The organism is Frigoribacterium sp. Leaf186, assembly GCF_001423905.1.
Taxonomy (GTDB): domain Bacteria; phylum Actinomycetota; class Actinomycetes; order Actinomycetales; family Microbacteriaceae; genus Frigoribacterium.
Map to the genome: position 1 here is coordinate 119,398 of NZ_LMPQ01000012.1, position 114,042 is coordinate 233,439.

Consider the following 114,042-nt stretch of genomic DNA (forward strand, 5'->3'; position numbering starts at 1 on the left):
GGCGAGCGCTCCGGGGGAGTGCGTCAGTGGGTCGACGGCTCCGTCTCGATCTCGGAGCGGTCCCCGGACCAGAGGGTGTGGAACGTGCCCTCGTCGTCGACGCGCTGGTAGGTGTGCGCTCCGAAGAAGTCGCGCTGCCCCTGGATGAGCGAGGCGGGCAGGCGTTCGGACGCGAGCGAGTCGTAGTACGACAGCGCCGACGCGAACCCGGGGACGGGGATGCCCGAGAGCGCCGCCTTGGCGACGATGCGGCGCCAGGCGTCCTCTCCGTCGCGGACCGCCGCCGCGAAGTAGTCGTCCTCGAGCAGGGTCGCGATCGTCGCGTCCTTCTCGTAGGCGTCGACGATGCGGTTGAGGAACTGCGCGCGGATGATGCAGCCACCGCGCCAGATCTTGGCGATAGCGCCCTTGTCGATGTCCCAGTCGTACTCGTCGGCGCCGGCGATGATGGCGTCGAAGCCCTGGGCGTAGGCCACGATCTTCGAGGCGTAGAGCGCCTTCTGCACGTCGTCCTCGAAGCCGTCGCCGGCCTCCTGGATCTCGGGGCGCCCTTCGAGGGTCTTCTGCACGGCTGCGCGCTGGGTCGGCTTCGACGACACGGCGCGGGCGAAGACGGCCTCGGCGATGCCGCCGACGGGCACGCCCAGACCGACGCTGTTCTGCACCGTCCACACCCCGGTGCCCTTCGAGCCGGCCTGGTCGACGATCGAGTCGACGAGCGGCCCGCCGGTCTTTGCGTCGGTCTGACGGAGCACCTCGGCCGTGATCTCGATCAGGTACGACTCGAGCTCGCCCTTGTTCCACTCCTCGAACACCGAGGCGATGGCGGCGGGCTCGTGGCCGCCGACCCGACGCAGCAGGTCGTACGACTCGGCGATCAACTGCATGTCGGCGTACTCGATGCCGTTGTGGATCATCTTGACGAAGTGACCCGCGCCGTCGGCACCGACGTGCGTCACGCAGGGCTCGCCCTCGGCGACCGCGGCGATCGACGCCAAGATCGGGCCGAGCGTCTCGTAGGCCTCCTTCGAGCCGCCGGGCATGATCGACGGGCCCTTCAGCGCGCCCTCCTCACCACCCGAGATGCCGGCGCCGACGAAGTTCAGGCCGCGCTCCTTGAGGGCGGCCTCGCGGCGCCGAGTGTCCTGGAAGTTCGCGTTGCCGCCGTCGACGATGATGTCGCCCTCGTCGAACGCGTCGGCGAGCTGGTCGATGACGGCGTCGGTGCCGCGACCGGCCTGCACCATGATGATCGCGGTCCGCGGCTTCTGCAGTGAGGCCGCGAAGTCCTCGATCGACTTCGACGGGATGAAGCCCGCGTCGCCGTGCTCGTCCATGAGGGTGTCGGTGCGCTCGGGGGAGCGGTTGTAGACCGCGACGGTGTTGCCCTCGCGGCTGGCCAGGTTGCGTGCCAGGTTCGAGCCCATGACGGCCAGGCCGACGACTCCGATGTTTGCCTGTGGTCCTCCGTGTTCAGCCACGGTGCCTCCTTGTCGGTAGGGAACGGACCGACCATATGCCGCCCGGCCCGACGGCCGTCCAGGTGGCGCGTCGGGGTTCGTGGGTAGGTTCGGAGGGACGCCCGCCCGCCCGACGACCCGCCCTACGCCCCGCGACCCGCCCCGCCCCGCCCCGAGACGACCCGAGGACCCCGTGACCGAAGAAGCCCCTTTCCCGCCCGTCGTCGTGATGGGGGTGTCCGGCTCGGGCAAGTCGACCGTGGGCGAGCTGTTGTCCGAGACCCTGGGCGTGCCCTTCGTCGACGCGGACGACCTGCACCCCGAGGCCAACCGGCTCAAGATGGCCGAGGGGCACCCGCTCGACGACGACGACCGCCGGCCGTGGTTGCGCATCGTCGCCGAGCGCATCGCCGCGGCGGGAGACGACTCGGTCGTGGTGGCGTGCTCGTCGCTCAAGAAGTCGTACCGCGACGTCCTGCGCGAGGGTGACCCGCGCCTCCGGTTCGTCCACCTGACGGGCGTCCGCGACCTCGTCGCGCGCCGGCAGCGAGAGCGCAAGGGTCACTTCATGCCCGCGGGCCTGATGGAGTCGCAGTTCGCGACCCTCGAGCCGTTGACCGACGACGAGGCCGGGTTCGAGGTCGACGTCCGCCCCGGCCCCGACGACGTGGTGGCGGCCGTCGTGGCCCACCTCCGGGCCGTGCGGCGCGGCGAGCTCGAGCACTGACCGGGCGCCCTCGCGGGCGGACGAGCCCAGGAGGCGCGGGTTGGCGACACGCCCAGTCGACGTGTAACCTGGGCAGCTGAACCTCGGCGAGGGGTGCTCCGGCACCCGTGATCGACGCGGTAGGCAGGCGCTCGGTGCTCAGGCACCACTCGTGCAGCGGTGGTCGTCCCTCGGGCGGCGCCCCTCGGGTTGCGGGTCCTTCCTCACGCGATTCGCGTTCGAGTTGACACCGACCACACACCCCCGGGCCCTCGCGGGCCCCTGCAAGGAGACGACATGTCCGACCAGAACAACCTCAGCGCCCTGGTGCGCACCAGCTTCGGCAAGGGCGCTGCCCGCAAGATCCGCGCGAAGGACCAGATCCCCGCGGTCATCTACGGCCACGGCACCGACCCCCAGCACGTCACGCTGCCCGGCCACGAGACGATGCTCATCACGCGTCGCGCCAACGCCGTCATCACGCTCGACATCGAGGGCACGAACCAGCTCGCCCTCGTCAAGGACATCCAGCGCGACCCGGTCAAGCAGACCATCGAGCACATCGACCTCATCGTCGTCCGCCAGGGCGAGAAGGTCACCGTCCAGGTGCCCGTGCACGTCGAGGGCGAGTCGGCTCCCGGCACGATCCACGTCGTCGAGCTCAACGTCGTCGAGCTCGAGGTCGAGGCCACGCACATCCCGCAGAACGTCGTCGTCTCGATCGAGGGCCTCGAAGAGGGCGCGCAGGTCTCCGCCGCCGACCTCGTGCTGCCCAAGGGCGCGACCCTGGTCAGCGAGCCCGAGACCCTCGTGCTCGCCGTCTCGGTGCCCCAGCTCGACCTCACGACCGACGCCGTCTCGGACGAGGACGGCGAAGCCGCCGAGGCCGAGGGCGACGTCGACTCGATCGAGGACGAAGAGCGCTCCGAGTAACTCGGAACACCCCGAACACCCTGCCGGCGCAGATCCACTGAGAGAACGACGACCACGACGATGGCACTCGACGACCAGTGGCTCGTGGTCGGGCTCGGCAACCCCGGGCCCGGCTACGCCGGCAACAGGCACAACGTCGGGCAGATGGTGCTGGCCGAACTGGCCGACCGTCTCTCCGCCGGCTTCAAGAACCACCGCACGAACGCGACGGTCGCCGAGGGGCGCACCGCCCCCGGCGGCCCTCGCTTCGTGCTGGCCAAGCCCGCCACCTTCATGAACGTCTCGGGCGGCCCGACGCAGGCCCTGCTGCGCTACTACGACCTCGACGTCTCGCGGCTGATCGTCGTCCACGACGAGCTCGACATCGACTTCGACGTCGTCCGGCTGAAGCACGGCGGCGGCCACGGTGGTCACAACGGCATCCGCGACATCATCGCCGCGACCGGCTCGAACGAGTTCACCCGGGTGCGGGTGGGCATCGGCCGTCCCCCCGGCCGTCAGCCCGCCGCCGACTTCGTCCTCAAGGACTTCTCCTCCACCGAGCGCAAAGAGCTGCCGCTCCTGATCGGCGACGCGGCCGACGCGGTCGAGATGATCGCCACCGACGGGCTGACGGCGGCACAGCTCAAGTTCCACACCGCCAAGAGCTGAGCTGACCTCTCACCTCGACGGGCCGCCCATGGGTGTCGCCGTCAGCGAACCCCGGCCACGGTGTCGGTGGTGCCGCGTAACATCGTCCGGGTGATACTCGCGGGCTTGATCAAGGCGCTCTCGCGCGCCTCCACGTTCTCCGGCGCCCTCGACCGGGCCGCACGCAGCACCGACTTCTCGGTGGTCGACGGCCTCCGGGTGCCGCTGCTGGCAGGTCTGCTCGATCGTCGCGAGGGGCCGCAGGCCATGCTCGTCGTGACGGCGACCGGCCGCGAGTCCGAGGCGGTGCGAGGCTCTCTCGCCAGCTACCTGCCCGAGGCCGAGATCATCGAGTTCCCCGCGTGGGAGACCCTGCCGCACGAACGCCTCAGCCCGAGCGCCGAGACCGTCGGTCGGCGCATCCACGCCCTCCGGCGCCTCGCGACCTGGCAGGTCGAGGCGGTCGCCTCACCCGAGACCGTCCGTCCGATCGTGGTCGTGGCCGGCGTCCGGGCCGCCCTCCAGCCCCTCAGCGACAACCTGGCCGAGCTCGACCCGGTGCACCTGACCGTCGGCGAGAGGGGTCACGACCTCTCGGGCATCGCCGTGCACCTGGTCGACCTGGCGTACGCCCGGGTCGACATGGTGACCCGCCGAGGAGAGTTCGCCGTCCGCGGTGGCATCCTCGACGTCTTCCCGCCCACGGCAGAGCACCCGGTCCGCGTCGACTTCTTCGGTGACGAGGTCGACCAGATCCGACGCTTCTCGGTCGCCGACCAGCGCAGCCTCGACGGCGAGGTCACCTCGGTCGAGTTGCCGCCGAGCCGCGAGATGCTGCTGACCGAGGCCGTGCGACAACGCGCCCGCGAGATGCAGCACGAGTTCCCGAGCCTGTCGCAGATGCTCGCGAAGATCGCCGAGGGCATCCCGGTCGAGGGCATGGAGAGCCTGGCACCGGCCCTCGTGCACCGGCTGGTGCCGGTGACGCACTACCTGCCGGCGGGCGCCTCCATCGCCGTGCTGTCACCCGAGCGCGTCGTGTCGCGGGCGCAGAGCCTCGCCGAGACCAACCGCGAGTTCCTCTCCGCCGCCTGGAACGCCGCGACGGCCGGGGCCGAGGCCCCGATCGACCTCGACTCGGGTGACTTCCTCAGCCTGCGCGACCTGAGAGAGGCCGCGGGCGACCGGGCCTGGTTCACGATGAGCGGCTTCGACTCGGGCGAGGTGCTCTCGGACGACGAGGCGGTCGCCTCGGCCGGTGACTACGTGCGCGTCGACGCCGCCGTCGTGCCGAGCTTCAGCGGCCACGCCGAGGGTGCGCTCGAGCACGTCGTCGAGCGTGTCCGCGACGGGTGGAGCGTCGTCGTCACGGCCCGGGGCATCGGCCTGGTCGAACGGGCGCGCGACGTCCTCGCCGAGCGCGAGGTCGCTGCCCGCCTCGAAGACGACCTGCCCGAGACCCTCGAACCCGGGGTCGTGCACCTCGTGGCCGGCGGGGTCGAGGCCGGGTTCGAGCTGATCGAGTCCAAGATCGCCGTCCTCGGCGAATCCGACTTCTACGGGCGCTCGGCGAACTACGACTCCCGTCAGGTCAAGAAGCTCGCGACCCGACGCAAGAACGTCGTGGACCCGTTGCAGCTCAAGCCGGGTGACGTCGTGGTGCACTCCACCCACGGCATCGGCAAGTTCCTCGAGCTGACCAGCCGCGAGGTGTCGAGCGGCGGCAAGAACGCCGTCAAGCACTCGCGCGAGTACCTCGTCCTCGAGTACGCGCCCTCGAAGCGTGGCTACCCGGGCGACAAGCTGTACGTGCCGACCGACCAGCTCGACCTGCTCAGCCGCTACGTCGGCGGCGAGGCGCCGTCGCTCAGCAAGATGGGCGGCGGCGACTGGGCAGCCGCCAAGGGCAAGGCCCGCAAGGCCGTCCGCGACATCGCCGTCGAGCTCGTCAAGCTCTACTCCGCCCGCATGGCCAGCAAGGGTCACGCGTTCCCGCCCGACACCCCGTGGCAGCGCGAGCTCGAAGAGGCCTTCCCGTTCGCCGAGACGCCCGACCAGCTCACGACCATCGACGAGATCAAGGCCGACATGGAGCGGCCCATCCCGATGGACCGCCTGCTCTCGGGCGACGTGGGCTACGGCAAGACCGAGGTCGCCGTCCGGGCGGCCTTCAAGGCGATCCAAGACGGCAAGCAGGTCGTCATGCTCGTGCCGACGACCCTGCTCGTGAAGCAGCACTTCGACACCTTCAGCGACCGGTTCGCCGGGTTCCCCGTGCACCTGCGCAGCCTGAGCCGCTTCCAGACGGCGAAAGAGTCCAAAGAGACGATCGCGGGCCTCGGCGACGGCACCGTCGACATGGTCATCGGCACGCACCGCCTGCTCAGCGAGGGCATCTCGTACAAGGACGTCGGCCTCGTCATCATCGACGAAGAGCAGCGTTTCGGAGTCGAGCACAAAGACGCCCTGAAGAAGCTCAAGACCAACGTCGACATCCTCGCCATGTCGGCGACGCCGATCCCGAGGTCGCTCGAGATGGCCGTCACCGGCATCCGCGAGATGTCGACGCTCGCCACCCCGCCCGAAGACCGGCACCCGATCCTCACCTTCGTCGGCCCCGAGAGCGACCGCCAGAAGGCTGCCGCGATCCGACGCGAACTGCTGCGCGAGGGGCAGGTGTTCTACGTCCACAACCGGGTGTCGAGCATCAACCGCGTCGCGGCGCAGATCGCCGAGCTCGTGCCCGAGGCCCGTGTCGCCGTCGCGCACGGCCAGATGGCCGAGTCGACGCTCGAGCAGGTCATGGTCGACTTCTGGGAGCGCAAGTTCGACGTCCTCGTCTCGACCACCATCATCGAGACCGGCCTCGACATCGCGAACGCCAACACCCTGATCATCGACCGGGCCGACAAGTACGGGCTGAGCCAGCTGCACCAGTTGCGGGGTCGCGTCGGTCGTGGTCGCGAGCGCGGCTACGCGTACTTCCTCTACGACGCCGACAAGCCCCTCAGCGAGACGGCCCAAGACCGGCTCGAGACCATCGCGGCGAACAACGAGCTCGGCGCGGGCATGCAGGTGGCCCTGAAAGACCTCGAGATCCGCGGGGCCGGCAACCTGCTCGGTGGCGAGCAGTCCGGCCACATCGCCGGCGTCGGCTTCGACCTTTACCTGCGCATGATCGGCGAGGCCGTCAGCTCGTTCCGCGGTGACGTGGCCGAGGGGCAGACCGAGCTGCGGCTCGAACTGCCGGTCGACGCCCACGTGCCCGAAGAGTACGTCGAGAGCGAGCGCCTGCGTCTCGAGGCCTACCAGAAGCTCTCGACGGCGAGTTCGCCGACCTCGACAGACGACCAGATCGACGCCGTCCTCGACGAGCTCACCGACCGGTACGGCGAGCCCCCGGCCCCCGTCCTGGCGCTGATCGAGGTGTCGCGTCTGCGACGCGCCGCCCAGAAGGCCGGGCTCAGCGAGGTCGTGGTCATGGGCAGCAACCTGCGGGTGGCGGGCATCGACCTGCCCGACAGCATGCAGGTGCGGCTGCAGCGCATGTACCCGGGTGCGCGCTGGTTCGCCCAGGCCAACGCCGTCAGCGTCCCGCTGCCCAGGGCTCACGGCCAGGTGCCGACCGACGACGAGCTGATCGTCTGGGTCGAGCAGCTGCTGTCGGCGATCTACTCCGCACCGGTCGCCCGCCCCGCGACCGACACGGCGGCGGCGAGCTGACCGTGTCGGCCTGCCACGGTCGGGGGCCCTCGGGCCAGGAGGCGCGAGACGGTCTCGAGCCCGGGGCGGGTGCCGCGCTCGACGAGCTCGTCCGCGTGGTCGACGCCCTCCTCGCCGACGAGGGCGGCTGCGCCTGGAACCGGGCCCAGACCGCCGAGTCACTCGTGGCCTATCTCATCGAAGAGACCTCCGAGCTCGTCGAGGCCATCGAGGACGGTGCTCCCGGCGACGTGCGCGAAGAACTCGGGGACGTGCTCTACCAGGTGGTCTTGCACAGCGCGCTCGCTGCCCGCGCCTCCTCGGGCTCGTTCGATCTCGGTGACGTCGTGCGCGACGTCACCGACAAGACCGTTCGGCGGCACCCCCACGTGTTCGGAGCCGACCAGACCGCCGACCTCGACGACATCGTCCGCCTGTACTCGGCGGCCAAGGCCCGCGAGAAGGTCGGTCGGACGAGTGCCTACGACGGCGTGCCCGCCGGGCAGCCGGCCCTCGCCCGGGCCCAGAAGATCGACTCGAAGCGGGCCGCGACCGGAACGGCCCGGCCGTCGAGCAGTCAGGGCCAGGGCGCCGCGTCGCAGGCGGAGCAGTCGGCGTCGGCGATCGAGCTCGAGTGGGGGCGGGCGTTGCTCGTCCAGGTCGACGAGGCGACCGATCGCGGCATCGACGCCGAGCGCGCGCTGCGGGCGGCGGTCCGCGAGCGCGAGGCCGTGCTCCGGCGCGACGAAGCCGACGCGACGAATCAGGCGTCGGCGCCGCACCGTCACGGGCCGACGGGGGCGACACCGACGTGATCGCGGGCGATGGCGTCGAGGGGAACGAGCAGGTGCCCCCTCAACCCGAATGAGGGGGCACCTCGGCGTCGCCTGCTCAACCCGAATGAGCGGCGAGCCGTCGCTCGACCACCGGCCGACGAGGCCCTGGGCGTCGCCCCGGCCGGTGTGCGAGTGGTGTCCTCAATGTAGAGGACGAGTGTTGACATGTCAAAAGCCGACATGTCGGTCGACCTCACGGGGCGAGAGGTGAGGCGTCCGACGGGTCGTCAGGACGGCGTCCGGGGGCCGTTCCGATTCGGCCGGTCGGCCACGACAGACGTCTGTTATGGTCCACTACGACGACGGCGACCGCGCAGGGCGAGTCCGACTCGTCTGCACGAAGGAGCGGCACCATGCCTCGCAAACCCGATCCCACCCGCAAGCCCGAACTCCTCGGGCAGATCCTCGAACACCTTCGTGGTCGATCGCTCGCCACCGTGTCGTTCCGCACGCTGGCCGAGGCCCTCGGGGTCAGCACCTACGTCTTCGTCTACCACTTCGGCAACCGTGCCGAGCTGATCGCCGAGATCGTGCGCGCGGTCGTGGCCCGCAACGACGCGCTGCTCGCCGTCGAGGTCGGCGAGCTCGACCGTGAGGCCTTCTCGAAGCACCTCTCGAAGGTGTGGCACGACGTCTCCACCGAGCGTGGTCGCGACCTCCACCGACTCGAGCTCGAGGCCGCACTGCTCGAGACCGTCGCCGGCGAGACGGGGGGCACGGCCCAGAAGGCTGTCGGGCGCTGGGTCGAGCACGTCGCCGCCTGGGCGACGGCGAACGGTTCGACCCCGGCGGAAGCCAAGGTCGATGCCCGCGTCTTCGTGGACGCCCTCTTCGGGTTGCAGTACGACGCCATCGTCTCGGGCGAGAGTCGTCGCGCGTCGGCCGCCTACAAGCACGCGGTCGAGGCGTTCGTCACGAACGTCACGCAGGGCTGACCCCGACCGGGTGGAACCGGGCCGAGCGCACAGCGCCCGGCCCGGCCCGGGCCCTCACCGCAGGGAAGGGAGGGCCTCGAGGTGTGACCGACACGCAACCCGATTCGTGCCGACCACCCACAAGAACCATAACGTAGAATGTGACATGCCTGCAACTCGGCCCACGCGGCGAGCGTCGGTCGTCTCTGGGAAGATGTCTCCATGCCGAATCCCGTCACCCCGCCGCGCGGCATGCGCGACCACCTGCCTGCCGACAAGAGGCGCCGAGAGGGCGTCCTCTCGGTGATCCGGGGCATCTACCGGTCGTACGGCTTCGACGAGATCGAGACGCCCGTCGTCGAAGAGAGCTCGCGCCTCCATTCGGGTCTCGGCGGCGACAACGAGAAGCAGGTCTTCGCGGTCCTGAGGCGGGGGCTCGACCTCGACGACGTCCGGTCCGCCGAGAGCGTCCTCGGTCTCGCCGACCTCGGTCTCCGCTTCGACCTCACCGTGCCGCTCGCGCGGTTCTACGCCTCGCACCGCGCCGAACTGCCCGCCGTGTTCCGTTCGGTGCAGATCGCCCCGGTCTGGCGGGCCGAGCGTCCGCAGAAGGGCCGCTACCGCCAGTTCGTCCAGTGCGACATCGACGTCCTGGGCGAGGCGGGTCCGCTGGCCGAGATCGAGTTGATCCAGGCGACGTCCGCCGTGCTCGACGCGCTGGGGCTCACCGGCACGACCATCCGGGTGAACGACCGGCGCATCCTGATCGCCCTGCTGGCGCACTGGTCCGTGCCCGAGGCGCTGACCGACCAGGCCCTGATCGTGGTCGACAAGCTCGACAAGATCGGCGTCGACGGGGTCGTCGCCGAACTCGTCGAGCTGGGCGTGACCACCCCCGGACTCGCCGAGGCGCTGCGCGACCTGGCGGGCGCATCGTGGCAGACCGGCGAGGGTGACGGCGCGGCCTGGCTCGACCGTGAGGCCTTCGCCGACCTCGTCGCCCTGCGCGACGCCCTGCCCGGGTCCACCCTCGAGTTCGACCCGACCCTGGTCCGCGGCATGGGGTACTACACCGGCACGATCTTCGAGATCGCCCACCCCGACGTGCCGTACTCGCTGGGGGGCGGCGGTCGCTACGACGGCATGATCGGGCGCTTCCTCGGCAGCGACGTGCCCGCGGCCGGCTTCTCGCTGGGCTTCGAGCGCCTCGTCGACCTGGTCACGCTCGAGACCGACGACGACGAGGGCCTCGCGCTGGTCTACGACAAGAAGGTCGAGCCCGCCGAGTTGCTCGGCCTGCAACGCGAACTGCTCGCGGGGGGCGAACGACGCGTCCGCCTCGAGAAGCGGGCGAAGAACGTCACCAACCAGCTCGACGGCCTGGCCGCCGCCGGCTTCGGCCGGTTCGTGACCGTCCGGGGCGGCGAATCGGTCGCCGACCTCGAGATCCGCACGATCGGTTGACCCTCGCCGGACGGCCCGGCCACGAACCAGGGCAGGAGGCGCGGCTAAGCTGGTGACCGGACCTCGCGTCCCCAGACGAACGACTACTAAGGAGCTCTCCAGTGGCAGCAATCGACGCCGTAGGCGCCCGCGAAATCCTCGACTCGCGGGGCAACCCCACCGTCGAGGTCGAGGTCTTGCTCGAAGACGGAACGGTGTCGCGTGCGGCCGTCCCCTCCGGTGCATCGACCGGGGCCTTCGAGGCCTACGAGCTGCGCGACGGCGACGAGAGCCGTTACCTCGGCAAGGGCGTGCTCAAGGCCGTCGCCGCCGTCATCGACGAGATCGGCCCCGAGGTCGAGGGCCTCGACGCCACCGACCAGCGCCTGATCGACCAGGCCATGATCGAGCTCGACGGCACCGACAACAAGAAGCGCCTCGGGGCGAACGCCATCCTCGGCGTCTCGCTGGCCGTCGCCCGGGCCGCGGCCGACTCGGCCGACCTGCCCCTGTTCCGCTACATCGGCGGGCCCAACGCGCACACCCTGCCGGTGCCGATGCTCAACGTCATCAACGGCGGCTCGCACGCCGACAGCAACGTCGACATCCAGGAGTTCATGATCCTCCCCGTCGGCGCCTCGTCGTTCGCCGAGGCCCTGCAGTGGGGTGCCGAGACCTACCACGCCCTCAAGAGCGAGCTGAAGGCCAAGGGCCTGTCGACCGGTCTGGGCGACGAGGGCGGGTTCGCGCCGAACCTCGACAGCAACCGTGCCGCACTCGACCTGCTCGTCGAGGCCATCACCAAGGCCGGCTTCACCCCGGGCAAGGACCTCGCCCTCGGCCTCGACGTGGCCTCGAGCGAGTTCTACGCCGACGGCAGCTACACCTTCGAGGGCGAGAAGCGCGACTCGGCGTTCCTCGCGAACTACTACGCCGACCTCGTCGCGTCGTACCCCCTCGTGACCATCGAGGACCCCCTCGACGAAGACGACTGGGAGGGCTGGGCCCACCTCACGAGCGAGATCGGGTCGAAGACCCAGATCGTCGGCGACGACCTGTTCGTCACCAACCCCGAGCGTCTCGCCCGGGGCATCAAGGCCGGTGCCGCCAACTCGATCCTGGTCAAGGTCAACCAGATCGGCACGCTGACCGAGTCGCTCGACGCCGTCGCGCTCGCTCAGCGCAGCGGCTACACGACGGTGCTCTCGCACCGCTCGGGTGAGACGGAAGACACGACGATCGCCGACCTCGCCGTCGCGACCGACGCCGGCCAGATCAAGACCGGCGCGCCCGCCCGCAGCGAGCGGGTCGCCAAGTACAACCAGCTCCTCCGCATCGAAGAAGAGCTGGGCGACGCCGCCGTGTACGCCGGGTACAGCGCGTTCCCGCGCTTCTCCGCCTGACGCCACCCGCGCCTCCTCGGGGCCCGTCCTGCTCGCGCGGGGCGGGCCTCCGTCGTTCCCCAGAGACGTCCCTTAGGCTCGTGGCATGCCCCGTGAGACCTCGAACCGCCGTGTGCCGGTGACCCTGCCGGCCGGCGAGACGCCGACGGGCCACTGGCTGCGAAGCATCCGGTTCTCGGGCTTCAGCGTGCTCATGCTGGTGATCCTCGTCATGTTCGTCGTCATCCTGGCGCCGTCGTTGCGCACCCTGATCCAGCAGCAGCAGCAGATCGCCGCCCTTCAGGACGACGTGGAGCAGCAAGAGCAGTCGGTCGACGAGCTGAAAGAAGACGTCGCCCGGTGGAGCGACCCGGCGTACATCGAGGCGCAGGCGCGAGATCGCCTCCTCTACGTCTACCCCGGCGAGTACAGCTACCTGGTGATGGGCGACGACGCGGCCGAGGCCCCGGGCACGGCTCCGGGCACCGGCACGACGATCAGCGACTCGTTGCAGACCCCCCAGGTCGACTGGGTCGCGGCGATGACCTCGTCGGTGCTCGACGCCGGCCTGAGCGACGAACCCGCGACCGAACTCGTCGCCCCCGACATCAGCGGCAGCCAGGTGCCCGCCCCGACCTCCGACCAGACAGGCGGCACGCCGTGACCAGGCCCCCCTTCGACCCCGTGACCGACGACGACGTGCGCGCGGTGACGGTCCAGCTCGGCCGTCCGGCCCGCGACGTCATCGGCATCGCCGCGCGCTGCGCCTGCGGTGCGCCGACGGTCGTAGCGACCAAGCCGCGGCTGACCGACGGCACGCCGTTCCCGACGCTGTACTACCTGTGCCACCCCGCCGCCACGGCCGCGGTGTCGACCCTCGAGGCGACCGGCGTGATGGCCGAGTTCACGGCGATGCTCGAGAGCGACGCCGACCTGCGAGCGCGCTACCTCGCCGCCCACGAGTCCTACCTCGCCGACCGCGAGAGCATCGAACACGTCGACGAGATCGACCACGTGACGGCCGGCGGCATGCCCGAGCGGATCAAGTGCCTGCACGCCCTCGTCGGCCACTCCCTGGCGGCCGGGCCCGGCGTCAACCCCTTCGGTGACCTCGCCCTCGAGCGTGCGGCCTGGAGCCCCGACGTGTGCCGCTGCCGCGACCTCGTCACCGACGACCCGACGACGCTCGCCGTCGACGCGCTCGGCGGGGGAGCCTGACGCACGTGCGACGGTCCGGGGGGTTCGTGGCGGCTGCCGTCCTGGCGGCGCTCGTGGCGGCCGTCGTGCCGGCCTCGTCGGCCTCGGCCGACCAGGTGCGAGACGCCGAGTACTGGCTCTCCGACTACGGCATCCAGCGGGCCTGGCAGACGACGCGGGGTGCGGGGACGACCGTGGCCGTGATCGACACGGGCGTCGACTCGTCGGTCAGAGAACTGCAGGGCGCCGTCGTCGGGGGCACCGACGTATCGGGGCTCGGCTCGGCCGACGGCCAGACCCCGGTCGGCGAGGACCCGAACCACGGCACCCTGGTGGGCTCGATGGTCGCCGGCCGGGGCACGGGGCCCGGCGACGGCGTCATCGGCGTCGCACCCGAGGCCGACCTGCTGTCGGTCTCGGTCGGCTTCGGGTCGTCGGCCGTCGACTCCGACGACCAGATCGCCCGTGCCGTGCGGTGGGCCGTCGACGCGGGGGCGGACGTCATCAACATGTCGTTGACCCGCAACACGCTCGACTGGCCGACCAGCTGGGACGAGGCCTTCCTCTACGCCATGGACCACGACGTCGTCGTCGTCGCGGCCGCCGGCAACCGCGGCAGCGGCACGACCGAGGTCGGTGCACCGGCGACGATGCCCGGCGTGCTCACCGTCGCCGGCGTCGACCGACAGGGCACGGCCAGCTTCGACGCCTCGAGCCAGGGCATCACGATCGGCGTGGCCGCCCCGAGCGAGGACCTCGTCGGCGTGGGCCCGGGCGACGTCCACTACAGCTGGAGCGGCACGAGCGGTGCCACCCCCTTGGTGGCCGGCATCGTGGCCCTGGTCCGCAGCGCCCACCCCGAGCTCGACGCGGACGACGTCATCAACAGGGTCGTGTCCACGGCCACCCCGAAGGGCGACTCGACCCCCGACCCCCTCTACGGCTACGGGCTCGTCGACGCCGCCGCGGCCGTGACGGCCTCGGTGCCCGCGGTCACGGCCAACCCGATGGGCGACCTCTCCGAGTGGATCAGGGTGCACCGCCGGGCCGACGTGCCCGAGCCCTCGGCGCAGGCGACGAACCCCACGGACGAGGCCCCGGTCCCGACGCCGGTGCCCGATCCGGGTCAACCCCTGGCCGTGCTGCTGCCCACGGTCGAGACCATGCGCTCGACCGGCATCCCCCTGATCGTCTTCACGGTCTTCGGCGGGGCGGCGACCCTCGTCGCCCTCGGGGCGGTCCGTCAGTTCAGGCGGGCGCGGCGCTCGGGGTAAGGTCGTCTGCGACACCCCCACCTCAAGGAGACATTCGCCGTGCCCAAAATCCTGATCGTCGGCGGCGGCTACGCCGGTTTCTACACCGCCTGGAAGCTCGAGAAGTGGCTGCGTGCGGGCGAGGCCGAGGTCACGATCGTCGACCCGCTGCCCTACATGACGTACCAGCCGTTCCTGCCCGAGGTGGCGGCCGGCTCGATCGAGCCGCGTCACGCCGTCGTGGCCCTCCGTCGTCACCTCAAGAAGACGAACGTCGTCACGGCCAAGGTCACGGCCGTCGACCACGCCTCGAAGACCGCGACCATCACGCCCGAGGTGGGCGACGCGTGGACGGTGCAGTACGACCAGATCGTCATGACGGCCGGTGCCGTGTCCCGCACCTTCCCGATCCCGGGCGTGGCCGACGAGGCCATCGGCCTCAAGACCATCGAAGAGGCCGCGGCGATCCGCGACAAGGTGCTGACGAACTTCCAGAAGGCCGCCAACCTGCCTGCCGGGCCCGAGCGGGACCGACTGCTGACGGTGGTCGTCGTGGGCGGCGGCTTCGCCGGCATCGAGGTGTTCGCCGAGCTCCGCAGCTTCGCCAGCGACCTGCTGAAGAACTACCCCGACCTCACCATCGACGACACCCACTTCCACCTCGTCGAGGCGATGGGCCGCATCATGCCCGAGGTGTCGCTCGAGACGAGCCACTGGGTGCTGAAGAACCTCGCCGAGCGTGCCGCCACCGTGCACCTCGACACACAGCTGCAGTCGGCGGTGGGCGGCAAGATCGAGCTCTCGACCGGTGAGTCCTTCGAGTCCGACCTGATCGTCTGGACGGCCGGCGTCATGGCCAACCCGATGGTCCGGGGCACCGACTTCCCGCTCGAGCAGCGCGGGCGCATCACCGTCAAGGCCGACCTGCGCATCGTCGACGGCGAGACCGTCGTCCCCGACGCCTGGGCTTGCGGTGACGTCGCCGCCACCCCCGACCTCACCGGCAAGGGCGTCGGCGGTTTCTGCGTGCCGAACGCCCAGCACGCCGTCCGCATGGGCAAGCGCCTCGCGAAGAACATCGTCGCGTCACTTCGCGGCGAGGGGCTCGTGGACTACAAGCACGAGAACCTCGGTGCCGTCGCCGGCCTGGGCCTGAACGTCGGGGTCTTCCAGAGCGGCAAGTTCGCCATGAAGGGCTTCCCGGCCTGGGCAGCCCACCGCGGCTACCACGGCATGGCGATGCCCTCGTTCGAGCGCAAGTTCCGCGTCGTCGGCGGCTGGTGGAACAACTTCTGGCTGGGCCGCGACATCGTCTCGCTCGACAACCGCGAACGCCCTCGTGCGGCCTTCGAGGAGTTCGCCTCGCGGCCGAAGCCCGCCGTCGAGACGCCGGCCGAGGCTCCGGCCGCGGCCGTGGATGCCGGCGCGGGCCAGCCGGCCGGCGAGGCCGGCCCCGCCTACGCGAACCCGGTCGAAGACGACGGAACGGCCAAGAAGGGCACCGCCGAGGGGGGCGAGGCGTCGTCGAAGTCCGCCCGCAAGGCTCCCGCCCGGAAGCCCGCGGTCAAGTAGGCACCCTCCGCCGACCGATGGTCGAGCACGACCCGGACGCCCGCCCGCTGCCCCGCAGCGCGGCGGGCGTCCGCGTCTCGTAGGCTGGTCGCTCCGGGCCCCCGTAGCCCAATCGGCAGAGGCAGGCGACTTAAAATCGCCTCAGTCAGGGTTCGAGTCCCTGCGGGGGCACTCCCTCTGATGGTGCGCCGTGAGGTCGTCCACCGGCACCCGTCCTGAGTGGGTGCCACGAGGTGCTCCTCCACCGGCCCTCGCCGCGCTGCTGACGGCAACTCCGGCGATCGGCGGTGTCTCGTGCCGGATCGGAGCGGAGGCGCGTCGTTCTCCGGAGTTGCCGACCGTCGCGGCAGCTTGCAGGCGGGGAGGCGACGAAGCGACGAGGCACCGTTGCGACGAGGCACCGTGGCGGCCGGGTGTCAGGCGTCGGCCGGACCGTCCTCGACGTAGGTCGTCCAGAGCCAGACCGCGACGCAGAGGCCGGCGAGCACGACGGCAGCGACGACGGCACCGCCGACCGGGAACGCCGACGACGGGCCGCCCGCGAACACCGCGGCGGCCGTGCCCACTCCCACCACGGTGAGTGCGACGTGCAGGGGCCGGGACCAGGCCCAGAGGCGTCGACCCGGCAGCGACCCCACCGGGACGAGGGCGAGGACGAGCGATCCCAGCCCCGTCAGGCACACCGTCGCGCTGGTCTCGAGGGCGAGCTCGGTCGCGAACCCGCCGCTGCCCGGCAGGGCCCCGTGCGCTGCCCAGGCCGCGGTCGACACGACCACCAGGGCTGCGACCTGCACGAGCGCCACCAGCCCGTCGTCACGCTCGCTCGGCTCGTCGGCTCGACCGTGACGCGAGGTCGACGATGCGACCAGGCCGCCGACGAGCACCACCCCGAGCACGAGGGGAGGGTCGAGGCCGAGCAGGCGCGTGACGGCGCACGCGACGACGGCGACGAGCAGGAGGCGCGGTGACATCCGCACCCGCGACTCGCGTCCCAGCAGACGGGACGTCACGAGGGTCGGCACCACGACGGCGAGGGCGTTGACCAGTGCGACCCCGACGACGATGCCGGCGAAGAGGCGCGCGGAGCGGACCTCGCCGTCGAGACCGGCGGCGAGTCCCACGACGGCGGCCCCGGCCGCGATCGTGAGCGCGGCGGTGAGACGGGGGTCGAGCTGCGCGCTCGAGAACGAGGTGGGCGGCTCGAGGGGCCGGTTGCGGCCCGTCAGTCGCGGGCCACGACGGGGGAGGCGGCCCCGCAGGGCGGTGGCGAGGAGTCGGGCCGGCGCGACGACGAGCAGGACGAACGCGGCGGCGAGTCCGACGGCGAGCAGCCACCCCGTGCCGGTCATCGCCTGCCCCGGGGTCGGCAGGTCACGGCCGAACGTCGTCGCCGCGGCCCACGATCCCGTCACGGCCGGGGTGTCCGCCTCTTCGGTGCCGCCACCGTCGCCGGTGCCGCCCGGAGCGCCTCCTGACCCCTCACCGGGAAGGGGGGCGCCGGACGGCCCGGCGCCGGGGTCTGCCGGGGCACCCGGACTCGCCGTCGCGCCCGGGCCGGCCGAGGGCGCCGGTGCGGCCGTCGGCCCGGGAGGCGCGGTGGACGCCGCCGACGACGCGACGGTGACCGAGATGCTCGCGCTGGGCGGCCCCACGTTGACCGCGGCGTCGATCTGGGCGACCTGCACGAGGTGCGCGCCCTCGGCGAGGGCGGCGTCGGACGACGTGCAGCGCCAGGCACCGCCGACCACCGACGACTGACAGACGGGGGCGCTGTCGACGTACGCGGTCACGGTGGCGCCGTCCTCTCCCGTCCCGCTGAAACTCACGGGCTGTGCCGAGATGCGGTCGCCGTCGCGGGGGGAGAGGAGGACGGGTGCACCGGGGGCGTCGCGGTCGACCGAGACGGAGACGTCGGCCGAGGCCGCCGAGCGGGGGACCGCCGGCACGGACGCCGAAGTCTGCGTCGCTCGCACCGTGTAGCGCCCGGTGGGCCAGGAGGAGGCGGGGAGCACGACCGACCAGGCGCCGGTTCCGTCGGCCGTCGTGGAGACCGGCGCCGCGCCTCCGTCGATCGTGACCCGGGCGCCCGGATGCGCGGTTCCGCCGACCTTGCCGCCAGGGGCTGGCCCGCCCCGCACGGTCGGCGGACCGAGCACGGAGAACGCGGGGCTCACCCCGTCGGCGACCACGGCGGAGTTCGTGACGTCCCGGACCGTGAGGGTCTGGTCGGCGCCGTTCTCGAGCGTCACCGGGCACGACCATCCGACGGCGCCCGTGCCGCCGGTGGGGACGGCGACCTCGCAGAGCGCGCGGCTGGGGACGCGCGGGTCGAGCACCCGGAGGGTGGCGCCGGGGGTGCCCGTGCCGCCGACCACGACGTCGTTCACGTCGCGGTCGCCGACGTCGTCGAGGGTCGGAGCCGTCGGCTGGGGCCCGGGCTGACCGAGCGAGGGTTCGGGCGTCGGCGTGTCGGTGGGGTCGCCCGCCGCCCGGGCGACCGCGCCCGCCGACAGGGCCATCGAGAGCCCGAGCACGAGGGCGGCGAGCGTCGACGCGGCGCACCGCCGCCCACGCCGTCGGGGCGCGACCGGCGTGCGTCCGGCGACGGGGGCCGGCGGACGCATCGATGGCGGGGTCGGTGACTCGAACACTGTCACCCATTCAGCACGGTCTCGGGGTACAAGTCAATCGGCTGCGAGGAGGAGTCGCCGCGATCCGTGGTCGTCGTGAGTTGGCTCAGAGATCAGCCGGAGGGCAGGGACCCCACATGCGGCGCATTTATAGTGTCCCTCGGACCCCCGACCACCCGAACCAGGTGGCGAGCGACCATCGGGCGCCCCGGCGCCACCGGTCCACCACCTAGGAGTGACACGTCATGGAACCGGCCACGATCGGCATCTTGGTAGCGGCAGGCGTCATCGTCCTGCTCGCGGTCATCTTCGGCATCTACCTCTGGGCCACCTACAACTCGTTGGTGACGCTCAAGGTGCGCGTCGACGAGGCCTGGAGCGACATCACGGTGCAGCTCAAACGCCGCGCCGACCTGATCCCCAACATCATCGAAGCCGTGAAGGGCTACGCCTCGCACGAGTCGTCGGTGTTCCAGAACGTGACCGCGGCCCGCGCCGAGACGATCGGCGCCGGCACTCCGGCCGAGGCGTCGGCCGCCGAGGGGCACATGCAGACGGCCCTGAAGAGCATCTTCGCCGTCGCCGAGGCGTACCCGCAGTTGCAGGCGAGCCAGAACTTCTTGCAGTTGCAGTCCGAACTCGTCGACACCGAGGACAAGATCCAGGCCGCGCGCCGCTTCTACAACGGGGGAGTCCGAGAGTTCAACACCAAGAACCGGGTCTTCCCCAACTCGCTGTTCGCCAAGAGGCTCGGCTTCACCGAACGCGATTTCTTCGAGGTCTCCGAGCCCTCGGCGATCGCCGAACCGCCCCGCGTCCAGTTCTGACCCGGTCTTCCTGACGTCCCGTCGAGACCATGTACTCAGCGATCTCACGCAACAAGCGCAACACCGTCTTCATCGTCTTGATCTTCCTCGTGATCGTCGGGGCCCTCGGTTTCGCGGCGAGTGCGATCTGGAACAACGCGTCGATCGGGTTCCTCGTCCTGGGTGGCGCGGCCGTGTACGCGCTCGTCCAGTACTTCGCCGCCAGTGGCCAGGCCCTGTCGATGAGCAACGCCCAGCAGGTGGACGGCACGACGGCGCCACGCCTCTACCGGACGGTCGAGAACCTCAGCATCACCATGGGCATGCCGATGCCCAAGGTGTACGTGGTCGTCGACCCGGCTCCGAACGCCTTCGCCACGGGACGGGACCCCGAACACGCCGTCGTGGCGGCCACGACCGGGCTGCTCGAGATCATGGACGACGCCGAGCTGCAGGGCGTCATGGCCCATGAGCTCGGACACGTCAAGAACTACGACATCCGCGTCTCGACGATGGTCTTCGGCCTGGTCGTCGCCGTCGGGTTCCTCGCCGACGTCCTGCTGCGCATGTCGTTCTTCAGTGCCCTGACCGGCGGCAACCGCAACAACTCCAACGGTGGTGGTGGCGGCGGCAACCCGGTCTTCCTCGTGCTGGGCCTCGTGGCCATGCTCGTCGCGCCCCTCGCGGCCGCGGCCGTCCAGGCAGCCGTCTCGCGCCAACGCGAGTACCTCGCCGACGCCACCGGTGCCCTCACGACGCGCTACCCCGAAGGCCTCGCGCGGGCCCTCGAGAAACTGGGGTCGGCCGGCAGGCCGATGCGTCAGCAGAACACCTCGATGTCGCACCTCTGGATCAGCGACCCGATGAAGCCCGGCGTGATGGACCGCCTCTTCAGCACGCATCCGCCGCTCCACGACCGCGTCGCACGGTTGCGTCAGAACGCCGGCACCTTCTAGCCGGCACGTTCGGGTCGGTAGGCGCTAGTCGGCGCCCTAGGCGTCGGGCGCGTCGGGCGCGCCGTCGGCGTCGGGGGCCCCGGTGGCCTCGACGGGACCGGCGACGGCCGGTCGGAGGGCGCCGGCGAGGTCGCCGCGGTCTTCGACCTCGATCGAGGTGAGCCCCTGCCAGCCGGCGGCACGACGCAGGGTAGCGGCCAACAGGTCGACGTCGACCGCGAGGTCGCGTTCCCGCCAGGCGGACTGCACCCGGAGGACCCCTGCCCGACGATCGCTCTTCAGGTCGACCCGCCCGACGAGCTGATCGCCCTGGAGGACGGGCAGCACGTAGTACCCGTGGATGCGCTTCTCGCGGGGGGTGTAGATCTCGATGCGGTAATGGAATCCGAACAGGCGCTCGGCTCGTGGCCGGTGCCACACGACCGGGTCGAACGGAGACAGCACGGCGTCGGACTCGAGAGCACGGGGCACGCGCGCGTCGCGGTGCAGCCACGCGGTCGGGCCCCACCCGGGGACGACGACGGGCTCGACCACGCCCTCGTCGTGCAGTTCACGGAGTGCGGGCACCACGTCGGCGGACTTCAACCGGAAGTAGTCGGCGAGGTCAGAGGTCGTGGCGACCCCGAAGGCCCGGGCTGCGTGGGCCACGAGGCGCCGGTGCGATTCGTGGCGGTCGACGTCGACGGCCAGCACGTCGGCGGGGAGCACCTGCTCGGGAAGGGCGTAGACCCGCTCGAACCGTCGCCGTCCCGCGCTGACCAGCGCGCCCGTCCGGAACAGGGACTCGAGACCGCGCTTCACGTCACCCCAGCCCCACCACGGGCCGGTGCGGTCGGGCCGCGGGAACACCGCGGCGTCGGCCTCGACCAGACTGGCGGGGAGGGGGCCCTTGTCGCGGATCTCGTCGAGCAGCCAGCGCTCCATGCGGGGGCTCGTCGACAGCCACGACGAGGCGTCACCCCGCCACTTCGATTCGTGGTCGTGCATCCGGAAGCGGAACAGGGGCCAGGTCGAGACGGGCACGATGGCCGCCTCGTGGGCCCAGTACTCGACGTACCGGCCGCGGGGAGCGAAGGTGAGGCGGTCGAGGGTGGCTCGGTCGTAGGAGCCCAGGCGGGCGAACGCCGGCAGGTAGTGGCTGCGTTCGAAGACGTTCACCGAGTCGATCTGCAGCAGGCCGAGTCGGTCGACGAGGGAGTTGAGTTGGCGGGCGCCCGGGCGGACCGCGGCGTCGACGGGGCGGCCGAACCCCTGCGCCGCGAGGGCGACACGGCGGGCCTGGGCGGGGGAGAGCTGCTGACGGGGCACGCGGACGACTGTAGTGACGGCCATCGACGCGCGCCGCGCCTCCTGGTCGACGTCTCGCCCCAGGCGTCACATGCCCCTGCGGGCATGTGGACGGGTAGGTGAGGCGCCCCTCAGGGCCATAAACTGACGCGATGATCTGGCGGAACCGCCCCACGAGCGGCGACGAGACGCGGGGTGACGCGGCGGGCAGCCGCACGGCCGGCCCCGTCGCCGACCCGTCGGTGCCGCGGGGCATGGTCATCGCGGGGGCCTGGTCGTGGCGCATCCTGCTGCTCGTGGCCGTGGCCGGCGTGCTCGTCTGGCTGGTCACGCAGTTGCGGGTCATCGTCATCCCGTTCTTGGTCGCGTTGCTCGTCTCGGCCCTGCTCGTGCCGCTGTCGGCCTGGCTGCAGCGCCACCGGTGGCCCAAGGGGCTCGCGATCGTGACCGTCCTGGTCGGGTTCCTCGTCGTGGTGTCCGGCCTCGTCGTGCTCGTGGTGCTGCAGATCGTCGACGGCTGGCCGTCCCTGCGTGATCGGTCCGTCGCCTCGTACGGCGACTTCAAGGACTTCTTGCTCACGTCGCCGTTGCACCTCACCGAGGGGCAGATCAACGGCTACCTGTCCGACGCGGTGGCCGCGGTGCAGCAAGACAGCCAGCCGCTCGTGCGGGGTGCCCTGTCGGTGGGGTCCACCGCGGGCCACGTCGGGGCAGGGCTCGTGCTCGCCCTCTTCGCGACGATCTTCGTGCTGGTGGGTGGTGCCGAGATCTGGCGCTGGGTGGTCCGGCTGTTCCCCCGGGCGTCGCGTCCTGCCGTCGACGGCGCGGGGCGCGCCGGATGGCTCACCCTGACGAACTTCGTCAAGGTGCAGATCTTCGTCGCGTTCGTCGACGCCGTCGGCATCGGGCTGGGTGCGCTCTTCCTCGGCCTGCCCCTCGTGGCCCCGATCGCGATCGCGGTGTTCCTGGGGTCGTTCGTTCCCGTCGTGGGTGCCGTGGCGACCGGGGCGATCGCCGTCGTCATCGCGCTCGTCTACAACGGCTGGGTCGTCGCCCTGCTCATGCTCGCCGTGGTCATCGTCGTGCAGCAGATCGAAGGGCACCTGTTGCAGCCGTTCGTCATGGGCAGCGCCGTCAAGGTGCACCCGCTGGCCGTCGTCTTCGCGGTCGCGGCCGGCACCCTCGTCGCCGGCATCCCCGGGGCCCTCTTCGCGGTGCCGTTCGTGGCCGTGCTGAACGTCATGATCACCTACGTCGCGAGGGGCACCTGGCGCGAGACGCCTCGCCCCGTCGAGAACGACGTCACCCGACCCGGAGGCCTCACCGATGTCTGACCGCACCCTGGCAGGTCCCACCCTCACCGAGATCGAGGAGGCGCGTGAACGCGTCTCGCAGGTCGTCCGCGTCACCCCGATGGAGACCTCGCAGTACCTCGCCGACGTGCTCGGCTCAGCCGTGCACCTCAAGTGTGAGAACCTGCAACGGACCGGCTCGTACAAGATCCGCGGGGCCTACAACCGCCTCACGCAGTTGTCCGACGACGAGAAGGCCCGAGGCGTCGTGGCCGCCTCGGCCGGCAACCACGCCCAGGGCGTCGCCCTGGCCGCGCGCGAACTCGGCATCAAGGCGACGATCTTCATGCCGGTGGGCGTCGCCCTGCCGAAGTTGCAGGCGACCCGCCACTACGGAGCCGACGTCGTGCTGCGGGGGCACGCGGTCGAGCAGTCCCTCCGGGCCGCGCAGGAGTTCGCCGACACCACCGGCGCCGTGTTCATCCCGCCGTTCGACCACGCCGACGTCGTCGCAGGCCAGGGCACGCTGGGCCTCGAGATCCTCGAGCAGGTCCCCGACGTCGACACGGTGATCGTTCCGGTCGGCGGGGGTGGGCTCGCGGCCGGAGTGGCCAGCGCCCTCAAGCAGAGCGCTGCGCTCACGGGGCGCGACGTCCGCATCATCGGCGTGCAGGCGGCCAACGCCGCTCCGTACGCCGTCTCGATGAAGCTCGGCGTCCGCACCGACATCGACGCGCAGCCCACGATCGCCGACGGCATCGCGGTGGCGAGGCCCGGCGTGCTCAACTTCGAGATCATCCGCGAGACCGTCGACGAGATCGTGACGGTCAGCGACGACGACACGGCCCGCGCGATGCTCGTGCTGCTCGAGCGCGCCAAACTCGTCGTGGAGGCCGCCGGTGCGGTGGGCATCGCCGCCATCCTCACCGAGCAGGTGCGTGACCTGGGCACCACCGTGGTGATCTTGAGCGGTGGCAACATCGACCCGCTGATGATGGAGCGCGTCATCGGTCGAGGCCTCGCGGCCGCCGCCCGGTACGTCAAGCTGCGCATCGGCATGCCCGACCGCCCGGGTCAGCTCACGCGGGTCAGCGAGGTGCTGTCCGACGCCAACGCCAACGTCGTCGAGGTGCTGCACACCCGCCACGGGCGGGGGCTGCAGATCAGCGAGGTCGAACTCGAGCTCAGCATCGAGACCCGAGGGCCCGACCACGTCGACGAGGTGCTGCAGCGACTGCGCGACGCCGGGTACGAACCCAACGTCGACTTCTGAGCCACGTCTGCGTGACCCGGCTCGCGCCTCCTGACCCGGCCGCGCCTCGTGGCCGATTCCGTGCCTCCTGACGCCGCCCGCGCCTCCTGCTGCTGGCCGCTCCCTGCGGCGCATGGCGACGTCGGCGGCGTCGGCAACTCAGGCGAACGACGTGCTCCGGGCGTCGTGAGGCCGGCAGCAGCGTCGTTCTCCTGAGTTGCCGGCGGGCCCGGCGTGAGCGTGCCGGGGGCGGCTCCGCACCAGGCACAGCGCGGAACGAGGTGCGCGGCCCGTCGTCGGGTACGGCCCACAGGACGCCGAAGGCCCCCGCTCGCGTCCAGCGGGGGCCTTCGTGACGTGACCTACGGCTGGTAGGTCTCGACCTTCGTGACCGTGACCGAGATGTCTTTGCCGTTGGGTGCGGTGTAGCTGGTCGTCGTGCCGACCTTGACCCCGTTGATGGCCTGGCCGAGCGGGCTGGTCTCGCTGTAGACCGAGAGGTCGCTGCCGGCGGCGATGATCTCGCGGTTGCCGAGGAGGAACGTGCTCTCGTCACCGGCGATGGTCGCCGTGACCACGGTGCCGGGCCCGACGATGCCGTCGGCCGCCGTCGAGTCGCCCACGGTCGCGTGCTTCAGCAGGTTGGTCAGCGTGCGGATGCGCGCCTCCATCTTGCCCTGCTCGTCCTTCGCGGCGTGGTAGCCGCCGTTCTCCTTCAGGTCGCCCTCTTCGCGGGCGGCCTCGATGCGCGACGCGATCTCTCGGCGCCCCTCGCCACTGAGGGTGTCGAGCTCGGCTCGAAGACGGTCGCGGGCGTCGGTGGTGAGCCAGGTGGTCTCGTTGTCAGTGCTCATGGTGTCTCCGTTTCGTGCGGCGGTCGTACCCGGACGGGCGGGTCGAGCCGAGGAGGCGCGGTGCCGGGAGCCGGGGCGAGGTCGCCCACCGAAAAAAGGAGACCGGCCGAGTGGCCGGTCTCGTCGTGCGATTCCGAGCAGTCTAGGGAAGCCAGCACCGGTAGATCAAGCCCGTGACGGCGCGCTCGGAGGTGGCGAGCGAGGTCGTGTAGGTCACCGACCGCCGTTCGGACGCGGGGAGGTGGACGATCTTCCAGCCGACGACGGCGAAGCCGCTGTTCTGGGCCTCGACGGCGCAGTCGACGGCCCGGCCGGTGTCGGCGGTCACGGTGTACTGCACCTCGACGGCCCGGTCGGAGGTCACCTGGTAGCCGACGTCCGCCGACTCGAGCTGCGACGAGGTGCCGTCGAACGCGGCGAAGACGACCCAGGCGGCGAACACCACGACGAAGGCCACGGCGACGGAGAGGCCCACGACCAGACGTCGGCGGCGCCCACGCGGGGAACGCCCGTAGCGGGCGTCGAGGCGCGCAGAGGGTGGGGTGACACGGGGCGTGGACGTCACGCGGATCTCCGTCCGATTAAGCTGTCCTCAGGGTAGCAACGTCTGCCCGGCACACATTGCGAGGAAGAATTGACCCTGCGCCTGCTGGCGGTCCACGCCCACCCCGACGACGAGTCCAGCAAGGGCTCGGCGACCTACGCCTACTACCGCAGCCTCGGCGTCGAGGTCCTCGTCGTCAGCTGCACGGGTGGCGAGCAGGGGTCGATCCTCAACGAGCAGCTCGAGGCCCGCAGCCACGCCGAACGCGACATCGCCGGCCTCCGCGTGCACGAGATGGCGGCGGCGAAGGCGGCCATGCGCGTCGACCACCTGTGGCTCGGCTACGCCGACTCGGGGCTGCCCGCCGAGGGCGAGTCGGTCGCGGTCAACTCGTTCGCGACCATCCCGCTCGAGATCAGCGCCGAGCCGCTCGTCGCGATCATCCGACGCTTCAAGCCGCAGGTGCTGGTGACCTACGACGAGAACGGCGGGTACCCGCACCCCGACCACATCCGCACGCACGAGATCTCGATGGCGGCCTACCGCGACGCCGCCGACCCCGAGCGCTACCCGACCACCGGTGACGCCTGGCAGATCGAGAAGGTCTACTACGACCGCATGTTCAGCGCCGGCCGCATCGGCGCCATGATCACGCACCTGCGCGAGAGCGATCCCGAGTCGCCGCTGATCGAGTCGCTGACCGAGATGCTGACCCGCTTCAGCGACCGCCCCGACCTGGCGACGACCCGGGTGCCGGTGTCCGACTTCTTCCCCGTGCGCGACGCCGCCCTGAGGGCCCACGCCAGCCAGGTGCCGCTCGACAGTGCGTTCTTCTTCTGGCCGCACGAGCTGCAGGTGGCCGCCTGGCCCACCGAGGACTTCCAGCTGGTCGAGTCGACCGTCGGGTCCGAGCTGCCGGAGGACGACCTCTTCGCCGGGGTCACCGACCCCGACACCGGTCTCGTGGGCGTGCAGCGATGAGCGCCCTGACCGACTCGGTGCTGACCGTCACGACCCGTCTGCTGGCCCAGCCGCAGACCCCCGACCCCACCCTGCCGCCGTCGACCATCCCCGACGAGGCCGTCACGCCCGGCGTGTGGGGCTTCGTGGCCATCGCCTTCGTGGCGATCGCGACCGTGCTGATCGTGGTCGACATGAGCCGCCGGGTGCGCCGCACCCGCTACCGGGGCGAGGTGCGCGAGCGCATCCAGGCCGAGCGTGACGAGGCGGCCCTCGCCGCCGCGGCTCTCGACGACGAAGAACTGCCCGGCGACGCGGACCGTCGAGCCCGCTACGTCGACGGAGACCCCGGAACCCCCGGCGACCCCGGCGACGACACCGAGCGCAGGAGGCGCGAGGGCGACTCGTGACCGGGGTGACCGGCGCCGGGGTGGCGACCCGCGCCTCCCGGGGTCCCGCGACCGCGGCCTAGAAGGTCGGCGGGTCGAGGGCGACGAGCAGGATGCCCGTCCAGTGGCAGAGGTACGCCAGCACGGTCATGGTGTGGAACAGCTCGTGGAACCCGAAGTGCCCGGGCACGGGGTTCGGCTTCTTGATGCCGTAGAACACGGCGCCGGCGATGTACAGGGCACCGCCGACCAGCACGAGCACCATCATCGCGACGTTCGCCTGGAGCAGGTCGACGACGAAGCCGAGCGCCCCGACCCCCAGCAGCACGTACAGCGGCACGTACAGCCACCGCGGCGCGTTGAGGAAGAACACGCGGAAGAGGATGCCCAGCACGGCACCCGTCCAGACCAGCACGAGCAGGGTGACGCCCTTCGAGGGTGGCAGGGCGATCACCGCGATCGGCGTGTAGGTGCCGGCGATCAACAGGAAGATGTTGGCGTGGTCGAGCCTCTTGAGGAACCGCTTCGCGTTCGGGCTCCACGGGAACCGGTGGTACGTCGCCGAGATGCCGAACAGCAGCAGCGACGTGGTCATGAACACGGCGCAGGCCCAGGTCGCCGCGACGCCCTGGGCGAGGACGACGAGCACCACGCCCGTGGCGATCGCGACCGGGAACGTGGCCGCGTGGATCCAGCCGCGCCACGTCGGCTTGCGCTCGATCGAGGCGTAGGCGAGGGCGTCGTCGAGCAGCGGCAGGTTCGGGATCTCGGGCTCGTCGGCCCCGAGGGTCGTGCGATCGCCGTCGGTGGGGCTGCTCATGGGGCCGAGCCTAGGGGAGGGGCCGAGAGGGCTGGCTGAGAATCGACGGCTCGGTGTCGGGCCGACCGTGGGCTACCGTAGCCCTGTGAAAAAGCGCCGTCCCTCCCCCCTCGCCAGGGGAGTGCTGTACGGCCTCTACCAGAACCGCATCCGCCGCAGCCTCGACGGTCAGGAGCTGCCGCACCACGTCGCGATGATCGTCGACGGCAACCGGCGGTGGGCCAAGCAGCGCATGCTCGAGACGGCGGCGCACGGGCACCGGGCCGGTGCCGCGAAGATCAGCGAGTTCCTCACCTGGTGCGACGACCTCGGCATCAAGGTCGTGACCCTCTACCTGCTCTCGGCCGACAACCTGGGCAACCGTCAGTCCGACGAGCTGACCGAGCTCTTCGGCATCATCGGCAACGTCGCCGACGAGCTCTCGCACCAGCGGGACTGGCGCGTTCAGCACGTCGGCGCGACCGACGACCTGCCCCCGGCGTTGTGCTCGGCGCTGAGCGACGCCCAGGCGCGGACGGCCGACAAGGGCGGGTTGCACGTCAACCTCGCGGTCGGCTACGGCGGGCGCCGCGAGATCGCCGACGCCATGCGCAGCATCGTCCGGGCACACGACGCCGCCGGGGGCACCCTCGACGCACTCGCCGAGGTGCTCACCCCCGAACTCATCGCCGACCACCTCTACACCGGCGGTCAGCCCGACCCCGACCTGGTCATCCGCACGTCGGGCGAGCAGCGGCTGAGCGACTTCATGCTGTGGCAGAGCGCTCACAGCGAGTTCTACTTCGTCGAGGCGTTCTACCCCGACCTGCGCGAGGTCGACTTCCTCCGCGCGGTGCGCGACTTCGCGGTGCGACACCGCCGCTACGGCAGCTGACGTCGGCCGACGTCGGCTCGTGGGCGGTGTCGGCTCGGGGCCGGTGTCGGCTCGGAGCCGACGTCGGCTCGGGGCCGGTGTCCGTCGTGGTGACCGCGCTGGCGTCGGCGACTCAGGAGTCCGACCGCACCCGCGCCTCCTGACGGGGGTCGGGCGTGCCGTTCTCCGGAGTCGCCGACGACTCGGGACCAGGAGGCGCGGGTCGGCGCCCCGCGGACGGCACTACGGTGGGTGGAGTCACCGCCGCCTAGGAGAACACCGTGAAGACCATCGACGACCTCGCCTCGGGGTACTCCGACGAACCCGGATACTTCGACTTCGCCAAGTGGGGCCCGATCTCGACCGCCGTCGCCGAAGAACAGCGGTCGCTGGTCGAGGTCCAGGCGCGGGCACGGTTCGGTTCCGAGATCGCCCTGACCGAGCAGTCGGGCAGGGTCGGCCGGGCCATCTCGTCGCTCGTGGGGTTCGCTCCCGACCACGTCGTCTTCCAGCCCAACACGAGCGAGGGGCTCACGCACACGCTCTTCGGCCTGACCGGACAGGTGCTGATGTCGCCGCGCGACTACCCGAGCATGCCGGTCGCCGCGACCCGTTCGGCCGAGGCCCTGCGCGTCCTCGAGCCCGTGTGGATGGACCTCGACCACGACGTCGTCACGCCGGCCGTGGTGCAGCGGCACCTGACCGACGCGGTCACGGCCGTGGCCGTCAGCCTGGTCGACTACCGGACGGGTTACCTCGTCGACCTCGAGGGCATCCGCCAGGTCATCGGCGACCGACTGCTGATCGTCGACGCGATCCAGGGGTTCGGCGTGGTCGACGCGCCCTACGCCGTGGCCGACGTCGTCGCGTCGGGCGGCCAGAAGTGGGTCCGCGCCGGGTGGGGCACGGGCTTCCTGGCCCTGAGCGACCGGGCCCTGTCGGCCCTGACGCCCGTCTTCAGCGGCGTCGCGGGCAGCGACCTCGCCCTCGGTGGGTGGTACCACGACCGTCAGCCGACCCTGCCCGGAGCCGCCGCCTTCCAGGTGACCAACCCCGACCCCATCGCCCAGGCCCGGCTCGCCACGGCGCTCGAGGACATCGCCGAGGTGGGCGTCGCCGCCGTCTCCCGAGCCGTGGCCGAACGGGCGTCGCGCGTCATCGACCTCGCCGACGAGTTCGCCGTGCCGGTCGTCTCGCCCCGCGACGTGTCGGAACGCGCCGGCATCGTCGTGCTCGAACCCGCGCTCGACCAGATGACGACGCTGACGGCCGCCCTGATCAACCACGGGGTCACCGCGACCGTGCGTGACACCACCGTCCGGCTGAGCGTCCACGTCTCGACCGGCGACGAGTCGTTCGAGATGCTGCGCGGGGCGTTCACCTCGTTCGGGACGACCGTCTTCTACTGAGGCAGGGGCGGGGCGGCATCGGCCGCGCCGACCCTCGAGTAGTACCTGAGGGTCGTTCACCTGATCGTCACACGACACGGTCGCGTCGGTGATGCGGATGTCGGAGGGGCGTCGTAGGTTCGACACATCGGGCAAGGAGCCCGATCGAGCCGGCCACGAAAGTTCGCCTCGCAACTGCTCCGCGGCCGTCTCTGCCGAAGGTACCCGGGTGCCCCGTCGCCCGAGGACGGAGTGGTCGTGACCGCGTCGAAAATCACCTCAACCGAACGCAACACCGCATCAGCCACGGGGGGTGACCAGGCGGTCGCCCAACGCACCTACGTGCTCGACACCTCGGTGCTGCTGTCCGACCCCCAGGCGCTCTTCCGGTTCGCCGAGCACGACGTCGTGCTGCCCGTCGTGGTCGTCAGCGAGCTCGAGGGCAAACGTCACGACCCCGAGCTGGGCTACTTCGCCCGCCAGGCCCTGCGCCTGCTCGACGACCTGAGGGTGAAGCACGACCGACTCGACTTCCCCGTGGCCGTCGGCGACGGCGGGTCGCTGCGCGTCGAGCTGAACCACTCGAACATGTCCGTGCTGCCCTCGGGCCTGCAGCTGAACGACGCCGACTCGCGCATCCTGGCGGTCGCGTCCAACCTCGCAGCCGACGGGCTCGCCGTCACGGTGGTCTCGAAAGACCTGCCGTTGCGGGTCAAGGCGGCCTCGATCGGCCTGGCCGCCGAAGAGTACCGGGCCGAGCAGGTCGTCGACAGCGGGTACACGGGCCAGACCTCGATCGACGTCTCGAGCGAGCAGATGGCCTCGTTCTACGAGTCCGAGAGACTGTCCAGCCGGGCTCTCGGCGACGTGCCGGTGAACACCGGCGTGGTCGTGCACTCCGAGCGCGGGTCGGCACTCGCGCGCGTCGTCGCGCGGGGCGAGGCGCGCCTCGTCCGAGGTGACCGCGACGTGTTCGGGCTGCACGGCCGCTCGGCCGAGCAGAGGTTGGCCATCGACCTGCTGCTCGACCAGGAGGTCGGCATCGTGTCGCTCGGCGGCAGTGCCGGCACCGGCAAGTCGGCCCTGGCGCTCTGTGCCGGGCTCGAGGCCGTGCTCGAGAAGCAGCAGCACAAGAAGATCATGGTGTTCCGGCCGCTCTACGCCGTCGGCGGGCAAGACCTCGGGTTCCTGCCCGGTGACGCCGGCGAGAAGATGAACCCCTGGGCGCAGGCCGTGTTCGACACCCTGGGAGCGATCGTGTCGCAGAACGTCCTCGACGAGGTCGTCGAGCGGGGCATCCTCGAGGTGCTGCCGTTGACGCACATCCGTGGCCGATCGTTGCACGACGCGTTCGTCATCGTCGACGAGGCCCAGTCGCTCGAGCGCAACGTCCTCCTGACCGTGCTCAGCCGCATCGGGCAGAACTCGCGCGTGGTCCTGACCCACGACGTGGCCCAGCGCGACAACCTGCGCGTCGGTCGTCACGACGGGGTCGCCTCGGTCATCGAGACGCTGAAGGGTCACCCGCTCTTCGGTCACGTGACACTGACCCGCTCCGAGCGGTCGGCCATCGCGGCGCTCGTCACCGAGATGCTCGAGTCGAACGAACTGGCCTAGCCGAGTCCGCAGGAGGCACGGGTCGCCCAGCCCGCGCCTCCTGCGAGTGCGCCGGGGGCACTGGTCACCCGTTCCGCGCCTCCTGGAAGTCCGCAGGAGGCGCTGGTCGCCCGGCCCGCGCCTCCTGCGAGTGCGCAGGGGGCGCTGGTCACCCGTTCGGCGCCTCCTGAAAGTCCGCAGGAGGCGCTGGTCACGCGACCCGTGCCTCCTGCGTCCGCGTCGTGGCTGCCCGGCACCGGCATCTCCGACGGCGGTGGGTTCCGCGCGGCGGCGGCGTCGGCGGCGGCGGTGTCTGCTGAGGCCGTCACCCCCGTGCCTCGTGCCCCGTGCCCCGCGCCATCGATCTGGGGGCCCGCACCCCCGCCAGTCCACTGCCCGGGCTCGCGCGGTCGGCAACTCAGGAGATCGGCACGCTCGCGGCGCCCACCGCCCGGTGACGCCGTCTTTCTCCTGAGTCACCGACGTCGGGACGAGCTCGAGGCCGGGGTGCCGTCGGTTTCGGCTCGCCCTCGAAGCGAGGTTCCGGCGGCAGCGCGCACGAGATGCTCGCCGGCCGATCTGCCGACAGATCAGGTGATCGACGTCGTCCGCTGTCGCTGGCGCTCCCCAGGCGGGCGTTCTCCTGAACTGCCAGCAGGGTGCCGGTGCGGGTGCGGGGGTACTGCAGGTGCAGGTGCGGGTGCCGGTGTAGGTGCGGATGGGGGCGATGGCGGCGGGTGCGGTGCGTCGACCGTGGGTCCGGGGTCGGGGCTGCCGCCGCCGGGGGCGGCTGGCAGCCGTCACGACTCGTCCTCAGACCGCGGAGGTGCGCTGTTCTCCACGGGGCGTCGGCACGGGCCCCGGAGGAGGCGCGGGTCGGGTCATCGTGGCGGCATGCAGCAGATCGCGACCCACGTCCGACAGGCAGGCGGAGTTCTGCACAAACGCGACCTGGTGGCCCTCGGGGCCACCGACCGGATGCTCACCGCGGCCGTGCGGTCAGGGCACGTGAACCGCCCTCGGCGGGGGTGGTACACGACGTTCGCGCCGGGTGATGCCCGGCACGAGGCCGTGCGCATCGGCGGGAGGTTGACCGGCGCGGCACTGCTGGCACTGCTCGGGGCCTGGATGTGGACGGTGCCGCCCCTCACCGTCGTCGTGGCCCCGACGGCGTCTCGGTTGCGTCCGCGGCGCGGAGCGACCGTGCTCTGGCGGGCGGACGGGCTCGTGCCTCCGCGTCCGCTGCACGGGCCGGCCTCGCATCTCGACGAAGACGACGAGCACGCCGCGGAGGACGCGATGCGGTCGGCCTGGGCGGTGCCGCTCCGCACCGCCCTCGTCGACGCCGTTATGGCGGCGCCCCTCGACGAGGCCGTGGCGCTCTTGGACTGGGCCGTCGCGACGGGGCACTTCTCGGTGGCCGGTCTGCACGCCGCCTTCGCTGGAGCGCCCTCGGACGTCCGAGGCATCGTCGAGTGGGTGGACCCTCGATGCGAGAGCTTCATCGAGAGCGTGGTGCGCGTGACCTTCGTCCGCCTGGGGCATCACGTCGACACCCAGGTGCGGGTCGGCCCGAGAGACCGCCGTCGCATCGACCTCGTCGTCGACGGCGTCGCCGCAGTCGAACTCGACGGGCGCAGCTGGCACGGTGACACGTTCGACGCCGACCGGTTGAAAGATCTCGCGATCACGATCCGGGGCCGAACGGCCCTCCGGGCGAGCTACGAGATGGTGCGCGATCATCGGCCACTCCTCGTCGCCGCCGTCCGAGTCGTGCTCGACGAGGCGAGACGTCCCCGGAGGCGCGTGCTCGTGTTCCGCGGAGGGCACCGTCACCCCCGCGTCCGCCGTGCACGAGGACGACGTCCGTGGCACCTCGTCCGACCGAGCAGGTCGGCGCCTTCTCGTGCGGTCTCGACGACCGTCGGCGAGACGTCGTCGATGGAAGGGGTCCACGAGTCGGTCAAGCCACACTTCCGGACGCGTGAGGCTCCGTGAGCGTCACGAGCGAGCCGGTCGAGCCGGTCGAGCCGGTCGAGCCGGGCGAGCCCGGCGAGCCGTCGGGGACGGAAGGTGCGTCCGAGACGGGCGAGGCGAAATCCGTCGACACAGCGGTGCGAGCGGAACACGGGCCGCCCCCGATCGTCGGCCGCGTGACGGAGCACGACCAGGCTCGCGACGCCCTCGTCGTCCTCGGGCTGACGGCGTTGGCCGTCGTCGCGTCGACCGTGACCGCGGATGGCGTCGTCCCGCTCCACGTCGACGGCGACCTGATCGCGCATCCGACCGTGGCGACACTCGGGGGGTGCCTCGGCGTCGCCGCCGTGACGCCGGCGCTGGTCCGCATCGACGTCGCGCAGCGCCGTCTTCCGAACGTCCTGGTCGGTGTCGTCGCCGTCGCGTGGGTCGCGTCGATCGTCCTGTCGCTCGCCCAGGGCGACGTCGTCCCGGCCGTCAGGAGCCTCGGCTTCGTGGTCGTCACGGCCCTGGCGGGGGTCGCCGTGGCGCTCGCCGGGGGCATGGGCATGGGTGACGTCAAGCTGGGGGCCGTGCTGACCGGCCTGGTGTCGCCGTGGGGCGGCATCGCAGCCCTGGGTCTGTGGGGGCTCGCGGGGGCGTCGGGCGTGGCGTGGGCCCTCATCCGGACGGTGCGGTTCAGGTTGCGTCGCGCGCAGTCCCGTGTCGAGTCGACCTCGGTCGTCGCGGATGTGCCCTTCGGGCCGTGCTTGCTGGGAGCCTACTGGGCGGTGGTCGTCGGTCGTCCGGTGCTGGCGGCACTCGTCGACGGCTCGACACCGTCCTGAAGTCGACAAGGCGACGAGTCCTGAGATCGAGCAGGCGACGACGCGAGATGGGGCCGAGACAGCCGTGCGTCGGGGCTGCCGACGAAGAGGCGACGCCGCGAGGTGGGGTCGAGACAGCCGTTCGTCAGGGCTGGCGACGAAGAGGCGACGCCGCGAGGTGGGGCCGAGACAGCTGAGCGTCGGGGCTCACGACGAGGAGGCGCAGGGCTCGCGACGAGGAGGCGCGCGTCCGTCAGGAACGGACGCGCGCCTCCCCGAGGCCAACCGAAGCGAAGCCGCGGACGGGTCGCGCGCGGACGCTCGACCCGAGAGCGCCGGTGAGGCGGCCTCAGCCGGGGTGGGTCATGCTGAGGACGTCGAGCGCGGTGTCGAGCTGCTCGTCGGTCACCTCACCCCGCTCGACGAACCCGAGGTCGACGACGGCCTCGCGGACGGTCAGCTTCTGGGCCACGGCGTGCTTGGCGACCTTCGCGGCGGCTTCGTATCCGATGACCCGGTTCAGGGGTGTGACGATCGACGGGGAGGACTCGGCCAGGGCACGGGCGTGCTCGACGTTGGCCTCGAGCCCGTCGACGGTCTTGTCGGCCAGGGCGCGCGTGGCGTTGGAGAGCAGGCGGATCGACTCGAGCAGAGCCGTTCCCATCACGGGGATCGCGACGTTGAGCTCGAAGGCACCGGAGGCACCGGCCCAGGCGATCGTCGCGTCGTTGCCGATGACGCGGGCCGAGACCATCAGCACGGCCTCGGGGATGACCGGGTTGACCTTGCCCGGCATGATCGAGGACCCCGGCTGCAAGTCGGGGATGTGGAGCTCGCCGAGGCCGGTGTTGGGACCGGAGCCCATCCACCGGATGTCGTTGTTGATCTTCGTCAGGCTGACGGCGAGCACCCGCAGGGCGCCCGAGGCCTCGACGAGTCCGTCGCGTGCCCCCTGCGCCTCGAAGTGGTCGAGCGCCTCGGTCACCGGCAGGCCGCTGTCGTCGGCGAGGGCGGCGATCACCCTCTGGGGGAAACCGAGGGGCGTGTTGATGCCGGTGCCCGTGGCCGTTCCGCCCAGGGGGACCTCGGCGACCCGGGGCAGGGCGCTCTGCACCCGCTCGACGGCCAGTCGGATCTGGCGGGCGTAGCCACCGAACTCTTGACCGAGGGTGACCGGCGTCGCGTCCATCAGGTGCGTGCGGCCGGCCTTGACGACGTCCGACCAGGCGGACGCCTTGGCCTCGAGGGCGACGGCCAGGTGGTCGAGGGCGGGCACGAGGTCGTGCAGCAGGGCCCCGGTGACCGCGACGTGGACGGACGTCGGGAAGACGTCGTTCGAGGACTGCGAGGCGTTGACGTGGTCGTTCGGGTGGACCGCGACCCCGTCGACCGTGCCGGCCAGCGTGGCGAGCACCTCGTTCATGTTCATGTTGGACGACGTGCCGCTGCCGGTCTGGTAGACGTCGACCGGGAACTGGTCGTGGTGCCTGCCGCCGATGATCTGGTCGGCGGCCGAGACGATGGCGTCGGCGATCGGCTGCCCGATGATGCCCATCTCACCGTTGACGACGGCCGCCGCCCGCTTGATGCGAGCGAGCGCCACGATCTGGGCCGGCTCGAGCCCGGCCCCGCTGATCGGGAAGTTCTCGACGGCACGCTGCGTCTGGGCGCGGTAGAGGGCCGACACGGGCACGCGCACCTCGCCCATGGTGTCGTGCTCGATGCGGTAGTCGGTCTCGGATGTGGTCACGACGTCGTGGTCCTTTCCTCGGGCCCTGCCGGGCTGCTGCGCCCGTCGAGGGCGCGGGGCGTCGGAGCGTGCGCCCCGACTCGGTTCAGAGTCGGCCGACGACGACCGAACGGTCGACCCGCCCGTTGGCGAGGTCGTAGTTCGCGCCGACCACGGCCAACCTACCGTCCTCGACGGCGGACGAGATGAGGGCGGACCGGTCGACGAGCGTTCGCACCGAGGCCTCGATGTGCAACTGCCCCACGGCCCGCGGGTCGAGGTCGGCACCGTTCTCGAGATCGAGCTGAGCGCGTTCGACCGACGGCATGATCATGTCGATGAGGCCACCGAGGAACGCCGACCCGGGGGCGGCATCCGAGCCGATGGAGTCGATGGCCGTGGCGACGGCACCGCAGCTGTCGTGGCCTAGGACGACGATCAGCGGCACGTGCAGCACCGAGACGGCGTACTCGAGCGAGGCGATGACCGTGTCGCCGACCACCTGCCCGGCGTTGCGCACGACGAAGAGGTCGCCGAGACCGACGTCGAAGATGATCTCGGCCGCGAGGCGTGAGTCGGCGCAACCGAACAAGGCCGCGACGGGCTCTTGTCCGGCGGCGAGCGACGAGCGTCGATCGCTGTCTTGATGCGGATGACGGGGTGCCCCGTCGACGAAGCGGTGGTTGCCCTCGACCATGCGTTTCCAGGCGCCACCGGGTGCCGACCCGTCACCGGAGGCGGAGGCGGAGGCAGCGCCGGATGCAGAGGCAGAGCCGGGGCCTGAGGGGACGGTCGCGGCCGGGGTGTCGGCGGCCGAGTCGTGTCGGGTCACGTCACTCGCTTTCTTGACTGGCGATCTGCTGGGCCAGGGACGTGGCCAGCACGTCGAACTCGGCGTCGTCCGCCGTGCCGTAGAGCACGTACGAGCTGCGGCCGACGGTGGTGGTCAGGGCGTAGGCGTAGTTGCCCGGGTCGTCGGCGTCGCGCCGGTCGTAGACGTCCCACGTGAGGCCGGCGATCGCTCGGGTCGACGTGGCCGCCGCGTTCTGCACCTGCAGGCTGACCCAGGTCGGGTTGGCGTCGATGCCCTGCTCGAGCCCGATGAACTGCTGGTCGGGCGTGATGAGTCCGACGTACCAGGTCGGCACGTCGTCTCGCGTCGACGAGCGCACCTCGGCCGCGTTCGACGACCAGCCGTCGGGCAGGGGAGGCGCGGCGAGGGGGGCGTCGACGCTCGCCTGCGCCTGCGACGCCACCTGGACGTAGTCGATCTCTTGCCGGTTGACGGTGCCGTTCGGACGGACGACCACGAGCACGAGGAAGAGCACGATGCCGAGGGAGGCGACGATCGACAGGGTCAGGTTGATCGCGGTCTGGTTCGCGTAGTGCTTGCGGGTGTTCTCGGCCTTGCGGGCGGCGGTCTCGTCGGGCGTCTCGGGCCGGCCGAGTTCGGCCACGATGCGGGGCTCGCGGGGACGCCGTGCCCCGCGGGTGCCGCCGTCTGAGGGATCGGACGGGGTGGTCATTCGGCCGGCGCCTGACGACGTGCCGCCTCGAGCCGCTCGCGCGCGCCCATCAGCCACTCTTCGCAGCGGCGGGCGAGGGCCTCGCCGCGTTCCCACAGCGCGAGCGACCGCTCGAGGGTCGACGCCCCGTGTTCGAGTTCGGACACGACGGACACCAGCTCGTCGCGGGCCTGCTCGTAACTGAGCGAGGCGACGTCGGGCGGGGTGCTGGTCGGGGTGCTGTCCACGGGACGATCCTAACGACGGGCGCTGACAGAGGTCGCCGCAGGAGTCGCGGCCGGGGACGGATCGGACGGGGCGGAGCCTGGGGAGGAGGCGCCGGTGCTGACGGCGCCCACCGCGCCTCCGTCGGTGGTCACCAGGAGACGGGTCTCGGCCGGGGCCTCGTCGGGGGAGCGCAGCACACTGCCCGACGGGAGCTGGACGATCGCGTAACCGCGCCGCAGGGTGCCCTGCGGCGACAGCGCGCGCAGCTGGGCCGTGAGTTCGGAGACCCGCGTGTGCGCCCGCTCGACGGCTCGTCCGACGAGTTCTTCGCCGCGGGCCACGGCGCGGACGACCTCGTCGGCCCGGACGTCGACCAGGGTCTGCGGAGAGGCGAGCACGGGGCGGCTGCGGATCTGCTCGAGCCGGTCGATCTCGGTGGCGACCAGCGACGTCAGGCGGACGCCGAGGCGGGTGCGGGCCTGTTGCGCGCGCGAGAGTTCTTCGGTGACGTCGGGGACGACCCGCTTGGCGGCGTCGGTCGGCGTCGACGCGCGGAGGTCGGCGACGTCGTCGAGCAACGGCCGGTCGGCCTCGTGGCCGATGGCGCTGACCACCGGGGTGGTGCAGGCCGCGACGGCGCGGACCAGGCCTTCGTCGCTGAAGCCGAGGAGGTTCTGGAAGTCCCCGCCGCCCCGGGCGACGATGATCACGTCGACCTCGTCGTCGGCGTCGAGACGCTGGATCGCCGCCGTGACCTCGCCCACCATGCGGTCGCCCTGCACCGCGGCGTGGACCACCCGGAACGAGACCGACGGCCAGCGCAGCTGGGCGTTGCGCAGCACGTCCTTCTCGGCGTCGCTGTCCTTGCCGGTGACGAGGCCGATGCACCCGGGGAGGAACGGCAGGGCGCGTTTGCGGTCGGGCGAGAAGAGCCCCTCGGCCGTGAGCTGGCGACGGAGCCGCTCGAGTCGTTCGAGGAGGTCGCCGAGGCCCACGTGGCGCATGTCGAACACCTGCATCGTGAGGCTGCCGCCCTTGACCCAGTAGTTGGGCTTGACCGCGGCGATGACCCGGTCGCCCTGCTTGAGGTCGGCCGGGACGCGCGACTTGACGCTCGACCAGATGGAGAACGAGATCGTGGCGTCTTGCTCGAGGTCTCGCAGCTTGCCGTAGACGTTGCCCCCCGAGACGTTCCACTGCGTGATCTCGCCCTCGACCCAGGCGGTGCCGAGGCGGTCGATCCAGTCGCGCACCTTGCTGGCGAGCAGTCCGACCGGCCACGGGGCCTCGGCGGTGGGCGGTGGGGGAACGATCGTCATGGGGCTCCGTTCGTGGTGGTCGTCGGCGACAGGGTCCGCGGTGGGCAGAGGGCCCCGGTGGGCCGGGTGATCCACGGTCCGGGCGACCGCTCTCAGTACGCGACCAGTCCGGCGCACCTAGACTCGTCGGGTGAGCCACATCACCAACGGCGCCCTCGCCATCGACCTGCCGACACCGCGTGTTCCTGCGGTGCGGAACAGGCTAAAGGATACCCCCGTCACCGGACGCAAGCGGGTGCTGCTCGCAGCGCCCCGCGGTTACTGCGCAGGCGTCGACCGTGCCGTGATCGCCGTCGAGAAGGCGCTCGAGCACTACGGCGCGCCGGTCTACGTCCGCAAGCAGATCGTGCACAACGTCCACGTCGTGGCGACCCTCGAGAGCCAGGGCGCGATCTTCGTCGACGAGGTCGACGAGGTCCCGCAGGGCTCGCACATCGTCTTCAGCGCCCACGGCGTCTCGCCGGCGGTCGTGAAGGGCGCGGCCGACCGTGAGCTGCAGGCCATCGACGCGACCTGCCCGCTCGTCACCAAGGTGCACCGCGAGGCCGTGCGCTTCGGCAACCAGGGGCGGCACATCATCCTGATCGGCCACGCCGGTCACGAAGAGGTCGAGGGCACGATGGGCCACGCGGCCGATCGCACCACGCTCGTGCAGAACCCGGGCGAGGTCGACGACCTCGTCATCGACGACCCCGACAACCTCGTCTGGCTGTCGCAGACCACCCTCAGCGTCGACGAGACGATGGAGACCGTGCGTCGCCTCCGTGAACGGTTCCCGAGCATCCAGAACCCCCCGAGCGACGACATCTGCTACGCGACGCAGAACCGCCAGGTGGCCATCAAGAAGGTCGCCCAGGGCGCAGACCTCGTGATCGTCGTCGGGTCGGCGAACAGCTCGAACAGCGTCCGCCTCGTCGAGGTCGCCCTCGAGCACGGCGCCAAGGCCGCCTACCGGGTCGACTACACGAACGAGATCCGTCAAGAGTGGCTCGACGGCGTCGAGACGGTCGGGGTCACCTCGGGTGCCTCCGTGCCCGAGGTGCTCGTCGACGAGGTGCTGGCCGACCTGTCCGACGCCGGCTACGTCGACGTCGAAGAGGTCGTCACGGCCGAAGAAGACCTGATGTTCTCGCTGCCGAAAGAGCTCCGCAAGGACGCGACGGGCCAGGTCGACGCGCGCGGCCTCGGCGGTCGCACCCGATGACCGACGACCGCCCCCGTCCCCGCTACGGGGAGTACGCCCCCGAGGGCTGGGTCAACCCCGTCGCCACCGACGACGCCGCCCAGGAGGCGCGGGTCGCCGAACAGGACGCACGGCCCACGGTCACGGCCGACGCCCGCTCCGGTGACGGAGCCTCCACCGCGCCTCCCGCCCTCACCACCGGGCGCCGCGTCGACCGGGTGGCGACGTTCGCCCTGATCGGGCTCGGGGCCTTCGGAGCGATCCAGGCCGTCGCCCGGGCGCCTCGCTACGCCGAATCCCAGCTCGCCCAGTTCGCGCAATTCGACGCCGACCTGTCGGGCTTCTCGTCGTCGGGTGCCCTGCAGACCTTCGGCGTCGTGATGGCCGTGTTCGCCGTGGCGCTCTTCTCGTTCTCGACCTGGTGGACGCTCCGGCGCCTCCGGGCGGGTCGACTCGGATTCGTCGTGCCCCTCGTCGCCGGCGTCGTGTTCAGCCTCGTCCAGGGCTTCGGAGCGGCCGCCGTGTTGATGTCCGACCCGGCCTTCGCGGCGTCCATGCAGAAGATCACCGACAGCTTCTTCTCGTAGTCCGGCCCGGCACGGCGACCGTGCCACGGCACCACCACGAACGAGACCCCCGGGCGATCGCCCGGGGGTCTCGTCGTACCTGCAGGAGGCGCGGGTCAGCTGGCCGACTGACCGAACGACCCGAGCTGCTTGGTCGCCTCGACGACGCGGGCAGCCATGGCCGTCTCGGCGACCTTGCCCCAGGCGCGGGGGTCGTACTGCTTCTTGTTGCCGACTTCGCCGTCGACCTTGAGGAACCCGTCGTAGTTCTTGAGCACGGTGTCGGCGATGGACCGGCTGAAGGCGTACTGCGTGTCGGTGTCGAGGTTCATCTTCACCACGCCGTTCGAGACGGCCTCGGCGATCTCGGCGTCGGACGACCCCGAGCCGCCGTGGAACACGAGCTCGAGGGGCTTCTCGGCGGTGCCGAACTTCTCGCGGATGCCCTGCTGGATCTCGCCGAGCAGCTCGGGGCGCAGCTTGACGTTGCCGGGCTTGTAGACGCCGTGCACGTTGCCGAAGGTCAGGGCCGCGATGTAGCGACCGTGCTCGCCGAGGCCGAGTGCCTCGACGACGCGGGTGACGTCACCGACCGTGGTGTACAGCGCGTCGTTGGTGCCCTCGTGCTCGACGCCGTCTTCTTCGCCGCCGACGACGCCGATCTCGACCTCGAGGATGGCGTTGATCGCCTTGGTGCGCTTCAGCATGTCTTGGGCGATCGAGATGTTCTCGTCGAGGGGCACGGCCGAACCGTCCCACATGTGCGACTGGAACAGCGGGTTGCGGCCGGCCCGGACCTCTTCTTCGGAGGCCGCGATGAGGGGAAGGACGAAGCCGTCCAGGGCGTCTTTCGGGCAGTGGTCGGTGTGGAGGGCGACCGTGACGGGGTAGTTCTTGGCGACCTCGGTCGCGAACTTGGCGAACGCGATGGCGCCGGCTGCGCGGTTCTTGACCGTGTGGCCGGCGAAGTAGTCGGCGCCGCCGGTGGTCACCTGGATGATGCCGTCGCTACCCGCCTCGGTGAGGCCCTGCAGGACGGAGTTGATCGTCTGCGACGACGACACGTTGACGGCGGGGTAGGCGAAGCCCTTGGTCTTCGCCTTGTCGAGCATCTCTGCGTACTGCTCGGGGGTTGCGACGGGCATGGCATCTCCTTCGATCACGACTGCGGTCTGCTCCGATCAGCCTAGTCAGGGCTCGACGGGCGCGTGCCGTGAAGGCGGGGCCGTCCGGGGACGGCCCCGCCGTCACGTCAGTCCGTGCCGGGACCGCCCGAGTCCGGAGACCCGGGGGCCGGAGCGACCGTCTCGTCCGGTCGGCGTCGCCGCCGGGCCATCACGAGGCCGAGGGCGAGTGCGACGAGGGCTGCGGCTGCGGCTGCTGCCGGTGCCGCCCCGGTGAAGGCGAGACGCAGGCGACCATCGGCGGGGCCAGCCGCCCGGTCGGTGCCCTGGTCGCGGCCGGGCGACGAATCGCCGTCGACGGGCGGGTCGACGGTCTCGCCGGGCGGGTCGACCGTCTCGCCGGGCGGGTCGACGACCTCCGGGGCCGGCAGGGCGCCGGCGTCGACGTCGTCGACGTCGGAGACGCCCACGAGCGCACCGCCGGCGTCGTCGAGGCGGGTCAGTTCGGCCTCGGCGTCGCCGTCGGTTCCGGCGTCCGAGTCGCGACTCGGGTCGTCGCCGACGTGCGGAGTCGTCCATCCGCCCTCGACGGCTCCGAAGTCGACGACGTAGTCGCCGGGGCGCAGCGAGTCGAACTGGTAGACCCCGTCGGCGTCGGTGGAGACGGCTCTCGCGACCGGCTCGCCTCGGTCGTCGGACCCGGTCAGTCGGACGGGATGGTCGGCCAGGCCGGCCTCGTCGTCCTGGCGGATGCCGTCGGAGTTCGCGTCCTGCCACACGATGCGACCGATGCTGCCCCCGACGGCAGTCGTCCGGGCGACGGGGGAGTGCGCGAGCCAGTCGATGCCGCGGGCCCGCATGCCGAAGGACGACGCCCAGACGTCGCCGGAACCGTCCAGCCCGTCGGCGGCCAGGACGAGCTCGTGGCTGACGGCCGTTCCGGCGGGGACGGCCGAACCGCGATCGATCCGGACAGCTGTGACCTCGGCGAGAGCGCCCGGGCAGCCCGTCGACCCGAAGTCGCCCTGCGCACACCAGCGGGTCGAGCCGCCCGGCGCGTTCGAGGCGTCGTCGGGGTCGTCGACGACGGACGTCGGGGGCGTGTTCGTGTACAGGACGGCCTCGGTGTCGTGGACCGTCGCGACCGGCGCGGTGAGGACCGGTCGGACCGTCGCCTCCGTGCCGCGGTCGTCGCCGTCGTGCGGCAGGCTCGTGATGAGCGAGGTGCCGGTCAGGGACTCGGACCCGATGTTCGTGTACGTCAGTCGGAACGTCGCCTGGTCGCCGACGATGCGCACGTCGTGGTCGACCGTCTCGTCCACGTCGAACCCGCTGCCGGCCAGGACGTGCACCGCACGATCGGTCACGCGTCGATCGGGTGAGGACACGTCGCGAAGCGATTCGATGGTCGCCGAGTTCGTCGCGTCGATCCCCGGCGTCGCCGTCGTGAAGCGGGCCGAGAACGTGAGGGGGGCCAGCGCGTCGTTCACCTCGACGGGATCGAACGACCAGGTCAGGCGCTGGCGGGTCACGCCGTCGACCACGATCTCGTCGATGACGGGCTCCGTCGACGCGGAGCCCGGGACGTAGATCGAACCGACGGGCAGGAGGTCGCGGATCGTCAGCTTCTCGGGGACGCGGTCGTCCGATGCGTTGGTCAGGGTGGGATAGAGAGCGTAGGTGAGGGTTCCGCCGGCGGTCACGTACGTCGTCTCGTCGGGGGTGTCTGACGCGTCGTGCCCGGGGTCGACGACGGCGCTCGTGATGCGGGCCGCGTTGCTCGTCACGCTGAGGAAGTCGGCCCAGTTGCCGTTCGCGGCGACGGGGTCGCCCGTGTCGTGCGTCCACCGGCTCGCCCGGTCGCGCCGGACGCTGGAGAAGATGCGGAGGCGCGTGTCGTTGGCGAGACGGTCGACGGCGGTCAGGTGCACGTTGAACGTGATGCTCGTGTTGCCGGGGTGGTCGTAGCTCCACCGGACCGCCCCGACGGCCGAGGGCCCTCCGGGGACGTCGCGAGGGTCGTCGTACCAGCCGAGGGCGTCGTCGCAGGTGGCGTCGCGTGCGACCTCGGGGTCGGACCCGTCGAAGGCCGCGTACTGGGGACGGCCCGTGACGCCGGACCGGTTCGACGACGCCCACGTCCCCGGCGTGTTCTCGCGGAGGGTCTGCGTCGTGTTGTCGAACACGGCGCACACCTGCGAACCCGACCACGTCGACAACCCGCGGTTGTTCAGCGACGTGCTGCTCAAGAGGGTCTGCGCGGGGGTGACGTACGGTTCGTCGTACTTGCCCGACATCGTGAACGACGTCATCGTCTCGTCGTTCCATCCCAGGTAGCGGAGGGAACCGCTCACGCCCGCGCTCTCGAGGATGTTCCGGTCAGCGGAGTTGTCCTCGGTCGGCTCGGATGCCCCGTCGTAGTTGGCCTGCCCGCTGATCGAGGTCGCCGTGAGGTCGCGGTAGGTGTTGCGGGTCGTGAGGGACTGACCCAGGGGAGGAGTTGGCACCCACAGGCTGACGTAGGCCGAGACGACGTAGGGGGACACGCCACCGGTGATCTGGCCACCCGAGACGCTCCGGGTCGGGATGGACGACAGGCTCGTGTCGGCTCCCGAGATGGTGATGCTGACGGGCTCGCCCGGAGCGTTCTGGGTGCAGGTGATCGTCCCCGAGTCGACGACGTTGCGCTCGCCTCCGCCGACCCCGCCTGGTGCCGCGGGGATCTGGCCCGTGTTGACCCCGCACGCGGCGTCCGTGTCGGTCGCCAACAGGACGGCGGGGCTCGGCTCGCCGCCGTACATGGCCGAGACGTCGTCGATCAGGGTGATGTCGCCCTGGAGGCCTTCGTAGCCGAGGAGGCCGTCGCCCGGGACGAGCGACTGCCAGTCGATCTGCAGCGGGTAGACGATGCGGAAGCCCGGCGTCGAGCCGTCAGGCCCGGTCGCAGCGGCGAACGAGGTGACCGTCCGGTTCATGGAGACGTTGAACCGCGGCACGGCCGAGACCCTGACGTCGGACACGGGGGCGGTGACGGGGGCTCGATCGGGCGCCTCGAGCTGGAACGTGGGTCGCAGCATGCTGCCCGCGGAGACGTCACGGTCGACAGAGGCGACGATGCTCAGGGTGCGAACGCCGGTCGACAGAGGGGCGAGCGAGCAGCGCAGGGTCTGCCCCGTCACGGCCGAGCCGGGGAGGCACTCGCCGGGGAGCGTCGACCAGGTCAGGCCGTCGGGGGCCGTCGCGATGATCTCGCCCCCGACGGCGTCACCCGTCGTCGTGCCCACGGTGACGCCGTAGACGACGGCGTCGTTCGTCCTGACGATGCCGTTCTGTGGCCCGCTGTCGCCACCGGGTACGTCGTTCGGGGTGAACGGGCCGATGCCGTCGGACGCCAGCCGCACCGACAGGCTCAGGTTGTCGGACGTGGGGGCTTCGGGCGCGGCGTTCGCGGCGTCGACGGCGATCAGGGAGAGGCTCGCGCTGAGTGCCAGGGCGACGGCCACTGGTCGGCGGAGCCGTGTGTTTGGTTTCATGAGCACCTCTCTTCGTGCATAAATGCACTGTTGGTCATGAAACATATCGCATGACATCCGTCTGGACAACCCCGGGGGCTAAGCTCGTGGACATGGCCGACTCGTCTTCTGGAACCCTGTACGCGCACCCCGACCGCAACCTCGGCATGGAGCTGGTGAGGGCCACCGAAGCCGCGGCGATCCGGTCGGCGCCGTTCATCGGCAAGGGCGACAAGAACGCCGCCGACAAGGCCGCCGTCGACGCGATGCGGAAGTTCCTCGGGACGGTCGCCTTCGACGGCGTCGTCGTGATCGGCGAGGGCGAGAAGGACGAAGCGCCGATGCTCTTCAACGGCGAGCACGTCGGCAACGGCTTCGGCCCGGCCTGCGACATCGCCGTCGACCCGATCGACGGCACGAGCCTCACCGCAGCGGGTCGCATGAACGCCCTCTCGGTCATCGCGGTCAGCGACCGGGGCAGCATGTACGACCCCAGTGCCGTGTTCTACATGGACAAGATCGTCACCGGCCCCGAGGGCAAGGGCATCATCGACCTCGACCGTCCGATCGGTGAGAACATCACCGCCCTGGCGGCGGCCAAGGGCATCGCCGTCGAGGACATGCAGATCGCGGTGCTCGACCGCCCGCGTCACGCCGACCTGATCGCCGAGATCCGGGCCGTGGGCGCCTCGACGCGCCTCCTGCTCGACGGCGACGTCGCCGGCGGCATCAACGCGGCTCGCCCCGACTCGCGCATCGACATGTGCGTCGGCGTCGGTGGCACCCCCGAGGGCATCATCACCGCCTGCGCGGTCAAGGCCCTTGACGGTCTCATCCTCGCCCGGCTGGCACCCAAGGACGACGCCGAACGACAGAAGGCGATCGACGCCGGTCACGACCTCGACCGCGTGCTCGACCAGGACGACCTCGTCACGGGCGACAACGCGTACTTCGTCGCCACCGGTGTCACCGACGGTGCCCTCGTCGCGGGCGTCACGCGCAAGCAGGGCATGATCCGCACCTCGAGCATCGTGCTGCGGTCGCACTCGGGCACCATCCGCCGGGTCGAGGCCGACCACCTCGTCTCGAAGTGGTACGGCGAACAGGCCTGACCCCCACGAGACGACGACGGACGCCCGGCTTCGGCCGGGCGTCCGTCGTCGCGCCGTGAGCAGAGCTCAGCCGGGGTGACCGTCGTGCGGCCGCGACCCTTGGGGGGTCACGGACCGGAGAGGCCGGAGGCTGCCGATGCCGTGACGTCAGTCGCCGCCTCCCTCGCCGTCGGCGAGCGCCGAGGCCAGCTCGGGGGCGGTGAGTTCGCGCGGGGTCTCGTCGATCGTCGTGGGGCTCGCCAGGACCTTCGACTCGTCGAGCATGGTGAGTCGGCGGGCCGACGGCAGGACCGTCCGTTCGAGTGACCCGACGAATCGGTTGTAGTCGGTGACGCCTGCCCTCAGCGACCGGCCGAGTTTGTCGACGTGACCGGCCATGGTCGACAAGCGACCGTAGAGTTCGCGGCTGAGGTCGAAGAGTTCTTTGGCCTCGGCGGTGACGACGTCCTGCTGCCAGCTGAACGCCACGGTCTTGAGCACCGACCAGAGGGTGACGGGAGAGGCGAGGGCGACGCGCTTCTGGAAGGCGTAGTCCATCAGGGCCGGGTCGGCCTCGAGTGCGGACGACACGAGCGACTCGCTGGGGATGAAGGCGATGACCAGCTCGGGGGACGAGTCGAGCCCGGCCCAGTACGTCTTGCCGGCCAGGGCGTCGACGTGCGCCCTCAGGGCCTTGACGTGCTGGCGCACGAGCTGGTCACGCCGGGCCCCCTCGTCGCCGGTGGCGGACGACGGGATGGCGCTGGCCTCGAGGTAGGCCGAGAACGGCACCTTGGCGTCGACCGCGATGTTCTTGCCGCCGGGGAGGTGGACGACCATGTCGGGCCGACCGGACCCGGCGTCCGACGTGACGGAGCTCTGGACGTCGAAGTCGACTCGTTCGATCAGGCCGGCCGCCTGGACGACGTTGCGCAGCTGCGTCTCGCCCCACACGCCGCGTGTGTTGTTCGCCTTCAGCGCCGACGCGAGGGTCTCGGCCGTCCCGCGCAAGCGCTCGCCCGATTCGGCGGTGGCGCGGAGCTGCTCGCTGATGGCGCCGTACTGCCGGGTGCGTTCGGCCTCGAGCTGGGCCACCTTCTGCTGGACGGCGTGCAGGCTCTCGGCCACCGGGCTGAGCGCGACGAGCACCTGGCCGTCCGACCGGGTCCTCTCGGCCTCGGCGATGCGGACGTCACGGAGGCGGTCTTGGAACTCGCGCAGGCGGTCTTCTTGTTGGGCGATCTGCCGCCGGTACTGGTCGTCTTGGGCGTCGAGGCGCTCACGGGCGCCGTCGGCGACGGCGCGGGCGGCGGCCAGGTCGGCGGCCAGTCGGGACGACGTCTCGATCGAACGGGAGCGTGCGACCATCCCGCCCACGAGGGCACCGATGACGAGACCGAGGAGGAGGGCGAGGAGCAGGGCCACCGATGACGACATGGGGCGAGTGTGGCAGCGACCACCGACAGCGTGCGTCTCGACGCTGCCCCTCGACGCTGCCCCTCGAGCCGCCCCCCAGGGGCGGTGTGCGTCAGCCGAGGGCCATGGGGCGACGGTCGACCCAGGCCACGCCTGGTGCCACGGGCGCGGTGGCGGGGTGCAGCACCTTGATCTTGACGGCGGCGATCGACGCGAGTTCGGCGACGTCGGCCGCACCGTGGAAGAGGGCCGCGTGGGCGACGATCGCTGCGCACGCCTCGGCGTCGGCGAGGGCGTCGTGGTGCGAGAAGGCGTCGAAGCCCGCGGCGGTCGCGGCGACGGGCAGTCGGTACGAGTCGAGAGAGTAGGTCTTGCGGGCGACCTGCAGGCTGCACAGGTACGACCACGGGGGAGGGGTGAGCCCGGTCACCGCGCAGGCGGCCTTGATGACGCCCATGTCGAAGCCCGCGTTGTGCGCGACGAAGACGTCGTCGCCGGCGAAGTCGGCGAGCAGTTCGAACTGCTCGGCCCAGCCGAAGGCGCCGACCACGTCGCTCGCGACGATCCCGTGGATGCGGGTGTTCCACTCCGAGAACTCGTCGTGCCCGGCCGGGGGAGAGATCAACCAGCCGACCTTGTCGACGACGACGCCTTCGCGGACCTTGACGAGGCCGACGGAGCAGGCGCTGGCGCTGCTCGAGTTCGCGGTCTCGAAGTCGATCGCGGTGAAGTCGATGGGCATTGACTCATGCTCTCACGCGCCTCCGACACCGCCTCCGCGGTCACGGACGGGCACCGTGCCGTCCTCAGGCGACGCGGCCCCGACGGCACGGCTCGACAGGCCCGGTACGCTTGACCCTCGTGGCTCTCACTATCGCGATCGTCGGACTGCCCAACGTCGGCAAGTCCACCCTGTTCAACGCCCTGACCAAGAACCAGGTGCTGGCGGCGAACTATCCGTTCGCGACCATCGAACCCAACGTGGGCATCGTCAGCCTGCCCGACCCGCGCCTCCAGGTCTTGGCGGGCCTGTTCGGCAGTGAGAAGACGCTGCCGGCACCGGTGTCGTTCGTCGACATCGCCGGCATCGTCAAGGGGGCGAGCGAGGGCGAGGGGCTCGGCAACAAGTTCTTGGCGAACATCCGCGAGGCCGACGCCATCGCCGAGGTCGTCCGCGGCTTCGACGACCCCGACGTCGTGCACGTCGACGGCAAGGTCGACCCCGAGAGCGACATGGGCACGATCAACACCGAGCTCATCCTCGCCGACCTCGAGACCGTCGAGAAGGCGCTCGTCCGCTACGAGAAAGAGCTGCGCCTCAAGCGCGTCGAGCCGATCGTGCACGAGACGGCCGTGGCCGCCAAGGAGGCGCTCGAACGAGGCGAGGCCCTCTCGGCCACGAGCATCGACCTCGAGCCGATCCGCGAACTCGGGTTGCTCACCGCGAAGCCCTTCATCTACGTCTTCAACGTCGACGAGGCCGTGCTGACCGACGAGGGGCGCAAGGCCGAGCTGCAGGCCCTCGTCTCGCCGGCCGAGGCGATCTTCCTCGACGCGCAGGTCGAGTCCGAGCTGATCGGCCTCGACGACGACGACGCCGCCGAACTGCTCGCCTCGCTCGGGCAGGACGAGTCGGGCCTCGACCAGCTCGCCCGCATCGGCTTCGAGACGCTCGGCCTGCAGACCTACCTGACGGCCGGCCCGAAAGAGACCCGCGCCTGGACGATCGGCAAGGGCTGGAAGGCCCCTCAGGCGGCCGGTGTCATCCACACCGACTTCGAGAAGGGCTTCATCAAGGCCGAGGTCATCTCGTACGACGACCTGGTCGAGACCGGCTCGATCGCCGAGGCCCGCTCGGCAGGCAAGGCCCGCATCGAGGGCAAGGAGTACGTCATGCAGGACGGCGACGTGGTGGAGTTCCGCTTCAACAACTAGGCGTTCTTCGCGGTGTGGACGAGTGTTCTCTGGGCACCTGTGAACTTTTCGTCCGCGGTGCTTCACTGGGTCATGGCCGTCTCACCGATGTTCCCGCTGGGATCAGTGCTGTTCCCGTTCGTGCCCATCCAGCTGCGCATCTTCGAACCTCGGTACCTCACGTTGGTCGGCCGCTTGCTCGACGAGGATGAACCCGAGTTCGGCGTCGTCCTCATCGAGCGCGGATCAGAAACCGGGGGTGGCGACCAGCGCGCCTCGGTCGGGACGATGGCGCGTCTCGTGAGCGCCGCCGCGGGCGCCGACGACCTGTTCATCGTCGGCTTGGGGACCCGGCGGTTCACGGTCGAACGGTGGGTCGACGAGGATCCGTTCCCGCGGGCCGAGCTCTCGATCCTGCCGGATCTCGAATGGTCCGAGAAGCTCGCACCCCTTCGGGACCAGGCCGAAGCAGCTGTCCGCCGCTTGATCGTTCGCGCCGCGGGGCCCCAGTCGGATGACGACATCGAGCTGTCGGACGATCCCGTCGCAGCCGTCTGGCAACTGGCGGCGATCGCCCCGCTGGGTGATTACGACAGTTACACCCTGTTGAGGTCGACGACCTTGGGGGAACTCCTGCGTCGACTGATCGATCTGGTCCTCGAGGCCGAGGAGCTCTGGTCCGCCGAGTGAGGCTTCTCACCACCGTTCACCACCTCTGGGGTTCCGCGGCAACTCATGCTGGTCGGCCCAGGTGTCCATGCTTCGCAAGGACATTCACAGGTCATGCTTCGGATGGTCGGAACTCGGTGGAGTTCCGCTTCGACAACAAGTCGGGGTCGCTGGCTGACTTCTCGGGCTTCGGCATGAAACGACCGGGTGGCGCTCAGCCGGTTCGATAGATGAAGCCGTTGCCGGCCTCCGCCTGGCGTGCCGTGAACTCTTGTGCGGCCGCGGACGCTCGGGGTGTCGTCCTCGACCGCCGCGCGGGCCATCCGGCTGCTGTTGCAGAGCGGGGCCGTCTCGCCGCGGGTCGAGATGCAGTCCGACCTGCTCGGCTACCCGCTGCACGCCATCGTGACCATCGACGTGCAGCCGCGCGACGTGTCGACCACCATGGAGCACGTCGCCGTGCACCCCAGCGTCCGGCTCCTGTCGACGGTGACCGGCTCGGCTCCGATCAGCCTCTCCGGCGTCTTCCACGGGCCGGCCGACCTCGCGACCTTCATCAGGGACGACCTGGGCGCCCTGCCCTGGGTCCGGTCGATCCAGAGCGTGGCCGGGTTGCGGCTGCAGCGACGGTACTGGATCGACCGCGACGGCCTGCGCCTCGGTGCCCAGGTCCCCGACGTGTTGCGGCGCTGACCGCCCGCCCGTCTAAGGTCAGGCATGAGCCAAACGGATTCTCCGCCCTCGGGCACCACCTCCGGCACCCCCGCCCTGCTGCGCCTCGGGGTGCTGGCCGCCTCGCGCAAGCCCGACGAACGGCGCCTGCCGATCCACCCCGCGCACCTCGAGCGCATCGACGTCGACCTCCGCGCGCAGATGACCCTCGAGCGCGGCTACGGCCTGCGTTTCGGCATCCCCGACGCCGACCTCGAGCCCCTGGTCGCGATGGCCGACAGGGAGCAGATCGTCGCCGACAGCGACGTCGTCCTGCTGCCGAAGCCCCAGGCCGCCGACCTCGAGGGCCTCCGCGACGGTCAGACCCTGTGGGGCTGGCCGCACTGCGTGCAGGACCGCGAGATCACCCAGCTCGCCATCGACAAGCGCCTCACCCTCATCGCGTGGGAGGCCATGAACCACTGGCAGTCCGACGGTGGCTACGGCCTGCACGTCTTCCACAAGAACAACGAGCTCGCCGGCTACTGCTCGGTGCTGCACGCCCTCCAGCTCTGCGGGTCGACGGGCGACTACGGCCGTCGCCTCAGCGCCGTCGTCATCGGCTTCGGCGCCACGGCCCGCGGCGCCGTCACGGCCCTCAACGCCCACGGCGTCCACGACGTCCGCGTGCTCACCAACCGCGACGTCGCCGCGGTGGGCTCGCCGATCCCCTCGGTCGACATGTACCGGTTCGAGCACGACCCCGAGACCCCGGGCGCCAGCACGGTCGACGCGCCCGACGGGCCGGTCGCCCTCGCGCCCTTCCTCGCCGCCGCCGACATCGTCGTCAACTGCACCCTGCAAGACCCGAACGCGCCGCTCACGTACCTGCGCGAGACCGACCTCGGGGCCTTCCGCCCCGGCAGCCTGATCGTCGACGTCTCGGTCGACGAGGGCATGGGCTTCGACTGGGCCCGGGCCACGACCTTCGCCGATCCGCTGATCACGGTGGGCGACACGACGAACTACTACGCCGTCGACCACAGCCCGTCGCTGCTCTGGAACTCCACCACGTGGGAGATCAGCGAGGCGCTCATGCCCTTCCTGCGCATCGTGATGGAGGGGCCGACCTCGTGGGCCGCGTCCGACACCATCCGCCGGGCCGTCGAGATCGCGGAGGGGCGGGTCGAGAACCCGGCGATCCTCGAGTTCCAGAACCGCGCCTCCTCGTACCCGCACGCACCGCTCGACTAGCCAGCCGCCCGGCCGACGGCACCGCCGAGTGGACACGACACCGCCGCGTGCCGCGGTGCCTTGTCCACTCGGCGGTGTTCGCGAGGGACAGGCAGCTCGAGCTCAGACAGCAGGAGGCGCGGCGAGGGCCGCCAGGACGCGCTCGGCCCCGAAGTCCCACGCCCCCTCGACGTCGCCGCCGAGCTGGAACCCGGCGTTGAGCTCCATGATGACGAAGCCCGCCACCCACGCCGTCAGCGTGCGGGCGGCGTCGAGGGCGCGCTCGGACCCGACGAGCTGCTCGCCGACGCGGAGGGCGGCGGCGCTCGCCGCGGCACCGAACTCGCGTCGCGCGGTGGGCACGCCGGGCCCCGGCGTCATGACCAGCTGGAACGCGGCGGGGCGTTCGTGCCCGAAGGCCCGGAAGGCGTCCAGCACCTCGCGGGCCGACCCCGCCCGGTCGACCCGGGTGGCTAGGTCGGAGAGGGTGGCTTCGGCGACCGACCGCAGCAGCGCCTCCCGGTTCTCGACCCGCTTGTAGAGCGAGGGGGCGCGGACGCCGACCCTCGCCGCGACCGCGGCCATCGTCAGGCCGGCGGGGCCGTCCGTCTCGAGCAGGTCGCGGGCGGCGAGCAGGATGGCGTCGAGCGAGGTGCGGTCCGGTGTCGGCATGCGTCGAGTATAGCTATTGACAATAGCCATGATGGCTAAGTACCGTAGCCATCATGGAACTCGCCCCCTCCCTCCACCGCATCGGCAACGACATCGTCGCCGCCTACCTCGTCGTCACGCCCGAGGGCGTGACCGTGATCGACGCCGGGCTGCCCGGCCTCTGGTCCGAACTCGTGCGTGAACTCGCCGACGTCGGACGCACCCTCGCCGACGTGCAGGGCGTCGTCCTCACCCACGGCGACTCCGACCACGTCGGTTTCGCCGAACGCCTGCGCCGCGACCACGGCGTGCCCGTCTTCGTGCACACAGCCGACGCCGCGCGGGCGAAAGGCGGGCCGAAGCCGAAGGCCGGCATGCCTCCGATGAAGCTCGGCCCCCTGCTGGGCTTCGCCGGTTACAGCCTGCGCAAGGGGGGAGCGAAGACCGCCTGGCTCACCGAGGTCGTCGAGGTGCACGGCGGAGAGACGCTCGACCTGCCGGGGGCGCCTCGGATCATCCCGATGCCCGGGCACTCCGAAGGCAGCATCGCCGTGTACGTGCCGAGCGTCGACGCCGTCTTCGTCGGCGACGCCCTGACCACGCGCCACGTGACGACCGGTCACGTCGGGCCCGCACCGGCTCCGTTCACCGACGAGCCCGAGCAGGCCCTGGCGTCGCTCGACGCACTGGTCGCGACGGGCGCGACCTGGGTGCTGCCGGGCCACGGGGCACCGTGGGACGGCGGCGTGGCCGCGGCAATCACGGCCGTCCGCGCCGCTGCCCGCTGACCGGCGAGCGTCAGACGCCGACCGGCACCGCCGCCGGCGTGACCTTCACCAGCACCGCCTTCGACACGGGGGTGTTGCTGCCGATGGCCGCGCTGTCGAGCGGCACGAGCACGTTCGCCTCGGGGAAGTACGCCGCGGCGCACCCCCGAGCCGTCGGGTAGGCGACGATGCGGTAGTCGCGCAGCACGCGCTCGACGTCGTCGGTCCAGACCGTCGACACGTCGACCTTCTGCCCGTCGACCAGTCCGAGGTCGTCGAGGTCGAGCGGGTTGACGAAGACGACGTGTCGGCCCTTCTTGATGCCGCGGTACCGGTCGTTGAGGCTGTAGATCGTGGTGTTGTACTGGTCGTGCGAGCGCAGGGTCTGCAGCAGCAGCGTGCCCTCGGGCCGTTCGACGCGTTCGAGGTCGTTGACCGTGATCATCGCCTTGCCGACCTCGGTCGGGAACGTCCGCGAGTCACGCGGCCCGTTCGGCAGCACGAACCCCTCGCGGCTGCGGATCCGCTCGCTGTAGCGCTCGAAGCCGGGCACGACGCGGCTGATGTGGTCGCGCAGCGTGTCGTAGTCGCCTTCGAAGGCCTGCCAGTCGATCTCGAGGTCGGCCCGGTCGCCGAGCGTCGCCTGCGCGAGGCGGCTGACGATCGCGACCTCGCTGAGCAGGTCGGGCGCGACGGGCGGCACCTGGCCGTGGCTGCCGTGCACCGAGCACACCGTGTCTTCGACCGAGACGAACTGCGGCCCGGCCGCCTGCACGTCGATCTCGGTGCGGCCGAGTGTCGGCAGGATGAGCGCCTCGGCCCCGACGACGGCGTGCGAGCGGTTGAGCTTCGTCGAGACCTGGACGGTCATGTCGGTGCCGCGCATCGCGGCCTCGGCGAGCTGGGTGTCCGAGATGGCGGCGACCAGGTTGCCGCCCATGCCCATCCAGAACTTGATGCGGCCCTCTTGCATGGCCTTGATGCCCTTGAGGGCGTCGACGCCGTGCTCGCGCGGCGGGTCGAAGCGGAACTCCTTCTGCAGCGCGTCGAGGAACTCGTCGGAGACCTGCTCCCAGATGCCCATCGTGCGGTCGCCCTGCACGTTGCTGTGGCCGCGGATCGGCGACGCCCCGGCGCCCGGCTTGCCGATGTTGCCGCGCAGCAGCAACAGGTTGATGATCTCTTTGATCGTGTCGACGGCCTTGCGGTGCTGGGTGATGCCCATCGCCCAGGTGATGATGACGCGGTCCGAGGCCAGGTAGCGGTCGGCGAGCTCGTCGATCTCGGCCCGGTCGAGCCCGGTCGCGAGCAGCACCTCGTCGTCGTCGACCTGCGCGATGTGCTCGCGGAAGGCCTCGAGGCCCACGGTGTGCTCGGCGAGGAACTCGTGGTCGAGCACCGTGCCGGGTGCGGCGTCCTCGGCCTCGAGCACGCGCTTGGCGACGGCCTGCAACAGGGCCATGTCGCCGCCGAGCCGGATCTGCAGGAACTGGTCGGCGATCTCGGTGCCGCGACCCGCCACGCCGCGGGGCAGCTGCGGGTTCTTGTAGCGGCGCAGGCCGGCCTCGGGCAGCGGGTTGACCGCGACGATCTTGGCGCCCTTGAGCTTCGCGTCTTCGAGGGCGGTGAGCATGCGCGGGTGGTTCGTGCCCGGGTTCTGGCCGAGGATGACGATCAGGTCGGCCTGCTCGAAGTCGTCGTACGCGATGGTCGACTTGCCGATGCCGACCACCTCGGCCATGGCGAGGCTCGTCGACTCGTGGCACATGTTCGAGCAGTCGGGCAAGTTGTTCGTGCCGAACGCGCGGACGAAGAGCTGGTAGATGAAGGCCGCCTCGTTCGAGGTGCGGCCCGACGTGTAGAACGACGCCTCGTCGGGGCTGTCGAGCGACCTCAGCTTGTCGCCGACGATGCGGAAGGCTTCGTCCCACGACACCTCGCGGTAGTGGTCGCTGCCGGCGGGCTTGTGCACGGGCTTGGTGATGCGGCCCTGCATGCCGAGCCAGTACTCGGTCTTGTCGAGCAGGTCGGTGATCGAGTGCTCGGCCCAGAACGTGTCGGGCACGAGCACCGGGTTGGCCTCCCACGTGACCGCCTTGGCGCCGTTCTCGCAGAACTCGGCCACCTTGCGGTGGTGCGGGTCGGGCCAGGCGCAGCTCATGCAGTCGAAGCCGTCCTTCTGGTTCAGCGACGTCATGAGCTTGACGGTGCGCGCCAGCCCCAGCTGCTTGACCGCGGGCTCCATCGAGTGCAGCACGCCGGGCACGCCGGCGGCCCACTCGCGCGGGGGGCCGACCTCGATGTCGGCGTCGGTCACGTCGGAGACGGGGGGTTTCTCGGTCACGGTCTTGTTCCGATCGTCAGGGGGACGGGGGTCGACGCACGCGTGGCGCCGTCGGGGGAGTCGGGGGACGAGGAGGCGCGGGTCGCGTCACCGGCACCGCCGGCACGGGCTGCCGGCTCGGTGCCGTCGGGCTCGCCGAGCCGGTCGGGTCGCGAGTACACGACCATCGACCGCCCGCGGAGGAATCCGACGATCGTCACGCCCAGTTCGTTCGCGAGGTCGACGGCGAGCGACGACGGTGCCGACACGGCGGCCAGCATCGGGATGCCCGCCATCGAGGCCTTCTGCGTCAGCTCGAACGAGGCGCGACCCGAGACCATCAGGACGGTCGAGGTCAACGGCAGCCGCGCCTCCTTGACGGCCCAGCCGACGACCTTGTCGACGGCGTTGTGCCGCCCCACGTCTTCGCGCAGCACGAGCAGCTCGCCGGTGCGGCCGTCGAAGAGGGCGGCGGCGTGCAGCCCGCCGGTCTTCTCGAAGACGTCCTGCCCCTCGCGGAGGCGGTCGGGGAAGGTCGCGAGCAGTGCCGGGTCGAGCACGAGCGGGTCGTGCAGCACCTCGTGCTGCGACTTCGTGCGCACGGCGTCGATCGAGGCCTTGCCGCAGAGCCCGCACGAACTCGTCGTGTAGAACGCCCGCTCGAGGCTGGGGTCGGGGGCGGGCACCCCCGGTGCGAGCGTGACGTCGAGCACGTTGTAGGTGTTCAGGCCCTCGGCCGTGGCCCCGGCGCAGTAGCGTGCCGCGAAGAACTCGTCGCCCGTCGAGATGACGCCCTCGGAGACCAGGAAGCCCGCGGCGAGGTCGAAGTCGTGGCCGGGCGTCCGCATCGTGATGGCGAGCGACGAGCCGCCCACGCGGATCTCGAGCGGTTCTTCGACCGCCAGGGTGTCGATCGTCTTGCGGACGCCCGCCCCGTCGTCGCCGACGGTGATGCGGGTCACCGGTCGTCGTGCCGTGATTCGTGCCATGGCTCAGGTCTACCCCCGATCGGCCTCCGCCGAAAGTCGACGGGCCTCCGGTGTACAGGAGTGCCCCGCGCTCGACCCTGGGGACGAGTCGACGCCGAGCCCCGGGCGGTCGCGCGCCACCCCGGCAGTCCGGTCGCACGTCACCACGGCAGGCCGAGCGCCGGCACGACGTCACCGGCCCGCGCGCCGCCCTCGGGGACGATCAGGAGGCCCTCGGCGTCGGCCAGCCCGCGCAGCATCGCCGACGACTGGCGCTCCGTGGGGACGGCACCGGCCGCGGTGGTGCGGTACGCCTGCACGAGGACGCCGGGCCGCGGGTGGACCACGTCGACCGCGAGCGTGACGCCCCCGGGAGGCGCGGGTCGTCGACCCAGCAGGCCGTCGACCAGCGCGGTCCCCACGACGACGAGCCCGACGTAGGCGGCCATCGGGTTGCCCGGCAGGCAGAGGTACAGCGTCTCGCCCCGCCGAGCGACGACGAGGGGCTGACCCGGGCGCATCGCGAGACCGTCGACCACCAGCTCGGCACCGAGCCGGTCGAGGGCGGCGCGCACGTGGTCGGTCCGACCGTGGGCGGTGCCTCCGGTCGTCACGACGAGGCGGTGCTCCGGGCGGTCCAGGGCTGCCACGGTCTCGTCGAGGTCGTCGGGCACCCGCGCCGACGACGTCGCCGCGACGCCGAGGGAGCCGAGGAGGCGCGGCACCGGCACCGAGAACACGTCGCGGACGGTGCCCGGCCCCGGTACCCCCTCGGCCACGACCTCGTCGCCGAGGACCGCCAACGCGACCGCCGGCCGGACGACGACGGGCACGGCGTCGTGCCCGCCGAGCGCCAGCACGGCGAGGCGGGGCGGGGTGAGGAGCGTGCCCGCGGCGAGCAGGACGTCGCCGTCGTCGATCTCTTCTCCGGCACGACGGACGTGTGACGGGCGGCGCGGATCGGGGTCCGCCGTCAGGACGTCGTCCGCCACGTGACCGGACTCCGACCGCAGCACGCGCTCGGTGCCGGTCGGCACGACGGCCCCGGTGGTGACGGGGCGCGCGGTCCCCGGCGGCAGCGGATCGACTCCGCCGACGATCCGGCCCGCGACGATCGGCCGACCGAGGCGCCAGGGTCCGTCTCCGGCGACCGCCCAGCCGTCCATGGCCGAGACGTCGGAGCCGGGCACCCGCGTCAGGCTCACGATCTCGTGGGCGAGCGTGCGTCCCGCCGCGTCGTCGAGCGCGACCGTCTCGACGGACCGGGGCAGTGCGCAGGCGGCCTCGTTCGCCTCGGTCCGGGCGACGCGCCAGTCGGCCCGCCGGACCGTCACGCCGGGTCGGCCGTGGCGAGCGCTGTGGCGGTCGCGACCGCGCGGTCGAGCTCGGCACGGGAGCCCCCCGCGAGCCCCGCGGCGTAGCCGACGAGGAAGGTCGTCAGCGGGGCGGCCGGCCGGGCGACGCCGTGCGCCGCGTCACGCGCGAGGTCGAGCACCTCGGGGACGTCGACCACGAAGTCGTCGGGCAGCCCCAGGGCCCGGGCGAGTCGTTCGGCCCAGGCGTCGAGGTCGGCAGGTGTGTCGGTCATGCCAGTCACTCAACCAGCCGGGTGGGACTCGCGCCGGACGACACCCAGGCGATCGGCGTCGGCCACGGTGTCGACGTCGGCCGAGAGCTCGTCCGGCACCGGCACCTCGAGCAGGTCGAGGCCGTCGAGCAGCCGCCGCAGCGACAGGCCGACGAGGGAGCCCTCGGCCCGCAGCGCCTCGAGTCGGTCCTGCAGGGCACCGGTCCGGTAGAGCCCCAGCAGCGGCTGACGTCGCCCACCCGAGTCGACCGCCAGCCGGCCGTCGCGGCGCTCGCCAGCGCCGTCGCGACGGTCGCCGTCCTCGAGCAGCGCCCGGACGGCGTCGGGCGCTCGCGGCAGGTCACAGGCGAGCACGAGCGTCCACGGGGCCGGCCGCGGGACCACGTCCAGGCCGGCGGCCAGTGCGGTGACGGGCCCCGACCAGGCGGGCTCCTCGCGGGTCAGCAGCGCACCGGCCGGCGGCACCCGCCCCTCGCGCAGGCCGACCACGACGAGGGTGCGGGCCCCGGCCGACGCCTCGACCGCCCGGTCGAGCAACGTCGCGTCCCCGCTCGTGAACGCCGTCTTGTCGACTCCGTCGACGCGGGAGGCGCGACCCCCCGCCAGCAGGACGGCGTCGAACCCGGCGTCCGGCCCGGCACCCCCGCGGGCGGCTCCTGAGACGTCGGAGGCGATGGTCGCGCCGTCGGTGGTGCGGAACGAGCCCGTCACGAGGCCACCGTCAGAACGCCTTGCCCGGGTTGAGCAGGCCGGTCGGGTCGAGGGCGTCCTTGACCGATCGGTGCATCGCCAGCACGCGCGGGCCGAGCTCGTCGTGCAGCCCCGGCCGTTTGAGCAGCCCCACGCCGTGCTCGCCCGTCACCGTGCCGCCGAGGTCGAGGCAGTCGGCCACGATGCGGTCGAAGGCCACCTTCGCCCGGGCCTTCGCCGCGTCGTCGCCGATCGGCGCGATGATCAGGGGGTGCAGGTTGCCGTCGCCCGCGTGCGCGATGTTGGCGATGGTGACGTCGGCGTCGCGGGCGGTGGCCTGGATGCGGCGGAGCATCTCGGGCACGGCCCGCCGGGGCACGCAGACGTCCTCGGTCAGCACGGGGCCGAGCCGCTCGAGCGCCGGGTACGCCAGTCGCCGCGCCTGGAAGAGCCGGTCGACCTCTGCCGGGTCGGCCGCCTGCTCGACGTCGGTGCCGCCGGCGGAGGCGAAGATCGCCGCGAGCCGGTCGGAGAGCTCGGCGCCCACGGCGCCCGGTTCGTCGACCCGGGCCAGCAGCAAGGCCGTGGCGTCCACCGGCAGTCCGAGGTCGAGCCACTCGTCGACGGCGACGAGACAGGTGTGGTCGATCAGCTCGAGCGCTGCCGGGACGATGCCGGCCCGCGCGACCTCGGCCACGGCGTCGCCCGCGGCCTCGAGCGAGGGGAACCAGCCGGCGACGCCCTTGGCCGTGCGTCGCCCGAGCTCGACGACCTCGCCGTCGGCGAGCACGACCGTCAGCCCGAGCACGTGGTCGCGGGTCACGCCGTACTTGACGCAGCAGAGGCCGCCGGCGTTGGTCGCGACGTTGCCGCCCATGGTCGAGATGGCCGAGCTGGCCGGGTCGGGCGGGTACCACAGGCCGTGCGTGGCGACCTCGGTGCGCAGGTCGTCGTTGATGACGCCGGGCTGAACCACGGCGAAGCGCTCGTCGACGTCGATCTCGGTGACGGCCGTCATCTCTTCGAGCGACAGCACGACGCAGTTCTCGATCGCGTTCGCCCCACCCGACAGGCCGGTGCCGGCGCCTCGGGGCACGATCCGCACGCCGGCGTCGGCGGCCCAGCGGACGGTCGCGACGACGTCGGCGGTGCTGCGGGCGAGCACGACGGCGAGCGGCAGCTCGTGGTCGGCCCACTCGGCCCGGTCGTGCCGGTACCGGGCCCGGTCGTCCGCGTCGAGCAGCACCTGGTCGTCGGCGAGCAGCCCGGCCAACCGCGCGAGGTCGGTCGTGGTGACGAGCGTGTCGATGGTCATCTCGTGCCTCTCAGGACGCCCGACGTCGGCGCCCAGCGGTGAGCCTAGACCCGGGCCCCGACGGGGCGAGCACGCGCAGGAGGCGCGGTGCCGGTCGGACCGGCACCGCGCCTCCTGCGGGCTCTCGCGGGGCGTCAGCCCGCGGCGACCTGCTGGTCGCGCTTCGGCAGCACCCAGCCCGGGCGGACGAAGTGGCAGGTGTAGCCGTAGGGGTCCTTCTCGAGGTAGTCCTGGTGCTCTTCTTCGGCCTGCCAGAAGTCGCCGGCGGGCGTGACCTCGGTCACGACCTCGCCGGGCCAGAGGCCGGAGGCGTCGACGTCGGCGATGGTGTCGAGCGCCGTCGCCCGCTGCTCGTCGTTCGTGTAGAAGATCGCCGAGCGGTAGCTGTCGCCGACGTCGTTGCCCTGGCGGTCCTTCGTCGACGGGTCGTGGATCTGGAAGAAGAACTCGAGGATCTCGCGGTACGAGGTCAGGCCCGGGTCGAAGACGATCTCGACGGCCTCGGCGTGGCCGCGGTGGTTGCGGTACGTGGCGTTCGGCACACTGCCGCCCGAGTAGCCGACGCGCGTCGAGACGATGCCCGGCCGACGGCGCAGCAGCTGCTGGGCGCCCCAGAAGCAGCCTCCGGCGAGGATCGCGGTCTCGGTCGTGCCGCTGGGGGCAGGGGTGGATTCGGGGGAGAAGAGCGTCATGTAGGCACCGTATCCTTCGGTTTCGAGTGAGGCGTAGGGGACGAAGCGGAGGGCCGCCGAGTTGATGCAGTAGCGCAGCCCGCCGGTGGCGGTGGGGCCGTCGCCGAAGACGTGGCCGAGGTGGCTGTCGCCCGCGGACGACCGCACCTCGGTGCGCTTGAAGAACAGCCCCTCGCGCTTCTCGACGACGTGTTCGGCGTCGATCGGACGGGTGAAGCTCGGCCAGCCGGTGCGGCTGTCGAACTTGTCGACCGAGGCGAACAGGGGCTCACCCGAGACGACGTCGACGTAGATGCCGGCGTCCTTCGAGTCCCAGAACTCGTTGCGGAACGCCGGTTCGGTGCCGCCGCCCTGGGTCACGCGGCGCTGGGTCGAGGTGAGACGGGCGACCGCCTCGGGGTCTTTCCGGTACTGGTTCGACATGATGCCTCCTGTTCGTCGGCGCCGGTGCGATCGGATGGGGTCGGGTGCCCCCGGTCGCCTCGGTGCCTCTCGTGACAACACCGGAGCGGTGCCGGGTGTTCCGAAGGCCTGCGAGGATCGACGCATGAGCCTGATCCGACTGAACGACGTGACCGTCCGCTTCGACGGCACCCCGGTGGTGCGCGAGGCGTTCTTCCGCCTCGACGAGAAGGAGCGCGTCGGGCTGATCGGTCGCAACGGCAGCGGCAAGTCGACCCTGCTCAAGCTGATGCTCGACCAGGTGCAGCCCGACGAGGGCACGGTCACGATCGAGCAGGGCGTGCGGGTGGGCTACTTCTCGCAGTTCTCCGAGCTCGACGGCACGCAGACCATCGTCGAGGTGCTGACCGGCCTCTTCGCCCACGAGCGGGCGATCGAGGCCGACCTGGCGCAGATCGACGCCGACATCGCGGTCGTGGCCGTGGACCCCGACGGCGGGGACGCCCTCGATCAGCTGATCCACCGGCAGTCCGAGCTGTTCGCCGAGATGGACCGGGTCGACGGGTGGGAGTACCCGCGCCGCATCGACACAGCCCTCAGCGTGCTCGGCTTCAGCGACGCGCACCGCAGCAGCCCGATCGACGACCTCAGCGGCGGCTGGCGCAACCGGGCGGCCCTCGCGAAGATCGTCCTCGAGGACCCCGACGTGCTGCTGCTCGACGAGCCCACGAACTTCCTCGACGTGGCGGGCGTCGAATGGCTCGAGGCGTGGTTCCGCGACTTCCACGGGGCCGCGGTGGTCGTGTCGCACGACCGGAGCTTCCTCGACGCGGTCGTCACGCGCATCGTCGAGGTCGAGAACTTCCACCTGCACGACTACCCGGGCGACTTCGCCGAGTACGTCGTGCAGAAGCAGTTCCGGCTGAAGAGCCTCGAGCAGCAGTACGTGCACGAGTCCGAGCTGCTCGCGTTCGAGGCCGAGGGCATCTCGGACCGCCGCGACGCCGCGAAGGCCGCCAAGCGGCAGGACGGCGGCGACCTGCTCAAGCAGCTCGCCAAGGTCAAGAAGTCGCGGGCCCCGCGCCCGGTCGACCAGATCATTACCGAGATCTACTCGGGCCTGCACGTCAAGGACGTCCTCTGCCGCGTCGACGGCCTCGGCAAGGCGCGCGACGACCGCACGCTCTTCGACGACCTGACCTTCGAGCTGCGCCGCGGCGACCGCCTCGTGATCACCGGCGCCAACGGCAGCGGCAAGAGCACCCTGCTGCGGGTGCTGACCGGTGAGGAGCGCGCCGACGCGGGGCGGGCCGCCTGGGCCGGTGGCGTCAAGGTGGTCTCGTACGACCAGGTGCTCGCCGAGCTCGACGACGACGACACCGTGACGCACTCGGTCAACGCGATGCCCGACAGCCTCGCGCTGACCGCGACCCGCAAGTCGGTCGGACGGTTCCTGGCCATGTTCCAGTTCAGCGAGGCCGACCTCAAGAAGCGCATCGGCTCGCTGTCGGGTGGTCAGCGGGCCCGCGTGGCGATGGCCCAGTGCCTGCTCTCCGGGGCCTCGGTGCTGCTGCTCGACGAGCCGACCAACCACCTCGACGTGCCGAGCGCCCAGGTGATGGAGCGGGCCCTGCAGCACTTCCCCGGCGCCGTCGTCGTGGTCAGCCACGACCGGTTCTTCGCCGACAAGGTCGCCACCCGGCGGCTGGTGTTCGGCGCGGACGCCGAGCGGCCCGAGCGCGTGGCGGTCACCGCCGCCTGAGCGCGGGCGTGGCGGTCGCCGCCGCCTGAGCCGTCGGTCCGCCCGAGGTCAGCCCTCGGTGGTCAGGGGCCCCACGACCTCGGCGACGCCCGAGACGACGAGCCCGTCGGCGTCGTGGTCGAGGGCGGCGTACGCCGCGTCGAGGTCGGGCACGATGTGCCCGTAGACCGGCTTGCCGGTCGCGGCGAGGGTGGCCCAGGTCGTGGCGGGTGCCTGCCAGTCGAGGCCCAGCATGCTCCAGCTCGCCGAGGTCCGGCTCAGCAGCTCGGCGTCGTCGGCGAGCTCGCTCGCGTAGTAGTACCCCCAGGTCTCGCATCCCCACGACGTCGCGAGGTCGCCCCACGCGGTCTGCGTGCAGTAGCCCTTGCCGACGAGGGTCTGCGTCAGGTCGGCCGTGCCGAGTTGCGTCCGGGCGATCTCGAACAGCTCGGGGTAGAACTCGGCGCCGACGTACTTCGGGTCGACGAAGAGGGCGTGGTCGTGGCCGAACTCGAGGACGATCTCGTCGAAGCGGGCGTAGGGCTGGTCGGACTGGTCGGGGTCGCTCGTCCCCGCCGCCGAGATGCGGTGCCGCTGCACCTCGGCCCAGGTGTGCTCGGCGGCGACGAACCCGGTCGTGCCCGAGGTGCGGTCGAGGGTCTCGTCGTGCAGGCCGAACCAGATGCCGTCCGAGGTGCGGGCGAGCGACATCTCGAGCGCGTCGACTCCCGCCTCGACCGACTGCCGGTACGCGAACAGCGACATCTCGGGCCAGTCGAGTGATCCGCCGCGGTGCGCCACGGTGGCCGGGCTCGCGGCCCGCAAGCGGTCGACGGGCCGAGGAGGCGCGGTCGGCGTGACCTGCGCCTCCTCCCCGGACATCCGGTCCGCCCGGAGGGCCACGCCGGCACCGAGGGTGCCGAGGACGGCGAGCCCGCCCGCGCCGAGCAGCACGGTGCGGCGGGACACGCGGGGCCGGGACGACGGGGCGGGGGGCATGGCTCAATCTTGGGGGTCACCGGGCCCGGGGCGCGACGCCCGGGGCCCGGATCACCCGGCGGTCGCCCGTGTCAGTCGGCCGCGAACGGTCGAGGACGCACGGGGGCATCGTCGGCCGCGCGCGTAGGGTCGGCCCCATGACCGATCTCGACGGAGCCGTGGTGCTCGTGGCCGGCGCGTCCGGCGGACTGGGGCAGCGGCTCGCCGCGATGCTCGAAGACGAGGGGGCCGTCGTCGTGCGCGCCGCCCGACGGCCCGAGTCGTTGTCGGGCCCCGGCGCGTACCTCGCGGATCTGCGCGAGCGGTCCGGAGGCGCGGCGCTGGTCCGCTCGGCGCTCGACGAGCACGGCCGGCTCGACGGCGTCGTGGTCGCCGCGGGCGTCGTCGCCTTCGGGGCGGCGAAGGACCTCGACGACGACACGCTCGACGAACTCGTCGAGACGAACGCGCTCGGTCCCATCCGGCTGCTGCGCGCCGCGCAACCCGCTCTCGCCGAGAGCGCCGCCGCCGGCCGCGAACCGTTCGTCGTCACCCTGAGCGGCGTGGTGTCCGAGGCGCCGACCGTCGGCATGGCCGCCTACTCGGCGTCGAAGGCCGCCCTCGCCGCGTTCGTCTCCGCCGCGGGACGGGAGTACCGCCGCGACGGCATCCGGGTGCTCGACGCACGCCCCGGGCACACGGACACCGGTCTCGCCACCCGCGCGGTGGCCGGCGAGGCCCCGGCGTTCGGCTCGGCCCTCGACCCCGACGAGGTCGCCGAGCGCATCGTCCGGGCGATCGCCGACGGCGAGAAGGACCTGCCGAGCTCGGCGTTCACCGGCTGACGCCGACGCCGACGCCGACGCCGGGCCGGTCGGCGACCCTAGCTGAACTCGTCGCCGACGAGACGCAGCAGGTCGGCGAGCTGGGCCTGCTGGGCGGGCGAGAGCGAGTGCAGCCGGGCGCTCTCGGCGTCGACCAGGCTGAGCATGGCGGCGTCGACCCGGGCGATGCCGTCGGCGGTCACCCTCACGAGGACGCCGCGACCGTCGCTCGGGTCGCCGCGACGCTCGACCAGTCCGCGTTCGACGAGACGGTCGAGCCGGTTCGTCATCGTGCCGCTCGTGACCATGGTCGCCGTGACGAGGTGCTTCGGGCTGAGCTGGAACGGGTCGCCGGCCCGACGGAGGGCCGACAGGACGTCGAACTCCCAGTTCTCGAGGCCGGCATGGGCGAAGGCCTCGCTGCGGATGCGGTCGAGCCGACGCGACAACCGCCGCAACCGCGAGAAGACGTCGAGGGGTGCGAAGTCGATGTCGGGGCGCTCACGGGCCCAGGCGTCGATGATCAGGTCGACTTCGTCGTTCGTGGCCACGGTGCTGCGTTCCAATCGGTCGGGTCGTGCCTCTCATCTTCGTCCACCCGCCGGAGAATCGGCCACACGGGCTCACGGCCGGCAGCACGGGCGTGCCCGCCCCCGACGGTCCGCCGCGACGGCCCGCTCTGCACGAACCGGCCCGCCCGGCCTCGGGCGCGGTCGCCTCGGCGGCCAGGCTCGGTTACTGGTACGTCACCAGGTCGGGCGTGGGCGAGACGTCAGCCATGGTCTGCTCGGGGCTGAGCATCGGGGCGTCCTCGTCGTAGAAGTTCTTCCAGCCCCAGGCCACGCCTGCCGGCGCCCCGTCGTGCAGGGTGCGCCAGGTGGCCTGCTTGTCGGGCTGCGAACCCTGGCCGTCGACGTGGATCAACGTCTCGAGTTCGGGGTGCGAGGTGTCGATCGTCGACCGGTCGCGCAGCATGTCGAGTCGGAACTGGTGCAGCACGAACATCTTCGGCGGCAGGCCCTTCGACGCGACCAGGTCGGCCAGCCAGCTCGACACGACGTTCACCTCGCTCGCCTCGACCCCGCCGATCTGCCGCAGGGGCACCTGGTCGGCCTCGAGGCGCCACTCGGGGTCGAGGGCCAGGCCTACGTTCGGTCGCGACAGCAGCGACTCGTAGCGCTTCGCCTGGCTGAGGAAGTCCGCGCGCCCCGGCTGCAGGTCGATCACGACGTACTGGCCCGCCGCGGCGGCGGCGTCGACGTAGGGCGCGATGCTCTCGGCCGAGAGTTCGTTCGAGTAGTCGCCGTCGGCCCCGGCCGCACCGGCGGCCACCGTGGCGATGATCTCGAGCAGGGGCACGACGGGTCGGTCGCTCACCGCGTCGTAGCTCGCCGCGACGGCGTCGGTCCGCTGCACGGTGGCGGCGACGTCCTGCTCGCCGAGCACGCCGAGCGCCCCCGTGCCGGGTGCGCCGTACAGCGCCACGAACCGCCGGTCGGGGAAGAACCTCTGGCCGCCGCCCGGCAGCTGTTCGCCCGAGCGGGCGGCCGCGACGGACCAGCCCGGGTCGGGGACCGACGCGAACGAGGCGCCGATCAGCACCGTGGCGGTCGTCGTCGAGGCGTGCAGCGCGTCGATCGCCTCGCCGGACGCCTGCAGGTCGACGACCCCGTCGGGCAGGGCCTCGACCTCGGCACCCGCCGCCCGCGCCGTGGCCGTCGCCGCGACGTCGTCACCACCGGCCACGACGGCGAGGACGTCGCTGCGTGGGCTGCCCGCCTCGGGGACGTCGACCGAGGAGGCGCCGGTCACGACCTCGACGCCCGTCGCGTCGAGCGCTCCCACGTCGCCCACCGTCAGCACCGTGTCGACGCCGAGCCGCTCGAGCTCGGCCGCCAGGACCGTCGACGAGCCGTCGGCGGTCCCGTCGGCGGTCGGGTCGGCCGCCGCCGAGTCGGTCGTCGAGCCCGTCGTGGAGGGCGCCGGTGACGCCGATGCGCCCGACGACCCCGCCGCGGGCGCGGGCGCGGGTGCCAGCAGCATCGGCACCCGCAGCCGCCGGGCCTCGTCCGAGGCCTCGGCCTGGGCCTCGGGGTCGCCGTCCGGGGCGACCACCGCGACGGGGCTCGAGGCGAACAACGCCCGGCTCGCCTCGACGGCCCTCTCGGGTGCGTCGGTGGCGCCGACGACGGTGACCCGCGCCTCCTGCTGTCGGGTGACGAGGGACGTCCGGTCGTCCGCACTCGAGGTGCAGCCGGCCGTCAGGACGAGGGCGGCGGCCGCGAGTGAGGCGACGGCCGCGACGCGGACGCGGTGGGCGGACGCCCGGCCCAGACCGGTTCGGGCCAGGCGGGTCCAGGTCGATCGAGCGCGGTCGGAACGGGGTCGGGCAGGGCGGTTTCGGGCGGAGCGGGTTCGGGACGACACCGATCCACGGTAACCGCGACGGCCGACGCCGGAGCACCGTCAGGTCAGCTCAGCACGTCCTTCGTCGTGAAGCGGCCGAGCGCGAGGGCGCCGAACACAGCGACGTAGCCCGCCTGCAGCAGGGCGTTGGCGGCGAACGAGTCCCACGAGATCGGGTCGCGCATCAGGTCGGCGAAGCCCAGCCAGTGGTGGGTGAACAGCCACGGGTCGAGGGCGTCCAGCTGCGGCAGCGCGTCGACGATCTGCGCGACGGTCGAGAGCACGATGGTCGCCGCCATGGCCCCGACGGGCACGCTCGTGAGCGTCGAGGCGAACAGGCCGATCGCGCTCAGGCCGAGCAACGACAGCGTGACGTACAGCGCCATCAGCAGCAGCCTGAGGGCGTAGTCGCCGAGGCCGATCGTCTGGCCCGAGAGCAGGGTCACCGGTCCGATCGGGAACAGCGCGGCCCCGGCGATCGCCCCGAACACGACCACCACGAGGGTCGCCGCGAGGCAGAACGCGGCTGCGGCCGCGTACTTCACGAGCAGGAGGCGCACCCGGCCCACCGGGGTCACCAGCAGGTACCGCAGGGTGCCGAGGCTCGCCTCTCCGGCGACCGTGTCGCCGGCGACGACGCCCACGGTCAAGGGGAGGAAGAGCGGGATCGCCACCGTCAGTGCGGTGAGCGAGACGAAGAGGCCGTTCTGGGTGATGTCGCCCAGGAAGGCCGGCCCGCGGCCGCTGCCTCCGTCGGCCGTCGTGACGCGGACGGCGACGGCGAGCAGCACGGGGATGAGCGCCAGGGCGCCGAGCAGGGCGATGGTGCGCACGCGGCGGAAGAGCACGGCGAGCTCGCTGCCGAGCAAGGCGAGGCCGAGTCCGCCGCGGGGGCCGTCGCCGGACTCGTCGGCGGTGCGGTCCGCGTCGGGACGCGCGCCCACGGGCTCAGCCGGCGACATCGAAGCCCTCCCCGGTCAGGTCGACGAAGCGGTCCTCGAGGCTCGCGCCCGCCACCTCGAAGCCCCGCACGCGCACGTCGGCGGCGACGAGGGCCGCGACGATCGACTCGGGCGACAGCCCCTCGACGGCGAGGTCGGCCTCGACGCGCACCGAGCCGCCCGCGGTGGCGGGCGTCGCGTCCGACCGGGCCGGCGCCTCCGGGGTGAGCCCGAGTCGGGTCAGCACGTCGCGCGCGACGTCGGGGTCGGGGGTCAGCAGTCGGACGCGGTGCTCGCCGAGGGCCCGGAGGTCGTCGAGCGTGCCCTGGGTGAGCAGCCGTCCGGCGCTCATCACGCCGATGTGCGTGCACATCTGCTCGACCTCGCTCAGCAGGTGGCTCGAGACGAAGACCGTCGTGCCCTCGTCGGCCAGCGAGCGGATCAGGCCACGGACCTCGCGCGTGCCCTGCGGATCGAGGCCGTTGCTCGGCTCGTCGAGCACGAGCAGGTCGCGGGGCATCAGCAGGGCGTTCGCTATGCCCAGGCGCTGCTTCATGCCGAGCGAGTAGGCGTGCGCCTTCTTCGAGGCGGCGTGCCCGAGGCCGACGCGGTCGAGTGCCGCGTCGACGCGGGCGCGGCGCGTGGCGGCGGGTGCCCGGCGGTCGCCCGAGTCGAGGCGATGCAGGTTGGCCCGCCCCGAGAGGAAGGGGTAGAAGGCCGGGCCCTCGACCAGGGCGCCCACCCGGGGCAGGACTCGTCGGAGGTCGTCGGGCATCGAGCCGCCCAGCACGCGGATGTCGCCGCTCGTCGCCGACGTGAGCCCCAGCAGCATGCGGATCGTGCTGGTCTTGCCCGAACCGTTGGGGCCGAGGAACCCGTAGACGCTGCCGTGCGGCACCGCGAGGTCGACGCCGTCGACGGCCCGCTGGCGCCCGAACTGCTTCGTGAGGCCGGTCGTCTCGACGGCGAACGCCCCGCGCGGCCCGGTGACGTCGTGCGTCGACCGGACCGCGGTGGTGTCGTGGCTCACCGGCCGGGGGTCACTGACCGGCCGCGGCGGCCTGGACGGCCTCGGCGTCGACGGCTCCGGCGAAGACCCGGCCGTCGTCGGTGAGCAGCACCGAGACGAGTGAGGTCTCGAGGACGCGCCCGCCGTCGACCTTCGTGGTCAGCTGGTCGAGCAGGCCCGTGGTGTCGGACGACGAGGCACGGTCGGTCGAGCCGGCGCCAGGGGTCACGCCGACGACCGTGCTCCAACCCGTTCCGACGACGGTCTTCTCCGCGTGCGTGCCCTCGGCCTTCGCCCGGCCGGAGGCGCGGTCCGGCGCCGTCGCCTCGGTCACGGTCGCGTCCGCCGGGGGAGTGAAGGCGAAGACGGACGCCGCAGGGGCGCCGAAGTCGACCGACGTGAACCCGGCCGACAGGGCGGGGTCGGCCTGACCCTTGGCGTCGACGACCACCTTGAGCGGGACGCCGGTCTCGGCGTCGACGGTCAGGGTGGCGCGGGCGACGAGGGTCGAGGCGTCCTTCGGCGTGAGGACGACCTGGTAGGCGTCGCGTCCGGCGACGCTGACGTCGGACTCGGCGGTCACCGTGGTCGTCGGGTCGACGTTCGCCAGGACGAGGGCGGCCAGCTCGGCGGGCGTCTGCGGCACGGCCGTGCCGTCGGGCAGGACGGAGGGGCGTTCGACGCCGCTCGCGTCGGGCAGCGTGGCGTGCGTGGCCTCCTTCGTCTTCGAGTCGTAGGCCCAGACGCTCGAGCCGTCGCGGATCACGTTGCGCTCGGCCAGGTCGTCGATGACCTGCACCCGCTGCCTCGAGGCCCCGTCGGCGTAGACCTTGGCCGTGTGGCTGCCGGTCAGCAGTTCGAGTGCGCCTGCGACGCCGGACGAGTCCGAGCCGCCGGCGGCCTGGGTCGACACGTCGGGCAGCCCGAGGTCGGACGTCTGCTCGATCGTGCCCGAGTACGACGCGCCCGAACTCGAGGCGGCGAGTGCCAGCACCTGCTGGGGCGTCTTGTCGGGCAGGTCGACGTCGGCGGTGGCCGAGACGGCGGGGACCACGATGCTCGCGGCGATGACGGCCACGGGCACGGCGGCGGCGGTGGCCCAGCGGGTGGACTTCTTCATGACGATCGCGACCTCTCACGCCGGGCCCCGAGCGGGTCGACGACAGGGCAGGAGACTACGCGCGAAGCCTGGAGAACGCTGTCACCCGGACGGTCGGTCGCTCGACGTCGACAGAGCGTCGCCGAGGGGCGCCCGGCGCACCCCGGCGACGGCGGTCGTCAGAGCTCGACGACCTCGAACTCGAGCAGGTCGGCACCGGTCGCGACGGGCCCGCGCGGCGCGGCGCCGTCACCGGCCGGGCGGGTGTGGGCGGCCTTCGCCCCGTCGGCCGACCAGGCCGCGAAGTCCTCTTCGCTGCGCCAGGTGGTCACGACGAAGTAGCGGTCCTCGCCCGACACGGGACGCAGCAGCTGGAAGCCCTCGAACCCCTCGGCCCCGTCGACCGAGTGCTTGCGGGCGGTGAAGCGCTTCTCGAGCTCCGGGCCCGAGCCCTCGGGGACGTGGATGGCGTTGATCTTGACGACGGACACGGCGGTGCCTTTCGGTGGGGTGGTGGGGATCAGGAGGTGCGGTGGGGCCGTTCGGGACGACCGCGCGTCAGGCGGTCTTCATGACGTTCGCCGTGAACCCCCGGACGCGCTCGGTCAGTCCGATGGAACGGCGCTCGATCTGCTCGGGCGGGTTCAGGTGCGGCGGCGCGACGCGGATCAGCAGCGAGCAGGCGAGGTCCTCGCAGATGTAGGTGCCGAGCGTGTTGCCGTTCAGTCCGGCCTCGCCGGCCTTCGGCGCGGTGAAGAGGCGCACCTGCGTCGCCGGCTGAGGCGAGTGGCAGAGCGAGCACATGGCGGCGATGCCGGGGCGGAGCGAGCTGCTCGACGACCTCACGACGAGGCCGACCGGCCGGTCGTCCATCCAGTGCACGATGTACCCGCGGTGGTGGGCCTGCGGGTCACGCCAGCCCAAGAACTCGCGGTCCTCCCAGAGCATCTCGTGCAGCCCGGGGATCGGCAGGCGGTCGAGGTCGCCCGGCAGGGCGTTGACGAAGGACTCGCGGATGTCGGTCTCGGTCAGCGGCTTCATGTTCTCCCTCGTGCCGTCGGGTCTCGTCAGCCTACGCGCCGGTCTAGCGTGGGCGCGTGACGATCCCCGAGGCCGACCGCGAGCAGCTCGTCACACGTCGCCTGCGAGCCGCGGGCTGCGTCTTCGCCGAGGACGAGGCGCGGGTGCTGCTCGCCGAGGCCGCCGACGCCGACGCGCTCGAGTCGATGGTGGCCGAGCGGGTCGCGGGTCGGCCGCTCGAACAGGTCGTCGGCTGGGCGGCCTTCGCCGGACTCCGGATCGTCGTCGAGCCGGGCGTCTTCGTGCCGCGGCGCCGCACCGAGCTGGTCCTCCGCCAGGCTTCCGCGGCGCTCGCGGCAGCGGACCCGACCGGCGGTCCGACCACACGTCGCGGCCCCGTGCTCGAACTCTGCTGCGGGGCCGCCGCGGTGGCCACGGCCCTGGCCGTCGAGCAGCCGGGCCTCGAGCTGTGGGCGACCGACCTCGACCCGGCGGCCGTCCACTGCGCCCGGCGCAACGTCGCCGACCGCGGCACGGTCGTCGAGGGCGACCTCTTCGGCGGCCTGCCCGCGTCGCTCCGCGGCCGACTGCGGGTCGTCGCGGCGAACGCGCCGTACGTGCCGACCGACGCGATCCCGTCGATGCCGCCCGAGGCGCGCCTCCACGAGTCGTGGCTCGCCCTCGACGGCGGCGTCGACGGGCTCGACCTGCACCGGCGGATCGCCGCCGAGGTCGGCGCGTGGCTGGCGCCGGGCGGGACGCTCGTCCTCGAGACGAGCGTCGGTCAGGCGGACGCCACCCGGGAGGCGCTGGTCACCGCGGGCCTGCGGGCCCGGGTCGTCCGCGACGACGAGGTCGACGGCACGGTCGTCGTCGCCGTCGCGCCGTAGCCGGGTCGCGTCGTCGGCCGTCGCGGTCGGCGTCCGCTGGTCGTCGTCAGACGTCGGCCGGCGTGACCGAGTCGACGACGGGGGACTCGGGGGTGCCCGAGATCCGGCAGGTCCACTCGGTGGCTGGGCGGCCGTCCGAGAGGTGGCCCATCGTGACGGTGGCGACCGCTCCCGTGTCGCTGTCCTGGACGTCGTCGGCCTCGTAGGCCCAGACGTCGCCGAGGAACGGCAGGTCGGGGTTCTGCTCGCCGATCGCCGTGACGCACGCGTGCCAGGCGGGGGGCGCCTCCTGGGCCTCGGCCGTGGCGGGGGCGGGTGGCTCGGTCTCGGGCAGGGCGGTGGCGTCGGGCAGGGCCGTCGCGATGTCGGACGCCGTGGGCGAGGGCTCCGCCTGCCCGGTCGCCGAGGGGTCGGGGCTCGAGCTCGTGCCCGGGGCCGGGGCTCCGCCCGCGCAGCCCGTGACGAGCAGGGCGACGGCGAGGCCGACGACGGTCAGGGCCGCGGGCGAGCCCGCTCGACGGGACGGTCGGGGGGTGCGGGGCACGGGGGCTCCTCGGGACGGTGCAGCGCGACGGGGTGTTGCACAGGGTAGCGAGCGGCGCGGCCGCGCACCACGTCGACACGGAGCCGACACGGAGGTTCGCCCGGCACGCTGGTCGGATGACCGACACGGACAACCGCGAAAAGACCGCACTCGAGCAGGCCATCAGCAAGGGGCAGGCGGGTGAGGGCGACATGAACAGCGTGCTCGCCGAGTTCGTCAACGCCCAGGTCGTCGTCGCGACGGCCACCGACGCGCAGGAGTCCCTGAACGACCTGCAGCCCGTGCTGTTCGACCGCGAGGGCGTGCCGATGCTCGCCGCCTTCACCCACGTCGACATGATCGGCGAGCAGGTCAAGGGCGTCGCGCAGTACTCGGCCACGCTGCCGGCCGCCGAGCTCGTGCAGGCGATCCCGGCCGAGACGGGCCTCGTCGTGAACCCGGGCAACCACGAGGGCTTCGAGATGCTGCCCGAGGGCGTCAGCCAGCTCGCCGACGACGTGCGCAAGCTCGTCGCCGCCCACGAGGCCGCCGGCTCGCCCGAGCCCGGCGAGCCGTCGCGCGCCGTCTAGGCCCGCCCCGACGCACCCGCACCACCCGACGCCCCGACCGCCACCCGGTCGGGGCGTCCGTCGTCGGGGCCCTCGTCGCCGCGGCCGATCCCGTCCGATCCGGCCGGATCTCGAAACCTGCGTGTCACACGACGGCGCTAGGCTGACGCCACAACCGAACATCGGGCCACGAACACGTCGCGGGAGAGCTCCGGTGCGCAGAGACTGCGCCGACCGGGCACCGAAGGAGCAAGCTCCCCGCCAATCTCTCAGGTACGCGTACCGCGACGGACTGGCCACTCTGAAAAGCAGGAGGCGCGAGGCGGTCGACAGACCCCTCGCCGGTCCTCGCCCACGGTGAAAACCGGCCCCGGCCGGTGAAGCTCTCAGGCCCATGACAGAGGGGGAGTCCGCATCGGCGACCGCCGGCGCGCACTGCCCCGTCGTGCCCCATCCGCACGACACCGTTACCGGCCGAGACACCTGGCGGCCGGTCCGTCCCTCCAGGAGCACGATGTCCGACGCAGCCTCGAACCTGCCCGCCGCCCCCGGGCCCGACGACGACGACCTCTCGGGCGTCGACGCGACCGTCGAACCCACCGGTGACGTGGTGCTGTCCGACGACGGCACCGAGGGCATCGCGACGGGGCCCGGCGACGCCGACGACCTGACCGTCTCCGACGAGCCCGACGAGTCCGACGAGCGCTTCAGCCCGCTGCACGAGGTGCACGTCGCCGCCGGGGCCGTCTTCACCGACTTCGCCGGCTGGCAGATGCCGGTCCGCTACGACTCCGACCTCGCCGAGCACCACGCCGTCCGCACGGCCGCCGGCCTCTTCGACCTCTCGCACATGGCCGAGATCGCGGTCGTCGGGCCCGACGCCGGAGCGTTCCTCGACCACGCCCTGGCCGGCACGCTGTCGACCATCGCGGTCGGGCGGGCCAAGTACTCCCTGCTGCTCGCCGCCGAGGGGGGCATCGTCGACGACCTCGTCGTCTACCGCCTCGACGAGCACGACTACCTCGTGGTGGCCAACGCGGGTAATCGCGAGGCGGCCTTCGCGGCCCTGGCGACCCGCGCCTCCGGGTTCGACGTCACGATCGACGACGAGAGCGACGACACCGCGTTGATCGCCGTGCAGGGCCCCGAGAGCGAGGGCGTGCTCGACGAGCTCGTCACGGCCGACCGGCTGCAGCCCGACGCCCCGCTGTCGACGCTGCGCTACTACCGAGTGCTGCAGGGCACCTTCGACGACGCCCCCGTGCTGATCGCCCGCACCGGCTACACGGGCGAGGACGGCTTCGAGCTCTACGTCGACCCCGAGACCGCCCCCGTGCTCTGGGCCGCGATCGCCGAGGCCGGCGAACCCCGGGGGCTCGTGCCCGCGGGCCTCGCCAGTCGCGACACGCTGCGCCTCGAGGCCGGCATGCCCCTCTACGGCCACGAGCTCGGCCTCGACGTGCGCCCCGACCAGGCGGGCCTCGGCCGAGTCGTCGACACCTCGAAAGAGTTCGTCGGGCGTCAGGGCGTCGAGCCGGCCGCCGGCGCGCGCGTCCTCGTCGGCCTGACCCTGACCGGGCGCCGGGCCGCCCGGGCCGGCTACCCGGTGGTCACCGACGACGGCACCGTCGTCGGCGAGGTCACGAGCGGCGCCCTCTCGCCGACCCTCGGCCACCCGGTCGCCATGGCCTACGTCGACCCCGACGTGGTCGACCGGGGCCCGGCGCTCGCCGTCGACGTCCGGGGCACCGCGGTCGCCGCGACCGTCGTCCCGCTGCCCTTCTACAAGCGCTCCTAGGCACCCCACCCTCGAAAGGACCGGCCATGACCGATCTCACCGCACTGAAGTACACCGCCGAGCACGAGTGGCTCCTGATCGACGGCGACACCGCGACCGTGGGCATCACCGACTACGCGGCCGACAAGCTCGGCGACGTCGTCTACGTCGACCTGCCCGCCGAGGGCACCGAGGTCGAGACCGGCACGGTCGTCGGCGAGATCGAGTCGACGAAGTCGGTCGGCGAGCTCTTCGCCCCGGCGCTCGGCACGGTGCTCGAGGCCAACCAGGCCGTCGTCGACAGCCCCGACCTGGTCAACAGCGACCCGTTCGGCGAGGGCTGGCTCATCAAGATCACCCTGTCGTCGACCGACGGCAAGGGCCTGCTCTCGCGCGACGAGTACGTCGCGCTGACCGCCGAATGAGCACCGAGCAGCCCGGCGGGTCGGTCTTCGGCGGCTGGTCCGACCAGGTCGCCACCGGCTTCGTCGACCGTCACGTCGGCACCACCCCCGGCGACCAGGCGACCATGCTCGCCGCCGTCGGCCACGACAGCGTCGAGTCGCTCGTCGCGGCCGCGGTGCCCGACGCGATCCACGCCACCGTGCTCGAGCACAGCGTGCTGCCCGAACCGATCGGCGAAGAAGAGGCGCTCGCCGAGCTGCGGGCCCTCGCCGGGCGCAACCGCGTCTCGCGCAGCCTGCTCGGCCTGGGGTACTACGACACGGTCACGCCGGCGGTCATCCAGCGCAACGTGCTCGAGAACCCGAGCTGGTACACGGCCTACACGCCCTACCAGCCCGAGATCTCGCAGGGCCGGCTCGAGGCCCTGATCAACTTCCAGACCATGGTGGCCGAGCTGACCGGGCTGACGACGGCCAACGCCTCGATGCTCGACGAGGGCACCGCCGTCGTCGAGGGCATGCTGCTCGCCCGCCGGGCGTCGAAGGCGAAGACCGACGTCTTCGTCGTCGACAGCGACACCTTCCCGCAGACCAAGGCCCTGCTCGCCGGCCGTGCCGAGGCCGTCGGCATCGAGCTCGTCGAGCTCGACCTGTCGGTGCTCGACCCCGCCGAGCTGCCCGCGTCCTTCGGCGTCTTCGTGCAGTACCCCTCTGCCTCGGGCTCCGTCTGGAGCCCCCGTGCCGTCGTCGAGGCCGCCCACGCCCACGGTGGCCTGGCCGTCGTCGCCGCCGACCTGCTGGCGCTGACCCTGGTCGAGGCGCCCGGCGAGTTCGGGGCCGACGTCGCCGTCGGCACCAGCCAGCGCTTCGGCGTGCCGATGGGCTTCGGTGGGCCGCACGCGGGCTACATGGCCGTGCGCACGGGCCTCGAGCGTCAGCTGCCCGGCCGCCTGGTCGGCGTCTCGCAAGACGTGACGGGCCAGCCCGCCTACCGGCTCAGCTTGCAGACCCGCGAGCAGCACATCCGCCGCGAGAAGGCCACGTCGAACATCTGCACCGCCCAGGTGCTGCTCGCCGTCATGGCGTCGATGTACGCGGTCTACCACGGCCCCTGGGGCCTCCGGCACATCGCGACGCGCGTGCACGGTCACGCGTCCGACCTCGCGGCCGCGATCGGTGCCAGCGAGCTCGAGCTCGAGAACGACTCGTTCTTCGACACGCTGCAGGTCTTCGTCCCCGGTCGCGCGGCCGAGATCGTCGCCGCGGCCCACGACCGCGGCTACCTGGTGCACGCCGTCGACGGCGACTGCATCCGGCTCTCGTTCGACGAGACCACCACGCGTGACGACGTGCGCGTCGTCGCCGAGGTGCTCGGCGTCGACCTGCTCGACGCCGCACCCGTCACGGGCCTCGAGGAGGCGCTGCTGCGGACGAGCGACTACCTCACGCACCCGGTCTTCCGCACCCACCGCAGCGAGACCAGCATGATGCGCTACCTCAAGCACCTCGCCGACAAGGACTACGCGCTCGACCGCGGCATGATCCCGCTCGGCAGCTGCACGATGAAGCTCAACGCGGCGACCGAGATGGCTGCGGTCACCTGGCCCGAGTTCGCGGGAGTGCACCCGTTCGCCCCGGCCGACGACGTCGCGGGCTACCTCGACCTGATCGGTCAGCTCGAGGGCTGGCTGGCCGAGGTCACCGGGTACGACACCGTCTCGTTGCAGCCGAACGCGGGCAGCCAGGGCGAGCTCGCCGGCCTGCTGGCCATCCGCGGATACCACCTGTCGAACGGCGACGCCGACCGCACGGTCTGCCTGATCCCGCAGAGCGCGCACGGCACGAACGCGGCCAGCGCCGTGCTCGCCGGCATGCGCGTCGTGGTGGTGGCCTGCGACGAGGGCGGCAACGTCGACCTCGACGACCTGCGGGCCAAGGTCGAGCAGCACGCGGAGCAGCTCGCGGCGCTCATGATCACCTACCCGTCGACGCACGGCGTGTACGAGCACGACATCGTCGCCCTCACCGACGCGGTGCACGCCGCGGGCGGCCAGGTCTACGTCGACGGGGCGAACCTGAACGCCCTGCTCGGGGTCGCGCGCTTCGGCGACTTCGGGGGCGACGTCTCGCACCTCAACCTGCACAAGACCTTCTGCATCCCCCACGGCGGTGGCGGTCCGGGCGTCGGACCGGTGGCGGCGAAGGCGCACCTCGCGCCCTTCCTGCCCGGTCACCCGATGGCGCAGCAGGCCGACCGTCGCACGGGTGCCGTCGCCGCGGCCGACGGCGATCGCCTCGCCCACGCCGGTGTGCCGGTCTCGAGTGCCCCGTACGGGTCGCCGAGCATCCTGCCGATCAGCTGGGCCTACGTCCGCATGATGGGCACCGAGGGCCTCACCCGCGCGACCGGCGCGGCCGTCCTGTCGGCGAACTACGTGGCCGCCCGCCTGCGCGAGCACTTCCCGGTGCTCTACGCCGGCGACAACGGCCTCGTGGCGCACGAGTGCATCCTCGACCTGCGTCCGCTGCGCGACGCGACCGGCGTGACCGTCGACGACGTGGCCAAGCGCCTCATCGACTACGGCTTCCACGCCCCGACGATGTCGTTCCCCGTCGCGGGCACGCTCATGGTCGAGCCGACCGAGAGCGAGGACCTCGCCGAGATCGACCGCTTCGTCGACGCGATGATCGCCATCAAGGGCGAGGCCGACCAGGTCGCGGCGGGCCGGTACACGGCCGAGTCGAGCCCCCTGCGCGGTGCTCCGCACACGGCCGAGTCGGTCGTGGTCGGCGAGTGGACGGCCGAGTACGGCCGCGAGGAGGCCGTGTACCCGGTCCGTTCGCTCGTCCGCGGCAAGTACTGGCCGCCGGTGCGTCGCATCGACCAGGCCTACGGCGACCGCAACCTGTTCTGCAACTGCCCGCCGGCCGAGGCGTTCGCCTAGGTCGCGTCCGGCGCCGACCGCGCCTCGGACGGGAAACCGCCAGCACCCGATCCCGTCGAGTGCTGGCGGTTCCCTCTTGGTCCCTCGAGCGTCGGCCGCCGAGTGTCGCGGAGGGCGTTCACGTAGCGGCGACCGTCCCGATCGACGCCCGGGGGACAGCTCACGCTGTTCGGCTTGCGCGGATCGCGACGACCCGTGGGTACATCAGACTCGCCCCCCGAACGGGTGTCAAGGCCTCGCGGTGAAATCGTCACCGACGCCGTCGTACGGCGCCGCGACGTCGCACGGCGGACGAGGTCGGCGGGGGACGACTCAGGACGGCAGGCCGAAGAGGCTCGGGAACGCCGTCGCGGCCCACGGGTAGCCGACGAAGACGGCGGCATCCATCAAGAAGTGAGCGATCACCAGGGGCAGCACCCGGCCGAAGCGCACGTAGAGCCAGCCGAAGGCGACCCCCATCACGACGTTGCCGACGAAGGCCCCGAACCCCTGGTAGAGGTGGTAACTGCCGCGCAGCAGGGCCGCGGTGACGATGATCGACCACGTCCGCCAGCCGAGATCGCGGAGGCGCGCGAAGAGATAGGCGACGACGATCACCTCTTCGGTGACGCCGGCCCGCAGGGCCGACAGCAGCAGCACCGGCACCGTCCACCAGTGCTCGCCGAGGTTCGTCGGCACGACCGTGACGGTGAGGTCGAGCGCCTTGCCGACGAGGTACAACCCGATGCCGGGGATGCCGATGGCGAGCGCGAGCCCGACGCCGCCCAGGGTGTCGCGGCCGGCCCGCGAGAAGTCGACGCCGAGGCGGCCGAGGTGCGGCCGCTCCTCGCGCCAGAGCAGGAAGGCCACCAGCAGCACCGGCACGAGGTCGACCGCGACGCCGAGCACCTGGTAGGCGAGGTCGAAGAACTCCCGGCTGCTCAGTGGCGAGTTGAGCGTCGCCGTCTGCTGCGAGAGGGCGGTCTGCTGGGTGAGCCGGTTCACGATCGACAGCACCGAGTACACGGCCGAGGCGCCGAGCGACAGCCCGAGCACGATCGCGATCTCGACCCGGAGGCGCGCGCGCGTCATCGGGGCCGGGTACGGTGCGAGGACCACGGGTGGTGTCGCGTCGGAGGCAGGGGCGTCGGGGCGGCTCACGGGGGTGATCGTACGCGGCCGGCGTGAGTGGGCCGACCCGCGCCTCCCGGGCGACGGCGAACAATACCTGCCAGGTGGCGGATTTCTCGCAGCCGATTCCTGCGAACTTCAGGTCGTCCGCGCAACGAACTGCATGCCTGCGCAACGATCCGGCGACTTGGTTTCCGTCGTGTAACCGTTGTCGCGGTGGTTTGGTGATGCCCGAAGCCGGTGCTTAGGCTCACTGCATCCAACGCGGCACGGCCCCTGGGCACAGTGCTGCGTCCTTTCCCGCATCAGGAGGAACATTGAAGAAGACGCGCATGGGCCTGTCGGCCGTCGCCGTCGTGGGGACGGCAGCACTCGTCCTCACCGGTTGCGCCAGCGGCAGCGGGGACGACTCGTCGTCCGGTGACGCTTCCGCGGTGATCACGACGAACGGCAACGAGCCGCAGAACCCGCTGATCCCCTCGAACACCACCGAGGTCGGCGGTGGCAAGATCATCGACTCGATCTTCGCCGGCCTGATCAGCTACGACGCCAAGGGTGCGTCGGTCAACGACGTCGCCGACAGCATCACGTCGGACGACAACCAGAACTGGGACGTCAAGATCCGCGAGGGTCTGAAGTTCACCGACGGCACCGACGTGACCGCCGAGTCGTTCACCAAGGCCTGGAACTGGGCCGCCCAGCTCAGCAACGCCCAGGGTGGCAGCTACTTCTTCGACGACATCGAGGGCTTCAGCTACGACGCCGACAGCGACCTCGCCCTCGAGGTCGTCAGCCCCACCGAGTTCACCGTCCAGCTGACGGCGCCCGAGGCCGACTGGCCGCTGCGCCTGGGCTACTCGGCCTTCTCGCCGCTGCCCGAGGCGTTCTACGACGACACGGCGGCCTTCGGTGAGAACCCGATCGGCAACGGCCCGTACAAGCTCGACGGGGAAGGCGCCTGGACCCACAACCAGGACATCAAGCTCGTCACCAACGCGGACTACGACGGCCCCCGCACGCCCAAGAACGGTGGCCTGACCATCAAGTTCTACACGACGCAGGACGCGGCCTACGCCGACGCCCAGTCGGGCAACCTCGACATCCTCGACGCCGTCCCCGACAGCGCGTTCGAGACCTACACGGACGACTTCCCCGACCGCAACGTCAACCAGCCGGCCGCGATCTTCCAGTCGTTCACCATCCCGCAGTACCTCGAGCACTTCGACGGCACGACGGACGAGGGCAAGCTGCGTCGTCAGGCCATCTCGATGGCCGTCAACCGCGACGAGATCACCAAGGTGATCTTCCAGGACACCCGCACCCCCGCCAAGGACTTCACGTCGCCCGTCATCGACGGCTACTCCGAAGACCTCGAGGGTTCGGACGTCCTGACGTACAACGAGAGCGAGGCGAAGAAGCTGTGGGCCGAGGCCGACGCCATCTCGCCGTACGGTGACACCACCTTCAGCATCGCCTACAACGCCGACGGTGGCCACCAGGCCTGGGTCGACGCGGCGGCGAACAGCATCTCGAGCACGCTCGGCATCAAGGCCGAGGGCAAGTCGTACCCCGACTTCAAGGGTCTGCTCGACGAGGAGTCCAACGACGCCATGACCGGCGCGTTCCGCTCGGGTTGGCAGGCGGACTACCCGTCGCTGTACAACTTCCTCGCGCCGCTCTACCAGACCGGTGCCGGGTCGAACTACGGCCGCTACAGCAGTGACCAGTTCGACACGCTCGTCAAGGAAGGCAGCCAGGCCGGTTCGGTCGAGGACGCCAACGCGAAGTTCCAGGACGCCCAGGAAGTCCTCTTCGAGGACCTCCCGGCGATCCCGCTGTGGTACTCGAACGTGACCGGTGTCTGGGCCGACACGGTCGACAACGTCGAGTTCGGCTGGAACTCGGTGCCCCTCTACTACGAGGTCACCAAGAACTAGCTGCACCAGCGACGAGGCACTAGCCTCGATCAGCGCTCGAGAGGGGGCTCGGAGCAGACACGATCTGGTCCGGGCCCCCTCGACGGGCGTCCGCCACTTCCCGACACGATTGCGAACCGCGATGCTCCCGCACCACACCGAGGAGGACTGATGCTCTGGTACACCGGTCGACGACTCCTCCAATTGATCCCCGTGTTCTTCGGGGCCACCTTCTTGATCTACTTCATGGTCTTCGCCGTGCCGGGCGACCCCGTGGCGGCACTGTTCGGCGACAAGCAGCCGAGCCCCCAGGTCCTCGAGCAGATCCGGGCGCAGTACAACCTCGACAAGCCGTTCATCGTGCAGTACCTGCTCTACATCGGCGGCCTGTTCACGGGCGACCTGGGCACCACGTTCTCGGGTCGGCCCGTCATCGACGAACTCGTCCGGGCCTTCCCCATCACCTTCCGTCTGGCGATGCTCGCCCTCGTCTTCGAGGCCGTGGCCGGCATCGTCGTCGGCCTCGTGGCCGGCCTGCGCAAGGGCAAGCTCTTCGACACCAGCGCCCTCGTGGTGAGCCTCCTGCTCATCTCGGTGCCCATCTTCGTCGTCGGCTTCGTGCTGCAGTACGTCTTCGCGATCAACCTCGGCATCTTCCGCACCACGGTCAGCTCGCAGGCCCCCTGGGGCGAGCTGATCCTGCCGGCCATCGTGCTGGCCAGCGTCTCGTTCGCCTACATCGTGCGTCTCACGCGGGCCTCGGTCTCCGAGAACATGAGCGCCGACTTCGTGCGCACCGCGACGGCCAAGGGCCTGACCCGCAACCGCGTCGTCACGGTGCACATCCTGCGCAACTCCCTCGTCCCGGTCGTCACCTACCTCGGCGTCGACATCGGCTCGCTGATGGTGGGCGCGATCGTCACCGAGGGCATCTTCAACATCCAGGGAGTGGGTGGCACGGTGTACCGCGCCATCCAGCTCGGCGAGGGCCCGACGGTCGTGTCGTTCGTGGCCGTCATGGTGATCATCTTCATGCTCGCCAACCTGCTCGTCGACCTGCTCTACGCCGTTCTCGACCCGAGGATCCGCTATGCCAAGTAACGACAACCCCCGTCTGTCGAGCGGCCACTTCGTCGCCGACCTCGACGAGACGCCCATCAAGGCGGTCGACGCCGTCGACGAGTCCGAGAAGCCCCGTTCGAGCTGGAACGACGCCTGGGACTCGATGAAGACCCGGCCGTTGTTCTGGATCTCGGCTGCGCTCATCGTCCTGGTCATCGTCGTCGCACTCGCACCCGGGCTCTTCACGAGCGTCGTGCCGACGGCCGCCGACCTCTCGAAGAGCAACCAGGGGTCGCAGAGCGGCCACATCATGGGCTTCACGCGCCAGGGCACCGACGTGTTCTCGCGCGTCGTCTACGGCACCCGTGCCTCCCTGACCGTCGGCCTCCTGGCCACGGTGCTGGTCACCCTGATCGGCCTGATCATCGGTTCGCTCGCCGGCTTCTACGGCGGCTGGCTCGACGCCGTCGTCTCGCGCATCGGCGACATCTTCTTCGCGATCCCCACCGTGCTCGGTGCCATCGTGCTGATGTCGGTGCTGCCCTCGCGCACGCCGCTGACCGTGGCCCTCGTGCTCTCGCTCTTCGCCTGGCCGCAGATCGCGCGCATCATGCGAGGTTCGGTGCTCGGTGCCAAGAACAGCGACTACGTCACGGCGAGCCTCGCGCTCGGCGTCTCGCGGTTCCGCATCCTCATCCGTCACGTCGTCCCCAACGCGATCACCCCGGTCATCGTGGTCGCCACGGTCTCGCTGGGCACGTTCATCGTCGCCGAGGCGACCCTGTCGTTCCTCGGCATCGGCCTGCCGAGCGGCACGATGTCGTGGGGCAACGACATCAGCCAGGCGAGCGTGTCGATCCGCACCGCGCCGATGACCCTGTTCTGGCCCGCGGCCGCGCTGTCGATCACGGTGCTGTCGTTCCTCATGATGGGCGACGTCGTGCGCGACGCCCTCGACCCGAAGGCGAGGGCCCGTCGATGACGTCCACCTCCACGCGTCCCGAGCAGGCGGCCAGCGCCTCCTCGGCCGTTCCCCTCCTGCAGATCAAGAACCTGCAGATCGGCTTCAAGACCCAGGCGGGCTACGTCGACGCCGTCCGCGGAGTCGACATCACGATGAACCAGGGCGAGACCCTGGCCATCGTCGGCGAGTCCGGGTCGGGCAAGTCCACCTCGGCCACGTCGATCATCGACCTGCTGCCGGGCACCGGCAAGGTCACCGGGGGCGAGATCCTGTTCGAGGGTCGCGACCTCGTCAAGGCCAGCGCCGCCGAGATGCAGTCGATCCGTGGCCGCGAGATCGGCTACGTGCCGCAAGACCCCATGTCGAACCTCAACCCGGTCTGGAGCATCGGCTTCCAGGTCGAGGAGGCGATCCGCGCCAACGGCATCGCCACCGGCAAGCGCGAGGTCCGCGAGCGGGCGATCGAGGTGCTGAAAGAAGCAGGGCTGTCCGACGCGGGCGACCGACTCAAGCAGTTCCCGCACCAGTTCTCGGGTGGCATGCGCCAGCGCGTGCTGATCGGCATCGGCCTCTCGTCGAGGCCGAAGCTCCTGATCGCCGACGAACCGACCTCGGCCCTCGACGTCACCGTCCAGCGCCGCATCCTCGACCACCTCGAGACCCTGACGCGCGACTACGGCACCTCGGTGCTCTTCATCACGCACGACCTGGGCCTCGCCGCCGAGCGGGCCGAGAAGCTCGTGGTCATGTACAAGGGCCAGGTCGTCGAGTCGGGTCCCTCGAAAGAGATCCTGGCCGACCCGCAGCACCCGTACACGCAGCGACTCGTCGCCGCGGCGCCTAGCCTCGCGAGCCAGCGCATCCAGTCGAGCATCGCCCCGACTCACGCCCACGGCCTCGCGATCTCCGACGAGGGGGCCGACGACGCCGAGATGATCTCTCGTGCACGTCAGCGTGAAGAGGCCGGCAAGAAGAACGCCGAGTACATCAAGGTCGAGAACCTGTCGAAGGTCTACAAGATCCGCCAGGGCGGGTTCAAGACGACCGAGCTGCGGGCCGTGGACGACGTGTCCTTCGCCATCCCGCGGGGCACGACGATGGCCCTCGTCGGCGAGTCCGGCTCGGGCAAGTCGACGGTCGCCAAGCTCGTGCTGCAGCTCGAGTCGATCACCTCGGGCACCGTGGCGATCGACGGCCAGAGCGTCGGTGCGTTGACGGGCAAGGACCTCTTCGACTTCCGTCGTCGCGTCCAGCCGGTCTTCCAGGACCCCTACGGTTCGCTCGACCCGATGTACAGCGTCGGCAACACCATCGCCGAACCGCTCGTCACCCACGGCATCGGCGACCGCTCCAGTCGCCAGGCCCGCGTGCGCGAGCTGCTCGACCAGGTCTCGCTGCCGGCCTCGACGGTCAACCGTTACCCGAACGAGCTCTCGGGCGGTCAGCGGCAACGCATCGCCGTGGCCAGGGCGCTCGCGCTGAAGCCCGACGTGATCGTGCTCGACGAGGCCGTCTCGGCGCTCGACGTGCTCGTCCAGGGCCAGGTGCTCGACCTGCTGACCGACCTGCAGACCGAGCTCGGCCTGACCTACCTCTTCATCACGCACGACCTGGCGGTGGTCCGGCTGATCGCCGACAACGTCAGCGTCATGCAGAAGGGGCGCGTCGTCGAGGCGGGCACGACCGACGAGATCTTCGCCAACCCCGCACAGCAGTACACGCGGGAGCTGCTCGAGGCGATCCCCGGCGCGAACTTCGAGTTCGGCCGGTAGTCGACCCGCGCCTCCTGGTGTCGAAGGGGCCCCTCGGCTGTGCCGCGAGCACGGCGGAGGGGCCCCTTTACCACGTGCCGTAGACTGTGTTCGCCGGGCTCTGACCCGACCACTTCCCCCTCTCTCTTCTCGTAAGGAATACATCCATGGCGACTGCCATCCGCAGCGACCTGCGCAACGTGGCGATCGTGGCCCACGTCGACCACGGCAAGACGACCCTCGTCGACGCCATGCTCAAGCAGACCAACTCGTTCGACGCGCACTTCGACACTGAAGACCGCATGATGGACGGCAACGAGCTCGAGCGCGAGAAGGGCATCACGATCCTCGCGAAGAACACCTCGGTGCTCTACAACGGTGCCCACGCGACCGACGGCCCGATCACCATCAACGTGATCGACACCCCCGGCCACGCCGACTTCGGCGGTGAGGTCGAGCGCGGCCTGTCGATGGTCGACGGCGTCGTGCTGCTCGTCGACGCGTCCGAGGGCCCCCTGCCCCAGACGCGCTTCGTGCTGCGCAAGGCCCTCGCGGCCAAGCTGCCCGTCATCCTGCTGGTCAACAAGACCGACCGCCCCGACGCGCGCATCGACGAGGTCGTCGCCGAGAGCCAGGACCTCCTCCTCGGCCTCGCCAGCGACCTGAGCGAAGAGGTCGACGACCTCGACCTCGACGCCATCCTCAACGTGCCCGTCGTCTACGCCTCGGGTCGCAACGGCGCCGCGTCGACGAACAAGCCCGACGACGGCTCGCTGCCCGACAACCCCGACCTCGAGCCCCTCTTCGAGGCGATCCTCACCCACGTGCCGGCACCGCGCTACGACGACGAGCACCCCCTGCAGGCGCACGTCACGAACCTCGACGCCTCGCCGTTCCTCGGTCGTCTCGCGCTGCTCCGCGTCTTCCACGGCACCCTGCAGAAGGGCCAGACGGTCGCCTGGGTCAAGTCCGACGGCTCGGTCCAGAACGCACGCATCACCGAGCTGCTGATCACGAAGGCCCTCAGCCGCTACCCGGCCGAGAGCGCGGGCCCCGGCGACATCGTCGCCGTCGCCGGCTTCGACACCATCACCATCGGCGAGACGCTGTCCGACCCGGACGACGTCCGCCCGCTGCCGACCATCACGGTCGACGACCCGGCCATCTCGATGACCATAGGCACGAACACCTCGCCGATCATCGGCAAGGTCAAGGGCCACAAGCTGACCGCCCGCATGGTCAAGGACCGCCTCGACCGCGAACTGGTCGGCAACGTGTCGCTCAAGGTCCTCGACGTCGGACGCCCCGACGCGTGGGAGGTCCAGGGCCGCGGTGAGCTCGCGCTGGCCATCCTCGTCGAGCAGATGCGCCGGGAGGGCTTCGAGCTCACGGTCGGCAAGCCGCAGGTCGTCACGCGTCGCGACGAGAACGGCAAGCTGCAAGAGCCGTTCGAGCACATGACCATCGACGTGCCCGACGAGTACCTCGGTGCCGTCACGCAGCTCATGGCCGCCCGCAAGGGCCGCATGGAGAACATGGCGAACCACGGCTCGGGCTGGGTGCGCATGGAGTTCATCGTCCCCTCGCGCGGCCTGATCGGCTTCCGCACGCAGTTCCTCACCGACACGCGCGGCACCGGCATCGCCAACGGCATCAGCCACGGGTACGGCCCCTGGGCCGGCGAGATCTCGACCCGCACCAACGGTTCGATCATCGCCGACCGTTCGGGTGTCGTCACCCCCTTCGCGATCATCAACCTGCAAGAGCGCATGTCGTTCTTCGTGCAGCCGACCGAAGAGGTCTACGAGGGCATGGTCGTGGGCGAGAACTCGCGCGCCGACGACATGGACGTCAACATCACCAAAGAGAAGAAGCTGACCAACATGCGTCAGTCGACGGCCGACAACTTCGAGTCGATGACGCCCTCGAAGGTGCTGTCGCTCGAGGAGGCCCTCGAGTTCGCCGGTGACGACGAGTGCGTCGAGGTCACCCCCGACGCCATCCGCATCCGCAAGGTCGAGCTCGACGCGTCGGCCCGCCAGCGCAGCACGGCTCGCCTCAAGAAGCAGAACGCCTAAGCACCACCGCACCATCGCACCACACGCCGAGGAGGCGGTCCGCACCACCGCGGGCCGCCTCCTTCGTGCATCCCCCGCACGTTCTGCGTGCGCCCACAGCGTCCCCGGCTAATCTCGCGACGTGCCGACCCAGAAGAACACCCTCACCCGCTCCGCCGCCACCCTCGCGCTGGCGTTCGGCCTCGTCGCCGGCCTGACCGCGTGCGGCGAGGGCTCGCCCGTCGACAACATCGTCGGCGGTGCCGTCGACAGCGGCATCGAGAGCCTCAAGGGCACGGCCCAGAAGGCCGTCGAAGACGCCGCGGGCGAGGCGCTGAACGGCGCCGGCATCACGACCGACGGCACCCTGCCCGCGAGCTTCCCCGCCGACGTCCCTCTCGTCGAGGGCACCACCCGCGGTGGGGGAGCAGGCCCCGACGGCACCGGCTGGGTCGCCCAGATCGCCGTCTCGGGGGCGGACCAGTTCGCGGTCGCCCAGCAGCAGCTCGAGGCCGCCGGTTACACCGCGTCCGGCGTCGACGCCGACGCCGACAGCGGGTTCGGCACGTTCACCGGGGCCACGTACCGCGTCGTGCTCACCGTCTCGACCGACGGTGACGGCCAGGTGCTCGCCACCTACGTCGTCACCCCCGTCTGACGCCGCACCGACCGCCGACCGCCGACCGCCGACGGCCGCGGCTCAGGCGAAGAGCGTCTCGCCCACCCAGCCGCCCGACGACGCCCCCGGCGGCACGGCGAAGATCGCCGAGCCGACGTGCGTGACGTACTCGTTCATCCGGTCGTTCCGCGAGAGCGCCTGCTGGATCGGCACGTACTGCCGCCGCGGGTCGCGGTTGAACGCGATGAAGAACAGCCCGGCGGCCAGACGGCCGAGTTCGTCGTTGCCGTCGACGAAGTTGTAACCGCGGCGCAGCAACGTGGCCCCGTCGTTGTTCTGGGGGTGTGCCAGGGCGACGTGCGAATCGGGGGCGATGGCCGGCCCGGTGCCCGTCGAGGCGGCGGCGGCGAAGTCGGGTGCCGTGAACTCGGTGCCGCCCGAGAGCGGGGCGCCCTCGCCCTTGTCGCGGCCGACGACCGTCTGCTGCTCGCCGAGCGAGGCGCGGTCCCAGGTCTCGATCGTCATGCGGATCTTCCGGGCGACGAGGTACGAGCCGCCGTCCATCCAGGCGGCCCCGTCCGACGCGGTCGCCCAGACGCCGTCGTCGACCGCGGCGCCGTCCTCGGCCTTGAGGTTGGCGGTGCCGTCCTTGAACCCGAACAGGTTGCGCGGCGTCGTCTGGCCGCGGGTCGTCGACGAGGTGCGGCCGAAGCCCAGTTGCGACCACCGCAGGGAGGCGCGGCCGAAGGCGATCCGCGAGAGGTTGCGGATCGCGTGCACCGCGACCTGCGGGTCGTCGCTGCAGGCCTGGACGCAGAGGTCGCCGCCGCTCGCGGCCGCGACGAGCTGGTCGCCCGAGAAGTGCGGCAGGTCGACGAGGGCCGGAGGCCGCTGCGAGGCGAGCCCGAAACGGTCGGTGCCGTCGGCGGCCGTGAACAGGGTCGCCCCGAAGCCGATCGTGACGGTCAGGCCGGCGGCGGGCAGGCCCGTGGCCTCGCCGGTGTCGTCGGGTGGGGCGAGCAGACCGCCGCCCGTAGCGCCGGTGGGGCTCACCTCGAGCCCGGCCGTCAGGCGTGAGGCCGCGTAGCTCCAGTCCTTCAGCAGCTCCATGAGCTCGGCGCGCGTGACACCGTCCGCGACGTCGAACGACGCGAAGTGCAGGCGGTCCTGGGCCGCGGTCACGATGCCCGACTGGTGGCCGCCGAAGAACGGGTACGAGGCGGACGCGCCGGACGACCCGTCGGCGTGTGCCTGCACCGCGCGGTCGGTGCCGACCCCGACGCCGAGTCCGAGCACGCCCGCTCCGACGCCCGTGCCGACGAGCCCCAGCAGACCGCGGCGCGAGAGGCCGCCTCCGTCCGTCACCGTCAGGCGACCAGCGCCGAGGTCAGCCTGCTCAGCGGCTCGCTGAGGGCGTTGACGGCGTCCGACAGCTTCTTCTTGTCGGCGTCGGTCAGCTCGGTGTACGAGGGGTAGCCCTGGTCGAGGCTGCCGTAGCCGGCGAGCAGCGTCTCGACCTTCGTCAACTGGGTGTCGATCGAGGTGGCCAGCTCGGGGTCCTTCCGGTCGACGACGTCGCGCACCCCGTCGAACGCCACCCGGGCGCCCTCGAGGTTGCCCTGGAAGTCGGAGAGGTCGGTGTGGGACCAGATCTCCTCCTCGCCGGTGATCTTGCCGGTGGCCACCTCGTCCATCAGGCCGACCGCGCCGTTGGCGATCGTGTCGATGCCGACGGTGAAGTCGCTCGCCGTGACCTCGTCGTAGAGGTCCTTCGTGTCGCTCGTCAGCAGGTCGGCGTAGTGGGCACGCTCGTCGGCCGTCAGGGGGACGTACGCCGCGCCTCCGTTCTCGGCCGCGGCGGGCTGCCAGAGGTCCTTCTCGATGCGGTGCCAGCCGGTCCACTCGGTGCCGGGCTCGACGTCGGCCTCGCGGAAGTCGATCTTCGGGTCGAGGTCGCCGAACGACTCGGCCACCGGCTCGATGCGCTCGTAGTGCGCCCGGGCCGACGGGTAGAGCGAGCGGGCCTTCTCGTCGTCGCCCGCGGTGTACGCGGCGAGGAACTCGTCGGTGGCCGTGACGAGCTGCCCGGTCTGGTCCTTGACGTAGCCCACGTAGGCGGTCGCCGCCGCGTCGATCTGCTCCTTCTCGCTGCCGGTCGGCTCGACGGCGGCGCCCGAGTCGGTCACCGTGAAGGAGGCGCGCACGCCCTCGCCGACGAGCCCCGGCACGCAGGCGGTGTAGTAGTCGCCGGCCGGCACCGAGACGGTCATCGAGCCCGACGTGCCGGGGCCGATGTTCTCCTTCTCGCTGACGATTCGCAGGCCGTCCTCGGCCAGCAGCTCGAACTCGCTGTTGTCGCTGCCCGTGTTGGTCATGGTGAAGGTGACCGGGCCGCTCGGCACCGAGGTGGTCGAGAGCGAACACGTGTCGTCGGAGCCGTCGACGGTCACGGCGGTGGCCGCGGACGACCCGGCGGGGGAGTTCGCGACGCAGCCGGTCAGGGCCAGCACGAGGGCGGCGACGCCCGAGGCGACGGCGAGGGGGCGGACGGGGCTGGCGGTCATCGGGGTGCTCCTGTGGTGCGGGGGGACGGGGTGGTCGAGAGGGTGGCCGTGCGGTGGTCCGTCATCGCCGGGGCGTGCGTCGAGGACGCGCCCGAGGCGGTCGACGTGGTCGAAGCGGTCGAAGCGGTCGAAGCGGTCGAAGCGGTCGACGCACTCGACGCGCCCGACGGACGGGGGCGACGTCGACGGGTCGCCCGCACGAAGAGGGGCACGACGACGGCGAGGTAGGCGAGCCAGACGACGACCTGCAGCCAGCTCGGCGTCGGCGTGAAGTTGACGAGCCCCTGCAGCAGGGTGCCGTACCAGCTGGTCGGCGGCACGGCCGCGCTGACGTCGAAGGCCAGGGAGGCGCGGCCCGGCAGCACGGACGCCTCCTGCAGGTCGCCGACCCCGTAGGCGAGGACCCCGGCGGCGACGACGATCAAGAAGTACCCGGTCACGCGGAAGAACCGCGCGACGTCGAGGCGCACGACGCCGCGGTAGATCGCGAGCTGGATCGCGACCGCGGTGAGGATGCCGAGCACGGCGCCGACCAGGGGCGCCGTTCCGCCGCCGGTCGACTGCACCGTCGCCCAGACGAAGAGAGCGGTCTCGATGCCCTCGCGCCCGACCGAGAGGAACGCCAGGGCGACGACGGCCCAGGCGCCGCCGACGAGGGCGCGCTCGAGGCCCGACTCGAGCTCGCCGCGAAGGCCTCGGGCGGTGCGCGCCATCCAGAAGACCATCCACGTGACGAACCCGACGGCGACGATCGACAAGCCGCCGCCGATGATCTCCTGCGCCTGGAAGGTCAGGCCGTACGTGCCGAAGGTCAGGACGGCGCCGATGCCGAGCGAGAGCGCGACGGCGGCGCCCACGCCGAGCCAGAGGCGGGGCAGGACGTCGCGTCGGCCGACCTTGACGACGTAGGCGACGAGGATGCCGACCACGAGGGCGGCCTCGAGGCCCTCTCGGAGTCCGATGAGGTAGTTCGCGAGCACGGGGACGGCTTTCTCGAGAAGGGGAGCGGAGCTCGTCGTCGAGCAGGAACGGGAGGCGCGGGGCGACCAGGGCGCACAGGCGGCGGTCGGACCGAACGGCTCGGTATGGTTAGGCTAACCTCACTTAGGTCACCCTCAGCCAGGACGACAGTAGTGCGGCGCGGCATATCCTGTCCAGTGATGAACTCTTCCGCCCCGCCGACGCCCGCGTCGCCCTCGACCCCCGGCGACCCGCGGCTCGAGCGCGTGCTCTTCGTCCACGCCCACCCCGACGACGAGACCATCACCACGGGTGGCACGATCGCCGCCCTGGTCGAGGCGGGTGCTGCCGTCACGGTCGTGACCTGCACACGCGGCGAGCTGGGCGAGGTCATCCCCGACGACCTCGCGGCACTCCGCGACGACCCGGCCGCCCTCGCCGTGCACCGTGAAGGCGAGATCGCCGCCGCGATGCAGGACCTCGGCGTCGACGACCACCGATTCCTCGGGTCGCCCGGCGCCCGCACGGCGGGCCTGCCCGAGCGCGCCTACCGCGACAGCGGCATGGTCTGGCGGTCCGACGGCGTCGCCGGGCCCACGCCCGACCTGCACCCCGCCGCGTTCTGCGCCGCCGAGTTCGGCGAGGTCGTCAGCGACCTGTCGGCCGTCGTGCAGTCCGTCCGCCCGACGGCGATCGTCAGCTACGACGAGGACGGCGGCTACCACCACCCCGACCACGTGCGCGCGAACCGGGTCGCCGTGCGCGCCGCGCGCCTCGTCGGCGTGCCGTACTTCGCGATCGTGGCCGGCGCCGAGTCGGCCGAAGGGCCCGAGGCCGATGCGCTGGCCGCTGACGACACCGTGTTCACGATGGACGCCCGGCACGTCGCCCCGCGCAAGCTCGCCGCGTTGCGCGACCACCGCAGCCAGGTCGAGGTGGTGGACCTGCCGGGCGGCAGGGCCGGCATCCGCTTCCCCCACGGGGCCGTCGAGCCCGTGACCGTCCGCGAGTCCTTCCGTTTCGTCAGCGAACCGACCGCCCCCGAGGGCGTCTCCGAGATGGCCCGGATGACGACGGGCGGCCGGGTCACGGCGCTGGTCCTGGCCCTCGCCGCCGGGGCCGTGTTCGGCATGATCGGCACGGTGATGCACCAGTCGACGATCACGATCGGCGGCGCACCGATCTGGTCGGGGCTCGTGCTCGCCCTCCTGATGAGCCTGGCGCTGCTCGCCGGGCTCCGGTCCCTGTTCGGCTCGCGTGCCGTGGCCGGCGTCGCCGCCGTCGGGCTCGTCGGCGCGCTCGTCGTGCTCTGGCAGGCGAGCCCCGGCGGTTCGGTGCTGCTGCCCGCCAACACGCCCGCCTACGTCTGGCTCGTCGGGGTCGTCGTCGTCGTCACCCTCGTGCTCGGCTGGCCGCGCCTGCGGGGCGGCAGCGCCGGGGGCGCGACGCCGCCCGGCGACCCGACCCGCGCCTCCTCGGTCGGGGCGCAGCCCACAGGCGATAGGCTGGACGCCCTGCCCGACGCGAAGGGAACCCCCCAGACGTGACGTACGTGATCGCACTGCCCTGTGTCGATGTCAAAGACCGTGCCTGCATCGACGAGTGCCCCGTCGACTGCATCTACGAGGGCGAACGCTCGCTCTACATCCACCCCGACGAATGCGTCGACTGCGGTGCGTGCGAGCCCGTGTGCCCGGTCGAGGCCATCTACTACGAAGACGACCTGCCCGACAAGTGGGCCGAGTACTACAAGGCGAACGTCGAGTTCTTCGACGAGATCGGTTCGCCCGGCGGCGCGGCCAAGGTCGGCGTCATCGCGAAGGACCACCCCGTGATCTCGGCGCTGCCCCCTCAGGGCGCCGGCGCCTAGGTCGACCTCCGTGGCGCTCGACCTGCCCGAGTTCCCCTGGGACGCCCTCGTGCCGTACGCGGCGACGGCTCGGCGTCACCCCGGCGGCATCGTCGACCTCAGCGTCGGCTCGCCGGTCGACCCGACGCCCGACGTCGTGCGCGAGGCCCTCGCCGTCGCGACCGACGCGCACTCGTACCCCCAGGTGGCCGGCACCCCGGCACTCCGTTCGGCGATCGCCGAGTGGTACGAGCGCCGACGGGGCGTGACGGGCCTCGGCGACGAGAACGTCCTGCCGACCATCGGCTCGAAAGAGCTCATCGCGGGCATGGCGCTCTGGCTCGGCATCGGCCCGGGCGACACCGTCGTGTACCCGACGAACGCCTACCCGACGTACGCCCTCGGTGCCGCCCTCGTCGGCGCGACCGCACTGGCGTCCGACGACCCGGCCGAGTGGCCGACCTCCACGAAGCTCGTCTGGCTGAACAGCCCGGGCAACCCCGACGGGGCCGTCCTCGGCGTCGAGGCCCTGCGGGTCGCCGTCGCACGGGCGCGCGAGCTGGGCGCCGTGATCGCCGGCGACGAGTGCTACGCCGAGCTCGGCTGGTCGGGCGAGTGGGCCGACCGACCGACGCCGTGCATCCTCGACCCGCGGGTGGTCGGCGACGACCTGCGTGACGTCGTCTCGGTCTACTCGCTCAGCAAGCAGTCGAACCTCGCCGGGTACCGCGCGGGCTTCGTGGCCGGCTGCGACCACGTCCTCGGTCAGCTCCTCGCCGCGCGGAAGCACGCCGGCCTGATGCCGCCGGCGCCGGTGCAAGAGGCGATGGTGGTCGCGTTGGCCGACGAGGCCCACGTGGTCGAGCAGAAGGCGCGCTACTCGGCCCGCCGAGCGCGCCTCCTGACCGCCCTCGAGGGCGCCGGGTTCCGCATCGACCGCAGCGAGGCCGGCCTCTACCTCTGGGCAACGCGCGACGAGGACGCCTGGTCGACCGTGGCCTGGCTGGCCGACCGCGGGGTTCTCGTCGCGCCGGGGTCGTTCTACGGGTCGGCGGGCGACCGCCACGTGCGCGTGGCGCTCACGACGACCGACGAGCGCATCGACGCCGCCGTGGGGCGACTCCGCACCTGACCGCTAGGCTGATCGGGTGACTGACACTGCCAACGACGCCCAGAAGGCCACGCTGCAGTTCCCGGGGGGAACAGCCGAGTTCCCGATCGTCGCGAGCACCGAGGGTGCCTCGTCGATCGACATCTCGACGTTCACCAAGCAGACCGGTTACACGACGCTCGACACGGGTTTCGTGAACACCTCCAACGCCCGCAGCACCATCACCTACATCGATGGTGACCAAGGCATCCTGCGCTACCGGGGCTACCCGATCGAACAAGTCGCCGCGAACTCGACCTACCTCGAGACCGCCTGGCTGTTGATCTACGGCGAACTGCCCACACCCGACCAGCTCGCCGACTTCGACGCGCGCATCCGGCGGCACACGCTGCTGCACGAAGACCTGCGCCGCTTCTTCGACGCGCTGCCGCACAACGCGCACCCGATGTCGGTGCTCTCGAGCGCCGTCGGCGCCCTGTCGACGTTCTACGAAGACAGCATGAGCGTGCACGACCCCGAGCAGGTCGAACTGCAGACGGTGCGACTGCTCGCGAAGCTGCCGGTCATCGCGGCCTACGCCCACAAGAAGAGCCTGGGCCAGGCCTTCCTCTACCCCGACAACTCGCTCAGCTTCGTCGACAACTTCCTCAAGCTGAACTTCGGCACGATGGCCGAGCCGTACGAGGTGAACCCCGTGCTCTCGAAGGCCCTCGAGCGCCTCCTGATCTTGCACGAGGACCACGAACAGAACGCCTCGACCTCGACCGTGCGCCTGGTCGGCTCGACGCAGGCCAACATGTTCTCGTCGATCTCGGCCGGCATCAGCGCCCTCTACGGGCCGCTGCACGGCGGCGCCAACGAGGCCGTGCTGAAGATGCTCGCCGAGATCCGCGACAGCGGCCAGGGCGTCGAGCGCTTCGTCGAGCGCGTCAAGAACAAAGAGGCCGGCGTCAAGCTGATGGGCTTCGGCCACCGGGTCTACAAGAACTACGACCCCCGCGCCAAGCTGGTGAAAGAGAGCGCCACCGAGGTGCTCGAGTCGCTCGGCGTGAAAGACGACCTGCTCGACATCGCGATGGAGCTCGAGGGCATCGCCCTGGCCGACGACTACTTCGTCGAGCGCAAGCTCTACCCGAACGTCGACTTCTACACCGGCGTCATCTACAAGGCGATGGGGTTCCCGCCCCGCATGTTCACGGTGCTCTTCGCCATCGGCCGGCTGCCCGGCTGGATCGCCCACTGGCGCGAGATGAACACCGACCCGACCACCAAGATCGGCCGCCCGCAGCAGTTGTACCTGGGCGCCACCGAGCGCGACTGGCCGCAGCGCTAGCCCGCCGGCACCGCCGGGCCATTCGGCTACGACGCCAGACGATGGGCACGACGCCAGGTTCAAGCCTGGTGTCGTGCCCATCTCGTGGTGTTGTGGCCGCGAACTCCGGTCGAGCCGACACGGGCCGCCGCGAGACGGGCAGCGGCCACGCGTGCAGCCGCTACGCGTGCAGCCGCTACGCGTGCAGCCGCTACGCGTGCAGCCGCTACGCGTGCAGCTGCGAGTTCAGCGTGATGCCGTGGCCCTTGCGGGGCAGCACCTCGACGGCGCCGGTCAGCGAGTTGCGGCGGAAGAGCAGGCCCGGCTGGCCCGAGAGCTCGACGGCCTTGACCGTCTGCGGCGAGCCGTCGTTCGTCGGGGTGCCGCCGACGATGACGACCTTGGTGCCGGCCGTGACGTAGAGGCCGGCCTCGACGACCGTGTCGTCGCCGATCGCGATGCCGATGCCGGCGTTCGCCCCGAGCAGGGCGCGGGCGCCGATGGTGACGCGCTGGGTGCCGCCGCCCGACAGGGTGCCCATGATCGAGGCGCCGCCGCCGATGTCGGAGCCGTCGCCCACGACGACGCCCTGCGAGATGCGCCCCTCGACCATCGACGACCCCAGCGTGCCCGCGTTGAAGTTGACGAACCCCTCGTGCATGACGGTGGTGCCCGGTGCGAGGTGTGCGCCGAGGCGGACGCGCGAGGCGTCGGCGATGCGGACGCGGTCGGGCGACACGTAGTCGAGCATGCGCGGGAACTTGTCGATGCCGGTCGCGACGATGCCCGCGCGCTGCAGCGACGGACGCAGCCGCGCGAAGTCGTCGGGGTGCACGGGCCCGGCGTTCGTCCACGTGACGATCGGCAGGTGCCCGAAGACGCCGTCGAGGTTGATCGTGTTGGGCTTCACGAGCAGGTGGCTGAGCAGGTGCAGGCGCAGGTAGGCGTCGGGGGTGGACGCAGGAGGCGCGCTCAGGTCGATCTCGACGGTCACCGGGACGAGGTCGACGGCTCGACGGTCGTCGGGGCCGGCCGCGTCGGCCAGCTCGGCCGGGACGATCTCGGGGTCGCGGTCGGCGGGCAGGCTGCCGAGCCGGGGGGAGGGGAACCAGGCGTCGAGGGTGGTGCCGTCCTGCGAGACGGTCGCGAGGCCGTACCCGTAGGCGTGGGTGGGGGCGGTGGCGGTGGCGTCGGAAGTCATGGACCAGAGCGTATCGGCAGCCGCCGACGACCCGGCTCGGAGGCGCCACCTGTCGTCGGCCCGTAAACTCGCCCGCATGGCACCGATCGACCTCTCCGTCTCGCCCGTCGACGTCACGAGGCAGCTCTGCGACATCCGCTCCGAGTCCGGCGACGAGCGCACGATCGCCGACGAGGTCTGGGCCACCCTCGAGGGGTGCGACCACCTCGACCTGTTCCGCGACGGCGACGCGATCGTCGCGCGGACGCAGCTCGGTCGGGCCTCGCGGGTCGTCATCGCCGGTCACGTCGACACGGTGCCGATCAACGACAACGTGCCCACCCGCTACGAGACCGAGGGCGGCGTCGAGTACCTGTGGGGTCGGGGGACCGTCGACATGAAGGCCGGCTGCGCCGTGCACCTGCGCCTCGCGGTCGAGCTGACCGAGCCGAACGTCGACGTGACGTGGGTCTGGTACGACCACGAAGAGGTCTCCGACGCGCTGAACGGCCTGGGGCGCCTCGCCCGCCTGCGGCCCGACCTGCTGGCCGGCGACTTCGCCGTGCTGGGCGAACCGAGCAACAGCGGGGTCGAGGGCGGCTGCAACGGCAACCTCCGCGCCGAGATCCGGACCTTCGGCGCCCGGTCGCACAGTGCCCGCTCATGGGTGGGCGACAACGCCATCCACAAGGCCGCAGCGATCCTCGACGTCCTGGCCGCGTACGAGGCACGCGAGGTCGAGGTCGACGGCCTCGTCTACCGCGAGGGCCTCAACGCCGTGGGCATCACCGGCGGCGTGGCCGGCAACGTGGTCCCCGACGAGTGCATGGTCCACGTGAACTACCGCTTCGCGCCGAGCCGCAGCGCCGACGAGGCGGTCGCGCACGTGCGCGGGCTCTTCGAGGGCTTCGACGTCACGATCGTCGACCTCGCGCCGGGCGCCCGGCCCGGCCTCGACGCGCCCCTGGCACAGCAGTTCCTGCAGGCGGTCGGCGGCGAGGCCAAGCCCAAGTACGGCTGGACGGACGTCGCCCGGTTCTCGGCCCTCGGGGTCCCGGCCGTCAACTACGGCCCCGGTGACCCGATGCTCGCCCACCACGACGACGAGCGGGTGCCCGTGCAGCAGATCCTCGACAACGAGCGCGGACTGCGGGCGTGGCTGACGGCCTGACCGTCGACGAGGTGGGTCGCGCCTCCTCGTCCCCGCCGTCCCGTCGTGGAGAGCGACGCCCCACGCCGCTGTCGTGGCGGCTGATGCTGCGGTACCGCCTGACGCCGTGGTGGGCCAGGGTGCTGATCGTCTTCGCCGTCTCGCGGGTGTTCAGCACGGTGGCCCTGCTGACCTTCGCGGGGGCCCAGCAGGCCAACGCCTGGACGCTCGCGAGCCCCGACTACGGCAGCTTCGCCACCATCTGGGACGGCCACTGGTACTACATCATCGCGGTGGTCGGGTACCCGGCCGACCTTCCGGTGACGGCCGACGGCCACGTCGGCGAGAACGCCTGGGCGTTCATGCCGGCCTACCCGTTCGTCGTCCGGGGGCTGATGGCCCTGACGGGTCTGCCCTTCGCCACCCTGGCGGTCGTCGTGTCGGTCGCCTGCGCGGCCGGCACCGCGTTGCTCTTCTACCGGCTGATGCGGCACTCGCTGTCGGAGTCGACCTCGCTCTTCGCCGTCGTGCTGTTCTGCGTCGCCCCGCTCTCACCCCTGCTGCAGCTGGCCTACGCCGAGTCGATGTTCTTGCTGCTGCTGTGCGCCAGCCTGCTGCTGCTCGTCCGACGGCAGTACCTGGCGATGCTGCCCGTCGTGCTGGTCTTGTCGTTCACCCGGCCCGGGGCGCTTCCCCTCGCCCTGGCGATCGGGCTGCACGGGCTGCTGCGCTGGTGGCACCGGCACGACGACCTTTTCCCGACGCGCGAGCGGGTGCGGGTGGCCGTCTCCGCCGCAGCCACCGCCCTCTTCGGCGTCGCCTGGCTCGTGGTCGCCGGGGCCGTGACGGGCGTGCCGGGGGCCTACACCGAGACCGAGCTCGCCTGGCGGGCGCCCTTCATCGGCTACGGGCCGCTCGTGCCGTTCACCCCGTGGGTCGACGGGGCGAACTGGTGGTTTCCGGGTGGTTCCGGCGTCGTCCTGCTCGTCGTCGCCGTGCTCGGCTTCACCGCCCTGATGCTGTCGCCCTGGGCACGGCGGACGAGCGTCGACCTGCGGCTCTGGGGGGCCGCCTACGCGCTCTACCTGCTCGCCGTGTTCTTCCCGCAGTCCAGCACCTGGCGGCTGTTGATGCCGTTGTTCCCGCTGCTGGGCGTGCTCGCGGTGCCGCGGTCGAAGGTCTACCGGGCCCTGCTCGTGGCGGCCTTCCTGGCGGCCCAGTGGGTGTGGTTGTACTACTGCTGGTGGGTGAACGGGTACGACTGGACGCCGCCGTGATCGACGGTCGGCCGCCGTCGTTTAGGTCGGGGGCAAGAAATCACGGATAATAGGACCAGCAACTTGCGAAAGGGGACTATCTGATGGCAGCCATGAAGCCGAGGACCGGCGACGGGCCTATGGAAGCCGTTAAGGAGGGTCGTCTCATCATCGTGCGTGTTCCGCTCGAAGGTGGGGGGCGCCTCGTGGTGTCGGTCAACGACGACGAAGCCAAAGAGTTGCACGACGCCCTCGCCGGCGTCGTGAACGCCTAGTCGGCCGCTTCCTTAACAACCCCGGACGCCCCGACCGTCGCACCTGCGACGGGCGGGGCGTCCGTGCGTCCGGGCTCGCGTGCACCGGTCGGTCGACGCGGCCCCGAGGCCGGGAGGCGCGGTGCCGCTCTCGGAAGCAGCCGCGGTCTCGGCCGTGGCCTCAGCGCTTGACGAGCGAGAGGAGGCCGTCGCCGGCGGTCGAGAGCGAGCTGATCACCGCGGGTGACGTCGAGACCTCGGTGAGGAGCGTGCGGAACCCGGTCGTCGTGGCGTCGCGGACGGCCGGGTTGGCCACCTTGCCGTGCCACAGCGCGTGGGCGACGAGCACGAGGCCGCCGGGGCGGGCGAGCCTCAGGCCGTGCTCGACGTACTCGATGACCGACCCGGGGTCGGCGTCCACGAAGACGATGTCGTACGAGTTCTCGTTCATCCGCGGCAGCACGTCGGCGGCCCGACCGGCGATGAGGCGGAAGCGGCCGGCCGGCACGCCCGCCTGCAGGTAGGCGTCACGCGCGGCCTGCTGGTGCTCGATCTCGCGGTCGATCGTCGTCAGGACGGCTCGGGGTGCACCGGAGAGCAGCCAGAGGCCGCTGACGCCCAGGCCCGTGCCGACCTCGATGATCGACGTCGCGTTCGAGGCGGCGGCCACCACGGCCAGTTGGGCGCCGACCGCCGGTGAGACGGCCTCGACCCCGACCTCGAGCGAGTGCTGTCGAGCCTCGGCGATGGCGTCGCTCTCGGTGACGAGTTCTTCCGCGAACTTCCAACTTGACTCTATCTGCGACACACCCACTCCTCGAAAGGCCAACTCTAGGGGGTTCCCCGAGTCGTCACCGGTTAGTCTGCATGCGTGTCCATGTTCGGTCTGACGTTCGACAAGCTGCTCATCATCGGTGTGCTCGCGGTCTTCCTGCTCGGTCCCGAACGCCTGCCCGGGTACGCCTCGAAGCTGGCGCAGCTGGTCCGCACGGTGCGCGACATGGCCAACGGTGCCAAGACCCGCATGCGCGACGAGATGGGCCCCGAGTTCGACGACGTCGAGTGGCAGAAACTCGACCCCCGGCAGTACGACCCGCGCCGCATCATCCGTGACGCGTTGCTCGACGGGCCGGACGACCTGCCGAAGCCGTCGGCACCCAGCATGGCGACCGCCGGTGCCGCAGCCACGGCGGTGTCCGCGGGGCTGCCCGGCGGGCGGTCGCCGGGGCAGGTCGTGCCCCTCGCCGTGGGCGAGGTGCCGCCGTACGACTCCGAGGCGACCTGACCCGACTCCGGGGGCGCGCCTCCTGGGCCGTCATCGCGACGGGCGCGACAAGCGAGGTCGCACGACGTGCGCCCGACCAGGCGTCCGGTCAGACGCCGCCGTGGAGGGCAGCGACGCGCGAGGCCTCGGCCCGCAGGGCGTCGACCACGCGGCGGACCGAGGGGCGTTCGGCCCGGTCGCGCCGCAGCAGGGCCGACACCCACCGGACGGCCCGGATGCTCTCGAGGGGGACGAGCACCATGTCGTCGCGGGCGTCCTTGGCCGTGAACCGGGGCAGCACCGCGATGCCGAGACCGGCCCCGACGAGCGACTCCGTCACCTTGGTGTCGCTGAAGCGCTGGGCGACCCGCACGGGGCTGCCGGTCACGCGCTCGATCTCGCGGTAGACCCACTCGAACGGGAAGTCGTGGGGCACGCCGATCCAGTTCTCACCCTCGAGGTCGCCCGGCGCGAGCGAGGCGCGTCCCGCGAGGCGGTGGTCCGCCGGGAGCGCGATGTCGAGGGGCTCGGTCAGCAGGGGCACGGTGACGAGACCGCGGCCCGGCCAGGGCTTGTCGTCGGACGAGTGCGCGATCACGACGTCGTGGTCGGCGGCCAGTTCGGGGAACTCGCGGATCGACGGGTCGTGGTCGCTCGCGACGACGACGAGGCCCGGCGTCTCGGCCACCGTCCGCAGCAGGCCGGGAAGCAGCATCTGCCCGCCGGTGGGGAAGGTGGCGAGCGTCACCTCGCCCTGGGGGGTCGCGACGAAGTCGTCCCAGACGGCCTGCGCCCGCTCGAGGGCCACCGCGACGTCGGTCGCCGTCTGGGCGAGCACCCGACCCGAGCCCGTGAGCACGATGCCGCGGCCGACGCGTTCGGTGAGGGCGACCCCGGCCTCGCGTTCGAGCACCTTGAGCTGCTGCGAGACGGCACTCGGGGTGCGGTGGGTGGCCCGTGCGACGGCGGCCACGCTGCCCCGTTCGGCGAGCTCCCTGAGCAGTTCGAGACGCTTGACATCCATGTAGCAAAACTACGCTGTTTCGGTAGAAACGTGAGATTGATCTAACGCTTTGTCGGGCGCATCATTGAAGAGTCCCCGGAGCGCGCCGTAGCGCTCCCGAGCTCCGGTCGACCTGGTCCCGGGCTCGGTGGCGAATCCATCCCACCACGCAGAACCGCGCGTCCACCCGCGCCAGAAAAGAGTGCATCATGCTCACCGGAATCATCGTCCTCGTCATCGCCGCCGTCGTCGGCATCGCCGGCTCGCTCGTCTCGGTCGCCCGTGACGGCTTCCGCGCCATCCCGACCAAGACCTACAACCGCTGGTCGTAGTCGACTCCGCGTCGGTCGGCTCGTCTCCCTCCTGAGCGAGTCCCGGCGCGTGTGCCGCCCCTGTGCTGGGGTGCGGCACGAGCACGTCAGGGCCCTGCGGGCCGGACGCTGTGACGAAAGGGCACCTCGCCGCGCGAGGTGCCCTTTCTGCACGTCCGGGACGGCGCCCCCGGGCAGACGACAGCGCGCCGGGTGAGCCGGCTGAACCCGGTCAGCTCGCGCCGTACCGGGTCAGCTGACGCTGAGCCCGAGCTTGCGACCGGCCAGGCCACGGGCCCGCACGGCGAGACTGCCCGCCAGTGCGTCGATGGCGGCCGCCGCGGGGTCGTCGGGGGAGGCGATCACGACGGGCACGCCGTCGTCGCCTCCTTGTCGCAGGCCCAGGCTGAGCGGCACGCTCGCGAGCAGCGGCACCTCGGCCTCCTGCCCGCGAGACAGGCGTCGTGCCGTCTCGGTGCCCCCGCCCGAGCCGAAGAGCTCGAGGACGCTGCCGTCCGCCTGCGGCAGACCCGCCATGTTCTCGACGACGCCGAGCAGGCGCTGGCCGGTCTGACGCGCGACGAGGCCGCTGCGTTCGGCGACGTCGGCGGCGGCGGGCTGCGGCGTCGTGACCACGAGCACCTCGGCGTGCGGCAGCAGCTGTCCCACCGAGATGGCGACGTCGCCCGTGCCGGGCGGCAGGTCGAGCAGCAGCACGTCGAGGTCGCCGAAGTACACGTCGGTCAAGAACTGCTGGATCGTGCGGTGCAGCATCGGCCCCCGCCAGGCGACGGCCGTCGAGGCGTCCTCGACGAACATGCCGATCGAGATCACCTTCACCCCGTGCGCGACCGGGGGCAGGATCATGTCGTCGACCCGGGTCGGCTTGACCGAGGCGCCGTCGGGGCCGACGAGGCCGAGCAGCCCGGGGATGCTGAAGCCGTACACGTCGGCGTCGACGATGCCGACCGCCAGGCCGCGCGCGGCGAGGGCGACGGCGAGGTTCGCCGTGACGGTGGACTTGCCGACCCCGCCCTTGCCGCTGGTGACGGCGTAGACCCTGGTCAGCGTCTCGGGGCCGAACTGCATGCCCCGGGCGGCGCGCCCGGCCCGCAGCTTCTCGGTGAGGGCGTGGCGCTCGTCCTTGGTCATGACGGTCACGTCCACGGTCACGTCCGTGACGCCGGGCACCGACGCCGTGGCCTCGCGGACGTCTCGCTCGATCGTGTCGGCGGCGGGGCAGCCCACGATCGTGAGCTTGACGCTCACCGTGGCCTTGCCTCCCGGGTCGACCACCACGTCGCCGATCATGTCGAGCTCGGTGACGGGCTTGCGGATCTCGGGGTCGAGCACGCGCCCGAGCGCACGACGCACGTCGTCGGGCGTCGCCGCGGGTAATCGGTCGGGCGTGGCGGGCTCAGCCACGGTGGCCGTCGTGCCGGGAGTCACGCCGCGAGGAGGACGAGGAGGCGCGGCTCGGCTCGACCGCGGAGGCCTCGTCGTCGTCACGCCGGTCGAGCTCGTCGAGCAGCGAGCGCAACTCGGCCCGGATGAAGTCCTTGCTGGCCATGTCGCGGATCGCGATGCGAAGGGCGACGACCTCGCGGGCGAGGTACTCGGTGTCGGCGAGGTTGCGCTCGGCACGCTGACGGTCCTGCTCGAACTGCACGCGGTCGCGGTCGTCCTGGCGGTTCTGCGCGAGCAGGATGAGGGGAGCGGCGTACGACGCCTGCAGCGACAGGATGAGCGTGAGCGCGGTGAAGCCGATCGCAGCGCTGTCGAACCGGATGCCCTCGGGGGCGAGGGTGTTGTAGATCATCCAGACGACGCAGAAGAGCGTCAGCGCGATCAAGAAGTACGGCGTGCCCATGCCGCGCGCGATCGACTCGGTGGCGCGGCCGAAGCGGTCGCTGCTGACGCGCTTGCGTCCGGGCAGCACCCGGGTGCGCAGGCCCTTGGGGGCGTCGAGGCGGACGTCGTTGCGGTTATCGCGTGCCATCGTCGCTCCTCGTGCTCTGACCGATCGTGGGGCGGCGGGCCCGGCCACGCGGTCGGGTGGCGGTCAACGGCTGGTCGGGGTCCTGGCTGCGCCAGTCGTCGGGCAGCACGTGGTCGAGCACGTCGTCGATCGTGACTACGCCGACCAGGCGGTGGGCGGAGTCGACCACGGGCACAGAGACGAGGTTGTAGGTGGCCATGACCCGCGTGACCTCGAGGGCCGTCGCGTCGACCCGCACCGGCTCGGTCGTCTGGTCGAGGATCGTGCCGAGGCGTTCGTTGGGCGGGTACCGGAGCATCCGCTGGAAGTGCACCATGCCGAGGAACCTGCCGGTGGGCGGTTCGTAGGGCGGCAGGACGACGCAGACGGCGGCCCCGAGTGCCGGTGCCAGCTCGTGACGGCGGATCAGGGCGAGCCCCTCGGCCACGGTCGCGTCGGCCGAGACGATGACCGGCTCGGTGGTCATGAGGCCGCCGGCGGTGTCGGAGTCGTAGCTGAGCAGCATGCGCACGTCGTCGGCCTCGTCGGGCTCCATCAGCGTCAGCAACTGCTCGGTGCGTTCGTCGGGCAGCTGGGCGATGAGGTCGGCGGCGTCGTCGGGCTGCATCTGGTCGAGGACGCTCGCGGCCCGGTGGTCGTCGAGGCCGGCGAAGATCTCGACCTGCTCGGCCTCGGGCAGCTCTTCGAGGACGTCGGCGAGGCGGTCGTCGGACAGCTCTCCGGCCACCTCGAGTCGTCGCTCGGGCGTGAGGTCGAGCAGCGTGTTCGCGAGGTCGGCCGGCACCAGGTCGGAGTAGGCCGCGATGAGGTGTTCGGCGCTCTGCGACTCGCCGGTGCCCGATTCTTCGACCACGTCGTCCCACGCGGCGAACGCCGTGGGCGGCTTGACGAACGGTGACGGCGACGTCTTCGGCTTGCGCAGGAAGAGCTGGCCGACCTCCCAGTCGCCCTCGCTCACCTCGTCGATCGCGACGTCCTCGATGGTCGCGTGACCGCCGCCGTGCCGGAACGAGACCCGCCGGCCGAGCAGGTCGGCGATGACCCGGGTCTCGCCCCCGCGCTGTTCGAAGCGGCGGAGGGTGATGACGCCGTTGGTGATGATCTGACCCGAGCCGATGCTCGTCACGCGGCCGATGCCGACGAAGACGCGGCGCTTGCCGGGGACCTCGACGACGAGGCCCACCACGCGGGGTGCGCCCGAGCGGCGGTAGACCACGAGCACGTCGCGGACCTTGCCGACCTTGTCGCCTGCGGGGTCGAAGACGGAGCAACCGGCCAGCCGGGCGACGAAGACTCTGGTTGCACTCACGCGTCCAATTTAGTCGCTCGCACCGCCCCCGCCGTCGGGGGCTCGGCGGGGGCACCGTGTTTAATGGCCTGATGACGAACCCGGGCCCCGTGGGGCGACGCTCGCCGCTGGTGCCCACCCTGCCGCGAGGTGACGTCCTCGGCACGTACGACACCTACCCCGAGGCCCAGCGCGTGGTCGACCGGCTGTCGCAGGCCGAGTTCCCGATCAAGCGCGTCGCGATCATCGGCAACGACCTCAAGACGGTCGAGCGCGTCACCGGCCGACTGAGCTACGGCCGCGCCGCGCTCGCGGGTGCCGTCACGGGCCTGTGGCTCGGCGTCTTCTTCGGGCTCGTCATGCTCGTCTTCGCGACCGAGACCGCCACCGCGGCGACCGTCGGTGCGGCCGCCCTGCTCGGTGCGGGCTTCGGCATGCTCTACGGCATCGTCAGCTTCGCGATCACGCGGCGCCGTCGCGACTTCACCTCGACCCACCAGGTCCTCGCCTCGAGCTACCAGATCGTGGTCGACCCCGAGGTGTCCGGGCGGGCGCACGAGATCCTCGCGCGTCCCGAGACCCCACGCCGCTGACGTACCCTGGTGTCGACATGGCACGCCACGACCCCACCACGACGGCCACCCGCGCCGAGCGCTTCGCGCGGGGTTGGCTGACCGCCGGGGCGTCCACGGTCGTCGCGGCCTTCTCGCACGTGGCCGGTGGTGGCATGCAGCCGGGCCTGCTCGGCGTCGTGCTCGCCCTCGCCGTGGCCGTGCCGGTCTCGATCGCCCTGGCGGGCGTGCACCTGTCGACCGTGCGGCTCGCGGTCGCGGTGGCCCTCAGCCAGGTCGCCTTCCACCTGCTCTTCTCCCTCGGGGCGTCGGACGCCGGCGGGGCCTCGGCCTCGGGCGGTCACCACACCGCCCTCGTGATCTCGACCGTCGCCGACGGGGCGGCATCCGGTGGTGCCGAGTCGACCATGGTGATGGGCGGGCCCGCGATGTGGCTGGCCCACGCCCTGGCGGCGGTCGCCACGATCGTCGCGCTGCGGCGTGGCGAGGGCGCGGCGTGGGGCCTCGTCCGACTGGCCGTCCGCGGGCTGACCGTGGCGCGCCTCCTGACCGGCGGGCACCGCCCCGTCTCCGTCACCGTCCGCCGTGCGCCGCGCCCCACGGGCGTCCTGCCGCGCCCGCCGGGCAGGCGACACCTCACGGCGCTGCCCCGTCGCGGCCCGCCCTGCCCTGCCTGACACCCACCCGTCGACCCTCGTCGACGACCCACCCGTCGAGCGCACGCCGCGCCCTCGGGCCCCTCGTCATGCACCGCAGACCGATCGCCTCCGCGATCTCGAAGGACCAGATCCGTGAACCACCACACCCGTCCCGCATCCACCACGACCCGCCGACCGCGACCGTCCGCCGCCGTCGCCGCCCGCTCGGCCGCCGCCCTCGGTGCCGCCGCCCTGCTGGCGCTCGCCGCACCCCTCGCGGCGTCGGCCCACGTCCACGTCGAGCCCGGCCAGGCCGACGCCGGCTCGTACGCCACGCTCACCTTCAAGGTGCCGAACGAGTCGGCGACCGCCGGAACCGTCGGCGTCGTCGTCGACCTGCCCACCGACACCCCGTTCACGTCGGTCTCGTACCAGCCGACGCCGGGCTGGACCACCGAGGTCACCACGAGCACGCTGCCCGAGCCGGTCGAGCTCGACGGCACGACGATCACCGAGGCGCCCACCCAGGTGACCTGGACGGCCGAGGGCGACACGCAGATCGCGCCCGGGCAGTTCCAGCAGTTCGTCGTCTCCGCCGGGGCCGTGCCCGACACCGGGTCGATCGCCCTGCCGACCCACCAGCGCTACTCGGACGGCACGGTCGTCGACTGGGCCGACGCCACGCCGGCCTCGGGTGAGGAACCCGAGCACCCGGCGCCCACGCTCTACGTGAACGACGCGCCGCCGACCGACGAGCACGCCGGTCACTCCTCGGACGACGACGACGCGACGACGGCCGGGGTCAGCACCTCGGGTGACTCGGCGTCGGGCTCCGGCGACGGCACGGTCGGCCCGCTCGCGATCGGGCTCGGCATCGGTGGTCTCGCCCTCGGCGCCCTCGCCCTCGTGGTCTCGGTGGTGGCGTTGACCCGTCGGCCCCGGGCCACGGCGTCCGGCGCCTCGGGCCGCGGCGGGGTGGACGCGTGACGGCCGCGCGCCGGCGGGCACCGCGCCTCCTCGCCGGTCTCGCCGTCGTCGGGCTCGGTGCCGCGACGGCGGCAATGGCCTTGGCCCCCGCGGGGTCGGCCTCGGCTCACGACTACGTGGTGAGCAGCAGCCCCGCCGCCGGGTCGACCGTCGACGCAGCGCCCTCGACGGCCTCGATCACCTTCAACGACGTGGTCCTCGACCTCTCGGGCACCGGCAGCTCGAACGTGCTCGAGGTGACCGACGCCTCGGGCCTGCACTACGAGGACGGCTGCTCGACCACGTCGGGTCCGACCCTGTCGACCGGGGTCGCCCTCGGTGCCGCCGGCGACTACACGATGACCTACCAGGCGGTCTCGGCCGACGGTCACACCGTGTCGGACGCCGTCCCGTTCACCTACGCCCCCGCGGCCGGCACGGCCGAGGCGGCCGGTTCGCCGACCCGCCCCGAGTGCGACGGCGCGGCAGGTTCAGGAGGCGCGGGTGGCGCCACCGAGGCACCGACGGCCGACGAGACTGACGCGGCCTCGCCGTCGGCGTCGCCCGAGCCCGAGATGACGACCCAGGCCACCCCGGGTGACGCCTCGGGGTCGACGTCCGCCGCCGCGCCCGAGTCGGGCGCGGTGAACGCCGGTCTCGTCGTCGGCATCGCCGTCGCCATCGTGGTGCTGGCCGCGGCCGGCGTCGCGATCGCGATCGTCACGGGTCGCCGACGGGACGCCTCGCCCGCCGAGGACGAGTCCGACGCCGACGACGCGGACGACGCGTCGGGGCCACCGTCGGGCGGCTCGACGGGCGGACGGTGACGTCGGTCGGCTGATCACGTCCGAGACGGACCGAGGGCCCCGGGTGCGACGCACCCGGGGCCCTCGCTCGTGGGCGGCTCAGTCGCGCGAGATCCACGCCTCGACGTCGGCGACCGAGCGGGGGATGCCGACCGAGAGGTTCTCGGCCCCGTCGGCGGTGACCAGGATGTCGTCCTCGATGCGGACGCCGATGCCGCGGAACTCCTCCGGCACGGTGAGGTCGTCGGGCTGGAAGTACAGGCCGGGCTCGATCGTGAACACCATGCCGGGCTCGAGCACCCCGTCGAGGTAGAGGTCACGGCGGGCCGCGGCGCAGTCGTGCACGTCGATGCCGAGGTGGTGGCTCGTGCCGTGCACCATGTAGCGGCGGTGGTACTGGTGGTCGGGCTGCAGGGACTCGTCGGCCGTCACCGGCAGGAAGCCCCACTCGGCCGTGCGTTCGGCGATGACCTTCATGGCGGTCGCGTGGATCTCGCGGAAGGCGATGCCCGGACGCACGACGGCGAACGCGGCGTCGGCCGCCTCGAGCACGGCCTCGTAGACGAGGCGCTGCACGTCGGTGAACCGGCCGGAGACGGGCAGCGTCCGGGTGATGTCGGCGGTGTAGAGGCTGTCGAGCTCGATGCCGGCGTCGATCAGGATGAGGTCGCCGTCGCGCACGACGCCGTCGTTGCGCGTCCAGTGCAGGACGCAGGCGTGGTCGCCCGAGGCGGCGATCGTGTCGTAGCCGACGGTGTTGCCGTCGGCCCGGGCACGGCGGTTGAAGGTGCCCTCGACGAGGCGTTCGCCGCGCGGGTGCGCGACGATGTCGTCGAAGTCGGCGATCACGTCGGTGAAGCCCTTGCCGGTGACCGTGACGGCCTCGCGCATCTGCGCCACCTCGTAGGCGTCCTTGACGAGCCGGAGCTCGCTGAGGTCGCGGGCGAGGTCGGCCGAGGTCGCGCGCACCGGCGAGCCGTCGACGTCGGGCCCGTCGCCGCCGGGAGCGTCGGCGTTGAGCCCTTCGGCGGTGCCGGTGGACGCCGCGGCGGGGGACTGCTCGGCGGCGGCCTCGACCACGGCGTCGAGACGCCGGGTCAGGTCGGGGTCGGCCTCGCGGACGACGAGGGTCGCCGCGTCGGTCGTGCTGACGACGGCCTCGAAGTCGGCGAGGTCGCGGGTCGCCAGGCCCAGGTCGGCGGCGACCTGCGGGAGCGAGGGGCGGGCACCGATCCAGAACTCGCCGATCTCGGGGTTGGCGTAGAACTCGTCCGAGTCGCGGCCGGCGCTCGCCCTGAGGTAGAGCGTGGCGTCGTGGCCGTCGTCGGTGGGTTCGAGCACGAGCACCGAGCCGGGCACCGTGTCGGAACCCCATCCGGTCAGGTGCGAGAAGGCCGAGTGCGCCCGGAAGGGGTAGTCGCAGTCGTTCGAGCGGACCTTCGCCGAGCCGGCCGGCACGACGAGACGGGTGCCGGGGTGCAGCGCCGACAGGCGGGCGCGACGGTCGGCGGCGAAGGGCGCCTGTTCGCGCGGCTCGGGCAGCGCGTCGGGACGATCCGCCCACTGCGACGAGATGTAGTCCTTGAACGTGTCCGACCCGGGGGTGGTGGAGCGGTTGGTGGTCGCGCGCGGCGCCTTCTGATCAGCCATGCACCCATTGTCCCGCTGAACGGGCGTCACGCCCAGTCGGAGCATCGGGCCCAGTCGGAGCGTCACGCCCGGTCGGAGCGTCGGGCTCCGGTGCGTCGGGCTCCGGTGCGTCAGGCTCCGGTGCGGCTGAGCTGCGCGACGACGGGCCGGTGGTCGCTGCCGGCGTCGTCGAGGTCGGTCACCACGCGGAACCCCGTGGTCAGCCACTGGTCGGTGGCCATGACGTGGTCGATCGGTGCGCCGAGCAGCGGGGGCACGTCGGTCGGCCAGGTGCCGACCCCGGCGTTGGCCGTCGCCGCGGCGGCGTCGCGGCAGGCACCGAGGTCGCCGCCGTCGGAGCCGAGGCCGGCGAGGTGGTCGAGCGTCGCGTTGAAGTCGCCGGCCATGATGACGTCGCCCGAGCGGCAGACGTCGGCGAGGTAGCCGAGCCCGGCGCGCCACTGGCCCATGTGGTCGGGGGTGGGCGACACGGGGTGGGCGGCCACGATCGTCGGCCCCTCGCCCGAGACGGGCGTCGCGACGACCGTCGGCAGGACCGGGGTCGTCCGGGCGTCGGTCACGCCGTCGTCGCCGATCTCGACCTGGTAGTCGCCGAGCGCCGCGCTGATGAGCAGGGTCGTCGACCGGCCGCTCGCGATGTCGTCGTACGCGACCGTGTGGACCCACATCGGCTTGCCGGCCGCACCCATCGCCTCGGCGACGGCGACGCCGACCTCCTGCCGGGTCTCTGGCAGGGCGATGACGTCCGCGCCGACCTCGGTCGCCAGGGCGATCACGGCGTCGGCGCCGGTGGCCGCGCCGAGCGTGTTCCACGACAGGACCGTGACGTCGGTGGGGGTCCTCTCGACGAAGTCGGTGCGGCCGAGCCCCCTCGCCGTCACGACGCCCGCCGAGAGGGCGCCGAAGACCAGCAGGAGCACGGCCGCGCTGGCCGTCAGCGACCGGACGGGGCGCGCGACGAGTCCGAGCACGAGCAGCAGGACCATCAGGACGACGGCCACGGCGGCGGCCGCGAGTCGGAACGACACCACCTGGCTGACCGGCATCGTGCGCTGCAGCCCGACGGCCTGGGGCCAGAGGGCGACCAGGAGGGCGGCGGCGACGGCGAGGACGATGACGAGGGCGACGAGACGACGGATCATGGCCCTTGGAGCCTAAGGGACGGCCGGGCGCGGGTCGGTCACCGCACGGACGGCTCGGATGCGCGCCGCCTACGATGGGAGGATGCCCACGCGCCTGGTCGACCTGCACACTCACTCGAGCGTGTCGGACGGCACCGAGACCCCGGCCGACCTCGTCGCCTCGGCGGTCCGGGCGGGTCTCGACACGGTGGCCCTGACCGACCACGACAGCACGGCCGGCTGGGCCGAGGCGTCGGCTGCCGTCGTCGGCACGGGCCTCACCCTCGTGCCCGGCATGGAGCTCAGCACTCGCCTCGGGCTGAACAGCGTGCACATGCTCGGCTACCTCTTCGACCCGGCGCACCCGGGCCTCGTGGCCGAGACGGCCCGCCTCCGTGACAGCAGGCTGCACCGGGCCGAGCGCATCGTCGAGCGCATCGCCGCCGACTACGACCTCACCTGGGGCGACGTGCTCGCCCAGGCCAGCTCGGGCGCGACCCTCGGCAGGCCGCACATCGCCGACGCCCTCGTCGCCAAGGGGTACGCGCCCGACCGCAGCGCCGCCTTCGCGGGCATCCTGCACTGGCGGTCCGGGTACTACGAACCGCACGAGGCCCCCAGCCCGTTGATCGGCGTCCGGTTGATCCGCGAGGCCGGGGGAGTCCCCGTCATCGCGCACCCGGCGACCCGGGGCCGCGAGCCCAACGTGTCGAGCGAGGGCTTCGAGGCCCTCGTCGACGCCGGCCTGCTCGGCGTCGAGGTCGACCACCGCGAGAACACCACCGCGGGCCGGTCTCGCCTGCTCGAACTCGCCCGCCAGCACGACCTCATCGTGACCGGGTCGAGCGACTACCACGGCGACGGCAAGCCGAACCGCTTGGGCGAGAACACCACCGCGCCCGAGCAACTCGACCGCATCGTCGACGCGGCGACCGGGTGGGTGCCCGTCCGCGGCTGACGCGACCGGCGCCTCCTCGGCCCGTGGCATGACGCACGAGACCCCCTCGACGCGGACGTCGAGGGGGTCTCGTGGTGGCCGGGGCTCAGCCCTGGGGCTGCGACGACGAGTCGCCCGCCGGGCGGCGGCGACGATTGCGGCTGCGCTTGCGCGGTGCCTCACCCGTGCCGTCGGCGGAGGGAGCCGTCGCCTCGGACGGCTGCGAGGCCCCGCGACCCGTGGCCGACGGTTCGCCCGAGGTGCGGACCGGGGCATCGCCGCGACCGCGGCCGCGACCCCTGTCGCGGTCGCCCTGGGGGCCGCCGGTGCGCTCGCGTGAGCCGGTCGAACCGGCCTTGACCGCCGACAACGAGGTCGCGCGCAGGCGTCCCTTGGTGCCGACGGGGATGTCGAGGTCGGTGAAGAGGTGCGGGCTCGACGAGTAGGTCTCGACCGGCTCGGGCTGACCCATGTCGAGCGCCCGGTTGATCAGGGCCCACTTGTGCAGGTCGTCCCAGTCGACGAAGGTCACCGCGATGCCGGTCTTGCCCGCGCGGCCGGTGCGGCCGGCGCGGTGCAGGTAGGTGTCGTGGTCGTCGGGCACGGTGTGGTTGATCACGTGCGTGACGTCGTTGACGTCGATGCCTCGGGCCGCGACGTCGGTCGCGATGAGGATGTCTTTCTTGCCCGCCTTGAAGGCGGCCATCGCACGCTCGCGCTGCTCTTGGTTCAGGTCGCCGTGCACGGCCGCGGCGTTGAAGCCACGGTCGTTGAGCTCTTCGACGAGCTTGGCGGCGGCACGCTTGGTGCGCGTGAAGACGACGGTCTTGCCACGGCCCTCGGCCTGCAGGATGCGGGCGATCACCTCGTCCTTGTCGAGCGAGTGCGCCCGGTAGACGACGTGCTTGATGTTCGCCTGGGTCAGGCCCTCGTCGGGGTCGGTCGCCCGGATGTGGATCGGCTTCGACATGAAGCGACGCGCCAGCGCCACGATCGGGCCGGGCATCGTCGCCGAGAACAGCATGGTGTGACGCGTGGCCGGCACCTGCTGGAAGATCTTCTCGATGTCGCTCAAGAAGCCCAGGTCGAGCATCTTGTCGGCCTCGTCGAGGACGACCTCTTGCACCTCTTTCAGGTTCAGGAGGCGCTGGCCGGCCAGGTCGAGGAGGCGCCCCGGGGTGCCGACCACGATCTGGGCGCCGGCCTTGAGCTGTTCGACCTGGCCCTCGTAGGCCTTGCCGCCGTAGATGCTTACGATCTTCGTCGCGCGGT

104 protein-coding genes, 1 tRNA gene and 2 riboswitches (1 of these 107 only partly in view) are annotated in these 114,042 nt (G+C 71.7%); of the genes, 59 read left to right on the forward strand and 46 right to left on the reverse strand.

The window, feature by feature from the left end; genetic code table 11:
- Window positions 1-23: 23 nt before the first annotated feature.
- Window positions 24-1,481 (reverse strand): NADP-dependent phosphogluconate dehydrogenase, encoded by a 1,458-nt coding sequence (gene gndA / locus ASG05_RS13685; RefSeq protein WP_082486811.1) that lies wholly within the window; start codon window positions 1,479-1,481, stop codon window positions 24-26.
- Window positions 1,482-1,653: 172 nt separating this feature from the next.
- On the opposite strand from gndA, the gene ASG05_RS13690 reads away from it, so the two are divergent.
- The 13 genes from ASG05_RS13690 (at window position 1,654) to ASG05_RS13750 (ending at window position 16,199) form a co-directional block, all read left to right on the forward strand.
- Window positions 1,654-2,187 carry a gluconokinase gene (locus ASG05_RS13690; protein ID WP_235491524.1) on the forward strand — a complete coding sequence of 178 codons (534 nt, stop codon included), beginning with the start codon at window positions 1,654-1,656 and terminating at the stop codon, window positions 2,185-2,187.
- Window positions 2,188-2,463: 276 nt separating this feature from the next.
- On the forward strand, window positions 2,464-3,099 hold the full coding sequence (locus tag ASG05_RS13695; RefSeq protein ID WP_055974197.1) for a 50S ribosomal protein L25/general stress protein Ctc: 636 nt from the start codon (window positions 2,464-2,466) through the stop codon (window positions 3,097-3,099).
- 60 nt (window positions 3,100-3,159) lie between these two features.
- Window positions 3,160-3,750, forward strand: coding sequence for an aminoacyl-tRNA hydrolase (pth, locus tag ASG05_RS13700; protein WP_056262010.1), 591 nt, complete (start codon window positions 3,160-3,162; stop codon window positions 3,748-3,750).
- 90 nt (window positions 3,751-3,840) lie between these two features.
- Window positions 3,841-7,452 (forward strand): transcription-repair coupling factor, encoded by a 3,612-nt coding sequence (gene mfd / locus ASG05_RS13705; protein ID WP_056262013.1) that lies wholly within the window; start codon window positions 3,841-3,843, stop codon window positions 7,450-7,452.
- Between the two features lie 2 nt (window positions 7,453-7,454).
- Window positions 7,455-8,246 (forward strand): MazG nucleotide pyrophosphohydrolase domain-containing protein, encoded by a 792-nt coding sequence (locus tag ASG05_RS13710; RefSeq protein WP_056262016.1) that lies wholly within the window; start codon window positions 7,455-7,457, stop codon window positions 8,244-8,246.
- 374 nt (window positions 8,247-8,620) lie between these two features.
- Window positions 8,621-9,202 (forward strand): TetR/AcrR family transcriptional regulator, encoded by a 582-nt coding sequence (locus ASG05_RS13715; RefSeq protein ID WP_056262021.1) that lies wholly within the window; start codon window positions 8,621-8,623, stop codon window positions 9,200-9,202.
- 201 nt (window positions 9,203-9,403) lie between these two features.
- The gene (gene hisS / locus ASG05_RS13720; protein ID WP_056262026.1) at window positions 9,404-10,645 is read left to right on the forward strand and encodes a histidine--tRNA ligase; all 1,242 of its coding nucleotides are present in this window, start codon (window positions 9,404-9,406) and stop codon (window positions 10,643-10,645) included.
- Window positions 10,646-10,746: 101 nt separating this feature from the next.
- A complete protein-coding gene (eno, locus tag ASG05_RS13725) occupies window positions 10,747-12,027 on the forward strand; it encodes a phosphopyruvate hydratase (protein ID WP_056262030.1) in 1,281 nt (426 codons plus the stop codon).
- Between the two features lie 85 nt (window positions 12,028-12,112).
- Window positions 12,113-12,670: a septum formation initiator family protein gene (locus tag ASG05_RS13730; protein ID WP_056262033.1), complete on the forward strand. Its 558-nt coding sequence runs from the start codon at window positions 12,113-12,115 to the stop codon at window positions 12,668-12,670.
- Window positions 12,667-13,224 carry a DUF501 domain-containing protein gene (locus tag ASG05_RS13735; protein WP_056262036.1) on the forward strand — a complete coding sequence of 186 codons (558 nt, stop codon included), beginning with the start codon at window positions 12,667-12,669 and terminating at the stop codon, window positions 13,222-13,224. The genes ASG05_RS13730 and ASG05_RS13735 overlap by 4 nt, the downstream gene beginning before the upstream one ends.
- A 5-nt stretch (window positions 13,225-13,229) precedes the next feature.
- On the forward strand, window positions 13,230-14,477 hold the full coding sequence (locus ASG05_RS13740; protein WP_082486812.1) for a S8 family serine peptidase: 1,248 nt from the start codon (window positions 13,230-13,232) through the stop codon (window positions 14,475-14,477).
- A gap of 39 nt (window positions 14,478-14,516) precedes the next feature.
- A complete protein-coding gene (locus ASG05_RS13745; protein WP_082486813.1) occupies window positions 14,517-16,028 on the forward strand; it encodes an NAD(P)/FAD-dependent oxidoreductase in 1,512 nt (503 codons plus the stop codon).
- A 97-nt stretch (window positions 16,029-16,125) separates the two neighbouring features.
- Window positions 16,126-16,199, forward strand: a tRNA-Leu gene (locus tag ASG05_RS13750).
- A 245-nt stretch (window positions 16,200-16,444) separates the two neighbouring features.
- Here the strand turns inward: ASG05_RS13750 and ASG05_RS13755 are convergent.
- Window positions 16,445-18,652, reverse strand: a complete 2,208-nt coding sequence (locus tag ASG05_RS13755; protein WP_056262039.1) for a hypothetical protein — start codon at window positions 18,650-18,652, stop codon at window positions 16,445-16,447.
- A 251-nt stretch (window positions 18,653-18,903) separates the two neighbouring features.
- On the opposite strand from ASG05_RS13755, the gene ASG05_RS13760 reads away from it, so the two are divergent.
- Together ASG05_RS13760 and ASG05_RS13765 are read left to right on the forward strand one after the other, a co-directional pair.
- A complete protein-coding gene (locus ASG05_RS13760; RefSeq protein WP_056262043.1) occupies window positions 18,904-19,485 on the forward strand; it encodes a LemA family protein in 582 nt (193 codons plus the stop codon).
- Between the two features lie 29 nt (window positions 19,486-19,514).
- Window positions 19,515-20,420: a M48 family metalloprotease gene (locus ASG05_RS13765; RefSeq protein WP_056262047.1), complete on the forward strand. Its 906-nt coding sequence runs from the start codon at window positions 19,515-19,517 to the stop codon at window positions 20,418-20,420.
- A gap of 36 nt (window positions 20,421-20,456) precedes the next feature.
- On the opposite strand, the gene ASG05_RS13770 is transcribed toward ASG05_RS13765, so the two are convergent.
- Window positions 20,457-21,728, reverse strand: coding sequence for a winged helix-turn-helix domain-containing protein (locus tag ASG05_RS13770; RefSeq protein ID WP_235491525.1), 1,272 nt, complete (start codon window positions 21,726-21,728; stop codon window positions 20,457-20,459).
- Between the two features lie 131 nt (window positions 21,729-21,859).
- On the opposite strand from ASG05_RS13770, the gene ASG05_RS13775 reads away from it, so the two are divergent.
- Window positions 21,860-23,041: an AI-2E family transporter gene (locus ASG05_RS13775; protein ID WP_082486814.1), complete on the forward strand. Its 1,182-nt coding sequence runs from the start codon at window positions 21,860-21,862 to the stop codon at window positions 23,039-23,041.
- Window positions 23,034-24,272 carry a threonine ammonia-lyase gene (ilvA, locus tag ASG05_RS13780; protein WP_056262055.1) on the forward strand — a complete coding sequence of 413 codons (1,239 nt, stop codon included), beginning with the start codon at window positions 23,034-23,036 and terminating at the stop codon, window positions 24,270-24,272. Before ASG05_RS13775 ends, ilvA begins: the two co-directional genes overlap by 8 nt.
- 341 nt (window positions 24,273-24,613) lie before the next feature.
- Here ilvA and greA read toward each other — a convergent pair whose 3' ends face one another.
- Together greA and ASG05_RS13790 are read right to left on the reverse strand one after the other, a co-directional pair.
- Window positions 24,614-25,105 (reverse strand): transcription elongation factor GreA, encoded by a 492-nt coding sequence (greA, locus tag ASG05_RS13785; protein ID WP_056262058.1) that lies wholly within the window; start codon window positions 25,103-25,105, stop codon window positions 24,614-24,616.
- Between the two features lie 142 nt (window positions 25,106-25,247).
- Entirely contained in the window at window positions 25,248-25,670 is a 423-nt protein-coding gene (locus ASG05_RS13790; protein ID WP_255354562.1) for a DUF4307 domain-containing protein, read from the reverse strand.
- A gap of 69 nt (window positions 25,671-25,739) precedes the next feature.
- Between ASG05_RS13790 and mca the strand changes: the two genes are divergently transcribed.
- Complete coding sequence (mca, locus tag ASG05_RS13795) at window positions 25,740-26,630, forward strand: mycothiol conjugate amidase Mca (protein ID WP_200936872.1); 891 nt, start codon at window positions 25,740-25,742, stop codon at window positions 26,628-26,630.
- On the forward strand, window positions 26,627-27,019 hold the full coding sequence (locus ASG05_RS13800; RefSeq protein ID WP_157490252.1) for a hypothetical protein: 393 nt from the start codon (window positions 26,627-26,629) through the stop codon (window positions 27,017-27,019). Before mca ends, ASG05_RS13800 begins: the two co-directional genes overlap by 4 nt.
- Before the next feature lie 58 nt (window positions 27,020-27,077).
- Here ASG05_RS13800 and ASG05_RS13805 read toward each other — a convergent pair whose 3' ends face one another.
- Window positions 27,078-27,818 carry a hemolysin III family protein gene (locus tag ASG05_RS13805; protein ID WP_082486816.1) on the reverse strand — a complete coding sequence of 247 codons (741 nt, stop codon included), beginning with the start codon at window positions 27,816-27,818 and terminating at the stop codon, window positions 27,078-27,080.
- An 85-nt stretch (window positions 27,819-27,903) separates the two neighbouring features.
- Between ASG05_RS13805 and ASG05_RS13810 the strand changes: the two genes are divergently transcribed.
- From ASG05_RS13810 to ASG05_RS13820, 3 genes are all read left to right on the forward strand, one after another.
- On the forward strand, window positions 27,904-28,692 hold the full coding sequence (locus ASG05_RS13810) for an isoprenyl transferase (RefSeq protein ID WP_056262065.1): 789 nt from the start codon (window positions 27,904-27,906) through the stop codon (window positions 28,690-28,692).
- Between the two features lie 260 nt (window positions 28,693-28,952).
- The gene (locus ASG05_RS13815) at window positions 28,953-30,080 is read left to right on the forward strand and encodes an aminotransferase class V-fold PLP-dependent enzyme (RefSeq protein WP_056262069.1); all 1,128 of its coding nucleotides are present in this window, start codon (window positions 28,953-28,955) and stop codon (window positions 30,078-30,080) included.
- 252 nt (window positions 30,081-30,332) lie between these two features.
- A complete protein-coding gene (locus ASG05_RS13820) occupies window positions 30,333-31,676 on the forward strand; it encodes a PhoH family protein (RefSeq protein ID WP_056263007.1) in 1,344 nt (447 codons plus the stop codon).
- Here the strand turns inward: ASG05_RS13820 and ASG05_RS16485 are convergent.
- Window positions 31,673-31,984: a hypothetical protein gene (locus ASG05_RS16485; RefSeq protein WP_157490253.1), complete on the reverse strand. Its 312-nt coding sequence runs from the start codon at window positions 31,982-31,984 to the stop codon at window positions 31,673-31,675. The two genes, ASG05_RS13820 and ASG05_RS16485, sit on opposite strands and share 4 nt — an antisense overlap.
- 565 nt (window positions 31,985-32,549) lie before the next feature.
- Between ASG05_RS16485 and ASG05_RS13825 the strand changes: the two genes are divergently transcribed.
- Both ASG05_RS13825 and ASG05_RS13830 read left to right on the forward strand, forming a co-directional pair.
- Window positions 32,550-33,653, forward strand: a complete 1,104-nt coding sequence (locus tag ASG05_RS13825; protein WP_056262072.1) for a type IV toxin-antitoxin system AbiEi family antitoxin domain-containing protein — start codon at window positions 32,550-32,552, stop codon at window positions 33,651-33,653.
- 155 nt (window positions 33,654-33,808) lie between these two features.
- Window positions 33,809-34,459: a prepilin peptidase gene (locus ASG05_RS13830; RefSeq protein WP_200936876.1), complete on the forward strand. Its 651-nt coding sequence runs from the start codon at window positions 33,809-33,811 to the stop codon at window positions 34,457-34,459.
- Between the two features lie 328 nt (window positions 34,460-34,787).
- On the opposite strand, the gene ASG05_RS13835 is transcribed toward ASG05_RS13830, so the two are convergent.
- The 5 genes from ASG05_RS13835 to xseA form a co-directional block, all read right to left on the reverse strand.
- A complete protein-coding gene (locus ASG05_RS13835; protein ID WP_255354563.1) occupies window positions 34,788-36,188 on the reverse strand; it encodes a class II fumarate hydratase in 1,401 nt (466 codons plus the stop codon).
- An 85-nt stretch (window positions 36,189-36,273) separates the two neighbouring features.
- The gene (locus ASG05_RS13840; protein ID WP_056262079.1) at window positions 36,274-36,864 is read right to left on the reverse strand and encodes a carbonic anhydrase; all 591 of its coding nucleotides are present in this window, start codon (window positions 36,862-36,864) and stop codon (window positions 36,274-36,276) included.
- 136 nt (window positions 36,865-37,000) lie between these two features.
- Window positions 37,001-37,693: a DUF4245 domain-containing protein gene (locus tag ASG05_RS13845; protein ID WP_056262083.1), complete on the reverse strand. Its 693-nt coding sequence runs from the start codon at window positions 37,691-37,693 to the stop codon at window positions 37,001-37,003.
- Window positions 37,690-37,920 carry an exodeoxyribonuclease VII small subunit gene (locus tag ASG05_RS13850; protein WP_056262087.1) on the reverse strand — a complete coding sequence of 77 codons (231 nt, stop codon included), beginning with the start codon at window positions 37,918-37,920 and terminating at the stop codon, window positions 37,690-37,692. Before ASG05_RS13850 ends, ASG05_RS13845 begins: the two co-directional genes overlap by 4 nt.
- 9 nt (window positions 37,921-37,929) lie before the next feature.
- Entirely contained in the window at window positions 37,930-39,219 is a 1,290-nt protein-coding gene (gene xseA, locus ASG05_RS13855; RefSeq protein ID WP_056262090.1) for an exodeoxyribonuclease VII large subunit, read from the reverse strand.
- Window positions 39,220-39,358: 139 nt separating this feature from the next.
- Between xseA and ASG05_RS13860 the strand changes: the two genes are divergently transcribed.
- Together ASG05_RS13860 and ASG05_RS13865 are read left to right on the forward strand one after the other, a co-directional pair.
- Complete coding sequence (locus ASG05_RS13860) at window positions 39,359-40,423, forward strand: 4-hydroxy-3-methylbut-2-enyl diphosphate reductase (RefSeq protein ID WP_235491549.1); 1,065 nt, start codon at window positions 39,359-39,361, stop codon at window positions 40,421-40,423.
- Window positions 40,420-40,989 carry a DUF6264 family protein gene (locus ASG05_RS13865; RefSeq protein ID WP_056262093.1) on the forward strand — a complete coding sequence of 190 codons (570 nt, stop codon included), beginning with the start codon at window positions 40,420-40,422 and terminating at the stop codon, window positions 40,987-40,989. The genes ASG05_RS13860 and ASG05_RS13865 overlap by 4 nt, the downstream gene beginning before the upstream one ends.
- Before the next feature lie 95 nt (window positions 40,990-41,084).
- Here ASG05_RS13865 and fbaA read toward each other — a convergent pair whose 3' ends face one another.
- Complete coding sequence (fbaA, locus tag ASG05_RS13870; RefSeq protein WP_056262097.1) at window positions 41,085-42,113, reverse strand: class II fructose-bisphosphate aldolase; 1,029 nt, start codon at window positions 42,111-42,113, stop codon at window positions 41,085-41,087.
- Between the two features lie 107 nt (window positions 42,114-42,220).
- Window positions 42,221-45,625, reverse strand: coding sequence for an SdrD B-like domain-containing protein (locus ASG05_RS13875; RefSeq protein ID WP_157490254.1), 3,405 nt, complete (start codon window positions 45,623-45,625; stop codon window positions 42,221-42,223).
- Window positions 45,626-45,717: 92 nt separating this feature from the next.
- Here ASG05_RS13875 and glpX point away from each other — a divergent pair, with 92 nt between their 5' ends.
- Window positions 45,718-46,716: a class II fructose-bisphosphatase gene (gene glpX / locus ASG05_RS13880; RefSeq protein WP_056262104.1), complete on the forward strand. Its 999-nt coding sequence runs from the start codon at window positions 45,718-45,720 to the stop codon at window positions 46,714-46,716.
- A gap of 147 nt (window positions 46,717-46,863) precedes the next feature.
- On the opposite strand, the gene ASG05_RS13885 is transcribed toward glpX, so the two are convergent.
- Window positions 46,864-48,132, reverse strand: a complete 1,269-nt coding sequence (locus tag ASG05_RS13885; protein WP_056262109.1) for a DNA recombination protein RmuC — start codon at window positions 48,130-48,132, stop codon at window positions 46,864-46,866.
- 91 nt (window positions 48,133-48,223) lie between these two features.
- Window positions 48,224-48,853, reverse strand: coding sequence for an exonuclease domain-containing protein (locus tag ASG05_RS13890; RefSeq protein ID WP_056262114.1), 630 nt, complete (start codon window positions 48,851-48,853; stop codon window positions 48,224-48,226).
- Window positions 48,854-48,972: 119 nt separating this feature from the next.
- On the opposite strand from ASG05_RS13890, the gene ychF reads away from it, so the two are divergent.
- From ychF to ASG05_RS13910, 4 genes are all read left to right on the forward strand, one after another.
- Complete coding sequence (ychF, locus tag ASG05_RS13895; RefSeq protein WP_056263020.1) at window positions 48,973-50,046, forward strand: redox-regulated ATPase YchF; 1,074 nt, start codon at window positions 48,973-48,975, stop codon at window positions 50,044-50,046.
- A gap of 87 nt (window positions 50,047-50,133) precedes the next feature.
- A complete protein-coding gene (locus ASG05_RS13900; protein ID WP_200936883.1) occupies window positions 50,134-50,715 on the forward strand; it encodes an LON peptidase substrate-binding domain-containing protein in 582 nt (193 codons plus the stop codon).
- A 273-nt stretch (window positions 50,716-50,988) separates the two neighbouring features.
- A complete protein-coding gene (locus ASG05_RS13905) occupies window positions 50,989-51,387 on the forward strand; it encodes an Lrp/AsnC family transcriptional regulator (RefSeq protein ID WP_056262118.1) in 399 nt (132 codons plus the stop codon).
- A 24-nt stretch (window positions 51,388-51,411) separates the two neighbouring features.
- Window positions 51,412-52,599: a N(5)-(carboxyethyl)ornithine synthase gene (locus ASG05_RS13910; RefSeq protein WP_056262122.1), complete on the forward strand. Its 1,188-nt coding sequence runs from the start codon at window positions 51,412-51,414 to the stop codon at window positions 52,597-52,599.
- A 102-nt stretch (window positions 52,600-52,701) separates the two neighbouring features.
- Here the strand turns inward: ASG05_RS13910 and ASG05_RS13915 are convergent, their stop codons facing one another.
- The gene (locus ASG05_RS13915; RefSeq protein ID WP_056262126.1) at window positions 52,702-53,250 is read right to left on the reverse strand and encodes a TetR/AcrR family transcriptional regulator; all 549 of its coding nucleotides are present in this window, start codon (window positions 53,248-53,250) and stop codon (window positions 52,702-52,704) included.
- A gap of 53 nt (window positions 53,251-53,303) precedes the next feature.
- Here ASG05_RS13915 and ASG05_RS13920 point away from each other — a divergent pair, with 53 nt between their 5' ends.
- Window positions 53,304-54,017: an MBL fold metallo-hydrolase gene (locus ASG05_RS13920; protein ID WP_056262129.1), complete on the forward strand. Its 714-nt coding sequence runs from the start codon at window positions 53,304-53,306 to the stop codon at window positions 54,015-54,017.
- Between the two features lie 10 nt (window positions 54,018-54,027).
- Here ASG05_RS13920 and ASG05_RS13925 read toward each other — a convergent pair whose 3' ends face one another.
- From ASG05_RS13925 to ASG05_RS16030, 7 genes are all read right to left on the reverse strand, one after another.
- Entirely contained in the window at window positions 54,028-56,340 is a 2,313-nt protein-coding gene (locus ASG05_RS13925) for an FdhF/YdeP family oxidoreductase (protein ID WP_056262134.1), read from the reverse strand.
- The gene (gene fdhD / locus ASG05_RS13930) at window positions 56,337-57,308 is read right to left on the reverse strand and encodes a formate dehydrogenase accessory sulfurtransferase FdhD (RefSeq protein WP_082486820.1); all 972 of its coding nucleotides are present in this window, start codon (window positions 57,306-57,308) and stop codon (window positions 56,337-56,339) included. Before fdhD ends, ASG05_RS13925 begins: the two co-directional genes overlap by 4 nt.
- A gap of 140 nt (window positions 57,309-57,448) precedes the next feature.
- The gene (locus ASG05_RS13935) at window positions 57,449-58,621 is read right to left on the reverse strand and encodes a molybdopterin molybdotransferase MoeA (RefSeq protein WP_056262141.1); all 1,173 of its coding nucleotides are present in this window, start codon (window positions 58,619-58,621) and stop codon (window positions 57,449-57,451) included.
- Complete coding sequence (locus tag ASG05_RS16490) at window positions 58,618-58,875, reverse strand: DUF6457 domain-containing protein (RefSeq protein ID WP_056263026.1); 258 nt, start codon at window positions 58,873-58,875, stop codon at window positions 58,618-58,620. The genes ASG05_RS13935 and ASG05_RS16490 overlap by 4 nt, the downstream gene beginning before the upstream one ends.
- 9 nt (window positions 58,876-58,884) lie before the next feature.
- Entirely contained in the window at window positions 58,885-59,586 is a 702-nt protein-coding gene (locus ASG05_RS13945; protein ID WP_056262145.1) for a molybdenum cofactor guanylyltransferase, read from the reverse strand.
- Between the two features lie 10 nt (window positions 59,587-59,596).
- Window positions 59,597-60,880, reverse strand: coding sequence for an FAD-binding oxidoreductase (locus tag ASG05_RS13950; protein ID WP_082486821.1), 1,284 nt, complete (start codon window positions 60,878-60,880; stop codon window positions 59,597-59,599).
- Window positions 60,881-61,014: 134 nt separating this feature from the next.
- A complete protein-coding gene (locus ASG05_RS16030; RefSeq protein ID WP_369814060.1) occupies window positions 61,015-62,121 on the reverse strand; it encodes a bifunctional methionine sulfoxide reductase B/A protein in 1,107 nt (368 codons plus the stop codon).
- On the opposite strand from ASG05_RS16030, the gene ASG05_RS13960 reads away from it, so the two are divergent.
- The gene (locus ASG05_RS13960) at window positions 62,120-63,736 is read left to right on the forward strand and encodes an ABC-F family ATP-binding cassette domain-containing protein (protein WP_056262148.1); all 1,617 of its coding nucleotides are present in this window, start codon (window positions 62,120-62,122) and stop codon (window positions 63,734-63,736) included. The two genes, ASG05_RS16030 and ASG05_RS13960, sit on opposite strands and share 2 nt — an antisense overlap.
- Window positions 63,737-63,784: 48 nt before the next feature.
- Here the strand turns inward: ASG05_RS13960 and ASG05_RS13965 are convergent, their stop codons facing one another.
- Window positions 63,785-64,714: a glycerophosphodiester phosphodiesterase family protein gene (locus ASG05_RS13965; protein ID WP_082486823.1), complete on the reverse strand. Its 930-nt coding sequence runs from the start codon at window positions 64,712-64,714 to the stop codon at window positions 63,785-63,787.
- Between the two features lie 137 nt (window positions 64,715-64,851).
- Here ASG05_RS13965 and ASG05_RS13970 point away from each other — a divergent pair, with 137 nt between their 5' ends.
- Window positions 64,852-65,538 (forward strand): SDR family oxidoreductase, encoded by a 687-nt coding sequence (locus ASG05_RS13970; protein WP_082486824.1) that lies wholly within the window; start codon window positions 64,852-64,854, stop codon window positions 65,536-65,538.
- Between the two features lie 38 nt (window positions 65,539-65,576).
- Here the strand turns inward: ASG05_RS13970 and ASG05_RS13975 are convergent, their stop codons facing one another.
- The 7 genes from ASG05_RS13975 to ASG05_RS14005 form a co-directional block, all read right to left on the reverse strand.
- Window positions 65,577-66,068 (reverse strand): MarR family winged helix-turn-helix transcriptional regulator, encoded by a 492-nt coding sequence (locus ASG05_RS13975; protein ID WP_056263039.1) that lies wholly within the window; start codon window positions 66,066-66,068, stop codon window positions 65,577-65,579.
- A gap of 184 nt (window positions 66,069-66,252) precedes the next feature.
- Window positions 66,253-67,944, reverse strand: a complete 1,692-nt coding sequence (locus ASG05_RS13980; RefSeq protein WP_235491526.1) for a hypothetical protein — start codon at window positions 67,942-67,944, stop codon at window positions 66,253-66,255.
- A gap of 44 nt (window positions 67,945-67,988) precedes the next feature.
- On the reverse strand, window positions 67,989-68,885 hold the full coding sequence (locus ASG05_RS13985) for an ABC transporter permease (RefSeq protein ID WP_056262155.1): 897 nt from the start codon (window positions 68,883-68,885) through the stop codon (window positions 67,989-67,991).
- The gene (locus ASG05_RS13990) at window positions 68,872-69,894 is read right to left on the reverse strand and encodes an ATP-binding cassette domain-containing protein (protein ID WP_056262158.1); all 1,023 of its coding nucleotides are present in this window, start codon (window positions 69,892-69,894) and stop codon (window positions 68,872-68,874) included. The genes ASG05_RS13985 and ASG05_RS13990 overlap by 14 nt, the downstream gene beginning before the upstream one ends.
- Window positions 69,895-69,904: 10 nt before the next feature.
- Window positions 69,905-70,993 (reverse strand): outer membrane lipoprotein carrier protein LolA, encoded by a 1,089-nt coding sequence (locus ASG05_RS13995; protein ID WP_056262163.1) that lies wholly within the window; start codon window positions 70,991-70,993, stop codon window positions 69,905-69,907.
- A 158-nt stretch (window positions 70,994-71,151) separates the two neighbouring features.
- Window positions 71,152-71,463, reverse strand: coding sequence for an antibiotic biosynthesis monooxygenase (locus ASG05_RS14000; RefSeq protein WP_056262166.1), 312 nt, complete (start codon window positions 71,461-71,463; stop codon window positions 71,152-71,154).
- Between the two features lie 67 nt (window positions 71,464-71,530).
- Window positions 71,531-72,013 (reverse strand): FBP domain-containing protein, encoded by a 483-nt coding sequence (locus ASG05_RS14005; RefSeq protein WP_056262170.1) that lies wholly within the window; start codon window positions 72,011-72,013, stop codon window positions 71,531-71,533.
- A gap of 56 nt (window positions 72,014-72,069) precedes the next feature.
- On the opposite strand from ASG05_RS14005, the gene ASG05_RS14010 reads away from it, so the two are divergent.
- Window positions 72,070-72,882, forward strand: a complete 813-nt coding sequence (locus tag ASG05_RS14010; RefSeq protein ID WP_056262174.1) for a putative protein N(5)-glutamine methyltransferase — start codon at window positions 72,070-72,072, stop codon at window positions 72,880-72,882.
- A 46-nt stretch (window positions 72,883-72,928) separates the two neighbouring features.
- On the opposite strand, the gene ASG05_RS14015 is transcribed toward ASG05_RS14010, so the two are convergent.
- A complete protein-coding gene (locus ASG05_RS14015) occupies window positions 72,929-73,426 on the reverse strand; it encodes a hypothetical protein (protein WP_056262178.1) in 498 nt (165 codons plus the stop codon).
- Window positions 73,427-73,542: 116 nt separating this feature from the next.
- Between ASG05_RS14015 and ASG05_RS14020 the strand changes: the two genes are divergently transcribed.
- From ASG05_RS14020 to gcvP, 4 genes are all read left to right on the forward strand, one after another.
- The gene (locus tag ASG05_RS14020) at window positions 73,543-73,995 is read left to right on the forward strand and encodes an SseB family protein (RefSeq protein ID WP_056262183.1); all 453 of its coding nucleotides are present in this window, start codon (window positions 73,543-73,545) and stop codon (window positions 73,993-73,995) included.
- A gap of 170 nt (window positions 73,996-74,165) precedes the next feature.
- Window positions 74,166-74,269, forward strand: a riboswitch (glycine riboswitch).
- Between the two features lies 1 nt (window position 74,270).
- A riboswitch (glycine riboswitch) is annotated at window positions 74,271-74,382 on the forward strand.
- Between the two features lie 259 nt (window positions 74,383-74,641).
- Window positions 74,642-75,772 carry a glycine cleavage system aminomethyltransferase GcvT gene (gcvT, locus tag ASG05_RS14025; protein ID WP_056263047.1) on the forward strand — a complete coding sequence of 377 codons (1,131 nt, stop codon included), beginning with the start codon at window positions 74,642-74,644 and terminating at the stop codon, window positions 75,770-75,772.
- Window positions 75,773-75,798: 26 nt separating this feature from the next.
- Window positions 75,799-76,176 carry a glycine cleavage system protein GcvH gene (gene gcvH / locus ASG05_RS14030; protein ID WP_056262187.1) on the forward strand — a complete coding sequence of 126 codons (378 nt, stop codon included), beginning with the start codon at window positions 75,799-75,801 and terminating at the stop codon, window positions 76,174-76,176.
- A gap of 104 nt (window positions 76,177-76,280) precedes the next feature.
- Window positions 76,281-79,100, forward strand: a complete 2,820-nt coding sequence (gcvP, locus tag ASG05_RS14035) for an aminomethyl-transferring glycine dehydrogenase (protein ID WP_235491550.1) — start codon at window positions 76,281-76,283, stop codon at window positions 79,098-79,100.
- Between the two features lie 312 nt (window positions 79,101-79,412).
- Here the strand turns inward: gcvP and ASG05_RS14040 are convergent, their stop codons facing one another.
- A complete protein-coding gene (locus ASG05_RS14040) occupies window positions 79,413-80,171 on the reverse strand; it encodes a CPBP family intramembrane glutamic endopeptidase (protein ID WP_056263051.1) in 759 nt (252 codons plus the stop codon).
- A 356-nt stretch (window positions 80,172-80,527) separates the two neighbouring features.
- On the opposite strand from ASG05_RS14040, the gene ASG05_RS14045 reads away from it, so the two are divergent.
- From ASG05_RS14045 to ASG05_RS14070, 6 genes are all read left to right on the forward strand, one after another.
- On the forward strand, window positions 80,528-82,147 hold the full coding sequence (locus ASG05_RS14045; protein ID WP_056262193.1) for an ABC transporter substrate-binding protein: 1,620 nt from the start codon (window positions 80,528-80,530) through the stop codon (window positions 82,145-82,147).
- A gap of 150 nt (window positions 82,148-82,297) precedes the next feature.
- Window positions 82,298-83,227 carry an ABC transporter permease gene (locus ASG05_RS14050; RefSeq protein WP_056262198.1) on the forward strand — a complete coding sequence of 310 codons (930 nt, stop codon included), beginning with the start codon at window positions 82,298-82,300 and terminating at the stop codon, window positions 83,225-83,227.
- On the forward strand, window positions 83,217-84,170 hold the full coding sequence (locus ASG05_RS14055) for an ABC transporter permease (protein ID WP_056262202.1): 954 nt from the start codon (window positions 83,217-83,219) through the stop codon (window positions 84,168-84,170). The genes ASG05_RS14050 and ASG05_RS14055 overlap by 11 nt, the downstream gene beginning before the upstream one ends.
- A complete protein-coding gene (locus ASG05_RS14060) occupies window positions 84,167-85,924 on the forward strand; it encodes an ABC transporter ATP-binding protein (RefSeq protein ID WP_056262206.1) in 1,758 nt (585 codons plus the stop codon). Before ASG05_RS14055 ends, ASG05_RS14060 begins: the two co-directional genes overlap by 4 nt.
- Before the next feature lie 146 nt (window positions 85,925-86,070).
- Window positions 86,071-87,981, forward strand: a complete 1,911-nt coding sequence (gene typA / locus ASG05_RS14065; protein WP_043595466.1) for a translational GTPase TypA — start codon at window positions 86,071-86,073, stop codon at window positions 87,979-87,981.
- Between the two features lie 121 nt (window positions 87,982-88,102).
- Entirely contained in the window at window positions 88,103-88,618 is a 516-nt protein-coding gene (locus ASG05_RS14070; RefSeq protein ID WP_157490255.1) for a hypothetical protein, read from the forward strand.
- Between the two features lie 42 nt (window positions 88,619-88,660).
- On the opposite strand, the gene efeB is transcribed toward ASG05_RS14070, so the two are convergent.
- The 3 genes from efeB to efeU are packed head-to-tail and all read right to left on the reverse strand — an operon-like array spanning window position 88,661 to window position 92,123.
- Window positions 88,661-89,950 (reverse strand): iron uptake transporter deferrochelatase/peroxidase subunit, encoded by a 1,290-nt coding sequence (gene efeB / locus ASG05_RS14075; RefSeq protein WP_056263057.1) that lies wholly within the window; start codon window positions 89,948-89,950, stop codon window positions 88,661-88,663.
- Window positions 89,947-91,143: an iron uptake system protein EfeO gene (gene efeO, locus ASG05_RS14080; protein ID WP_056262211.1), complete on the reverse strand. Its 1,197-nt coding sequence runs from the start codon at window positions 91,141-91,143 to the stop codon at window positions 89,947-89,949. Before efeO ends, efeB begins: the two co-directional genes overlap by 4 nt.
- Entirely contained in the window at window positions 91,140-92,123 is a 984-nt protein-coding gene (gene efeU / locus ASG05_RS14085) for an iron uptake transporter permease EfeU (protein ID WP_082486826.1), read from the reverse strand. Before efeU ends, efeO begins: the two co-directional genes overlap by 4 nt.
- 180 nt (window positions 92,124-92,303) lie before the next feature.
- Here efeU and ASG05_RS14090 point away from each other — a divergent pair, with 180 nt between their 5' ends.
- From ASG05_RS14090 to ASG05_RS14105, 4 genes are read left to right on the forward strand one after another with little or no spacing between them, the layout of a single operon-like run.
- A complete protein-coding gene (locus ASG05_RS14090) occupies window positions 92,304-93,650 on the forward strand; it encodes a PIG-L family deacetylase (RefSeq protein WP_056262213.1) in 1,347 nt (448 codons plus the stop codon).
- The gene (fdxA, locus tag ASG05_RS14095) at window positions 93,647-93,973 is read left to right on the forward strand and encodes a ferredoxin (RefSeq protein WP_043595461.1); all 327 of its coding nucleotides are present in this window, start codon (window positions 93,647-93,649) and stop codon (window positions 93,971-93,973) included. Before ASG05_RS14090 ends, fdxA begins: the two co-directional genes overlap by 4 nt.
- 10 nt (window positions 93,974-93,983) lie before the next feature.
- Window positions 93,984-95,084 (forward strand): succinyldiaminopimelate transaminase, encoded by a 1,101-nt coding sequence (gene dapC, locus ASG05_RS14100; RefSeq protein ID WP_056262216.1) that lies wholly within the window; start codon window positions 93,984-93,986, stop codon window positions 95,082-95,084.
- Window positions 95,085-95,100: 16 nt separating this feature from the next.
- Window positions 95,101-96,396 (forward strand): citrate synthase, encoded by a 1,296-nt coding sequence (locus ASG05_RS14105; RefSeq protein WP_082486828.1) that lies wholly within the window; start codon window positions 95,101-95,103, stop codon window positions 96,394-96,396.
- A 205-nt stretch (window positions 96,397-96,601) separates the two neighbouring features.
- On the opposite strand, the gene dapD is transcribed toward ASG05_RS14105, so the two are convergent.
- Entirely contained in the window at window positions 96,602-97,576 is a 975-nt protein-coding gene (gene dapD, locus ASG05_RS14110) for a 2,3,4,5-tetrahydropyridine-2,6-dicarboxylate N-succinyltransferase (RefSeq protein ID WP_056262221.1), read from the reverse strand.
- Window positions 97,577-97,652: 76 nt separating this feature from the next.
- Between dapD and dapE the strand changes: the two genes are divergently transcribed.
- The 3 genes from dapE (at window position 97,653) to ASG05_RS16035 (ending at window position 100,236) form a co-directional block, all read left to right on the forward strand.
- A complete protein-coding gene (dapE, locus tag ASG05_RS14115) occupies window positions 97,653-98,726 on the forward strand; it encodes a succinyl-diaminopimelate desuccinylase (RefSeq protein WP_056262224.1) in 1,074 nt (357 codons plus the stop codon).
- Window positions 98,711-99,982: a hypothetical protein gene (locus tag ASG05_RS14120; protein ID WP_235491528.1), complete on the forward strand. Its 1,272-nt coding sequence runs from the start codon at window positions 98,711-98,713 to the stop codon at window positions 99,980-99,982. Before dapE ends, ASG05_RS14120 begins: the two co-directional genes overlap by 16 nt.
- 83 nt (window positions 99,983-100,065) lie before the next feature.
- Entirely contained in the window at window positions 100,066-100,236 is a 171-nt protein-coding gene (locus ASG05_RS16035) for a DUF3117 domain-containing protein (RefSeq protein ID WP_082486829.1), read from the forward strand.
- A 160-nt stretch (window positions 100,237-100,396) separates the two neighbouring features.
- On the opposite strand, the gene ASG05_RS14125 is transcribed toward ASG05_RS16035, so the two are convergent.
- Window positions 100,397-101,023, reverse strand: a complete 627-nt coding sequence (locus ASG05_RS14125; protein ID WP_056263061.1) for an O-methyltransferase — start codon at window positions 101,021-101,023, stop codon at window positions 100,397-100,399.
- A gap of 69 nt (window positions 101,024-101,092) precedes the next feature.
- On the opposite strand from ASG05_RS14125, the gene ASG05_RS14130 reads away from it, so the two are divergent.
- The gene (locus ASG05_RS14130) at window positions 101,093-101,500 is read left to right on the forward strand and encodes a hypothetical protein (protein WP_056262230.1); all 408 of its coding nucleotides are present in this window, start codon (window positions 101,093-101,095) and stop codon (window positions 101,498-101,500) included.
- Between the two features lie 88 nt (window positions 101,501-101,588).
- On the opposite strand, the gene ASG05_RS14135 is transcribed toward ASG05_RS14130, so the two are convergent.
- Complete coding sequence (locus ASG05_RS14135) at window positions 101,589-102,503, reverse strand: LysR family transcriptional regulator (RefSeq protein WP_056262232.1); 915 nt, start codon at window positions 102,501-102,503, stop codon at window positions 101,589-101,591.
- 188 nt (window positions 102,504-102,691) lie between these two features.
- Here ASG05_RS14135 and ASG05_RS16995 point away from each other — a divergent pair, with 188 nt between their 5' ends.
- A complete protein-coding gene (locus ASG05_RS16995; RefSeq protein WP_255349746.1) occupies window positions 102,692-102,814 on the forward strand; it encodes a hypothetical protein in 123 nt (40 codons plus the stop codon).
- Between the two features lie 231 nt (window positions 102,815-103,045).
- Here ASG05_RS16995 and ASG05_RS14140 read toward each other — a convergent pair whose 3' ends face one another.
- From ASG05_RS14140 to ASG05_RS14150, 3 genes are read right to left on the reverse strand one after another with little or no spacing between them, the layout of a single operon-like run.
- Window positions 103,046-104,218, reverse strand: coding sequence for an Mrp/NBP35 family ATP-binding protein (locus ASG05_RS14140; protein WP_056263064.1), 1,173 nt, complete (start codon window positions 104,216-104,218; stop codon window positions 103,046-103,048).
- On the reverse strand, window positions 104,211-104,792 hold the full coding sequence (locus ASG05_RS14145) for a DUF1003 domain-containing protein (RefSeq protein WP_056262235.1): 582 nt from the start codon (window positions 104,790-104,792) through the stop codon (window positions 104,211-104,213). Before ASG05_RS14145 ends, ASG05_RS14140 begins: the two co-directional genes overlap by 8 nt.
- Window positions 104,779-106,101, reverse strand: a complete 1,323-nt coding sequence (locus tag ASG05_RS14150) for a magnesium transporter MgtE N-terminal domain-containing protein (protein WP_056262236.1) — start codon at window positions 106,099-106,101, stop codon at window positions 104,779-104,781. The genes ASG05_RS14145 and ASG05_RS14150 overlap by 14 nt, the downstream gene beginning before the upstream one ends.
- Before the next feature lie 71 nt (window positions 106,102-106,172).
- Here ASG05_RS14150 and ASG05_RS14155 point away from each other — a divergent pair, with 71 nt between their 5' ends.
- The 4 genes from ASG05_RS14155 (at window position 106,173) to ASG05_RS14170 (ending at window position 109,083) form a co-directional block, all read left to right on the forward strand.
- A complete protein-coding gene (locus tag ASG05_RS14155; RefSeq protein ID WP_056262239.1) occupies window positions 106,173-106,673 on the forward strand; it encodes a general stress protein in 501 nt (166 codons plus the stop codon).
- A gap of 17 nt (window positions 106,674-106,690) precedes the next feature.
- Window positions 106,691-107,329, forward strand: a complete 639-nt coding sequence (locus ASG05_RS14160) for a hypothetical protein (RefSeq protein WP_056262243.1) — start codon at window positions 106,691-106,693, stop codon at window positions 107,327-107,329.
- Window positions 107,330-107,443: 114 nt separating this feature from the next.
- Window positions 107,444-108,277, forward strand: a complete 834-nt coding sequence (locus ASG05_RS14165) for a YcnI family protein (protein ID WP_082486830.1) — start codon at window positions 107,444-107,446, stop codon at window positions 108,275-108,277.
- Entirely contained in the window at window positions 108,274-109,083 is an 810-nt protein-coding gene (locus ASG05_RS14170; RefSeq protein ID WP_235491529.1) for a copper resistance CopC family protein, read from the forward strand. Before ASG05_RS14165 ends, ASG05_RS14170 begins: the two co-directional genes overlap by 4 nt.
- 78 nt (window positions 109,084-109,161) lie before the next feature.
- Here the strand turns inward: ASG05_RS14170 and ASG05_RS14175 are convergent, their stop codons facing one another.
- Together ASG05_RS14175 and ASG05_RS14180 are read right to left on the reverse strand one after the other, a co-directional pair.
- Complete coding sequence (locus ASG05_RS14175) at window positions 109,162-110,712, reverse strand: aminopeptidase P family protein (protein WP_056262246.1); 1,551 nt, start codon at window positions 110,710-110,712, stop codon at window positions 109,162-109,164.
- 110 nt (window positions 110,713-110,822) lie between these two features.
- Window positions 110,823-111,854, reverse strand: coding sequence for an endonuclease/exonuclease/phosphatase family protein (locus tag ASG05_RS14180; RefSeq protein ID WP_056262250.1), 1,032 nt, complete (start codon window positions 111,852-111,854; stop codon window positions 110,823-110,825).
- Window positions 111,855-111,936: 82 nt separating this feature from the next.
- On the opposite strand from ASG05_RS14180, the gene ASG05_RS14185 reads away from it, so the two are divergent.
- Window positions 111,937-112,791, forward strand: a complete 855-nt coding sequence (locus ASG05_RS14185; RefSeq protein ID WP_056262253.1) for a PHP domain-containing protein — start codon at window positions 111,937-111,939, stop codon at window positions 112,789-112,791.
- Window positions 112,792-112,876: 85 nt separating this feature from the next.
- Here the strand turns inward: ASG05_RS14185 and ASG05_RS14190 are convergent, their stop codons facing one another.
- Window positions 112,877-114,042: the 3' portion of a DEAD/DEAH box helicase gene (locus tag ASG05_RS14190; RefSeq protein ID WP_056262256.1), read on the reverse strand. It continues 286 nt past the right edge of the window; 1,166 of the gene's 1,452 nt are visible here — the last part of the coding sequence; its start codon lies beyond the right edge, outside the window — the gene reads right to left on this strand; it ends in the stop codon at window positions 112,877-112,879.

Bases quoted from the DNA above. Each gene is read 5' to 3' on its own strand.
- hisS (WP_056262026.1), top strand. From the start codon at position 9,404: ATGCCGAATCCCGTCACCCCGCCGCGCGGCATGCGCGACCACCTGCCT.
- ASG05_RS16490 (WP_056263026.1), bottom strand. From the start codon at position 58,875: ATGACCGACACACCTGCCGACCTCGACGCCTGGGCCGAACGACTCGCC.
- ASG05_RS14060 (WP_056262206.1), top strand. From the start codon at position 84,167: ATGACGTCCACCTCCACGCGTCCCGAGCAGGCGGCCAGCGCCTCCTCG.
- ASG05_RS14005 (WP_056262170.1), bottom strand. From the start codon at position 72,013: ATGAAGCCGCTGACCGAGACCGACATCCGCGAGTCCTTCGTCAACGCC.
- ASG05_RS13800 (WP_157490252.1), top strand. From the start codon at position 26,627: ATGAGCGCCCTGACCGACTCGGTGCTGACCGTCACGACCCGTCTGCTG.
- ilvA (WP_056262055.1), top strand. From the start codon at position 23,034: ATGTCTGACCGCACCCTGGCAGGTCCCACCCTCACCGAGATCGAGGAG.
- pth (WP_056262010.1), top strand. From the start codon at position 3,160: ATGGCACTCGACGACCAGTGGCTCGTGGTCGGGCTCGGCAACCCCGGG.
- ASG05_RS13765 (WP_056262047.1), top strand. From the start codon at position 19,515: ATGTACTCAGCGATCTCACGCAACAAGCGCAACACCGTCTTCATCGTC.
- ASG05_RS14185 (WP_056262253.1), top strand. From the start codon at position 111,937: ATGCCCACGCGCCTGGTCGACCTGCACACTCACTCGAGCGTGTCGGAC.
- ASG05_RS13775 (WP_082486814.1), top strand. From the start codon at position 21,860: ATGATCTGGCGGAACCGCCCCACGAGCGGCGACGAGACGCGGGGTGAC.
- glpX (WP_056262104.1), top strand. From the start codon at position 45,718: ATGGCCGACTCGTCTTCTGGAACCCTGTACGCGCACCCCGACCGCAAC.
- ASG05_RS13965 (WP_082486823.1), bottom strand. From the start codon at position 64,714: ATGCCCCCCGCCCCGTCGTCCCGGCCCCGCGTGTCCCGCCGCACCGTG.
- ASG05_RS13920 (WP_056262129.1), top strand. From the start codon at position 53,304: ATGGAACTCGCCCCCTCCCTCCACCGCATCGGCAACGACATCGTCGCC.
- ASG05_RS13825 (WP_056262072.1), top strand. From the start codon at position 32,550: ATGCAGCAGATCGCGACCCACGTCCGACAGGCAGGCGGAGTTCTGCAC.
- ASG05_RS14090 (WP_056262213.1), top strand. From the start codon at position 92,304: ATGAACTCTTCCGCCCCGCCGACGCCCGCGTCGCCCTCGACCCCCGGC.
- ASG05_RS14020 (WP_056262183.1), top strand. From the start codon at position 73,543: ATGACCGACACGGACAACCGCGAAAAGACCGCACTCGAGCAGGCCATC.
- gcvP (WP_235491550.1), top strand. From the start codon at position 76,281: ATGCTCGCCGCCGTCGGCCACGACAGCGTCGAGTCGCTCGTCGCGGCC.
- ASG05_RS13960 (WP_056262148.1), top strand. From the start codon at position 62,120: ATGAGCCTGATCCGACTGAACGACGTGACCGTCCGCTTCGACGGCACC.
- ASG05_RS13840 (WP_056262079.1), bottom strand. From the start codon at position 36,864: ATGGTCGAGGGCAACCACCGCTTCGTCGACGGGGCACCCCGTCATCCG.
- ASG05_RS16995 (WP_255349746.1), top strand. From the start codon at position 102,692: ATGCTCACCGGAATCATCGTCCTCGTCATCGCCGCCGTCGTCGGCATC.
- dapE (WP_056262224.1), top strand. From the start codon at position 97,653: ATGGCACCGATCGACCTCTCCGTCTCGCCCGTCGACGTCACGAGGCAG.
- xseA (WP_056262090.1), bottom strand. From the start codon at position 39,219: ATGACGATCGTTCCCCCACCGCCCACCGCCGAGGCCCCGTGGCCGGTC.
- dapD (WP_056262221.1), bottom strand. From the start codon at position 97,576: ATGACTTCCGACGCCACCGCCACCGCCCCCACCCACGCCTACGGGTAC.
- ASG05_RS13695 (WP_055974197.1), top strand. From the start codon at position 2,464: ATGTCCGACCAGAACAACCTCAGCGCCCTGGTGCGCACCAGCTTCGGC.
- ASG05_RS13970 (WP_082486824.1), top strand. From the start codon at position 64,852: ATGACCGATCTCGACGGAGCCGTGGTGCTCGTGGCCGGCGCGTCCGGC.
- ASG05_RS13910 (WP_056262122.1), top strand. From the start codon at position 51,412: ATGAGCCAAACGGATTCTCCGCCCTCGGGCACCACCTCCGGCACCCCC.
- fbaA (WP_056262097.1), bottom strand. From the start codon at position 42,113: ATGCCCGTCGCAACCCCCGAGCAGTACGCAGAGATGCTCGACAAGGCG.
- ASG05_RS13755 (WP_056262039.1), bottom strand. From the start codon at position 18,652: ATGCGTCCGCCGGCCCCCGTCGCCGGACGCACGCCGGTCGCGCCCCGA.
- ASG05_RS14145 (WP_056262235.1), bottom strand. From the start codon at position 104,792: ATGGCACGCGATAACCGCAACGACGTCCGCCTCGACGCCCCCAAGGGC.
- gcvH (WP_056262187.1), top strand. From the start codon at position 75,799: ATGACCGATCTCACCGCACTGAAGTACACCGCCGAGCACGAGTGGCTC.
- efeO (WP_056262211.1), bottom strand. From the start codon at position 91,143: ATGACCGCCAGCCCCGTCCGCCCCCTCGCCGTCGCCTCGGGCGTCGCC.
- ASG05_RS13985 (WP_056262155.1), bottom strand. From the start codon at position 68,885: ATGTCGCCGGCTGAGCCCGTGGGCGCGCGTCCCGACGCGGACCGCACC.
- ASG05_RS16035 (WP_082486829.1), top strand. From the start codon at position 100,066: ATGGCAGCCATGAAGCCGAGGACCGGCGACGGGCCTATGGAAGCCGTT.
- ASG05_RS14135 (WP_056262232.1), bottom strand. From the start codon at position 102,503: ATGGATGTCAAGCGTCTCGAACTGCTCAGGGAGCTCGCCGAACGGGGC.
- ASG05_RS13730 (WP_056262033.1), top strand. From the start codon at position 12,113: ATGCCCCGTGAGACCTCGAACCGCCGTGTGCCGGTGACCCTGCCGGCC.
- ASG05_RS14055 (WP_056262202.1), top strand. From the start codon at position 83,217: ATGCCAAGTAACGACAACCCCCGTCTGTCGAGCGGCCACTTCGTCGCC.
- ASG05_RS14175 (WP_056262246.1), bottom strand. From the start codon at position 110,712: ATGGCTGATCAGAAGGCGCCGCGCGCGACCACCAACCGCTCCACCACC.
- ASG05_RS13865 (WP_056262093.1), top strand. From the start codon at position 40,420: ATGACCGACGACCGCCCCCGTCCCCGCTACGGGGAGTACGCCCCCGAG.
- ASG05_RS13875 (WP_157490254.1), bottom strand. From the start codon at position 45,625: ATGAAACCAAACACACGGCTCCGCCGACCAGTGGCCGTCGCCCTGGCA.
- ASG05_RS13950 (WP_082486821.1), bottom strand. From the start codon at position 60,880: ATGACCATCGACACGCTCGTCACCACGACCGACCTCGCGCGGTTGGCC.
- ASG05_RS13845 (WP_056262083.1), bottom strand. From the start codon at position 37,693: ATGACCACCCCGTCCGATCCCTCAGACGGCGGCACCCGCGGGGCACGG.
- ASG05_RS13760 (WP_056262043.1), top strand. From the start codon at position 18,904: ATGGAACCGGCCACGATCGGCATCTTGGTAGCGGCAGGCGTCATCGTC.
- ASG05_RS14160 (WP_056262243.1), top strand. From the start codon at position 106,691: ATGGCACGCCACGACCCCACCACGACGGCCACCCGCGCCGAGCGCTTC.
- ASG05_RS13885 (WP_056262109.1), bottom strand. From the start codon at position 48,132: ATGTCGTCATCGGTGGCCCTGCTCCTCGCCCTCCTCCTCGGTCTCGTC.
- ASG05_RS13715 (WP_056262021.1), top strand. From the start codon at position 8,621: ATGCCTCGCAAACCCGATCCCACCCGCAAGCCCGAACTCCTCGGGCAG.
- ASG05_RS13995 (WP_056262163.1), bottom strand. From the start codon at position 70,993: ATGAAGAAGTCCACCCGCTGGGCCACCGCCGCCGCCGTGCCCGTGGCC.
- ASG05_RS13900 (WP_200936883.1), top strand. From the start codon at position 50,134: ATGTTCCCGCTGGGATCAGTGCTGTTCCCGTTCGTGCCCATCCAGCTG.
- ASG05_RS14040 (WP_056263051.1), bottom strand. From the start codon at position 80,171: ATGACGCGCGCGCGCCTCCGGGTCGAGATCGCGATCGTGCTCGGGCTG.
- ASG05_RS14130 (WP_056262230.1), top strand. From the start codon at position 101,093: ATGTTCGGTCTGACGTTCGACAAGCTGCTCATCATCGGTGTGCTCGCG.
- ASG05_RS16030 (WP_369814060.1), bottom strand. From the start codon at position 62,121: ATGCGTCGATCCTCGCAGGCCTTCGGAACACCCGGCACCGCTCCGGTG.
- ASG05_RS14050 (WP_056262198.1), top strand. From the start codon at position 82,298: ATGCTCTGGTACACCGGTCGACGACTCCTCCAATTGATCCCCGTGTTC.
- fdhD (WP_082486820.1), bottom strand. From the start codon at position 57,308: ATGGCACGAATCACGGCACGACGACCGGTGACCCGCATCACCGTCGGC.
- ASG05_RS13915 (WP_056262126.1), bottom strand. From the start codon at position 53,250: ATGCCGACACCGGACCGCACCTCGCTCGACGCCATCCTGCTCGCCGCC.
- ASG05_RS13805 (WP_082486816.1), bottom strand. From the start codon at position 27,818: ATGAGCAGCCCCACCGACGGCGATCGCACGACCCTCGGGGCCGACGAG.
- ASG05_RS14155 (WP_056262239.1), top strand. From the start codon at position 106,173: ATGACGAACCCGGGCCCCGTGGGGCGACGCTCGCCGCTGGTGCCCACC.
- ASG05_RS13890 (WP_056262114.1), bottom strand. From the start codon at position 48,853: ATGCCCATCGACTTCACCGCGATCGACTTCGAGACCGCGAACTCGAGC.
- greA (WP_056262058.1), bottom strand. From the start codon at position 25,105: ATGAGCACTGACAACGAGACCACCTGGCTCACCACCGACGCCCGCGAC.
- typA (WP_043595466.1), top strand. From the start codon at position 86,071: ATGGCGACTGCCATCCGCAGCGACCTGCGCAACGTGGCGATCGTGGCC.
- ASG05_RS14180 (WP_056262250.1), bottom strand. From the start codon at position 111,854: ATGATCCGTCGTCTCGTCGCCCTCGTCATCGTCCTCGCCGTCGCCGCC.